This window comes from Paenibacillus sp. MER 180 (genome assembly GCF_023713665.1).
Lineage (GTDB): Bacteria > Bacillota > Bacilli > Paenibacillales > Paenibacillaceae > Paenibacillus_B > Paenibacillus_B suaedae.
Window position 1 is genome coordinate 1 of record NZ_JAMAVT010000012.1, and the last position, 115,343, is coordinate 115,343.

Here is a 115,343-nt window from a genome sequence, read left to right on the forward strand (position 1 = left end):
GACTTCCCTGCTCGGTACGAGCATCTTCGCAAATTGCACTCAAACGATTGAACCGCCGTATACCGAACGGTACGTACGGTGGTGTGAGAGGTCGGCTACTCAATTAATGGGTAGCCTCCTACTCGATTCCTACGAACATCGCTTATAGTTAGATGAGCTCCCGATTGTTGTCGTTCTCCGTATAGATGGATATTAGAACGATGGCAGTGTCATCACCGATGTTTTTCACCAAATGGGGTGTACATGCGTTCCAACTGAAGGAATCACCTTTTTCAAATTCAGCCGCGTCTTCTCCCTGCTCCGCGTAGATTCTTCCCTCAATGACAATATGAACCTCCTCACCTTCATGCGCATGTGGAGCAATCCCCGTCGAAGCCCCTGGAGGAAACTCAACGACCATCATCCTTACGTTCTTCGTAGAGCTTAAGTGCTGCACTGTTAACTTATCAGAACCGCTTGTCGTAATGCTTCGCTCATCTTTACGAACAATATTCATCCGATCTTCTTTCTTTAATAGCAAGTAAGCTAAAGGTACTTTTAGTGCTTTTGCGATGTTTTCTAGAGTTGATATGGAAGGGGAAGTCTTATTAGTTTCCACTTGACTCATGAATCCTTGTGATAGACCAGTTTCTTCGCAGATTTGAGCAATAGTTATATTTTTTCGTTTTCGGATAGCACGTATTGTGGAGCCAATATCCATAGGACTGCACCTCTTTAATATTAGTGATAACAAATATAATTATATATTAGCAATTTTTTTGTTGACACGCTACTTGCTTTTGATTAGTATTACTAATATGAATTTTATTTCTTTATGACTAATATTATTTTGAGGGTGATTTGTTTGACGAAGACAGCTGCAGTAACAATTATTATGCGTGTAGTGCTAGGAATCATATTTATGTTTCATGGTATCGCGAAATTTCAAATGGGCATGACTAATGTTGAGGCGTGGTTCAGTTCCATTGGTATCCCTGGATTTGCGGCTTATATCGTGGCGCTGCTTGAGCTTGTGGGCGGTATTATGCTGATAGCGGGATTGTTTACCCGTTATGTATCGGCGTTATTCGTAGTAATGCTTATTGGTGCAATACTGACTGCAAAACTCTCCGCCGGACTTCTTGGCAATGCTCAGATGGCTGGCTATGAGTTGGATCTTGGATTTATGATGGTTTCTTTATACCTTGCAGTGGCCGACCGGTCGCCATTCTCGCTTGACCGCATTATTATGGCAGGAAAAGCGTCTCAAAAAGGGTGGTTCAAATGACTCCGTTTTACCAATATGACGTTCACCTGCCTGCCAATGTAGTACCGAATAAGAAATACCCGGTTATTTTTACGCTGCACGGTAAAGGTTCTAATGAAAGAAATATGTTTGGCTTGGTAGCACCTATAAGTGATGATTTGATTGTCATTGGGATTCGCGGTAATCTACCGCTTGGTGCAGGATATCAATATTACGAACTGAAAAGTTTGGGCAATCCCATTCGAGAGATGTTTGATGAGGCGGTAAAACAACTTGAAGCTTTCATTCAATATGCGATGGATAAGTATCCGATCGATCCGGACAAATGTTACTTGCTCGGCTTCAGTCAAGGCGCCATTTTATCCATGACGCTTGCACTTACAATGGGAGATCAACTAAAGGGAATCGTTGCGTTGAATGGATACATTCCTGACTTTGTAAAGACGGAATATTCACTTCGAAGTCTGAATAATGTATCGGTATTTGTCTCGCACGGTGAGTATGATTCCGTATTCCCAGTCAGGATCGTGCATGAAACGGCGACATATTTAAAGGAACACACGCAACGAATCACATTAAAGATATACCCGACCGACCATGGCGTTTCGGAAGAAAATCAACGTGATGTTCTGGATTGGCTTAGGTGGGATGCTGGTTTAACCATTAACAGGGTATAAAAGTTGTTTCGTTCATAATAAGACATAAACATTGGTTAAAAGAGGAGTTGTGTTAATGCCTGCTGTTAAGGAGTTTGATCCCAAAGTCATTTCTCTTCTACAAGAGAGAATTAAAATGATCAATACGGAAAACGGTGCCATTTATCTGGTCGGGCCAATAAACCTTCCGATTAATTTGCGGGGGGAGACCGTTCAGTTTAAATGGTATTGCTGGTTGAATTGCAGCGAGGTAACGGAAGATTTTGAGCATATTGTTGCCAAATTATCGAATGTGAATTTAGCTGAATTTCAACAATCGAGTGTGCTGGTGCACGGAGACTTCGAGAATGTAGATCATGCTTTAATCCGGTTCCATTCCATTTGCCACACGGGGGATATTTTCGGCAGCAAACGCTGTGATTGCGGATATCAGCTAGAGCAGTCATTGGTGCATATTGCCGAACATGGAACTGGCGCGCTGTTTTATCTTGCCAACCACGAAGGCAGAGGGATCGGGCTTTTCAGTAAAGCGCTGGCTTATATCCTTCAGCAAAATGGTTACGATACCGTAGATGCCAATCTTAAACTTGGATTTGTTGACGATGCCCGTGACTATAGTGATGCGATACAAGTACTAAATGTCCTTCGGACCAAACCGGTTACACTAATAACCAATAACCCTAAAAAGATTGATGCGCTTCGAAACGCAGGCATGGCAGTGGAAGATCGGGTACAGCTTTGGGGGGATGTATCGGAATATAATGAAAAATACTTAAAAACCAAAATCGAGCGGTCGGGACATATAAACGAAGGGAATGGCTCCTGCAACAATGATGAATAACCATGAATTCTATATGCGGCTGGCCATACAGAATGCAAAGGTCATGAAGGGGCAGACTGATCCCAACCCGCTTGTAGGGTCTGTGATTGTCAACGAAAACCGCATCGTGGGCATCGGGGTTCATATGAAGGCAGGCGAACCCCATGCCGAAATCCATGCGATCCGCATGGCTGGAGAGCTTACGCGGGGAGCGACCATCTATGTGACGCTTGAGCCTTGTTCCCATTATGGCAGAACAGGGCCATGCGCAGTTGCTATTGTTGAAGCAGGCATTAAAAAAGTGGTGATCGCAGCACTTGACCCTAACCCGCTCGTTTCGGGGAGAGGGGTGGATATACTCCGGGAGGCAGGAATCGAAGTCATCACGGGAGTATGTGAAGAAGAATCTTACCAAATGAATGAGGTTTTCAATAAATTCATTGTCCAGCATATTCCGTTTGTAACTTTAAAAACAGCTATCACGATGGATGGGAAAATCAATAGCTACTCTTCCGATAGCAAATGGATTACTTCAGAAGCGGCTCGGGAAGATGTCCACGTTCTTCGCAATCAGAATGCCGCGATCTTAGTTGGCGTCAACACGGTGCTTATAGATGACCCCGAGCTTACAACAAGGTTACCTAACGGTAGGAATCCGATACGCGTGGTTTTGGATTCCTCTTTACGGTTACCTTTGGATGCTAAGGTGGTTATAGATGGAAAAGCCCCCACTTGGGTGTTCACAACAACTTCTCACGACGTCGAGAAGAAGGCGGCATTAGAAAAGGCAGGTGTTAAAGTCTTTGTTACGGAACAGACGGGCAGGGTCAATCCAATCGAAGTTATTCAGCTTTTGGGCAGGGAGATGATTTCTTCCGTTTTGATAGAAGGCGGGGGTGAAATCAATGCAGCCTTTTTTGAGAATAAACTCATCGACAAAGTCATTATTTACATGGCTCCGAAGCTGATAGGTGGTCGGAATGCATCGTCCTTTCTCGGCGGGAGAGGGATCGAAAAGATGAGTGGCGCTGTAGAGCTTCACAATGTCAGTGTGCAGCCATTAGGTAAAGATTTTAAATTTGTGGGTTACCCATATGCAAAAGCCCAGCACCGGTAAGGTACTGGGCCGTTATTTTCTTCTCTAAAAACATGTAAATGACACAATGCTTCTTAAATCGACTCCAGTAAACATCCATCCAAAACCGGTCCATCTAAAACCTGCAACGGATCTACGTCCTACAAAGGTCGGGAAGAACCAGAACGAGTTCCCATTTCTCAACCACACATACGTGTTGCGGAATAAACAACCGGAAATAGCTCCGGGGTCGATGGCGAACGCTGTAGCTGGGGGTTGTGGTGGTGCAAATTGTGGAGGAGGGGATGATGGTGCCTGCTGTATTCCTTGTGGTCCTTGAGGCGACATAAATGCCATAAGATTTCACTCCTTAGATTAGGCTTGATCAGGCCTATATTAATGAAATGGCGAGTAAATTGAACAGCACTAGGGGCAAGACGAAATCATTTTGGAAACCAGGAACAAAACCGCGACTAGTCCCATGGCTTGGAAGTCGTAAGTATAAAATTCCTCTTTCACAGTGGATAAGCAACCCTTCAAAAACATCGCCATCCATCGTCTCCACTAGAACAAGTTTATTCATATGGTTGCGGCATATATTTCCTATGTGATCTTGAATGGATCTTACGTTATGCATAGTCGTTGGATCCATTCGATACAGTGTTTGTTCTTGTTGCCCCTGTTGTTGCAAGCTCATGGTCGTGACCTCCAATTTAGATTTGTTCATTTTCTCCATCGTATGCAGATGCCTATAGGGGAGTGACGATCTATTCAGAAGATGAGGGGTAGCTTGTTGAAAGCAATAAAGGTACCTTGTACGATATTAATGAAGCATCTCTCACGTATATAAAATAAGGTATACCTGAAAAACCCGACCTCTCAAGCGGCCGGGTTTTTCTATGTGTAAAGGGAAAAATTCTATTTTGCATTCTTATCTGGCTGATGAATCCCAAAAGTATTTCCCTCGGTGTCAATATAATACCCCTGCCATGCCATTCCGGGTAGTGCATGCTTCGGCAATGCGACTTTTCCTCCTAGCTTTAGAATTTTTGTTTCAGTAGAATCGTAGTCTTCCACTCCCATTGTACATGCATAGCCATTCAAAGGCTGACCTGATTCAGGGGTAGTGCCTTTACGTTGCATCAAAGCCCCGTTAATGCCCAGTTCATTTGCATCCCCAGTCGTAGCTCCGAAATAGGGCATTCCAGCATAATCGCTCCAATCCTCAAATGTCCATCCAAATACCTCTCCATAAAATTTCTTAGCACGTTCCATGTCATCTACATGAATTTCAAAATGAACGATTCTGCCCATGATTACCTCCTACGTTTTGATTTTCTAAAATCCTATTATGCATGCTTTTTGTTTCCCCTAGATCATTATTGTAAATACGCAAAAAAATAATACATTTCATAATATGATCAGTTAAAGGAGAAGATTTACACATTACAGGTGTATAAAGAAATGTTAGAGGATCTAAGGTTGGTTTCTGTTCACTTTGTTATTAATAAAATATGTGTCATAAGATTCCTTGAACGTGTATCCCAGCTTTTTTGCTAGCTCAACAGACTCAGCATTCGCCGCATCCCAACTCGGGTATTTCCCTCTATCCAGACAATCTAAAATCAGTACAGAGGCAACAGTTGCTGCAAGTCCCTTCCTTCTATGGTTAGGGTGACTCGCAATTTCGATCTCGATTCCGTCATCATAGATGCTAAATGATGTTGCCGCAGAAACAACCTGCCCTTTATGTAAAATAGCATACCCGATTCCTCTTTCCATAAAATCATCAATCGAATCAAACTGACTGACAAAGTCTTCTGAGAGCTCATGTAAGGAAGGGGCGCTAGCTATCTCTTTATCGATTTTTTTAATTTCATATTCTTCAGGTAATGCAGACAGTAGACTCTGTATGTGTGCTCTATCCAAATCCCCAGAATCTTTTTTAAATCTGAATCGCTGAAATTTCTCATAGGATCCTTTGTAAACCGTTTCTATCCGCTTTTTCCATCCATCCGAATCAACAATTGCAAGCGTAAATTCAGGAAGATTGTGAAGTAATTCTTCAGATTCTTCTGCGCTGGGGTTCCCCGCATAAAACACAAAAATCCCCACAGTGATTTGAGCAACAGTTGGATTCTCAAGGTTGTCTACCCAAGCGTCACCCATATGTCCTTGGAGATAAGAGAGAACAATCGTGCTATCCATATGTTCGAACATAGGCACCAATTTTTGTCTTACATTGTGATCTGCTTTATAAATCATTCAATTCCTTCTTTCTAATAATAGTTTCCTGTATTACCATATCATGCACCCACCGATATTGCTATATTAGGATTCCGGCCATGGCCAGTTAAGCAGCTGCAAAAATGCGAAAAAGGGAATATACAGGTCATTTCAAATGACTTTGTATATCCCCTTTGTATGAGAACTGCTCAACTTGTTATGTACAAATTAGAACAGCTTCTTGATCGAATCAAAAACACCGCTGGCTTTATCTACGGTCAATTTCGCTTTTACACCCTCGATCAATGCATTGATCTGATCATTTGGCAGGTCAATCCCTATTACAGATTCGATCGCCGAGACAGGATCACTCATAAATTTAGATGAGAAGTCTGGGTCGTTTTTGACTTTAGCAACGACTTCTTCAATTTTTGCTTTGATATCCATGTGCAATCCCTCCTTTGGATTTGTACTAATTTCATTCTTCGCTATTATACTAGAACTTATTCGTTAAGTAAAAAGCGGGGGATTGTTTGGGAAAAGATATGGCGCCAACTTCGCTGCAATCACTTGATGGCCCCTGTTGTTCGGGTGTATCGGCAAAAATCCACCCAGTGCATCTTCAATCTTTCCATGTTGAAATCCATAGATAAGCTCGGCCTGCTTCCTTTCAAACCACTTATGGGCGGGAGCTACCGTAACATTAAAATGATTGGAAATTTCACTGATTAGAAGGTTTAATTTGCTTACCGCATCAACGGCAAGAGGGCTTTTGGGAAATGGATTGTATTGGGTGCAGCAAACGATTCGAGCACAGCTTCCTGCTTGAATTGTAGTGAAAATGGAGCTTAAATTGCGTTCATAGTTTGCAATCATATGTTTTACTTCCGGTGCTGTTTTAGATCTAAGCGCGGCTAGTGCCGTGTTCGCTAAGTCCACCCCGCCAATCCATACCGAAACGACAGAGGAATGGCTGATTACAGGGGCCCCGCGCCAAATCAAAGCATCCAATAGATTATAGCTGTTCCAACCAGGCTGAGCCAGAACAAAGCCTTGGGCTCTGCATGATTTTGAATGTAACGCAGAGACGATCAATCGGGGATAAGACTGTGCTAGTGAAGAAGCATTTTCCCCAAATGTGATGGAGTCCCCAAGAGCCGTATAGATCATAATGATATCACCCGTTCCACTCTTTATCATAAAGACAACGTCAACCACCAGATGAAAACAATAACAATGATAACGTTTGACTGAATGCTCGTGTATTTTCGTCACATACAGCCTAGAAACATTATATTGCGGCTGCGTATTAGTTGTGAATCAGGAATGTATGATTCGGAATGTAGAGGTAAAGGTGAAAGTGGTCTGTACCTTTCTAAAAATTAGTAGAGCGGAATGACCATTTTATGGTATCTTATTTTTGTGATTGATGTCATTAACTGGGGGATACCTAAGGATGATCGGGAACGCGACGGAGAAAGAACGTACTATTTTTGATCATGTCGGAAGCACTATCAAGACAGAAGATCGAGAGATTCGAATCCTTGCCAAATATGAGGAGCCCTTGGTTGTGGTACTAGGAAATGTCCTTAGTAATGAAGAGTGCGATGAACTGATTGAACACTCAAGAGATCGGCTGCAGCGCTCCAAAATCGGAGAAGACCGTTCAGTCAATCAAATTAGAACGAGCAGTGGAGTATTTTGTGAAGACAGTGAGTCGGTCGCAAGGATTGAGAAGCGAATCGCTCATATCATGAATATTCCGATCGAGCATGGTGATGGTTTGCAAGTGCTGCTCTATACCCCCGGTCAGGAGTATAAACCGCATTATGATTACTTCGCTGAGACGAGTCGGGCAAGTGGCAATAATCGAATTAGTACACTAGTTATGTATCTGAATGATGTGGAGGAAGGCGGAGAAACGACCTTCCCTAAGCTTAATTTATCCGTGTTCCCTAATAAAGGCATGGCGGTCTACTTCGAATATTTTTACAGTAATCCTGAATTAAACGAACTTACCCTGCATGCAGGTACACCTGTAAGCAAAGGCGAAAAGTGGGTCGCCACGATGTGGATGAGAAGACAAACCTTTCGAATTTCATAGGTTTGGAAGGAATGCCCTTGCCCTTTGCCGAAATATTCCTTGATTACATACAAATCATTGGATTCGGAGGGATAGGTTATGTCAGTAATCATCACAAAAGCTCGACCTGATTAGGTCTGAGCTTTTTTAATACCCAACAAAAGCGTTAAGGGATACTTATTAAACCCTTCCATGTATTCAAGTTTTTTAGGGCAAAAGTCCTTTTTTAATAGATTGGTTTATGTTAACATTTAACAGACAGGCAGTCGGTCTACTAAAGAAAGAGGTATATGGATGAGAATTGTAAAAGAAGCCGAAGAGCGTAGAAATGAAATTCTTGACGCAGCGGATGAGCTTTTTGGCCTGAAAGGCTTTGACGGTGCAAGTACAAACGATATCCTCGATAAGGTCGGGATTGCACGTGGGACCTTATATCACCACTTTAAATCGAAGGAGGATATATTAGACGCGCTGATCGAGCGTTACAATGTCCGTCTATTAGGTGCGGCGCAGGATATTGCTGCTGACAAGAGCATCCCTGTAGTCGAGCGTATTATCCGTGTAGTGATGGCGCTGAACATAAGCGGTGGGAGCAGCAAGGAGATAATGGAGCATATTCACAAGCCGCAGAACGCACTTATGCATCAGAAAATACAGAAGGTCATCATTAACGGCGTTACGCCGATACTGGCGGAAATTATCCGCGAAGGTATCCAGGAAGGCATGTTCAATACGCCATTCCCATATGAATGCATGGAGATGATCGTGATCTATGCAAATAACGTGTTGGATGATGATGTGGTTGAATTGACGGATGAAGAGCGGATGTTACGTATGCAGGCATTTGTTTATAACATAGAGAGACTGCTTGGGGCTGCAGAGGGAAGTCTAATTCACACGATGAAGATGTTCGGTAACATAAACGGAATACATGCCGAGTAGTCAAATAGAACTACATCATTCGGAAAAATTGTGAATTTTTTCTTGAGATCATGAAGGCTTCGTATCCGACCAAAACGTCCTAGTTTCAAACGGAGCCGGAACATATAAGTTCTCGTTCTATCTTCAGGGAAGATAGCCATATGACTAGTGACAGATAACAGGGAAGGGTTGCTTAGGTTACTTATGAACATCGCTGACTTATTGCTGCGATTTTGTTCTGCATGGCTTTTGTGATTCTGTACGACTTGAAATCGGTTAAGAAGTTCAAGGAACAGAGGTGACGTATGCATTTCAGGATAATCCGTAATGACATGTTGAAGAGCAAGGCAATAACCCTGACAACGATGATATTTGTTGCCGCTGCGGCAATGCTTGTCTCACTGGCGGCAATTCTCATCGTCAATCTAACAGGCGCGCTAGACACACTTATGATTCAGGCGAAAACGCCGCATTTTATGCAGATGCATTCAGGTGCACTTAACACAGCACGGCTGAATGCTTTTGCGGAGCAAGATGCTAATGTTGAAGACTTTCAAGTGCTTGAGTTTTTGAATATGGACGGCTCGCAATTCCGCTTTGGCAATCGTTCACTTGCTAATAGTGTGCAGGACAATGGTCTTACTGTCCAGAGCGAGAAGTTCGACTTCCTCTTGAATCTTGACGGCAGTCCTATCCAAGCATCCGATGGGGAACTGTACGTTCCGATCAGCTACATCAAGGACGGAATCACGAAGATTGGCGACAAGGCGAACATAAGCGGGAAGGAGTTCACGGTTGCGGGCATGCTTCGAGATTCGCAAATGAATTCCTCGTTAGCTTCTTCGAAGCGAATGCTGGTCAGCAAGCATGATTATGAGGAGTTAAAACATGCAGGGAACGTCGAGTACTTGATCGAGTTTAGACTCAAGGATTTGTCTAAGACCAGTGAATTCGAAACGGCTTATGCCTCTTCTGGACTCGAAGCGAACGGGCCAGCGATTACATATTCTCTCTTCAAAACACTTAACGCGATTTCCGACGGGATGATGATAGGAGTGATTCTTCTAGTCAGCGTACTTGTTGTAGCAATCGCATTGATGTGCATCCGCTTTACACTCCTGGCGAAGATCGAAGACGATTACCGCGAGATTGGCGTGATGAAGGCGATAGGGCTCCGCATTTCCGATATCAAGGGAATTTATCTGGTAAAGTATGCGGCGATTGCAGCGGCAGGCTGTGTGCTCGGTTATGCACTTTCTTTTGTATTCAAAGGGATGCTCCTTGAAAATATCCGCATGTATATGGGAGAAAGCGAGAACACTTCTCTTGCTATGCTGTTCGGGGTAATCGGCGTACTGCTTGTATTTGGGGCAATTATTGCTTTTGTAAATGGAGTGCTAAGACGCTTCCGGAAAATATCCGCTGCCGAAGCCATTCGATATGGAACCTCTCAGGAAAAGGCCTCGGGCGCAAAACGCTTCAATCTGAGTAACAACAAACTGTTCCATACCAATGCTTTTCTTGGTATCAAAGATGTGCTTGCGAGGAAGAAGCTATACGTTACAATGCTTGCCGTGTTGGTGATTTCGGCATTTATCATCATCGTTCCTCAGAACCTCTACAACACCATTTCCTCAAAAAGCTTCATCAAATATATGGGGATAGGCAACAGCGATATGCGCATCGATATACAGCAGACTGACCATATGTCTGAGAAGGCAGCTGAAATGCTCAAAACAATGAGCAGCGATAGCGCGATCTCCAAGTATGCGGTACTCACAACCAAAACATTTAAAGCTAAGATGGAGAATGGCTCGGAGGAAAGGGTAAAAATCGAGCTCGGAGACCATTCCGTATTCCCAGTGCAATATTCAGAGGGTACGGCTCCACGTGTAGAAGATGAAGTGGCGCTGTCGGTCATGAACGCCAAAGAGCTCGACAAAAAAGTCGGCGATACCATGACTCTGGTGATAGAAGGGAAAGAAAAAAATCTCAAGGTAAGCGGCATTTATTCTGACATTACCAATGGAGGCAAAACCGCAAAGGCGGTGTTTACCGATCAGTCGGCAGAGATGATGTGGGTTGTGATCAGTGCGGTGATTGCCGACAAATCGCTAATCGGTAGTAAAGTTTCGGAATACACGGATAAATTCCCTTTTGCAAAGGTGTCAGACATCGATGAGTTTATGGCACAGACATTTGGCTCGACAATCAGTGCTGTTGGCAAGGCATCCTATTCCGCAATTGCCGTTGCGTTGTTGATAGCGGTACTGGTTACCTTGTTGTTTATGAAACTGCTTGTTGCAAAGGATAGATACTCCATTGCCGTTATGAAGGCATTCGGTTTTACAAATTCGGATATTCAGGCGCAGTATGTGACGCGTTCCGTGTTCGTGCTGATTGTGGGCATTGTCCTTGGAACGCTTCTAGCCAATACGCTCGGAGAGATGCTTGCGGGGGCAATGGTCTCTTACTTTGGGGCGTCGGCGTTCCAATTTACGGTCAATCCACTGTCAGCATATCTGCTTAGCCCACTAATGATGATCGGTACTGTGCTTATCGCAACCATCATAGGTACATCGAGAGCAGGGCAAATCAAAATTTCCGAAAGTATAAAGGAGTAGGCATATGAAGAAGATCATTATCGGCGATCAACTCGTAAAATCTTTCGGCGAGGGTGATGAGAAGCGGAATGTTCTCGACGGTGTATCCGTTGAAATTAATGAAGGCGAATTCGTCGCGGTCATGGGACCTTCAGGATCGGGAAAATCAACACTGATGTTCGCACTGAGCGGAACAGATGGCGTAAATGGCGGTAAAGTCATCATGGACGATAAGAATTTAGCGGAGATTGGCGAGAACGAGTTGTCTGATATACGCAGAACAAAAATGGGGTTTGTCTTCCAACAGCCGACGATGTTGAAAAACCTGAATATCCTCGACAATATCATTCTTCCCTCTATGAGGGACAATCGAAAGAATGCTGCACAAATTACGGAAAAGGCAAGGGCACTCATGAAGAGGGTAGGCATTGCGGAGCTAGAAAAGCGCGACATTACACAGGTGTCGGGTGGTCAGCTTCAGCGTGCAGGGATATGCCGTGCGCTTATGAACAGTCCCAAAATTATTTTTGGCGATGAACCTACGGGTGCGCTTAATTCGAAGTCGGCACAGGAGATTATGGACATCTTTTCTAAAATCAACGAAGCAGGTACTGCTGTCATGCTTGTTACTCACGACGCCAAGGTTGCGGCACGGACGGAGCGCATTATGTTCATGCGTGATGGAGCGATTGTGAGCGAGTTGAGTCTCCCTAAGTTTACGGGGACAGATATGGACGGCAGGATCGAGCAAATTACAGTGAAGATGAGGGAAGTCGGCATCTAGTAATTGCAAAAGCGAGACATGGGGATGGAGATTTAAATCCTGTGCATAATAGAAGTTTGTAGGATTGGGAAATATACTATTATTGTAAATTAAAACAGCCGGCTGGGGAGGTCGGCTGTTTATTGTTGTTGGAATTCTCTATTATTTGTTATCTGAATTCATCCAAGTCATTACTATTAATCTTATGTAGTATTTTGTCGATAGTATATACAAGGTGACAAGTCTAGTAGCATGAAAATACGAGCATAACCCCATGGGATTTTTGTAGTGCCTTGTAGATGGTGAAGGGGTAAAATAATGACGGAATCTGTGGGCACGTATTTCAAATATTGACCTTAATTTGGTCACTAAGGTGTCTGTAGTATGCACGTTGATGGAGTGAAGAAAAGTATGCGCTTAAATCAGAAAAAACAAATTTTAGAGTTGATTACTACGATAGAAGAAGGCACTGATTATGTAATAAATAGAGGTGCGAGCAATACGACTGAAATGATGCAAGATTGCATTAATAGTTTGGTGTTCTTCGCTGATTTAATGAAAGAGGAGCAAAAAGTTCGCAGTTTAATTGAAAATGCAATTCATAATTTTGAATTATTTATAGATGGAAAAGGGACAGACTTATTATTAAAAAAAGTAAAAAAGACAATAAAAGATATAAGACTTTATATCATAAATGATGTAAAAACGGAAATAGAAATAGCGTTCATGCCTTATAAGTCCTCAATGTGGGATTCGTTAGAAAGTATATATAGAGAAGCAAAAAACGATCCGAATTGCACTTGTTACGTAGTTCCTATTCCATACTATGAAAAAAATGAGCAGGGTGAATTCATTAAGTTTTGCTATGAAGGGAACGAATTCCCAGAAGATATAGATATCACGTTATTTGAAATGTATGATTTTGAAAATAGACGTCCAGATATTATTTATATCCACAATCCGTTTGATAATTACAATAAACTTACTATGGTTAACCCTCGTTTTTTTTCAGAGAATCTAGCACAGTATACAGATATGCTAGCTTACGTACCATATTATGTGGCTGGAAGTTCTGAGAATAAAAAAATGAACTTACTACCTGCGTACAAAAATGCAACAAAGATCATTGTACAATCAAACAACACAAAAGAGGGGTATATCTCCAATGGAATAGAGCCCCATAAAATAATGAATTTAGGCTCCCCTAAACTTGACGCAATGATTATTGAAAAAAGCGAGCAGAAAGAAATTCCTTTCTATTGGGAACAAGTCATAAAAGGTAAACATGTAATTTTATTTAATACAGGAATTGCCGATCTTCTGTCCGTTGATACTTGGTTTGAACAAACAGAGCAAGTATTAAATTCCTTCATGGACTATGAACAATGTGCCTTCATTTGGCGTCCACATCCACTTACTGAAATTACAATAAAGACAATGCGTCCACATCTATGGGCTACTTTTGAAAAACTTGTAAGCAAGTTAAAACGGTCACCCAACATTATAATTGATAATAATAGTGATATTTATCCCGCTGTCACTGTTTCTGATGGTATCATAAGTGATTACAGTTCAGTTATGCTGCAGTATATTATTACGGGAAAACCCGTTCTAGGATTATTAAGTGAAGACATGAGTAAACAAGATAGATATTATTATTCTGATTATCTTGGTTGCTATTTTGTAAATCAAGATGTAACAGTATCCCAATTTGTAAATATGGTAGAACGTAACGAAGATTTTAAAAAAGAAGACCGTGTTTCTAGATTTAAAAAGAGCATATCTAATGCGGATGGAACGTGCGGAAAAAAGATTCACCATAGCATCAAGAGTGAGGTAATGCAACAGCTTTCAAACGTTTGATGCAGAGAGGTGCTATAACATGTACTACGTAAACCCCAATATAAAAAATTTATATAGAACATCATATAACGAAAGTCGTAAAGATTACATTCGTTTGGATATGAACGAAAACCCGGAAGGGCTACCGGTACAGTTTTTTGAACAAGTAATGGGAAGTATAACTCCTGAATATGTTGCGATGTATCCTGAGATGACATCATTAGTTGAACAATTAGCTGGATATTTGGATTGTGAACCATCAAGTATTTGTTTGACAAATGGATCTGACGATGCAATACGATTGCTATTCGAAGTCTTCGGAGAGTCAGGTAAGAAAGTAGTATCAGTTAGCCCCAGTTTTGAGATGTACTCCGTCTATATGAAAATGTATGGAATGATACATGCGCCTGTTATTTTTAATGATGATTTTGAAGTGTCCTTGGACAGTGTACTGGATTCTATTGATAGTGATACCGGTATTGTGGTCTTACTTAACCCCAATAGTCCTATTGGATCACCTTGGCAAGAACATGAAGTCAGAGAGATTATAAAAAAAGCTCATGAAAATTGTGCTTTGGTTGTAATTGATGAAGCGTATCATTATTTTTCTCCCAAGACTTTTATACATTGTACAAACGAATACGATAACGTGTTGATATTTCGAACATTTTCAAAGATGCTTTCTATCGCCGGATGTCGAATCGGCTACATCATTTCAAATGAAGAATTAGTTAGTGAAATAAAAAAAGCATGTTCAACATACCCAGTGAATTGTTTTGCGATTAAATTTGCAGAAAAAATATTAGGAAATCCCCAAATTATTGATGCATTGACAGAGATAGAGAGACAGGGGAGAGAGTATTTACTAGATAAACTTAAAAAACACGGTTATGAATATCACTTTAATTCTGGGAACTATGTACTTATCAAAAGTAAAAAGGATCCAAAGCAGATTTTTTCATTGTTAAAGGAAAAGAATATTTTAATCAAAACCTATAACCAACCTGTACTAACTGACTGGATTCGAGTAACAACCGGGAGTATTGATGTTATGCGTATATTTTGGGAACAATTCGAAAGCGTGGAGAATGGTTGAGAGGAGGACAGGTAGAATATGAAGGCTATTTTGTTAGCTGCGGGAAGAGGAACAAGAATTTCAAGAATGATTGAAGAAATTCCCAAATGCGTATTGCCGGTAGATGGGATACCGTTAATTAGAAGAAGTGTGATGATGTTTTTAGAAAGAAATATTCAACCCATTGTATGTGTAGGATACTGTGAAACCAAAATTTATGAAGCGTTAGAGGGGCTAGACGTTACCTATTATTACAATCCATTCTACGATGTAACAAATAGTATCGCTTCTTTCTGGTTTGCCAAAGAAGAATTGACGGATGACACTATTATTATGAATGGTGACGTTTATATCGATAATGATATTTTAAATTTAATTATAGAGACAGAAAAAGAATGTGCTCTAATGGTAGACACCGGTAGAACAGAAGTCGGCGATTATTTTTTAACCTTAGAAAATGGATATATAAAAAAATACGGGAAGAATCTCCCCTTAAGAGAACGAACTTGTGAATATGTAGGGATAGGTAAGATTAAAGGGAAATTCCTGGTGGAATTTAAAGAGAAACTAGATAGTTTGATTGGAAGCCAACAGCACCAATTATGGTGGGAGAATATATTATATTCATTTGTAGAAGAAAAAAATATCGAAACCATTGATGTTAAGGGAATGTTTTGGTCAGAAATAGATTACTTTGATGACTATGAGAGAATTTTGGCTTATACATCGAAGGACAATGAAAGAGAAAAAGTAATAAATGGTGATATGAAATGATAGAGGGAATAGACTATATAAAATTAAATGATGAGGATTTGAAAAAGTTACATGAGGAGATGCTACAACTTCTTATAGAAGTAGATAAAATATGCAAAAAGAATAACATACCGTATTTTCTCGCAGGTGGCACGTTACTAGGAGCAATTAGGCATAAAGGATTTATTCCGTGGGATGACGATATAGATATCCATATGTTTAGAAAAGATTATGAACAATTTTGCGAAATTTGCAAAAAAGAATTAAATAAGGACAGATATTTTTTACAAAATCAATGTACAGACGAACACTATAATTGGGTTTACGGGAAGTTAAGATTAAAAAATACATCATTTATCCGGGCAGGACAGGAACATATTAAACAAAAGGATGGAATATTTATTGATATTTGCCCAATTGATAATTTGACATCTGGTGAGTATAAACAAAAACTTACTACTCTCATATGTAAAATGTGCAGGAAACTATTATGGGCACAAGTAGGTAAAAAAAATGCAGGCACTGTCTGCAGTAGGGTATTATTTAAAGTATTATCATTAATCCCCCGTACACTAACCATCACTATTTTTAATTATTTTTCCAGTATTTATAACAAAAAAGAAACTCCGTTCCTAGTATGTCATAATGTGGCTGGTCATATTTACAGACGTGAATGGTATGACGAGACGATATTGGTGGAGTTTGAAGGTCTCAAATTTCAAGCACCTAAAGGGTATGATGATATTTTATCCTCTATGTATGGGGAGTACATGAAGTTGCCACCAATAGAAAAGCGAAAAGGGCATATCTATGCGTCATATATTAAATTTTTGGATGGGGGAGAATTAAAGTTGTGAAAAAAATCCACCCATTGGAGGAGGATGCTGGTTGACCAGAGTATATAATGATCATATTCAGATTGATCCCTCCATTGATATTGATGCACCTGTAGTCCTATGTGGTGATAGAGACAAAAGTAAGATTGGAGCTTGGACCACTTTTGAATTAGAGAACAGATTTCCACTCTTAAGCATAGATAGAGATAGTGTTGTACTGGAGGTTGGATGTGGAACAGGCCGCATATCTAAATATATTACTTCTGTAGTAGATACTTATGTAGGTGTAGACTACGTTAAAGAATTCATCGATATTGTACAACTGCGTGAAGATATTGAAAAAAAAGAATCCACCTATTTTATTCATTCGTCGATTCAAGAGTTAGCGAAGAGAGCGTAAAATATCTTGTGTAAATAGATAAATAGCAAAAAGGAAGACCTTTTCTTGTAGAATTGAGCTACCACACTACAATCCATAGAAAAGAGGTCTTCCCTATGAATCATTTTACATCAGATTTGGTTCAAGCTCTAGTCACAAAACAGGATGTGACTGAAGTTTTTCGCACTCATCTTGAGGCAGCTATGAATCGCTTGTTAGAAACAGAATTAACCGCCTTCTTGGACTATGAAAAGTATGACCGTATTGGAGTGAATTCTGGAAACTCTCGTAACGGCGGATACATACGTACACTTCATACCGAATATGGAGACCTGCGGCTTCAGATCCCGCGAGACCGTAATGGAGAGTTTAAGCAGCAGACCGTGGCCCCTTATAAATGTTCCAACGACACGCTCGAATCGTTTGTCATCCACATGTTCCAAAAGGGCGTAACGATGACGGAGATTGCTGAACTCATTGAAAAAATGTATGGTCATCACTATACTCCACAGACGGTATCGAATATGACAAAGGCAATGACCCAGCAAGTCCAATTCTTTGCAAAACGTGCACTAACCAAGCGATATGTTTGCGTCTACATCGACGCTACCTATATTGCAGTTAAACGTGAAACGGTCTCCAAAGAGGCCGTGTACATTGCCGTTGGTATTCGTGAAGATGGTTCTAAGGAGGTATTATCGTATACCATTGCTCCAACCGAATCGGCCTTTGTATGGAATGAGCTGTTATTGGACGTGAAGGAGCGTGGTGTAGAGGAAGTCTTGTTGTTCATCTCCGACGGATTAAAGGGCATTGTCACAGCAATTGAGCAAGTATATCCAAAGGCCAAATACCAATCATGCTGCGTACATGTAGCACGTAATATTGCTCATAAAGTACGCGTATCTGATCGGGCAAGCATCTGTGATGACTTCAAAGCTGTGTACCGAGCAGAAGATGAGCAGGCTGGGAAAGCTGCTCTAGAGGCTTTTTGTGAGAAATGGAAAGCAGTTTATCCCAAGGTAATTAAATCTCTGCGTGAGAACCCATACATCTTTACGTTCTATAGCTTTCCGAAGCCAATTTGGAAAAGCATCTATTCAACCAATCTCATTGAGTCGTTTAACAAACAAATTAAGAAGTATACAAAGCGAAAAGAGCAATTTCCACATGAAGAAGCACTAGAGAAGTTTCTGGTATCGCAGTTCGAGAGCTACAACCAACGGTTTGCTACTCGATGCCATACTGGCTTTGACCGAGCACGTGCTGAACTCCAAGCTATGTTCAGCATTAGAGACTAATACAGTCTTCTACAAGAGATGGATATTTTCATTTACACAAAATTCTTGACGCTACCTTAGCGAATGGTTCTGTTACATTTCCAGTTCAAAAAAATTTTAATCGTTTTATTATATCAGGCGGAGTATTTATGTACATCAATGATGATGAAGTAAAGGATGTACTTGGAAAACTCATCAAAAGATTTGATAAAGAGTGTATTATCTATTTATCTGAGCCGATTGCATTGAAAGAAAGATTGACATTAAACAATTTTTATTCTGAAGATTTAGAAAATGAATATAGCGCAATCTATAGAACCGAAGAGGAATACGTTAATATTTTCGACATTTTATTTAAAGAAGGTTTTGAATTAAAAGTAAGTGAAGAGTTTTTCTATGACGATATCAAAAATCAAAAAGAAACGAAACAGTGGATGTTTATTTTACATAGGAATGAAGCTTCTTAATTAAATGCAGCTAGCAACTACACCGAGGGACATATTCGCTTACATGTTTGTATATTCTTTATATAGGCTTCTCGTACATGTAAACTATAAGGCTGGGGGGCAGCTGCGTTGACGGTTATCGAAACGAATCAGTTAATTCTTCGCAAGTTGACTTTGGATGATGCGGAATTCATGTTAAGGCTCTTGAATGATGAAGCATGGCACCGCTATATCGGCGATAAAGGAATTCGAACGGTTGAGGGTGCGCGTGACTATATTGTGAATGGTCCGATGGAGAGCTATGAGCGACTAGGTTTTGGTTTGTTTTTGACGGAATTGAAGGAAGATTCGACTCCTATCGGATTGTGCGGACTTATCAAGAGGGACTCCCTGACAGATGTGGACATCGGCTTTGCCTTCCTCTCTGAGTTCCGTGGGCGGGGATACGCCCATGAAGCGGCTACCGCAACATTGGAATACGGTCGATCGACGCTTGGTTTAGAACGCATAGTAGCAATCACCACGATAGACAACGAACGATCCGGTCATCTGTTAGAGAAAATCGGAATGAAGTTAGAGGGTCACGTTGCTACAAATAAAGAGGAACTGAAATTGTATGCATCTTGCTTCTCGAGTAAGTCGGAGCAAGAACAGTAGACCTATTACGATTTAGGTAGATCAGAGTCTTTATACATTCAAAAGGAGCTCTTCCAAATGGACGAAGCTCTTTTTTGCATAGGAAGGTATTAATTTCATTTGTCCTTACTTGGATCTGATCGCTTCGGGACTCGATGAATTATCATCCACTCTACAATGATGATGTTGATGACTAATCCGACCCAAATGTTGACCTCAAGTATCTGTATCAGAATGGGCTCGATGCCTTGGAATGGCATATCACGATTCCTGTAAGATAAATAAGGATGCATAAGAGCACATCAAGGTGATCTCTCCGTGAGGAATTGCAGTCAATTGGGTGTGCTATATTTAGGGGTGGATCCTGGCAAAATCAAATAAAATGATGTCTTGATAGAGTAGGTAAACAAAAGTATACAAAAGTAATGATTAATCTATTTGAATAGGACAGAAAGTCTCTTATTTTAAAAGTAAGCGCTATCATATACGTGGGTTTTATCAGTTGAAAAGGGAGGGGGATATGAAACCGCAATAATATTCAATCAAATTACATGCTTACCGAATTTGATGACATTCATAATCTTACATATAGAAAGGGAGTTCAATTAATGAAAAAGAAATGGTTATCCATCGTAATGTCTACGGTGTTAGCCCTCTCAATGATGGTTCCATTAGTACAGGCGGAGGAGGCGAATACGTCGTTGCCAGCGAGTGAGCAATATACGGCGCAGCAAGCTGCTGAACCTCAGCAAGGGGAGCGCAATCTGGCTCTAGGTCTCCCTTATGAATGGTCGCAAGCACCAGAAGCAGGGTATGCTGATGATGGCTATAAGCTGACAGATGGCAAGTACGGCAAGGTCACGAAGTCAGACCCGGCATGGGTTGGACATTTGAAGAAGAGAACGCGTGAAGTGGTATTTGACCTCGGTGAGAACAAATCAATCTCATCCGTTAAGGCTCATTTCTTGCAGGATTGGCCGAACAACAATGTCCTTTTACCGTTAACCGTGTCCATTTATGTATCGGACGATAAGGAAAATTGGGGTTTGTTATCTCATAATGCACTCCAAACGTTATGGATAGACGGACAGCATGAAGAGGCGTTTGAATGGAAGGGCAACAAAGAGGGAATCAAGGATCCGAACAAAGAAGGATTGGCGTACGGTGGCATCGCTTATGCACGTTATGTGAAGGTAAGCTTCATGATGCATAACAGGGCGATGACGTTAGTCGATGAAATTGAAATTCTAGGCGAAGACGGCAAGGTGCAAGGAGCAGAAACTGTTCCTACGCAGACGCCAGCCTTCCAAGCACCGGGAGAAGCGACTGCCGGAATTAGCGATCTTGGGCTGCTGTACAACGGGCACTATGCGAATGGCAAGGGTGATTGGTCGAAGGAGCGCATCATTCCGAATATTAGCTACGTAGATGAGGCAGGCAATCCGAAGGATTGGCTGTTCGATGGAGTTCTCTATCTTGGTTTAGATACGCCAATGGGCCGTAATTTGGGACTGAACAGCAAGCTGGACGACTGGAAATGGTACTTGGAAAAGACATTTGCAGCGCAAGGAGATATGTATCAATTAAATGAAGCGACCAAAGAAGTCGGGGCGAAGCTGAACGATCCTAACCGTAAAACGAAAGTCGTGTATATGATCCCATATCCAGCAGAAGGCATCGCTGACTTCGGTGATATTGGCGATGGCAAATTGAGCTTCAGCGACTCGATCGGTGTGGAACAGGCACTTGCTAACCGGGTGAAGGCCGTTCACTGGTGGCTGGATCAAGTGAAGCAGAAGTGGGCTGCTGCCAACTACTCCAATTTGGAGCTTGTCGGCATGTACTGGTTAGATGAGCAGATCAGCACACATAGCAAGGGACCAGATCTGCTTCGTGCAACAAGTGCCAAGGTACATGACATGGGCATGAGGCTGTTCTGGGTTCCGTTCTTCTCAGGATACAAGTCATTCATGTGGAAGGATGTTGGCATCGATAATGTGGCTTACCAGCCAAATTACTTCTTCGAGAATGACATCGATCCTGAGCGCTTGCCGGACGCAGCGTACTTAGCGAAACAGCACGGCATGGGCATGGAGCTGGAGTTTGATGACCGGATGCTTACGGATAACCATTTCCGTGAGAAGTATATCGAGTACTTGAACAATGGTGCAGAAACTGGGTTTATGCAAAACGGATATAATGCTTACTATCAGGGCAATGACGCCGTATATAATACAGCTGTAAGTAAGGATCCATCCAATCGAATCTTGTATGATTGGCTGTACCAATTCGTGAAGGGCACATACAGCGTGAATAGCGGCGTCCCTTCCGATGCTGACGTACAAATGAACGGAAAACTGCTGGAGAGCCATACAACAGTGCCGGCCACAGAGACGGTGCAATTTACATGGCAGCTCAAGGATGACGACGGAAGCGGCATTACTAAAGTTACTGCGACATTCGACGGCAAGCCGTACACAGCAGGTACGCCAATTAACTTTGCGGGCAAGCTTGGCAAGCATGAACTTACGGTTACGGTGACTGCAGGCAAATCAAAGAAGACAACTTATATCATTGATGCAGGAACAAATGTGGATCTCATCAAAACATTAGTTGATCAATTCGAGCAAGAGAACCAGTTCAAAAATCCGGGGGCGGCTCGCTCCTTGCAGGCTCATTTGGATAATGCGAAGAGATTCGAAGGTAATGATGAAAAGTTCAATAAGTTTATCAAGATGTTCAATGCGATGCTGGAGTTCCAGAAGATCAAAGGCCACATTGCAGATGGTGCTTACAACACGCTGAAGGATAATGCTTACTACCTTCTTGGCAACTTGGCGGAAAATAAGGCGGTTGAAGCTTCCTCGGTAGAGAGCAATAGCCCGAATTACATGCCGCAAAAAGCAGTGGACGGATCCCCTGCTACGAGATGGGCAAGCAATTATGTAGATAATTCATGGTTCACGGTTGATCTTGGTGGGGTGAAGGAGTTCGATACGATCCGCATTGATTGGGAATACGCTCGCGCCAAAACATACAGAATCCTCGTGTCTAACGATAAGAAAGAATGGATAAATGTCACGACGAAGAACGATGGAATCATAACGGCTCAAGATGGGCGGGACACGATTCACTTCACGCCGACAGAAGCGAGATATGTGAAGTTCGAAGGAATTCAAAGAAACACGGACTATGGCTACTCCTTCTATGAATTTGGAGTATACAATATTTTTGGAGCCGATGGCATGAAGACGCTGGAAAGCTTCGAACCTACAATGTAAAGCCATAACAGACAGAGAGGGAGAGTATCTCCCCCCTGACTGTATACCATTTAGCAAAAAGCCACTTGGCTCATAATAAAATAAGCCGCTCGAATGGCAGATGTAGGTCTGCCATTCGAGCGGCTTCTTCACGTTAATTCCATTCGCTCGTCAAGTATTTCTCTGTCAGCACGGACAGCATATGAATGCCTACCTCGTTCTGACCGCCTTCTGGAATAATCAGGTCAGCGTACTTCTTAGAAGGTTCGATAAATGCATCGTGCATCGGCTTGACCGAAGTCAGATACTGGTTGTAGACCGAATGAATCGTCCGACCGCGCTCTTCAATGTCGCGAAGTACACGGCGTAGAATCCGTACATCTGGATCGGTGTCCACAAATACTTTAATGTCGAGCAATTGACGTAAATTTTCATCGAACAGCACATGAAGCCCTTCGATGATGATGATATTATTCGGCTTCAGCTCTACCGTCTCATCCGTGGAACGGGCATGAACGGTAAAGTCGTATACCGGTGCATAAGCAGTTTTGCCTTGCTTGAGCAGGTTCACATGCTCAAGCAGCAGCTCGTTGTCGAATACGAGCGGGTGGTCGAAGTTAATCACTTCGCGTTCAGCCATGCTGAGGTGAGAATGATCTTTGTAATAGTTGTCTTGGGAAATGAAGGTAACTTTATCTGATCCAAGACGGTCAATGACGGACTTGGCAACCGTTGTTTTGCCGGATCCGGTGCCTCCGGTGATACCGATAATGAGCATGGTGATTCACTAAACCTCCCTAACAAAATAGCGGGTGCAATTACAGTATTTTAACACAGCTTTCTGTTTTTTACACCTTTGTACGAATTAACAGTGTGAACGGATATCTTGTTTGCTAGAAATGTCTGAATTTTACCGGAAAAATCGCCAATATAACTAGCTAAGAATTGAAATTCAAAAGTTTTCATATTTGCCCAAGCTCTCTCGAAAAGATATAATTATATGGAGTATGCATACTTTATGCGGAAAGAGAGCGAGATACAGTATGGGGCGTAAATGGAACAATATCAAGGAGAAAAAAGCATCCAAGGACACGAATACGAGTCGTATATATGCGCGTTTCGGGAGAGAGATCTACGTTGCAGCGAAGCAAGGCGAGCCTGATCCCGAGCTGAACCAATCATTGCGATTCGTGGTTGAACGTGCCAAAACATACAATGTACCAAAGGCGATCATTGATCGCGCGATCGAGAAAGCAAAGGGCGGCTCCGATGAGAACTATGATGAGCTTCGTTATGAGGGCTTTGGTCCAAGCGGTTCCATGGTGATCGTAGACGCTTTGACCAATAACGTGAATCGCACTGCTTCGGAGGTTCGTTCCACATTTAACAAAAATGGCGGAAGTCTCGGCGTAAGCGGCTCTGTAACGTATATGTTCAGTCCGACGGCCGTTATCGGTCTGGAAGGCAAGAGTGCAGACGATGTTCTGGAAATCTTGATGAACGCCGATGTAGACGCACGCGACATCTTGGAAGAGGATGAAGCGGTAATCATCTACGCGGAGCCGGATCAATTCCATGTTGTTCAGCAAGCGCTGAAGAATGAGGGCATTACGGAATTCAGCGTAGCTGAAATTACGATGCTGCCCCAGACCGAATTAGTCTTGGACGGCGATCAGAAGGCACAGTTCGAGAAGCTGATTGATGCGCTCGAAGACCTTGATGATGTGCAGCAAGTCTACCACAACGTGGATCTGGAAGGATAGTCGAGCCGCAATACGATATGAATCATGAAAAAAGACACCCGAATGGTGTCTTTTTTCATTTCTGTTGAGAGAAAAACAGCCACCTACGTCGAGGTACCAATGGTCAATAAGTTATAACGCTTAAATTTTTGGCCGACACGAAATACAAGGTTACTGGTAAAAATGCTACTAGCTGCGTCACTTGATTGGGCAGAATGCCGGTATTTTACTCGCTTGTGCTGCTTGCGTCGCAGGATCAGGTACAGTAAATCCGCTGCTAGGCTGCCCCATCCATATGTACACGGTCATCATACTGAAGATCATAATGGTGAAGTGCAGCACCACGAAGAAGCTGCGTAGTTTGGGAGCGCGTCTGGAGAGCAGAAATGTCGTATAGCCGTCCCGGCCAACAATAAGGAAGATGAGCAGTATCGTATGCATAATCATATGGCCGATGATTTCGGTAAATCCGAATACAGTGGTTGTGACGAGGAATAATCCGGTTAATAGCAGAGCTGTGAATCGATTCATAATGCCGACGATAAATGCCCACGCAAGGCCGAGCTCAATAAAGGCGCTAATCAGTACGAAGTCTTCAACGGTAAAGCCTAGTGACGGAATTCCGTATTCGTGCATCAGGGAGCACGCCAGCTTGGCGAGGGTCAGCTTCTCCATCGCAAGCCAAGCAAGAGACAAGCCGGTCCATATATAGAGGACAGGGATACCAGAACGGCTCCATCTCGTGTTCGAGACAAGCAAATAATAAATGATGCCGAGGTAGAACATATAGTCGAGCATGTGGAACATTCCATAATTAGCGAGTGCCTTCACATATAAGACGCCTAACGCTATACCGCTTATAAACAAGGTCTTGCGATGAAGCAGACCAAGCAAGCTAATAATAAGAAGTGCATAGACCCACCATGTCTCGATTCGCAATGTGGGGGCTAGGTAGGAGCCTGTGCTTATCTGCATCAACAGTGCAATGCCAACACCTACTCGCATAATCAATAGGTGAAAGCGTTTTAACTTATTGAGAAATGAATGTACCTTCACAACGATAGGGATGCGCTCCAAAGCTGCGTTATACCTCGAAACAAGCAACAATACAACAATCGTGAAGCTAAACCAGAACAGAAAGGTAGGGGTGAGCACCTTGCTCATTGCTTGAGGTGTCCACTCGTGATCGGCTGCGAACCATTTAACATGCAAATATAGCCCACTCCCAGGCTGTATTCCAACATTCATTAATACTCCTCCTTCATTATCAGAACATTCCGTCTTCTAATCATGCGTAGAGCCAAGCTGGTTAGCTAAGATCCCTCCTTTTAGACACAGGTTGTAAGCCATCTATGTATTAACGGCGGTATCTCATACGTCCATATTCCGTGCATCAGGCAGTCGAGAGCACCTATCCGATTCTTTTATCCGATCTTCACAATAAGGAATTTGAATGTCGTGTGGATGAAACAAACAAGGGAAGAAGAAAGACTGAAGGTAGAGGTTAACTTGCAGGTACTGATGATAACCACTATTGTAGCGGATTTCTGCACTGATTTCCATATTGCAGTATAAGTCTTAAGCCCTGTAATTTTATGAAGATTTCACGCATATCCGATGCAGATCCCTTCTTCTTGACATGAACCTGAGTAGATGAGGGCGCATAGAGTACTGTAGGTTACACCTAATTAATCAGGAGTACGATCCGCTTCATGTGTTCCGATTCCCACAAAGCGTTCGGTAATCAGAGGATTTAGGAGGAGAGTAAGGATGATCGAGATTGCAGGTGTTAACACAGGGCAGCTCAATACATTGGGATTATCGGAGCTGGAGAGGAATGTAATTGCGGCTAAGCAGAAGAGTCCTGTCGTTTATCGATATAACTCCCTTGATGACTTGAAGTTCGAAATGAGAATGCGCTCTAATATGGTTAATGCGGCGAAGGCGCTGCACGATAGTGGGGTGGACTTTGCTGGATTCGACGATTCCAGATGCAACGAGAGGTATTGGATACGCACGGACAGAGGGGGATTTCAATTAAGAAGAGGTGTCTCGCCTTCTGCTGCCATCAACGATATTTTCCATAATGGTGGACAGTATGCATTTGAATGTGCGACAGCTATTATTATTGTTCTGTATAAGGCAATCATAGATACGCTGGGTGAAGCTGTTTTTGACCGTTACTTTCAGGATTTGCTTCTATGGGATTGGAATTATGACCGCAATCTTCGATTGGTGTCGAACTCGAACCTCGCTGAGGCATTTTTAGGGGATATTCTTTATTTTAGAAATCCAGACTTCAATCCACGCACGCCGGAATGGCAGGGAGAAAATGTTGTGAAGCTGGGCAACGATCTCTATTACGGGCATGGAATTGGCATTACCTCTTCACAGGGTATGATCACAGCCTTGAATGGAGCGAGGAAGCCTGGAAGCAAGACCTCGGCTTATTTATCCAATGAGGTCATTCATCCGGATTTCGATGCCCTACAGCAACTTCAATATGGTCACGACAATCGGATCGTGGCCGTTCCCGAGCATCGTGGATGTGGTGTTGCTGCTAGAATTGGTACGAAGACATACAGGGATCCTGGCAGGGAGGCGTAGTTTCGATGGAAGGCGGCGGTATTGAAGCCCCATTAGAATGAAGTGCTCTACTGCCGTCAATCGCCGCTAGGTTCGTTGTGCAATTTAGATTGTTGCTATAGAATGGTAGAGATTATGGACGAATATGGATGGCCATGGTGTGCGATGAATGATGCAAGACAAGAGCGAAGCTAGATAGAAAAATGGGGGACATCAATTTCATGAAAACAAAAGTATGTATTCTCCTCAGCATTGTGATGATGCTAGGAATGGCTGCTTCCGTTCAGGCTGAAGACAAATCCGTAATGGCACGACCGACTCAGGCCAATGTGAGCATTAATGGACAACCGATGAATCAGATGGATGCCTACAATATTGGGGGCAGCAACTACTTCAAGCTGAGAGATGTTGCAATGGCATTGAAGGGGACGAAAAGCAGCTTTGATGTAATCGTTGATACCGCGAGTAATGCGATTCGTGTGCATACAGGACAAGCCTATACCCCAATCGGAGGGGAGCTAGAGCCTGCCAAGAAGTCTGCACAGTCAGGCAAGGCAGCTGAACGACAGGTGATACCGACTTCCTCCAAAGTATATGTAGATGGCAAAGAAATTCAATTGACGTCTTATAATATCGGGGGCAGCAATTATTTTCAACTGCGGGAATTAGGGGAGCAGCTGCATGTTCCCGTTCTGTGGCGGGCGTTGAGCAGTTCAATTCATATCATTGCCCAACCAGAGATGGCGATCCGCTCTATTGAAGGGGTTGCCCAGCTTCGCACAACCAATGATTATCATTATGGAAATTGGTTCGAGCCAGCTGCCCGCTATTTGTTCCTGAAGGATGGACAGCTAAATTTGCTGCAATGGGACTCGGACAAGCAGAAGATACATATTCAGCAATTCTATAAGGACTATACCGCAGCGGGAAGTAAGACGCTGAACATAGAGCTGCCCAAATTCGGAGGCTTCCATCAAGGTGAGGACGGCAATTATTATCTCGTATTCGGACAAGACAACATGGAGGAATCCAGCACAAAGGCAGTATATCGCGTAGTGAAATATAATGCTTCGTGGGACAAGCTTGGTCAGGTAGATGTATCAGATGTGTGCGTATCAGAACCGTTCAGATCTGGGAATGTTACGATGGACAGTGCCAATGGCAAACTCATAGTTCAATCGACTCGTCTTCGCTATAAGACCGCTAAGGATGGTTTGCGGCATCAGTCGAATATGACCTTTGCCATTGATATGGCTGCGATGAAGGTGCTTAGTAAGAGTGGTCAGTTCCCGTCTAACCACGTGAGCCATTCCTTTGCCACATATGCTCGCATGGATGGAGATAGAATCGTATACGCTGACCATGGCGATGCGTATCCGCGCTCTATTGTACTGCAGGTGGAGCAGGGTGGTAAGATTACGAAAAAAATTGACCTCATTAATATACCGGGCAAGATCGGTGATAATTACACAGGCGCCAACTTGGGCGGACTAGAAGTATCTGCATCCAGCTATCTTGCCATTGGCGCCAATAGTGCCACCGGTTCACAAGATGGGAAAGGCAAAAATGTATTCCTTAGTGTCGTGCCGAAGAATGCGCAAGATCAATCAAGCATCAAGCCGATATGGCTGACACAGCATACGTCTGAGGACGGCGTGTTCATCAGGGATACATATATTAGCAAGATCAATGATAATAAGTTTGTCTTGTTATGGACGGAGTCGAGCCGACTCGGAGAAGGAATGAAGTATGCGGTCGTGGATGGCCAAGGAACGATGCTTAAGCAGCCGACCTATCTCGGAGGCGTTCCATCCCCTGGGAACATGATGCCGCTTGTACAGGATCAGTCGATTACGTGGTACTATGCCAACCCGATGGCGGGTCAGATCACGAGCAAGCCTTCGGCAATCGAATGGTATACGCTGCGTGTCGAATAGCAGATGAGTGATAGGCGATCGTGTATAGATAGAGAATGAATAGATAGAGTAACATTAGGTAGAAGAATAATAGATACTGGCAGAACGATGACAGGTAGGTTAACTTGTATGAGGCGAGGAGCTCCTCGCCTTTTTTTAGTGAATATAAAAGTGGGTAAAGATGCCAAAATGAAGGAAAAAGAAGATTGTTGTCGAAACCCCATAGTATGATGAACAAGAAAAAAATCATTGTAAGCACATTACTGTTTGTGCTTCTGCTTGCCGGTATCCACGTGACTTGGCTTATGACTCTGGAAGCATCTCAGCATGTCAAGGTGGCTAATGGGGTTGCTGATCTGCGCGGAATGGAGCTGGACAACAAGCATACCGTATATTTGGATGGTCAGTGGGAGTTCTATCCAGATGCATTCATATCTAATGAAAATGAGCTGCGTCAGTTCCGAGGCCAATCCAGCTATGTTCAGGTTCCCGGAGATTGGAGGGAGGGCTGGCGGCAGCATAAAAGCAATTCATATGGCTATGGGACGTACCGGCTTCGCGTATTGGTCGATCAGCCGATAAATCAGCCCTATCATTTTTGGATAAGAGAAATTCAAGCGGCCAACGTCTTTCTAATCAATGGACAAATCGATGCGAAATCGGGGGTAGTGTCCACCGATGCCGAGTCATATCGACCCGTTCAGGCATCCTTTACCACTTCCTATGAGGTCGAGGCAGAGGATCAAGGCGTTATTGAGGTTTTGCTTCAGGTCTCCAACTTCGACAATCCCTATAAAGGAGGCATCGCTCGCTCTGTAAGATTCGGAACGCAGGCGGCGGTGGAATTTCAACGCTGGTATTCCATCGGTTTTCAATTAGTTACTTTCATCATTTTGATGCTGCACGGCCTATATGCCGTCATTTTGTATTGCTTTAATCCGAGAGAGAAGACGTTTATTATTTTCGGGTTATTAATGACAATGACAGGCACATTAGTCATAGCTGACAATGATTCGATCCTGCTATTATGGCTTCCAATCAATTATACCTGGGCGCTTCGAATCAAGATTCTTGCTTATTTGTGGCATGCCTGCTTCATGATGATTATGGGAAGGAACTTTTCTGGATTTACACGGCGCGGTAAGCTATTCCACGGATATACAGGCTTCTTAGTCATGTTTACGGCATTTATACTTGTTGCCCCTGCGCCGTATATTTCCTTCACGACGGCCTATAAGATTTTCAGCGTGCTTTATCTCTTCCCGATTGTTTGGTTATCATACCTGATTATCCAGATGGTCTATCAAAACCGTAGGGAAGCCTATATTTTGCTGCTTGCGGCTGTCAGTGTTATGTCAGGGATTACCTGGAGCGTTTTTATTTATAACGGAACGAAAAATATGATTTACTATCCGATCAACATCATCGCTTCGATCGTTGGATTTTCGGCGTATTGGTTCAAGAGGTATTTCCGCAATGCTGAAGAGAATGCAAAATTGAACGAGCAGTTGCGGGAGGCTGACGAGAAGAAGGATCTATTCTTGGCAAACACGTCTCATGAATTGCGTACGCCGCTGCATGGTGTCATCAATATTGCACAGTCCGTTGTCACACGCGAGAAGGAACTGATGGATGATAAGAGCAGGGCAGATATGGAACTGCTTATTACGATCAGTCGCCGCATGTCGCATACAATTAATGATTTACTTGACTTGGCGCAGCTCCGGGAAGGCAAAGTCATTTTACAATGCGCTCCGCTTCGTGTGCAATCAGTGGCGTCTGGCGTGCTGGACATGCTGCGCTTCATGATGGAGGGCAAGCCAATCAAGCTGGTTATGGCGATTCCAGAGACATTTCCGCCTGTTATAGCGGACGAGAAGCGATTAGTACAAGTTTTGTCCAATCTTGTGCATAATGCAATCAAGTTCACGGACGAGGGCTCAATAACGATTTCCGCAGAGGTTCGAGAAGGACTGGCCTGTATCTCTGTTGCTGACACAGGCATTGGCTTGAATAAGGAACTGCAGGAGCGGGCATTCCATGCTTATGAACAAGGAACTGCGGATACGAATACAAGTGCTGGGGGAATCGGACTTGGACTTCGCATTTGTGAGCAAATGGTGCAGCTGCATGGCGGAAGATTGGAAGTGGAATCGGAACTTGGAAAGGGATCTGTATTTTCTTTCACCCTGCCATTAGCTGAACCGGACACAAGTCCGCTTGTGCAGGAGGAGAACCCCATAGAGACGCTTGTGTCTGTCCAGGCTGCAAGCGAGGTGAGCATGATCTCTGACGAGCTTCATGTGGTACAGCAGCAGGCAGCCTCCGCCCTGTATAAGCCAATGATATTGATTGTCGATGATGATCGCGTCAATTTAAAAATACTTGGGGACATCTTGTCCACCGATCAATATGAGGTTGTGAGAGCAACGAGCGGCAAAGAGGCCTTAAGCAAACTGGATGCAGCCAAGTGGGACTTGATCATTACGGATGTCATGATGCCACATATGTCCGGTTACGAGTTAACTCGCCTCATTCGCGAACGCTTTACGATTCTGGAATTGCCTATTCTGCTCCTAACTGCGCGAAGCAACGCGGAGGATGTGCACTCGGGATTTTTGGCGGGTGCAAATGATTATGTAACGAAGCCTGTTGATGCTATGGAACTGCGCTCCCGCGTACAGGCGCTGACAGAGCTGAAGCAGGCAGTGAACGATCGTTTGCGCATGGAGGCTGCCTACTTGCAGGCGCAGATTCAGCCTCACTTCTTATTCAATACATTGAACACGATTACCGCGCTCAGTGATTTCGACACGAACAAGATGAATGACCTTATTGAGGCATTCAGCTCTTACTTGAGAATCAGCTTCGACTTCTTGAACTCGTCGAAGCTGGTACCGATTGAACATGAGCTTGATCTCGTTCGTTCCTACTTATTTATCGAGCATGCTCGCTTCGAGGACAGACTGAATGTCATTTGGGAGCTGGATCAGCACATTCGAGTGATGATTCCGCCACTGACAATCCAGCCGCTTGTGGAGAATGCCATTCGACATGGGGTGCTAAGCCGTGCTCGCGGGGGGACAGTGTGTATCAGGATTACGCAGGATGATCGGTATGTTCATGTGGAGATTCGCGACGACGGTGTAGGTATGGATGCTCATCGAGTTGATACCCTGCTTGAATTCCATGGGATTGAGAAGCGGGGAATTGGGCTGCTGAATACAGACCGACGATTGAAGCAATTGTATGGAGCGGGTCTCATTATTCGCAGTAAGGTGAATGAGGGGACGAGTGTTTCTTTTGCTGTGGCGAAATAACGATATTGATAGATGTTTCTAAAATGAGTTCTAGGGCTGCCCTAGGTCAACTTACCCGACCTTTAGGCAGCCCTCCTTTATGAATATACAGGTGATTGCTGCAAAAATTGAAGAACAAGGAAATTAAATTGTTGTGGCTTCTCGATGAAGGGAAGATGGCCGTAGATTACTATTTTTCCATAAAAGGCGGTAGACGTTCACATGCTTATGAACGACAATAGGCGGGGGATTGTCCCTCGCCTTAAGGTGTATTGTTTACTATCTTAGCTTGCGACTTGTACAGATAATTACAAGTTCTTGCTTGCATAAATACGTATCGATATCATCATTGACACGATGCCAAGGGCAAGCGCAAAGATACATGGAATCCACTGCTGAATCTCGTGTGGAAGTGGAAGCGAGATCGAAATGGAAACTGGCCGAGACTGGTACCACTTCATGATCACTGGAGTGATGAAGGGGGTCACGAATATGATCATCATAGATATGAACTTCGTTTTTTCATAACCATATTTGTACTGCAACGGAATCAACACGCCGAAGTACAGGCTGACGAGCAGCAAGGCCGTCCCTACGCCCAAGATACTCAAGCGGCTCAATAGTTGTGGAACGACAAGGGATGTGATTGTATAAAGGCCGAGACTCACAATAAAAATGGTGAGAACGAGCAGATACTTAGCCTTTACTAGCGCATTGCGTGTATAGGGAGTGGCACACAGCAGCGAGGACCCCTTATACTTTTCCTCCGATACAGACACGGTATTGAATAAAATAAACTCCATAAAGAGTACGGTAATAAGAAAGCTGATGCTTCCATTTCCGCTTAGCGGCATCCGATAAGATATAAAGAGAGGTCCGCCGATGGCGAATAGCAGCATGACCAGCAAATACTTTTTCGTAAGGATGAGATCTTTTTTGACCAGATTAATGAGCATGTCGATGACCTCCTATGTAAGCCAGCATAATGGCCTCGATGGACGGCTTCTCCATATGCACGTTGCCCATTAGCTGCCGCACTTCGGGAATGCTGCGCGTAATGCCTTCGAATCCGTATGCGGTAACCTGTAGAGATAAGAAGAGCGATTCTGTGCGCTCATTAAGCAGCTTCTTGTCTCCCTTCACGAGGGCATGGGAATCCAGCAATGCATCCTTGTCTTCGTGAAATAAGATGTCCCCATGATCGATCATCAACAGGGTATCAGCGATCTTCTCTAAATCAGACGTAATATGTGTGGAGAAAAAGACACTCTTTCCTTCCTCGTTCATGAACTCCAATAGAAGCTCCATCAGTTCACTCCGGATGAGGGGATCAAGACCGCTCGTGGGCTCATCCATAATGAGTAGATCGGCATGATGGGACATGGCGAGAGCAATGGCATATTTCATGCGCATGCCCTTGGATAAGGTCGATATCTTCTGATTCAGCTGCAGATTGAAGCGCTGGATATAGCGTTGGAAGATGGCTTCATCCCAGTTCGTATAGGCAGGAGCGATGATGCTCTTCATTTCCGACAGCGTCATATCATCATAGAAATAGCCTTCATCAAATACGATGCCGATGTGGTTTTTCAACTCGCGCTCATGCTTGTCCATTTCCTTCCCCAGAAACGAAACGCTGCCCCCGTTCTTCTGAATGAGTCCTAGAATGGCTTTAATGGTCGTCGTCTTCCCAGAACCGTTCGTTCCAATAAAGCCAGTAATACAGCCTTCTTGTAGGGCGAAGCTAATATTGTTCAGTCGAAAGTGTTCAAATTGAACGTTAACATTCGTTACTTCCAATAGATTGCTCATTGCTCATCCTCCTCTACAAATAGCAGTTCCATCATTTCACGTAGTTCTTCCTTCGGAATATCTAGTGTCCGGGCTAGCTGCCATGCCTCCGCGAGCTTCGATTCCACGAGATGACGCTTGGACTCTGCCAGCAGCTCTTGGCTCTCTGGCGCCACATACGAGCCCTTCCCAGCCCTCGTCATGATAAATCCTTCTTCCTCCAACTCAGCGTATACGCGCTTGGTCGTTAGTACGCTGACATGCAGATCGTTCGCAAGCGAGCGAATGGAGGGGAGAAGTTCGCCTTCCTTCAGATCGCCGCGCAGAATCGCGTCCTTGATCTGATCCTTGATCTGTTGATATAAGGGAACGTCGGACACGTTCTTAATAATAATGTTCATGAAATACCCTCTTTGCTCGAAACTGTGCATACTGTGTATTAGATAGATATACAGTATGCACAGTTATTACTTTACTCGATCATGCCCGAAATATCAATCCTCTTTTGGGTGGAAGGGGATAGAAAAACCGACCCCATAAGTTGGGGTCGGTCTGGAATAGCTGCTATTAAGATTTCATCCATCTCTTGCGAATGGCGAACAATACGGATCCGAGCATGACAAGTGCCAGTCCAGCAAGCTGCATAGGCAGCGGGCTGTCTTCGCCTGTTTTCGGCAGCACTTTGTCGGATTTATCTTGCTTCCGGTTTTGTTCACGGTTGGTGATGTTATCGCTTGTGCTCTTATCTTTTACTTTATCCGATGTTCCGTTATTTTCGGACTTCTCGTTCGACCCATTGTCAGTGGCGGTGTCATCCTTGCTATCGCCGGAGTCTTTGCCATCCGTTTTATCGGACTCTTTACCAGAGTCACCAGTCTCGTTGCCTGAATCCGTTTCTTTATTTGGCTTGTCGCCTGTTTCATTGCCCGTTTCTTTCTCAGGCTCTTTATTAGATCCTTCTTCTGTGATGTGGCCAGGAATGCTGCCATCATCTTCAGGTTTTTCTGGCTTGTTTGGTTCTTCCGGATTGATAGGTTTGCTCGGTTCCTTATTGCCGTTTTCGGTCGGTTCCTTCGAATTGTCACCAGGATGTGATGGATCGATTGGTGGAACCGGATCGACTGGGTTGATTGGATCAACTGGATCAACTGGATCAACCGGGGCAATTGGCTCGATTGGTTTCAGCGTATTCTCGACAGTAACAAGTGTTTCTTGCTCGCTCGTAATCGTGAACATCCTCAGCTTTTTATCAATGAGATAGCCAACCGGAGCCTTGATCTCTTCGACAAAGTAAGTGCCTGCCTTCAGATCAGGAATGATAATGAGACCATCCTTATCCGTAGTCTGAATTGGATACGGCTTGCCGTCCTTATCCAGGAGAGGCTGCTGGTTCTCGTCAAGGAGACGGAACTGAGCACCTTCAAGCCCTTTACCTTTCTTGCCCGTTTCAATCTTCAAGAGCTTCAAGGAGCCCGGAAGAGGTTCACGAGTGTTTTCCACGGTAACGAGTGTTTCTTTCTCGCTCGTAATCGTGAACTCGGTCAGCTTTTTATCAATGAGATAGCCATCAGGAGCTTTAATCTCTTCGACAAAGTAAGTGCCCACCTTCAGATTCGGAATCAGAATAAGTCCATCCTTATCCGTAGTCTGAATTGGATACGGCTTGCCGTTCTTATCCAAGAGAGGCTGCTGGTTCTCATCAAGGAGACGGAACTGAGCGCCTTCAAGCCCTTTATCTTTCTTACCCGTTTCAATCTTCAAGAGCTTCAAGGAGCCCGGAAGAGGCTCAAGAGTATTCTCGACAGTAACGAGCGTTTCTTTCTCACTCGTGATCGTGAACTCGGTCAGCTTTTTATCAATGAGATAGCCATCTGGAGCTTTAGTCTCTTCGACAAAATAAGTGCCTGCCTTCAGATTCGGAATCAGAATAAGTCCATCCTTATCCGTAGTTTGAATTGGATACGGCTTACCGTTCTTATCCGAGAGAGGCTGCTGGTTCTCGTCAAGGAGACGGAACTGAGCGCCTTCAAGCCCTTTATCTTTCTTGCCCGTTTCAATCTTCAAGAGCTTCAATGTACCTGGAAGCTTTTCATTTACAAATGTGAGCTCGATCTTGCTCTCATCTTTAATATCAAATTTCAATGGAATCGTAATGAGCTTGTACCCCTTAGGTGCAGCCTTCTCGACAAATTGATAGCTTCCGATATCCAGGTTGCCCGTGCTCACCTTACCGTCTGTTCCGGTAATCAGCTTGCTGCGTACGACTTTACCTGTCTTAGCATCTTGAATCTCGAACTCAGCCCCGGCAAGAGGTGAAGCAGGCTTGCCGTCATCTACCTTTGTCAGTTCAACAGAGCCTTTGATTCGGTTATTTGTCACAGTCCCCGTTTTTTGTACGGTTTGGTTTTCATCGATCGTAAATGGAATTTCTTTAGCTTCCTGCTTATACCCAGCGGGAGCCTGAACCTCGACCAGTTTATATTGACCTGGAGGAAGATCCGTCAGTTTCACCTTACCGTTCTTTTTCGTAGGAAGGTTCGTATATCCATTGACATCTGCATATCCGACCCCATCAAACCGCTGGAGCTTGAACACAGCGTCTTCAAGAAGCTTAGATCTATTTTCAGCATCTACTTTCGTGAGCTCAAAATCTCTTACGATTTTGATGTTCTTAATTGTAACGACCTGTCCATCCTTGCTCAGTGTAATGACCTGCTCCGGCTTTTGCGGCAGCAAGTAGCCTGGAGGAGGGGCCAGCTCTTTAATCTTGTATTGTCTTAATCGCAAATCAGTAAATGTTGCGATTCCGTCTTGATCCGTTACAGCTTCTTGCAGCAGAATCGTTCCCGATTTATCGTACAGCCCGAATTTCGCGCCTTCCAGCAGCGCTGCTGTAGCAGCATCGACCTTTTTGATTTTCAAATCTCCGCGGCTGGAGGTGCTTGCTCCGCCTCCTGCTCCCGCGAATTCAACTTTGATGCTTGATGATTCATTGCCGTTTACGGTACCGGAGGACTGACCTTCAAAAGATACCTTGTTGCTTAAATTCTCACCATTATCGGCATCAATAAAGGATTGATACTCTAAAACATAAGCTTTATCCAGTTCTGTCTTGAAGGTAAGCGTAAGCTTGTTGCCATCGACCTTCAATTCCGCAACTTGCTCCAAATCCATTGGCGCGGAAGCTTTAGTCAAGGTTCCGTTCTGTGACACGGTCGTTTCGTACAGCTTAATCGATTCTGGCACAAGCTTTTGGCTGGCAGACAACGTATCTGTCAGAACCGAACCGGCCTTGATGTGCGATTGGCTGCGATTAATGTTGACGGTCCAGAACGCGATGTCCGATTGTTCCCCTTTACCTTGGACACCTGTCTTGGATACATACTCATCGCCGTATTGCGGTGATACAGAAGCCGAGCCGTCGAATACTTTGTTTGATGTCGATTTATCCTCCAATGTTGCTCCATTGCTGTAGGATTTGACGACAGACTGATTGTTAAGGCTTGTCTTGTACGTAATTCGATAGGCCTTGTCAATTGGGTTGTTGAACGTTAATTCGAAGCCGGATTTATTATTTTCCGTTTTCTTCTCGAATGAATAATCGTTTGTAATGCTGCCTTCTTGAACACCATTTGCACCACCTGACAAGATCAATTCGTGTACAGTCAAAGATCCGTCAACGAATGTCTGCTCGCCAGTATAGAAGTCACGAAGTACGGATTTATCGATGTGGTGAAGGTTGTAGTTAATATCGATCGTCCACGTAATTTCCTTCGTGCGGGCATCGTAAATGCCTCTTTTATTCCCGTTGTTCTTCGTATAGCCATCTGGTGTAACGGTATCTTCTTTCGTGATAGGCTTCTGAGATACGCCTTTTTCTTCCCAATTCAGGGTTGCGCCGTTTGTATAGCTAGTAGTATTCAGGGTTGGATCGAATTTTGTCTGATACCGTATGACCACACTCGAAGTAAGGGGCTTTGTAAATTTAATCGTGAATCCATTATGATAGTTGGGATTTACACGATCCACGATATAATCAACCGTATAATCCGTATCTTTGATGAATCCAGCGTCCGCTAAGCTCTTCTCGAGGCTTTTCTCATCAATGGTCAAACCTCTCGTCTTGAATATATCTTCAACGACGACGTTTTCCATCATCTTATTATCTTGATTCAGGGTGAGGTACCAACCAATCGTTTTGTTGGCATAGTTAACATCGTCATGGCCCTTGAAGAAGATGACAGGGTAAATGTCTCTCGATGCCTCTTTAGAGGTGTTGTCATGCATCGTGACTTTATTGTTGATTTTCCCATTTTCATAAACTCGGTCAATGGATTTGGTTGAATACTCGATGGTATAAGCTTTCGTTACTTTATTTTTGAATTGCAGCTTAAATCCGTCAGTTGTTTTTACGACCGTATATTCATCTTTGCCCAGTTGTCTGACAACGGTTGCTTTTCCATTATCGTCAATAGACATCTCGTTCACTACGAATGAATCCACATTGAGTTCTTGAACCTTCGTGTCAAAAACATCCGCAATCCACGCCTTCGCTTGGTCGATTTCACGCTCGTTGTAATTGTATTCTATCTTCCAATTGATCGTTTGCGTGTAAGGATCGTAGCCGGTCGATTGTTTCTCTAGCGGTTTGCTGAATCGTACATCCACACTCGAAGAGATCGTTAGAGGGTTGTGATTATCTCCTGTGACCTGAACAGCATTGGTATAGCGTTTGTCTTCTGTCTTGGTAATTTTCGTTTTGTATTTCACTCGATAGGCATTTTGTATATTGCCCAGCTCGATTTTGAAGCCATTGGCTTCACGTACGGGGAGGTAAGCTACTTGCTCAGCTTCCTTAACGGTTCCGTTCAATTGAACGTCAAGCTTATGTACTGTAATAGAACTCATATCGATTTCCAAGCCGTCTGGCAGCATGTCGGTGAAGATAGCGTTATTGATGTTGTCTTCACTTGTATTGAAGTCTACAACCCATTCGATTTCCGTAGGATTGATCGTTCGATTGGCCGTGCCACGCTTTGCAATCTCTTTGCTGTTTGGATTTTTGTTGAAATGAATTGGAATTTCGAAGCTGGAGTTCCCTTGAATATCAAAGGATATTTCTTGCTGGGTTCCACCTTCAAACTTTTTCTCGTCGAAATATCTCCATACGAAGAAATCGCCGATTAGCTCTTGGCCATCCTCAATTTCATCATTGAACGTGAAGGTTACTTGACCGTCCGATGTAATGTCAAAAATGCCGTATTCGATTCCACCTTTATTCAAAGGTTGATTCTTAATTGGAGCCGATAACTGGAACTTGTCTGGAAGTCGGAATGTAAAGGTCGAGCCAGCGCCGTAATGGTGACCGGCCGGAAGCTTCCAAGTATAGTCTATATTCACATATTCATTCAGATTTGGACGAATAGATGAAATATTATTCCCCTTCGCATCCGTTATAGAGACGGAAGTAAGAATATTGTCTGTAATTGCCCCGTAAGTAACCTTCGTCACGCTGCTCGGATCCTGGCCATTGTTCGGATCCTTGCCATAGGTGAGGTCGGTAACGCTTGTGGCATTACGATCTCCGGTATTGAACAATGCATTCGGCAACCCATCATACGCTTGAACAAGTGTGGGAGGCAGAACAAGATTCAACATAGTAGCGACTACTAAGAGACCGTATAATGTCTTTCTAAGGTTGTTCATTCTTAGAATCTCCTATTTTTTAAATTTTTTTGCAACTGAATCATTGTCTACTAAAAGATTCAGTTTTGTCAAACCAAATGAAAGTTTCAGAAAACATTTCCTGACATGTGAAATTACCCAACGAAATGGTATGTTAAACAGATTTGCTTGACATTTTTTTGTGCGGAAATGAGAAAGGTGGAGGTGCGTACGATGATTATATGGTGACTATATTAAGATGAAGAGACATAATTTACACAAAAAAATCCCGATAGGTTATCGGGATGGGTAAGGCGCTGGTCGGTGTATGTGCTGAGCAGCTGCTAGATTGCAGATCCATTAGCTTGTGCAGATTCCATCATCCACTGATGGTACCAGTCGGTAATTTCCTTGCTAGGGGCCGTATCATACTCCTCTTCGAGCTTGCTTGTCAGAAGATTGTACAGTTTGCGTACTTCGGCTGAGTGATTCAGAGAGGCATAAATGTTCATTAGCGCGAAGTAACCATGCTCCATATGAGGGAACTTGTCAATAATTTGGCGATAAATCAGAGTAGCTTCTGAGTACATTTCATCCGAAAGGTAGTATTGAGCAATTGCCTCGGCATGGTTCAACCAGATCGTTCGTATGCGCTCCCATTCGTATTCGGCCCAGCCATATCGATGCTCTTCTAGGAAGTCTCCTGTGTATGCATTCAAGATGGCAAGATGCTGCGCTAAGGTATCCGTCTGCAGTAAGGGAGCTTCGCGAACAGAGTTCTCCCATTCTTCCACGTCAAGTCGCAATGCGCCCCAAGCCAGACGATATCCTTCGTCTTTATATTTGACTTCTATATCGAGTTCTGCGGTTTTGATCATTTTTCGAATTTGATAAATGGCCGTGTGCAGCTGCGTCGTAGCGCGTTCCGTATCATAATTCGGCCACAGCAGATCCATCAGTACCTGCTTATTCACGGTTTTCTCTCGGTAATAGAGCAGATACGCGAATAGCTCTTGAGCTTTCAACGTCTTCCAAGGGAATCGTTGTGCAGCGCCGTTCGCATCGATATAGTGCAAGCTTTGCAGACAGCATAATGTCAGCTGGGGTGTTCGCTCATGACTGATTGCAGGAGCTGTCCCATTATGCGGATTCATTGAGGTAAGCCGCTGCAAGGTCAATGCCAGCCGATTGTGGTGGACCGGCTTTAGTAGGTAATCCAGCGCATTAAGCTCGAATGCTTTGACCGCATATTCTTGATAGGCCGTCACAAAAATAATATGTAGTTTTGGATGAATTTGCAGCAGACGTTCGGCTAATTCGAACCCGTTAATCTCCGGCATTTCAATATCTAGAAATGCTACGTGGAGCTGCTCCCGCTGTGCAATTTCAATTGCATCATAGGGATTATAGCAAGCCATTAATCGCTCAATTTTATTTCTTCCGGTCTGTTCCGTCAGCAATTTTTCCATTTTCTTTAGAGCGAGTCGCTCATCATCAACAATTATGGCATGCAGTCCCATTGTTAAGATAGCCCCCATTCTATTTCTATTCCTGAATACGCAGGGATAATATAAGCTGATTCTACAAATAGTGAATAGCCGTGTTACGATTTCAAGTGCCTATGTTCCAGAATAGCCCGCATATTAATAGACTTCAAGCTTGGGAGTGACTCAACAAGTGTACAGCTCCGCCAGTCTTCCATCAACAGGTAACCGCGCCGTACCAAGGCGAAGATCGTATTGGTGGTGCAATGCCATTCGGGGAATGCCTTGCTATGATCATCTTCTTCTAAAATAGCAGCTCCCTCATATGTCCAACATCCTCCACTCCAGCGAATGAGCCGTCCTCCATGTCGTCTTGCCTGCTCAAGTGCCTCTTGTTGAATGATGGATAATAGCATGTTCGCATTCCTCCAGCAGTCATAGTCGTACTCGTTAGTTCTATTCAACCATATTTGGCTGAACAAAATCTGAATTCGACTGCTGAAATAGAATGAGCCGTCCCAGCTTGTCAGACCAGTAGGAAAAAGACCGGCTCCTAGAGACCGGCCTTCCCTTCTTATTTAGCTGCTGGCAGCTGGATAACTGTCATGTCATGCCAAGGGTTATAAATGCAGCATTAATCAAGATTCACCCATACCGTCTTCACTTCGGTGTAATTGTCTAGCGCATAGGAGCCCATTTCACGTCCGATTCCTGACTGCTTGTAGCCACCGAATGGAGCGGCTGCGTCGAATACGTTGTAGCAGTTGATCCATACGGTTCCTGCTCTAAGCTTGCTTGCAAGATAGTGGGCGCTCTTCAAGTCCTGTGTCCATACGCCAGACGCAAGGCCGTAGTCGGACTGGTTAGCCTGTTCAATCAAGTCATCCAGCGTATCATACGGCAATGCTGCAATAACTGGGCCGAAGATCTCTTCGCGAGCAATGGTCATCTGCGGATCAACCTGTGCAAACACCGTTGGCTCGACGAAGTAGCCTTGATTGTAAGGTACGCTTCCGCCCGTCACTAATTCAGCGCCAGCTGCTCTGCCTGCTTCGATGTAGCGCTGGACGACATCATGCTGCTCGGAGGACACGAGAGGCCCCATCTCCGTGTCTAAGTCCAAGCCAGCGCCAACACGAATGCGCTTCGCCTTGGAAGCGAGGTCAGCAACAACGTTATCATAGAGCTTCTTCTGCACGTACAGCCGTGAGCCTGCTGAGCACACTTGCCCTTGGTTGAAGGTAATGCCGCTGAGCGCTCCAGGGACTGCACGGGACAAATCAGCATCAGGCAGAATAATGTTCGGCGACTTGCCTCCAAGTTCAAGGGTAACCTTCTTCAGGGAGTGGGCAGCTTCCTGCATGATAGATTTGCCTACTACTGTTGATCCTGTGAAGGCAATCTTATCAACATGTGGATGCTGGACAAGCGGAGCACCAGCTGTCTCGCCGAAGCCTGGAATGACGTTCACGACACCCGGCGGGAAGCCGGCTTCCTGAATAAGCTGTGCGAGATAGAGTGCTGACAGCGGCGTCTGCTCAGCTGGCTTCAGGACAACCGTACAGCCAGTGGCCAGCGCGGCGCCCAGCTTCCAAGCAGCCATCAGCAGTGGAAAGTTCCACGGAATGATTTGTCCTACTACACCTACAGGCTCATGTCTCGTATAGGTGAGGAAGTTGCCGGCCGTCGGGATCGTTTGTCCAACATTTTTGGTTGCCCAGCCAGCATAGTATCGGAAATGCTCGATGGTGAGAGGAAGATCGGCAGCAAGTGTTTCACGGAGCGGCTTGCCGTTGTCCAGCGTTTCCAGCTCCGCAAGCTCTCGCTTATTCGATTCAATTAAGTCTGCCAGCTTGTAAATAAGGCGGCTGCGATCAGCCCCGCTCATGCGGGACCATTCACCATGATCGAAGGCATCGCGAGCAGCTTGTACAGCTCTGTCGACGTCTTCTTCCTGCGCTTCGGCAACGACAGCCAGCACTTCACCAGTTGCGGGATTCATAGAGGAGAATACGTTATTCTTCGCGGATTCTGTCCATTCTCCATTGATGAACAGCTTTTTCGTCCCTTGCAAGAATGCTTCTACCTTAGGACTGATCTGAATCTGTGACAAGATGCAATCACTCCTTCTATTTGGAATTGGTACAGTGGTTAATAACTTGTACATCTCATATGTATTCTTGCGATCAGCGAATCATTCCCATTGAGATATCTTTGATGTAAATAGAGACTGATTTGCAGATGTGGTGCGACAGGCTTGTGAATAAACTGGAACATTAAGGAAGTACAGGAATTCTATTGAGAAATAAGTTAAAATAGATCCGAATGAGAGAGTAATAGAGCAATCGCTCTCATAATCTTGTAAGAAATGAGGGAGCTTTCTTGAAGAAGCGATTTCTTATCTGTTCGCTGTTGTCTATGCTGTTGACCTCTACGCTGCTTCTTCCGCAGCAAGTAGGCATCGCAGAGGCGGCTGGGAACAGTCAATCTATGAAGACGAAGATTATGCTGGATAACTATCCGCTAGATTTTCAGGCAGAGCCCATTATTGTACAGGGGAATACGATGGTTCCATTCCGTGGAATCGCAGAAGCGCTCGGCATCGAAGTGCTGTGGAATGCGAAAGATAAGACGGTAACGGCGAATCAAATGGCTACAGATGGGAAGAAGGTAGTAGTTCTGCAATTGAACCAGAAGACAGCCAAAGTGAATGGACAGGCCATGCAGTTGAGTGCAGCGCCGTTTGCCCGTACCGGAACGACCTATATTCCGCTCAGCTTTTTCAGTAAGCAGTTCGGTGCACAAGTATCCTGGAATCAGAAAACGAAAGTCGTCTCCTTGCAGTCACCGCCGAAGAAGATGTACAGTATGGCCTTTTATGCGGTAAAAGCTTTCGGCGAGCGCCAGTATATCCCTCAATTTGATACTGTGGGATTTGGCTGGGCAAGGCTTCAAGAAGATGGAACGATCACAACGAGCGGTAAAGACTTCTATTGGCCCCAAGCTGCAGGAGAAATAACACCTGAGGGGATAGTGGATCAGGCAAAGCAGGAAGCAACTAGTCCGTATCTTATGGTATTTGCTTCAGATCGGAAGAACGAGCTGACGAAAATGCTAGAGGATTCGGCGCTTCGCGATAAGGCGATTGCGGATATTGTGCAGCTTGCAACGGACAAAAATTTCTCCGGCATCGTGCTTGATTTTGAAGGGCTGGGCTTGTCTGGAGATATTGGGAAGGCAAAGCGGGATTACAATGAATTCGTGACTCGTCTTGCCAAAGAGTCCAAGGCAGCTAATCTTAAGCTGTCCCTGGCGCTTCATCCACTGAATGGAGCTTACCGAGGATATGACTATAAGACATTGGCAACAGTGGCGGATGATCTCATTATTATGGCCTATGAGTATACAGGAAAGAAAGCACCGGAGCCGTTGGATAAGGTAAACGAATCCATTAAGCTTGCCTTGAAGGAAGTGCCGAAGGAGAAGCTGGTCTTGGGCATTTCGACTTGGAGCGAGAACGAGAAGACGATTAGCAGTGTAATTGGGCTTGCGAAGCGCCATCAGTTGAAAGGGACAGCATTGTGGAGATTAGGGCTCATCGGGGAAGCATCCAAAGCACAAATCGACAAAAATGTGATTCCATTAAAATCGTAGCTTGGACAGCACTTTTTTATATCATTGAATAAGTTGTGTACGGTGTATGCAATTCCATAAGTAACCACTCTGTAAGGGAAGCAACCATATGAGTCAGTCCCTTAAGAAGGGCGAAGACGCTCCAAAACCACTGAATTGTGTGGGAATAGGGGCGTCTGCCTTTTTTATGTGCGTTCACACCAATGTGGGAGGCAAAAAAGTTCAACAACATTTACTCTAGGGACAGCACCTGACGATAAAGGATTGAATGGATGCGGCTAGACGATCAGGGCACTCCTCCATGAGAATATGCCCGTAGCTGTCGTATAGCTCAGTGCACAGGTTAGGCACTGTCTGTTCATATTGGCGGAACACTTGCTTTGGAATCATTTTATCGATCGTTCCATAGATCAGCAGGGTAGGGACATGAATCTCTGAGATCTGATGCGCAATGGTACCTGTATCGTCGTCTGCTAATGTCTTGGCGATGACGTAAGGAGTATTCGGATCTTGATATGGCTTCGTCCAGCTGTCCATGAATTCGGGTGTAATATGTACCAGCGGCAAGCTCAGCATCCGGGCCAGCGTAGTCGGCTTCATCTTCCGGTTCATCGCGCCACGAAAAATGCCGTCCATCCAGCCCTTACGGGCTGCCCATTTCACAGGTGAGGCTACTCCGCGACGGAAGCCGTCAGGAGCGACCAGAGTTAAGCTGCGCAACAGATGCGGAGCCTGCAAGGCAATGTGTGCCGCGATTTCACCGCCCATGGAGTGGCCGACAAGATGGACATCTTCGCATCCTAGTGCCTCTATCACAGCTTGAATACGCTTCGCTTGTTTCTGTTTGCTATATAGGGCAGTCCGTGGCTTATCACTGAATCCGGATCCAAGCAGATCGGGACAATAAACGCGATACTGTGACGCTAATTGTGCAGCAACGCTGCGCCAGCAATAGTGATAGGCAGCAGTGCCATGCAGCAGCATGACAGGCACATCGTGATTCATGCCATACGCTTGAATATGGATATCCCCTTCTTCAACAGGGACTTTCCATGCAGCAGTCAAGTTCATGTTGATGATACACCTCCAGCTATCCATTGTTCATCAGGTTCACGGACTAGATAGGCCAATGTTCTCGCAATCATGTGCTGAACTTGCGCCCCGGGGGCAAGAGATGGATTGAGTGTTGTGATAAGCTCCCACCATAACTGGATTCGCTCTGATGTCATGGCTTCCGCTTGCTCCAGGAAGGAGCATACCTGTTCTCGCGTGATTGGTGTTACAGAACCGGTGACGAGCTGGACGTAATCTAATGCGGCTTGTTGCATATTCGCACTGCGTTCATTTTCCCCTGCTTCGATCAGCGCCAAGATCGTACTTGTGAGCGCGGCATACGGCTTACCCCATAGAGAGTGATCTAACTGCTGGTTGGATACTGCCTCCCAATAGGGCTCAAGCTTTTGCTTCATTTCGAGGGCAAAGGCAGGATCGTCCAGCATAGTACTAATTCTTGACCATGCATGAAGCTGACTCTCGCTCAGCTCCTGCTCTTTCGGGACGAACCCAATGCAGGTGGTTAGGATATGTTCACGCCATTGACAGGGAAGTCCTTCTGTACCTAAATGTTGCTGCATTTTACTGGCGATGAATTGCTGCCTCTGACGGGAGCTCTTATGGACGACATCTGCAATGTCATGCAAGTATGCGAGTGGAGCATCCCGATGCTGCTGCTCTTGGGCTTGAACGAGAATTTTCTTCATTCTGTCCAAATGTACAATCTGCTGTTCGATGGCCTCCAGCTGCCATTGAATGGAGGTGGATACGGGAACTTCATGCTGCAGCATCTGCTTGATATCCTGAACAGCGAAGCCAAGGTAGCGCAATAATAAGATAAGTTCCAGCTGTGCAATATCTTCGTCGTTATAGTAGCGGTAACCGGTCGAGCTGATTGTAGAGGCTGGAAGCAGCTCAACTTCATCATAATAACGAATCGTCTTAATTGTTGCGCCTGTCATTTTCGATACTTCCCCGATTGAGTAGTAGCCTTCCATCCTGATGTCTCCCTTCATCTTGTTTTGAGTATAAAGTCTCCAGTCAGGGGAGAGTCAATATCTGAGTGGAAATGGAGTCGAACTAGTAGGGAAATAGCCTCCACCACATTGACGAAAGAGTTTGATTGTGACATTATCATTATAGATACCAACGGTCGGTATTTAAAATGAGGGAGGCCTACACCATGGCAAGAAACAAATATCCAGAACAGACACTTGAGCTGATTATGGCGGTATCCGCAAAGCTCTTCCTAGAGAAGGGCTATGACAAAACGAGCATTCAAGACATTATCAATGAAGTAGGGATGTCCAAAGGCGCGATCTATCATCACTTTACGTCCAAGGAAGAGATTTTGGAGGCGGTTATGAAGCAGCACTCAGATCGTACAGTCGACATGTTCCAGACCCTAATACAGAGTACTCAAGCAGCGAATGCCCGCGAGAAGCTCATTTCCCTATTGGAAGCTCTTGCAGCTGATCACGATGCGCACTCTCTTGATGCTCTACTATGCTCACAGATCCATAATCCACAGTTTGTCGTGAAAGGGATCAAAGATAGTGTGCTGCAGGATGCGACGCAGCTTGCTTCTCTTATGAAGCAGGGGGTGAAAGACGGATCGATTATGACCGAATATCCCGATGAATGTGCGGAAGTGTTCTTGCTGCTGCTGAACGTATGGATGAACCCAGTACTGTTCATGCGGGATATCGAGGGAACCGTTCAACGTCTGCAATTTTTGCAGCTGATGATGAAGCAATTAGGCGTGGATGTCGTCAGCGACAGCTTGATTCAGAAAGTGATGGAGCAATACAAGAACATGGGGGCTTTCCTGAATGTAGAGTGAAGGAGAAAGATGACATTGCAAACGCATGTAGGATTTATCGTTGGATCTGTCATCGCGAGTGTGGTTCTAATAGCGGGAATCATCGGACTCGTGCTGAGCAAGCGGCGTGGCGATACAAGTACTTGGGCAGGCTGGGCGGTTCTGTTTGGCGTATGTGCTTTAGCAAGCGCAGTCATTAACTTAGGAATTGCAAAGTGAGAATGAGGGGAGCCTGTGATGAAGATGAGGAGGAACTTGAAGAGAGGAAGAGCATGAATATGAGAAATAAGAGGCTGCTTGAATCTACGAAGAGGCTGTCTGACAGCACCTACAAGAGAGCGATGAATCAGGCTTACCGAGCTGCACATCCATCTCGGAAGGCGGCATGCCGAGGCGCTATGATAAGTGGTGGTATAGGCTTGTTGCTCCTGGCCGCAGGTGGAATCGTACTTGGACTTGGGAACACAGGATGGGGATTAAGCATGCTGGGCTCCGGAATTGTGGTTGCAGGCATCAATGTATGGAATGTCCGTCAGAATATGAGTAAGGGGTAGAAAAATTTTTTACACATATAGATACCAACCGTCGGTATATTACTTATGATTAAATCGATTCCTTACCCTGTAATCGATTTTGTATCTTCATTAGGCTAGGGCCGGGAAGGGAAGCTGCCTTTCCGGCCCAGGTCATAGCCCTAGTGTGTCAATGAAAAGTAACTTCGGGATATTCACTGCTGGTGCTGTTCAACAGCGCTCCACCAGTACCCTTCAGGTTCTTATTGAAGAAATCCAGAACATAGTGATTGACGACAGATGCCCCTCTGTAACCGTCGATTGTTCCTGTAATACCGGCGTATTGCAGAAGATTCGAATAGAGCTGCAGGTCGGTGAAATTATGATGCTTCGCACCTTCCAATTGAATGATGCTTCCGCCGTGCTGCTTTACTTTCTCCATTATGGCAAGCTCTTGTGCAATGATGCTGCTCATCTTCGCATCTGTAATAAGCCCCTTGCGCTGCTGCTTCTTCATCTCGGTGAACTTATCAGCCTTCAGGAACAGGGCGGGCTTGTCGGCTAGTCTATTGATGTCTAATTCATAGAGAGAGCCATCCATATTGACCGCCGCCTTGACTCGAGGGTTCGTGTTCAAGACGTTAAATGCGGTCGCGCCCCCGAAGGAATGGCCCATGACACCAATCTTGTCCATGTCGATGGCGCCCGTAAGTGGGCTTGGCATGTGACCAGCATTCAAGCCATCCAACTGGCGAATGACGAAATTCACATCCTCCGTCCATACCGTTCCGATGGATTTGCCTACCGTATAGAAATTATCCATGTTGAAAGTGGTTCGATAGTCTGTATTTGTGCCATCTGGAAACGCTGTAGCTACTGTGCTGTACGGATGGTCGATGGAAGCGACAATATAACCGTGGCTGGCCAGCTGCTCGGCTTGAGACACATGAAGCAATCGGGTTGTCCCCATTCCATGATTGATGATTATTAATGGATAGGGAACTAAAGAATGCTGTACTGCTGCTTCTTCATAGGCATTGCTGCGGATGTACTTCCAATAATCGAAGATCGGTTCAGGGAGCTTGATAAATGATGATAATCCCTTTTTATAAGCAGCGATCATCTTTGGATCCTCAGGAAAGACGGATACGGTCTTCTCCACATTATCTACTCGTGCGGGGTACCAGAATTGAACGAGGAGTTTACGTTTATCTCCACCGTTCTCCGTATAGATCTCCTCTCGTCCGTTATCCGTTAGCGACATCGTAAATGTGCCTACTTGATAGGGTCCCTCCAGTTTCGGCAGCTGAAAAACAGGCAAGCATGACGACAACAAGACGTTCAATGTGATTACGACGCAGGATAGGCCAAATAAAGTATAGCGCACAGATTTCCACAGATTGAACGTGCTGGATGACCGTATACTTTTCCAACATAGACTCCCCGTTATTACGATAGTTAGGCTGTACACGCCGAACATCTGCCATCGATAACCCTCTTGCCACAAGTGCAGCGTGAGAATGGACATGCTGATTGTACTGGCTACGATGCCGGTTAGCCGGGGCAGTTTGCGTGTAAGTAGAGTACTTATCAATAATGCAAAGCAAGAGAAAGCCAGCAATATTTCATAGAGCCGCATAACGTTCCTATTCCTCCCGTTCTTCAGAGCGTACTTGCCTCTGTCTATTGAGCGTAAAGGGTGAAGATTAAGGAGAGGTCGATCGTTCGTTTAAAATTCGTTTAAAGAGTGAACCGCGTATGTTTCAGTTTTTGTTCAGAATCATGGATTATTGTGTAAGTAGACTCTCGCCTAATCGTTGAAGCAGAAGCAGCCTATACATAGAGCCGGTAAGGAAGGGGGGAGCTGCACTTTATTAACCGATTACGGGAAATGAAGTTGAAGCTCGAACTAAAGCTGAAGAGGTGAATGTTACGAGACATGAAAGAACGTAGAAAGACCTTATATGTATTTTTAGTAATTGCGTTGCTATTAAATCTTGTGTTCCCACCTACTATGGTGAGTGCATTTGATGGATTGCTAGATGATAGCTCTAATAGTCTGACGCAGAGTGTGACAGATGCGACTTACGGCAATGCCCCTAGTGTGGCGAAGGCAACTTATGGGGAGATCAAGGAAAATATTATAACGAAAGTAACCATAAAGGATAAGGTTGGTAACAATATTACCAAAGTCCGCCCTGATATCGGCGATAAGGTACAAATCATTTTTGACTGGAAGCTCGATGATGGACATAAGTATGGAAATGGTTCGACATTCAAGTTCAAATTGCCTGATCAATTTGGAGTGGATCGGGAGTTAACTGGTGAACTTGAAGGAGGAAGCGGAACTGTAGGTACTTACGTTGTAACGAAAAATGGTGAAGTGACATTCACCTTTAATGATGAAATCGATAATGGTCAAGGTTTGAACGGTTTCTTCGAAGTTTGGCGAGAATTTGACGAAAGCAAATTCGATGGAGGAACGAAGCAAGAAATCAAGTTTGATGATATCGGATTTTCCTTCGTAATTAATTTCAAAAGTAAAAATGAAAGCAATATGACCAAATCTGGCTCACCAGATAAGACGAGAAATCCGAAAAATATCAATTGGAATATCGAACTGAATCGAAACAGTGAAAAAATGATAAATGCAGTATTGGGAGATGAGCTTCCAAATGGCTTAGTATTAGACAAATCCTCCATCAAAATATACGAAGTCAACGTTCGTCGTGATGGTGGTGAAGCGATAAAGGGAGCCGATGTTACTAGCAAGTTTACGATAAATCCTGATGATTCCAAATTCAGTATTGCGTTTGGCGATATTGATCAGGCTTATCGAGTTGAGTATGCAACGATAATTACTGATTTGTCGGGCTATAAAGATGGTACAAACTATCGAACAAAATCATTTAAAAATTCAGCGAAGCTGACAGGAGATACGCTTCCCAAGCCCTATGAAGTTACAAAAGAAGTGGAAATTACATTCAGCAAACCGTTGAACAAAAAATCAGTTCATTACGATTCTAGTACACAGACGATTACATGGACAATTGAGTACAACTATAATGAGCGAACCATTGATCAAAAGGATGCGTGGATTAAGGATATCTTCGATAAGAATAATCTCCAAAAGCTGGATGAGACGTCATTTGTCGTTAAAGAGATGACAATCAAGGATTCAGGCGCAGCTGTGGAGAAATCAGTCCCTGCACTTGATCAAGGGAAAGATTACATCGTCGCATCTACAGCGGACGGTTTCGAGTTGAAATTCAACAAATCGATTAGCAGTGCCTATAAAATTGAATACAAAACGAAATCTGTTAACCGCGTGTACGACAGCACAGAGGTTACGAATCGTGTGGAAATACATGATGGTACAACAGAAGTCGGAAAACAACCGATTGCTCAGGTCATTTTCAGCAAATCTGACGGTGTTGTTGACTTTAAGAATAAAGAGGTTACTTGGACATTAACAATTAACTCTGATAGTAAAGAAATGAATAAAGTTAAAATTGAGGACACATTCAGTACGAATGTATTTGATTTTGTACCAAGCAGCGTTGTAATTGAAGAGGTTGGTACACAGAAGAAGCTGGTAGCTGGGAATGATTACACCGTAACAAAGACGGCTGCAGGCTTTGAAATTCTCATCGAGCAAATCAAAACAAAGCACAAAATCACATATGTAACAAAGTTTGATCCTAATAAATTCACCAAGGAAGAAATCAACACGGCAAAACTTGTGGATTGGAATGAAAAAGATCCTCAGATTCCTTACATCAAAGTAACTGGAAAAGCGAAACCGGATAAATATACGGTTGCAAATGGAGACAAAGCAGGCAGCTACAATGCGATAACAAAAGCGATCACATGGCAAATTGACTTCAATTACAATTTGAATGAGATTAAGGAAGCGGTCGTTAAGGACTTCTACACAGAGGGGCAAGATTTTGTAACGGGTTCCTTGAAGGTGTATGAATTAAATCTTAAGGGCGGCGTAGATGACGTTGAGAAAGGAAATGAAATCAACGATTATACGTACCAAAATGTGAGTGAAAACGGTCAAGACGGTATCGTCATTACCTTCACGAAGAAGCCCATCAAAACGGCATACCGTATTACGTATGAAACCAGTTTGAAAGGTAAACAGGTATACAAAACTTATAAGAATAATGCAAAAGTGTATGATATGGGCGATGCCGGAAAGAAAGTATTCGAGAAGTCGGCAGAAGTTCCACCGGCATTTGGCGGAGAGTATGTATCCAAGAAAGGCGAGCAAGGGAAAGGTGAGAAATCTGATCTTGCATTATGGAAAGTTTTCATTAACCGAAGCCAGTCCTTTATTGACAAAGGTGCGGCTCTAACAGATACCTTGTCAAAGGGTCACACATTGGATCAAAAATCGATTAAGCTCTATAAGCTTGGAGCGGGAGAGGCAGGAGCACAGACTGGCGGAACACTGGTTGAGCCTCTGGACAGCGTAGCGAAGCTCGAATTTAACGGGCAAACCTTCACGCTTACGTTCCCAGACAGTCTGGAAACATCGTATCAATTGGAGTATCAATCCTATATTGATGCTAATGACGGTGATGTCATTACCAATGATGTGTCTTTTAAGGGGCAAACAGTTGGTCAAGGCAACAAAGAGGCACAAATTCAGGTGAGCCTCTCTGGAGCTGGAGGAGGAGCAATTCCTTCTGGACGCGGTAAATTAATTATTAAAAAAGTAGATGCAAACAATGAGAAAATCACGCTACCAGGAGTTGAATTTGAACTCTATGATCAATCGGGAACTGTCTTACTAGAAAATTTGGTTACTGATAAGAATGGTGAGGCAACTTTTACAGATAAGAGATTTAGAAAATATAAGCTCAAAGAAGTAGAAGCGCCAAAAGGATATTTTATTCAAGGTGATGGTTGGAGCTCTGTTTCGTTCAAAAAAGACGAACAAATAGAAGTCATCAAAAACACGAAAGGCGTATGGGAATTCGAGTTGACCAAGGTCGATGCGGATTATCCATCCAAGGGGCTGCAGGGTGCCACCTTCAAGCTTCAATTAAAGGATGAACATGACGTGTATCAGGATGTTCCTGGTAGAACGGATGAGCAGACGGATAAAAACGGGAAGCTTAGGCTGAAAGATCTCCAACCCGGAGGCAAATACCAACTTATTGAGGTAAAGGCACCTGAGGGATATAAGTTGGATTCAAATCCAAAGCCAATACAATTTGAGATTAAAAAGGATCAGGCAACATTAGCAACGCGTACGGTTGAGAACACACCACTTCCTGGCTCCATTACTGTAACTAAGAAAGATGAAGCTGGCGGTGCGTTGCTCTCTGGTGCGGAATTTGTCCTTAAAGATGCGAAAGGAAATATCATTGCTACGAGGCAAACTGTTGCAGATGGTATCCTGAACTTCGAAAATTTAAAGAGCGGCACCTACTATTTAGTAGAAAAGACAGCGCCAGAAGGGTATGTGCTCAATACTCAGCCGATTACAGTTGAAGTCAAGAACGGAACGGACACACCGGTTACCGTCTTGAACAAACTGGTTCCAGGATCGGTGAAAGTCATTAAAGTGGCGGCAGGTACGAATACTACACTCCCTGGTGCAGAATTCCGTATCCTTGACGCACATAAGCAGCCAGCCAAGGATCAAACAGGCAAAGAATTGACACAGTTGGTAACGGATGAACATGGCCAATTAATCATTACGAATCTGAATCCAGGCCAATACTTCGCGCAAGAAACGAAGGCACCGGTAGGGTATGTGTTGAACGGTGATTTATTCGAATTCACAGTAAGCAAGAAGGCAGTAGCTGAAGTGAAGGTACCGAATACACGTGAGCCTGAAGTGCCTAAGACCGGAACTGCTAAGATGGTTAAAGTTGATGCGGCCAATGAAGAAAGGAAATTGCCAGGTGCGGAGTTCCGTTTGCTGGATGCGAATAAGCAGCCAGTCAAGGATCAAGCAGGCGTGGAATTGCCGCCGCTTATCACGAATGAGCATGGCGAAGTCACGATTCCGAACCTGTATCCGGGCAAGTATTATGCAGAAGAAACAAAGGCTCCAGCCGGATTTGTGTTGAACACGGAATTAATCGAGTTTGATGTGAACGCTGGCAAGGAAGCAGTAGTCATTGTGCGTAATACACTCGATTTGCCGCCGACGGGTTCAGTGAAGCTGATTAAGATTGCTTATGAGAATAAAGAGAAAAAGCTGTCTGGTGCCAAGTTCCGCCTTCTGGATACGGAGAAGCATCCGGTTAAAGATAAGGCAGGAGCAGAGCTTCCGATCTTAACGACGGATACAAACGGAGAAGCATCCCTTCCAGCCTTGAAGCCGGGTAAATACTTCTTCGAGGAAACAGAGGCTCCAAGCGGTTATATTCGCAACACTACATTGAATGGGTTCGAAATTACGAGAGGGCAGTTGACTGTCGTTACGGTCGAGAATGTTCGTTATACCGATGGAGGGGGAGGGGGCAAGACGGATCCTTACGAACCGTGGGAGCCAAGCAAGCCAGGCGACAAGACACCTCCTAAGACAGATCCGAACATTCCAACGATCCCTGGGCAGATCGTCGATCCTACAGATCCAAAGACGCCAACAACGCCAACAAATCCTGGAACGACAACTGACCCTGATCAGCCTACGGTACCTGGGGAGACGACAGATCCCGACACAGGAAATACGACGGAGCCGGGTGGAAGCAAGGGCAATCCAGACGGTGACAAGGATGATGAAGGAAATCCTGATGATGCAGATCTAGGGGGCAAGACGGATTCGAAGAAGCCGAATCCTAAGCCGGGCGGCAAGCTGCCGCAGACCGGTGAAGAAGCCCCTGTATCGCCAATCGTCGGTATGATTCTAATCACTGCCGCAGCACTCATGTGGATTGCTCGGAAGCGATTATTTGTAAGACGTTGATGTGATGACCCGCTAAGGAGAGTTCCTTGGCGGGTATCCTACTATTCTGTCCACATACAGAAGATTACAATCGTTCAGGAGTGTACAAGCAGTTCTGTTGCATGTTACCATAGACATATAACGGTTACATTTGGATAATGGCAAACCCTCGCGAAAGCAGGGGACGCAAAGCCACGGGTCTAATGCATTTACACAATGCGATGACAGCCGGGTTGCCCTAATTGCGACAATACGAGCGTCTATTTAAGTGCGCCGCCATTAGGGTGGCGCTTTTTGTATATATAAGAAGCGCCCCTGGTGTTCATCTCATTCGAGCGGATAACGTCAAAGAATGGGAGATGGTAAGAATGCGGACACGTTGTACGGCAACAACTGACAACAACGCAAACTGGCAAGTAGAAGCAAAACAATCATTGGTAGGCACCAAGCGACGAATTGCAATAGGGCTTAGTGCTGCATTGCTGTTCGGCATGTTCATGCCACAGCCAACTCTCTATGCAGCGGATGAAACAAGCGGAAGCGGAGCTGCTGCATCAGAATTGAATGTGCCACAGGTGGCAGGAGTCAAGGTTCAGGGCATTTCGCTCGGTATGAGTGAGAAGCAGCTCTTCGAGCGACTGGGACAACCAGCACGCAAAGACGTAAGCGAGTACGGGTTCGAGTGGTACATCTATAACAAGGATTATAAGCAGTATGTGCAGGTCGGTGTGCTCAACAAGAAAGTTGTAGCTCTATACTCGAATGCTAAGGCTGATTATGGCAGCATTGGATTTGGTTCGACGAAGCAGGAAGTTACAGCAGCCTACGGGTCTTCCATCAGCCGAATTAAGAAAGGCAATACCATCTATAACTACAAGGATAACGGCGGAACATACAGTATGCACAAGGTAGGCGACGCTTATGCGACGGTGTTCTATGATGTGAGTCAGCGCGGCACGGTAACAGCTGTCCAATTCATTGCTGAAGCTGTGGAGTTGTCGTTCAAGGGTTACTTCGGTACGCCTAGCGAGCAATTGCGGACAAGCTTCGAGCAGCAAATATTCGATCTAGCGAACGCAGTTCGCGTACGCAATGGCAAGAAGCCGCTGCAATGGAACGATAAAATCGCAGGAACAGCACGCAAGCATAGCGGTGATATGGGAGAAAGAAGCTTCTTCGATCATAATAATCCGGATGGCAAGTCGCCGTTCGATCGAATAAAGGCAGACGGAATCGTATATAAGTCCGCAGGAGAGAATATTGCCGCTGGCCAGACGAGTGCCATCTTCGTTCATGAGAACTGGATGAACTCGGAAGGGCATCGTGCTAACATATTAGGAGATTATTCGCGAATGGGTGTGGGCGTATTTTTCGGAGGTAAATCGAAAGTCTACTATACGGAAAACTTCTATACACCACGAAGCTAGCAGGCCGTGGTAAAAAGACGCCTTCAATCCAACAGAAACAGTAGTTTGGAGGCGTCTTTAATTGATGCGGCGTTATGGAGTCTTCTCCATGACAGCCTTCACAATAAGCCGGTGTGTGGCTGTGTCGATTGGATCACAGGTGATGAGTGTCAGCTCCCGATCCGTTGGATTCTGATCGAGAACGGACAGATCTTCTGGGGTCACGACGGATTTCGATTGCACGGTATACGTGTAGGTCTGATCCGACGTTTCTAATTGAACTTTATCCCCCTTTTTCAACTCATCGAGCCTGTTGAAGTGTCTGCCGAATGTCAGACTGCGATGGCTCGCCAATACAAAGTTGCCGATCTCGCCCGGCATTCGGCCGGGGACAACGATTCCACTTCCAACCTTGAGAGAAGCAGGTGTGGCTCCTTCTACCATAGGTTCTCGCAGATCGATTTTGTCGATCGATATTGCCCCATATACAAGGAGACCGTCAATGGATTTAGGCTCCCGTTTTTTTGGTGTGATTGAATCGGTTTGTGTCTTGGAGGTTACTTGAATGCTGTCTTGCGGCAAGTTGTCCCACTCAGTAAGAAGCCGAAGCTCTCTTTGTTGTTCGTTGTATTGATTCCACTTCGGATATAGGATAAGAGCTAACCCAGCAAAGAGAAACAATAGAGCCGTGAAACCAAGCAATCTGGACATGTTTTGATTCTTCTTCGTAATAAGAGGCACCCCCTTAACGCACTATGTCTGTGCCTCTATTGTACCGTATGTAGCAATATGTTTTCCATAACCCACCATGATGGTAGGTGCGGTTCGTAGGGAATCGGATAGCAACAGTGAAACTCAATTGCAGCAATCTGATGCTGGAAGGTGGCGTTAGCAATCTAAGGTGATGAGGATCCTTCCTTAGGGGAAACCTGCTGAAGGATTGCTTTATGCATCCAAATGGCAGCTTGTGAACCTTCCGCCATTGCAATCGTAACCTGTTCCGAATGCACACATACATCTCCTGCTGCCCATACGTTGGGGACATTGGTCATTTTCGTACGTGGATCCACCATAATGTGTTTATTTTCATGCCGCTCTATCCCAAGCTGTTCTGCGAGGGAGGACTTCACCTCATTGCCTCCGAAGGCAACAAATCCACGCTCTCCATTAATGATCCTTCCATCGGAAAGTCTCACGCCACTGAAGACACCTTCTTCCTTACATACTACTTCTTCAATCTGTGCTTCAATTACTTCAATCTGCTGAGCGTCCAATTGGTGCATTTGATCAGCAGACAAGGGCTTCTGCTCGTGATTCACATAGACGACGTCACGGGTCCAATACAATAGCGTTAGTGCCATATCAGCTCCGGTAGAGCCAGAACCAAGCACAATGGTTCGCCGACCGCTCACTTCATAACCATCGCAATCAGGGCACACATACACCGTAAGGCCTAGGCAGGGCATGAGATTGGGCAAGGATGGAAGCCGATCCATGATTCCAGTGGCGAGCAGGAGTGTACTTGCTGTGAAGAGGCCGTTCTCTGTTGTCGTCACGGTGAAGCCATGTTCGCCATTAGGTGCGAGACTCGTCACGGTATCTTTAAGTAGATGTACGCCTAACGATGTGGCCTGCCGTTTACCCAAAAGACGAAGCTGAGTACCGGACACTCCCTCAGGCCATCCGAGCACATTATGGTAGGAGCGGCATATCGTAGATCTGCCATAACCACTATCGATCACCAGCACGCGGTGTCGGTATCTCCCCAGCTGAATGGCAGCTTGCAGCCCGGCTATGCCGCCGCCGATAATAATGCTCTCATAGCACATAAGCAGACACTCCTACCGTTTCTGAATGATTATTTCATGAAATAATGCCTGGCATGCCAAGAAAGAGATCTTATCTTACTTCCCCTGCTGCTTTGTTAAATTCTCCTGAGCAAGGCGAATCATCTCCCGCACCATCGAGCCGCCGATTCGTCCGCCAACGCGGCCTGCATCTTCCGTTGACAACTGTCCATTGTACCCTTCTTGCAACGGCACACCCAGTTCCTTAGCTACCTCATATTTGACATCATTCGGCCGGTTCGGATCTACTGCAAATCCTTCGCGGCGCATGACCTCAGCTTTAAAAGCATTGACACTGTTCTCGGCACCTGTAACAAGCAACTTTCGCCGACTTCTTCGGGACATAACCTTGTTCCTCCTGTGTCTTCAAAATTAATACTCTTCATACATTCCCCCTCCCAATCGAAATTATGTAAGAAGTGAAGAGGAGTAGGGATATACTATGGAGAATTAATCCAGTGAGTAAGTGTCTGTTTGGGTAAGCACACCATTCGAGAGGAGCTTGCAAATGGATTCGGATTATCAAGATGTACAAGTGAAGGAAGCAGAGTTAACGGTGGAGCAGCAGAGGACGAATACATCCGATGTGATCTGGTATTCGCCGCTTGAAGCACCGTTCGCAATTGCTGGATTACACTGGCTGTCTACGGAGGGGAAATATCGACGTCTCCCCGTTTCGCCAGAACACAAGATTCCAGAGGGAGTCGACTGGCTGGCGGATCATACAGCAGGTGGTCAGATCCGCTTCGTGACGGACTCTTCGAAGCTGTTCCTGCGGGTGAAGTTGTCTGGCCCACACGACATGTATCATATGTCGGCGACGGGGCAGTGCGGCTTCGATTGCTATGTGGAAGCGGATGGACATCTCCACTACCGAAGTACGACGGCAGGATGGAATCCTAGAGATTCTGAGTATGAGTCTGTCCTATTTTTCCGAGATGAAGCACAGAAAAGGCTTGTCGTTCTGAACTTCCCGCTGTATCAAGGGGTAGAGGAGATCATGGTCGGGTTGAAAAGGGATGCCATCGTGGAGTCCCCGCCTGCTTATGAGGATCCAGGCAAGGTTATTGTATACGGAACCTCCATCACCCAAGGGGCATGCGCCATGCGTCCTGGAATGTGTTACACGAACATTCTTAGTCGAAGAATCAATCGTGAATTCATTAACTTAGGCTTCTCTGGCCATGGAAAAGGAGAGGCCGAGCTAGCTCATATTATTGCATCTATATCCGATCCAGCTTGTCTTATTCTGGACTACGAAGCGAACAGCGTCTCTCCAGAACGATATGCGGAGACACTGCCGCGATTCGTACGGATTTATCGTAAAGCGCATCCAGAAGTTCCGATTCTTATATTATCGAGACTTGCATTCTCCTTCACACGCTTCGATGAGGAGGACTCCAGACTGCATCAAGTACGCAAGCACATGCAGATGACGTTAGTGGAATCCTTGCGGCAAGCAGGGGATCGTCATATCTACTTCTGTGATGGTGAACAGCTTCTTCCACAGCATGCTCTTGAATGCTTCGTGGACGGCACTCATCCTACCGATCTAGGGTTTGTGCAGATGGCAGATGGACTGGAGCCTGTGCTGCGAGAAATACTGGCAAGAAAATCTTAACAGTAACATAGCTTTACACAATAAGCAGGGAACTAGTTGCATACGGAATGATTCAGAGGTGGTCCAACCAAGGGCCGCCTCTTTTTTTATCGTATTAGCGTTGTTGGAAGAAGCAGAACCAGACAATTGCGATGAAAAAAGGTATGTATGTAGGAACGATTATGAGAGGCTTCTATTATTTGAGATTCATATAGTAATAGGAAAAGGAGGTTACATTTGATGCAGAACAGGTTGATATAGAGGTCATGGAAATCGAGGAAGAGTGCATGGGCTGGAAAATGGCGTTGAATACAACGGAATTTCTATGCTTCCCTGATAAGAATAAGTTCTTTTCTTCGCTGGATGAGATGGGCAGCAGTATGTATTCTATTCGTACGATTATGCTAGTTGATGACCCTAACTACGGCTATGATGAGCCGGATCCAGCCAAGCCTTTAGTAGAGCAGCGCCATCATGGTTTTATTTTGCCTGATACCGGCCGATTCATTCATAAGTACCCTCGGGGGAATTATGCTCCAGGAAGACACTTCTCTCCCCATCCGTTTATCGATTACCCCTTCAATGATAATCCGTATCCGGCCATTGTTATCAAGTTTTTCTATAGCCCATGGACAGAGGAGACACGGCTTCGAAAGTTGCAAATTGGACCAACCCTTTCGGAAGGCAGCATTTATCGAAGCATGGGGCTACAGCATCTCGTTACCCGCGAAGAATTAGGGCGGAGATATAACAGTTATGTGAACCAAGCGACCGATTTAAGTCGTCATCCTGTTTATCAGCGTCTATGGAGGGGAGCTGTATGAAGGCAGTCATACTTGCAGGCGGATACGGAACGAGAATCGGTGAGGAGACGCAGGTCAAGCCGAAGCCGATGATCGAGATTGGCCCCCAGCCGATACTGTGGCACATTATGAAGCTGTACAGCCATTATGGGATTCGTGAGTTTATCATTTGTCTGGGATACAAGGGCCACGCCATTAAAGAGTATTTCATCCATTACTATATGCGGCATACGGATTTTACGTTAGATATGGGTAGTAACACTGTTGACTATCATGGGGACAATGCTGTTCCGTGGAAGGTTACACTAATCGATACTGGTGAGGGCACAGAAACGGGAGGACGGATTAAGCGGGTTCAAGCGTATGTTGGCGACTCTACCTTTTGCCTCACCTATGGAGATGGAGTTGGTAATGTAAATATTGCTGAATTGGTTGCGTATCATCAATCCCATGGCAAATATGCGACAGTAACGGCAGTTCAGCCCCCAGGAAGATTCGGTTCGCTTGCCTTGGCGCAGCAGCAGGTCATCGATTTTACAGAGAAGCCTGCAGGGGATGGCGGCTGGATAAATGGAGGCTTTTTTGTATTGGAGCCTGACGTGTTCTCATATATTCTTGACGATGCTGCCGTATGGGAGACGGATGTCTTAACCGAACTAGCACGCCAGCGGCAGCTTATGGCTTATGAGCATCATGGCTTCTGGCACCCGATGGACACGATGCGGGATAAGAAGAAATTGGTGGACTTGTGGGGCCGGGGACAAGCGCCATGGAAGGTGTGGCAGGCGTGATCAATGAAGCTTTTTGGCAGGGAAAGAAGGTTCTTGTTACGGGACATACAGGCTTCAAGGGATCCTGGTTGACGATATGGCTGTCCATGTTGGGTGCGGAGGTTGTCGGATATGCCTTATCACCGAGTACGAAGCCGAATCTGTATGCTGCTGCCGATATTCAAGCAGTGTGTAGGCACTCCGTTATCAAAGATGTGAATGATTATTCAGCTCTGCTGAAGGTGATGTCGGAGCACGAGCCGGAGATTGTGTTCCATTTGGCTGCACAGCCGCTCGTACAAGCGTCCTATGAACATCCGGTAAGCACCTTTCACACGAATGCAATGGGAACGGTGTATCTGCTGGAGGCGGTTCGTCATACAGCTAGCGTTCGTGCTGTTATCAACGTAACGAGCGACAAGTGCTATCGCAATACAGGGGAATCGGTGCTTCCATTTCGCGAAGAAGATCCGCTAGGCGGTCATGATCCTTATAGTGCAAGCAAGGCTTGTGCCGAAATCATTGCAGCAAGCTATCGAGATTCCTATTTTCGCAGCGAGGATGGTCAAGGGCCTAGAATGGCGTCCGTTCGGGCAGGCAACGTCATTGGCGGCGGGGATTGGACAGAATCTCGTCTTCTGCCGGATGTAATAAGAACTTGTTCCGCCTCTGAACCACTACTTGTTCGGAACCCGAACGCGGTACGACCGTGGCAGCATGTGTTGGAGCCCGTGCACGGTTACCTGCTTCTGGCGGAGAAGCTGTGGGATCATCCGCAGTACGCAGATGGATGGAACTTCGGGCCGCTGGAACAGCCAAACACAACCGTTCAAGATATCATTCAAATGGCAGCAGAGATCTGGCAGGTAGACATACAAGTGGTGCTAGAACAAGCAGCCTCTCGCTATGAAGCGCCTAGACTATTTCTGGATAGCAACAAGGCTGCACAGCTATTAAACTGGCATCCGAAGTTGTCTATCAAGGAGGCTGTAGCATGGACGATCTCCTGGCATCAGCAGTATCGTGCAGGAATTAACGCTAGAGTGCTATCAGAGCGGCAGATCGTCGATTATGTTCGCAGAGAAGGAGGGAGAGAAGGCAAATGAACTCACATTGTCGGATATGCGGTACACAGCTTGTGCACACCTTTGTCGATTTAGGACAATCTCCACTTGCAAATGCCTTCCTAACACCAGAGGAATTGGGGAATGCCGAACCCCATTATCCGCTCCATTCGTATGTATGTGATACTTGTTGTCTTGTACAGCTTGATCAGTTCGCGAGCCCGGCTAGTATATTCAAGCATTACTTATATTTAAGCTCCTATTCTACAAGTTGGCTGAAGCATGCAGAACAATATACAGACATGGCGATTCGCAGATTTCAACTGAACATTGATTCACAGGTCATCGAGATTGCGAGCAATGACGGTTATTTACTGCAGTATTTCCATCAGCAGGGTATACGGACACTGGGCATAGAACCAGCAAGCAATGTGGCTCAACTTGCGAGGGATAAGGGAATTCCGACGAAGGCAGAGTTTTTCGGACAACGACTGGCGGAAGAGCTCGTTAAGGACGAGGGGATTAGCGGGAATCTAATCGTAGCGAACAATGTGCTGGCTCACGTCCCGGACGTGCAGGATTTTGTCGCTGGTCTGAAGCGGCTGCTCCATCCGGAAGGTACCATTACGATTGAATTTCCGCATGTACTCAATCTTATTCGATATAAGCAGTTCGATACGATTTATCATGAGCACTTTTCTTACTTCTCCTTGTTCTCGGCTCAACAGCTATTCTCCATGCACGGCCTCCAAGTAACAGATGTAGAAGTACTTTCTACACATGGGGGGTCATTGCGCTTGTATATCATGCATAAGGACAAGGGCAAATTGGCTGCAGCAGCTGTGCAGAAGGTTCTGGAACAGGAACGGCAGAACGGACTGCACGACTGGCGGGCATATACTGCGTTTGCCCAGCAGGTAGAACAGATGCGGGAGGATATTGTCCGATTCATGATGGAAGCTCGCAATCAAGGCAAGCTGGTGGCAGGTTATGGGGCACCGGCGAAGGGCAATACGCTGCTTAATTATTGCGGGTTCCACACGGCATGGCTTCCATTTACTGTGGATCAGAATCCATATAAGCAGGGGCTGTATTTGCCTGGTTCGCGAATTCCTATTCGCAGTCCCGAGGAGCTGAAGCGAGTGCGTCCAGATTATGTGCTTATACTGGCTTGGAATTTGAAAGAAGAGATTATGGAGCAGTGCGCTTATATCCGAGAATGGGGCGGTAAGTTCGTCATCCTTGTTCCAGAGATTGAAGTGGTGTGAAGGATGGATAAAATACTGGTTACGGGCGGCAGTGGGTGGATCGGCGGCTTCGTCGTTCAGATCCTGCTCCAGAAAGGGTACGATGTCCATGCTATATATCGGAGAGCGCATAGAGCAGATTTCTTCTGTACGTGGCACCAGATAGATTTATGGGATGAGGAAGAAGTGAAGGCCCTTATCGAACAGGTAAGACCGACACACCTTATTCACCTTGCCTGGGATGCTATTCCGCCGCAATGCTATACTTCTCTGAGCAACTATAACTGGATGCAATCCAGCAAGACGCTTATTGATCATTTTATTCAAAGTGGAGGACAAAGATTAATCGTTGCTGGCTCTTGTGCTGAATATGAATGGACGCCGGGATTATTGTCAGAGGTCAATTCTTCATTATCGGAGAAGACTTTATATGCGGTATGCAAAAACTCGCTGCGTGCTTGGCTGGAGTCTTATACGGAACAACGGGGGATAAGCAGCGGCTGGGCACGTATTTTTCATTTATATGGCCCTTATGAGCAAGGGAACCGTCTCGTATCCTCCATCATTCGTTCACTGCTGGAAGGACGAGAGGCGGCTTGCTCACTAGGCAAGCAGTATCGAGACTTTCTGTTTGTTAAGGATGTGGCGGATGCGCTGGTTTCTTTTCTCTTCAGCAAGGTGGAGGGCGCATTGAATATCGGTTCAGGGAAGCCGGTTCAGGTGAAGCAGATCGCCCTGATGATTGCCAAGAAGTTGGGGCGTGAACGTTTGCTTCGATTCGGGGCACTCCCTGATCCCGTAGATGGACCCTTGTATGTTGGCGCTCATGCTGGGCGTTTGAAGCAGGAATTGCGATGGCAGCCTCAGTATAGTTTGTCGGCAGGAATAGACGAAACGATCGAATGGTATAGGAACATCCAGAAGGATATTCGCTAAATTCACTTGATCGATTTATCGTAGTAGTGAATGGACTCCATGCATTCGCGCAGCCTCAATAAATTTTAAGCGAACGCTCAGCTGCATTTCAGCTAATAATAGGATAATAGAAGGAACAGGGAATATATCGCAGCAGTGAGGGAGAGGCGTGGATGTATCGGAGCAGAGGGATTCGAATTCTCATCGTAGATGATGAACCGAATATTTTACAATTTCTTGAGCTGGGATTGGTAAATGAGGGGTTTGATGTGCAGGCTGCACAGGACGGCGTTACTGCCGTAGCCCGATTTACCGAGTTCCAGCCTCATGTCGTTATATTGGATGTGATGATGCCGGGGATGGATGGGTATGAAGTGTGCCGTATGCTGAAGAAGTCAGAAGATGTGGCGGTTATTATGCTTACGGCGAAGGATGAGGTGGATGACCGTGTGAAGGGCTTGAATCTGGGGGCAGACGATTACATGGTCAAGCCATTCAGCTTCGCTGAGCTATTGGCACGAATCCAAGCGCGGATTCGCAATCAGTTCCCGACGATGTTCGGGGATGTGCAGGTAGGGCCATTTGTGATCGATGACAAGCGCAAGGAAATGAAGTATAGCGGAAATGTGCTGGCGCTCTCGCCAACGGAGTATGATCTGCTCAAGTTCCTCGTGCTGAATCGTGGCGTGGTGTTGAGCAAGTCTGTTATCTTGGATCGGGTATGGGGTTATGACTTTGGGGGAGAGGACAATATTGTCGAGGTGTATATTCGCTCTTTGCGGGAAAAGTTGAACGACAAGGAACATCAGTTAATTCGAACGCTGCGTGGAGCTGGTTATCGGGTAGATATCCCATGAGGAATCGATGGCGTTCCGGTCTTGAGAGAATCGTAAATTTGTATTCATTACGTACCCAATTGCTGTATCGCTCTTTGCTTGTCATTGCTATCCTGCTGGTGATCGTCGGCATGCTGCAGTATATATTTATGCGCGAGGTTGTGTATCAGAATAAAGCAGCGAGTCTTCAAAGTCATGTCATGAGCATTCCTGGATTCGTCTGGAAGCGGGTGGGACAGTATCATCGTCAGCTTGAACAGTCGGGACAGCGTGTCGCCGAACCCTCGATGCCGATGCTGCTTATGCCGGATACCCATGTGGCCTTCATTGATCAAGCAGGGAACTATCATTCACTGCCGAATGGGCAAGGTGAACTTGCCACCGTACAATTGAATGCTGAGGAATATGAGAAGGCAAGAAGGGCCCCTCTGGGCAGTCCATCCTACCACATTGCAAATGATTCGAACGGAAATGAACAGTTGGTTGTACTGCATCCCGTCTTATCAGCTCCTGGCAGGGAAATAGGGACGGTGCAGATTAGTACGCCAACGTCTCCACTCAACGACTTGCTCATGGGGCAGACGCTTACTTTCCTCATGATAGCGACTGTAGCGATGTTACTAGGGGTAATTGTGCTGCTTCCAGTCATCCGAAGGACGCTTCGACCGCTGTCTGCAATGGTGAGTACAGCTGAACAAATCGATGCAGGCAATCTGGATCGGCGCTTCTCCACCGCGCAGGGACAATCTGAGGTGGATCGTCTAGCCGATTCCTTCAATAGCATGCTGGAGAGGCTAGAGACTTCCTTCGACGCGGAACGGGAGATGAAGGAGCAGATGCGACGCTTCGTTGCCGATGCATCTCATGAGCTTCGTACACCGTTGACTTCGATCCATGGATTTCTAGAGGTTCTGCTTCGCGGGGCCGCCCAGCATCCCGAACAGCTGCATAAGGCGTTAACCAGCATGCATAGCGAGTCGGAGCGACTAAGTAAGCTGATTCATGATTTGCTTCTACTGGCGAAGCTGGATCGAGATGGGGCGCCTTCCATTGAACTGGTTGAAGGATCTCTCGATGGAATCATTCGCAGCATGGAACCGCAGTTATCAATGCTGGCAGGGAAGAGAACGGTGTCGATTATGCTAGAGCCTCATCTGTTATGCAAGCAAGATCCCGATAAGATGAAGCAGGTCGTGCTCAATCTGGTGCATAATGCGGTTCAACATACCGATGAAGAACTAGGGCACATTCACGTCGAGGGTATGAATAAGGAGAATGGAGTTCAGCTATCCGTCTCTGACAATGGGGTGGGTATTGCACCTGAGCATCTTCCTTATCTGTTCGATCGATTCTATCGCAGTGAGTCTTCGCGGAATCGCAAAAGCGGTGGTTCAGGACTAGGTCTAGCTATTACGAAATCAATTGTTGAAGCACATGGTGGAACGATAGACGTTGTTAGCCGAATAGGCGAGGGCAGTACATTTCGGATATGGCTGCCTCGGTAAATGAATTTTGGAACCAGGTTCAGCGGCTGTTTTCCGAGACTATCATGCTTAATGAGCTTCAGTAGAGGTAACATAACCTGATAAAAAAGAAGCAGAATCCTTCGCTAGAACGTAGGGATTCTGCTTCTTGAGTTTGGACCGCTAAGCTTACTTCTGATTCAGTACACGATACAAAATGATAGCTGCTTGTGCACGAGTGGAAGTTCCAGTCGGATTGAACGTATTGTCATCAGAACCTCTGATGAGCCCTTTGCTGACTGCATATGCAACGGCAGCCTTCGCATCTTGTGAAATACGGGCCTCATCCTTGAATCCAAGTGATGCATTCACTTGGGAGAGATCGGCCTGCAGTGCTTGCGCCAGCAAGACGACCAGCTTCTCACGCGTAATTGGATTCCGTGCCCCAGGCTCAGCAATTCGCTGCTCCCATGTCTTGCCGCTGTTCGTCAAGCGATCAAGCAAGGAGACGAATTCAGCCTGAGTAATGACATCGTTCGGTTTGAACGTGTCTAAGCTGTCTTTACCATGCAGCAGGTCATGGGCGGCGATCACTTCGATTTCATCCTTCGCCCAATGTACAGCAATATCGCTAAATGGCCTTACATGCTCTGCGATGGTATAGGTACCGTATTGAGTTGCTTCGAACGTGACCGATTTTTTGTCGGCCGCTTGTGTTCCTGCCAATGTGTATTTCCAAGAGTTAGCCGTATCTTGCGCGAGTGAATAGACACCTGCCCTGCGAATATCCTTCGCGGCATCTGTCAGCTTGAGTGTAATTCCAAGCGTCACACTCTTCGCATCTTTAGGGCCGCGGATGGTGAGCTTTGGAGAGGTGTAGGTAGCTTCGCCACGCTCTTTTGCGAACCCTTTATCCTTGTGGTCAGACAGGGAAAGCACAAGCTCAAGTCCGTTTGAGCCGATAAGATCAGCTACCGATTTATTCGGAATGACAATGTCAAAATCAGTTCCAGATAGAAGCAAGTCCTTGCCTGAATCCTGCAGCTGCTTCGCAGTCGACTTGTCCAGTGTTAATACGACCTCACCATAATCTTTCGTGTGTAAGTCGCTGATTTCGAGTGAGACCTGCTTGGCATCCTTGTCCTGTAGCTGCTTTTTCACAGCATCTGCATTTATCGCGAATACTGCGTTTACCGTACTATCCTTCTTCGTCTCTGTCAGTAATCCCGCCTTCAATTTCTTGCCTGATGGAACCTGAACAGGCGCAGTTGAAGATGCAGAACCCCCTGATAAAGAAGATGAAACTGGCGGCGTTGGCCCTGGAGTCGGAGCTGGCCCTGGACTTGGATCTGGTCCTGGATCCGGCCCTGGCCCTGGATTCGGCTCGGATGGATTGGCGATTTCTATCTTAGAAGATAAGACCTTGTCTATTGGAATTAATTCGTTGTTCTCATTATACAGCTGCACATTTTCAAGGTTAAACTCATAAGTTCCTTCTTGATTGCCAGAGAAGACGAGCGTTGCAATATCGCCCTCTTTCTCAGACGCACCGCCGCTTAGGCTGACGCTGTAATTCAATCTGATCTTGCCTCCAGGTTCTTCAACTCTATCCTCTTTAATGATCAGAGGCGTACCTGGATAGTGCTTATCTTGATAAGTAGCCATCGTAACACTTGGTTCCACACCCAGCAACGTTACCTGGCTGTCATAAGTAAGACTGAATGAAGCAGAGTATACAGCTTCTGCAACAGAATAATTAACCTTAACGTCAAATAGGTTTCTAGTCGGCACTTTAGATCTGCTGCTTCCCGCATAGACGATATCTTTATTGTCGAACACGATATGTTCGGCAGGAGCTATAGAACCGTTTAATGCAGCGTCATACACGAATAGATAGAAATCATTGTTGCCTGGTTTCAACGGAACCTCAATTGTAAATGTTCCGTCCTTGTTAATAACGCCGTCATGCTGCTTGCCTGATCCATCTAATGCAGCTGTGAAAATATATTCATTAAACTCGTTAGGGAATAAATCAATGAATAAGTCCTTCGTAATTTTCCCACGGATAATACCCGTGCCTGGATTTGTTTGGTTCCTAATAAGAGAGGGATCATCCAGAGTAAATTCTGGTGCTTCACGATCAATAACAAAAAATGATTTCTGGTCTTCGAACTTCTTACCGTTGATAATTGGAGCGAACTCGTACCGCCCATTCGGCAAGGAGACAGCTTTTCCGTCTTTCCATACCGTCCCATTCCAATTCTGATATCCATAGATACTCGGCTTGTGAAGCATGCCTTGGCTGTCATAAAAATCGCCCATGTATGTTCCATATACCGCGTCTGTTACTGAAATCTTGAAATCATCCAGCTCTGTGGTTACATCGAAATAAGCTTTTGCTGTCTGAGCAGGAGAAGATTTGCCGCCTGGTGATAAATACATAGGCTCCATTTTAAGGTTTGTAACTGGTGCAATTCCATAGTTATCCCCAACAAACAGGCTTACAGGAAGGTGCAGCTGGTGATGGGTTGTTTGCTCAGTTAAGGTGATGCTGCCTTCATAGCTGCCGGTAGTATTTTCTGGAACCGTTACCTTAACCCGTAGGCTTCCTGAACCATTTGCAGGTACAGTTACCGTATTCGAGGTGAACTGCAGGTTGATACCTTTGCTTGTTCCGCTCCAGGAGCTGCTGATTGTATAGGTTTGATCCGTATTTGCAATATCCTTAACGACAATTTCTTTGGAGTGGGTGCCTGCTGGAACCAATCCAAAAGATACACTTCCTGTCTCATACGGGATACTTTGGCCATCGCTTGTTGCATTGGTTGTTGCTTCAACGAGAGCAATGGCTGTAGCTTGAATAACTTGATTGAGATCCACTCGTCCAGCGCCCTGTTCGGTTACGGAGTATAATTTATGATCGCGGTCTTCTATGGTTTTAGCGTTATTCATCAAGAGAGCTTTCAGTTCGTCTGTTTCTATCTTGTGATGATACTTCTCCAGCAGCAGGGCAGCGGCGCCAGCGATGTGTGGGGCGGCCATACTTGTTCCATTATTAGCTTCATAGCCTTTCGACGCATAGTCTCCATCCCACGCTGGTACGGAAGAACGTATCGCAACACCTGGAGCAGTGATGTCTGGTTTAATCATATAGTCCGGAAGAAGAGGCCCGCGGGAGCTGAAGTCCGCTAATAGATCCTCCTCTGGAACGGTATCAAAGGTAACCGAGGTTATCCCTTTATCAATGTTCTTCTTTAGTGCTTGACCCGAAGCTTGGGAGAGGGTGTAGGTAGGAACGTATTGACCTCCTTCTCCAAGCGTTGCCCCCAGCTCACCCGGCTTGTTGTTGAAAATGATGAGCGCTGCAGCTCCAGCATTGGCTGCGTTTATTGCTTTGTCCCGGAAACTAATATCGCCGCCGCGCGAGACGAGCACCAGCTTGCCGGATGCGTTGATATATTTGTAGTCTTCAGGCTTGCCGAAGTTGGCATATACCGCCTCGAATGATGTGCCCTTATTCGTGATTTCTGGAGCGTATGCAGGCAGTTGGGCATACAGCAATTGTTGAATACCTGGAGCCTTGAAGAAAGGCGTAATCATCGGAGTTGTAGAAGCTCCTACGGATATTGGAAGGTGAGCTCCGCCAGGTGAGCCAAGCGTTCCAAGATTAGGACCTTCGTTGCCTGCTGCCATTACAACGGTTACACCCGCACGTACTGCATTGTTGACGGCAACTGAATCAGCCGTATAAGCGTTGTTGAATGTTCCGCCGAGCGACAGGTTGATGACGTCCATCTTATCTTTAATTGCTCGATCAATACCAGCAATAATATTCTCTGTATATCCACTGCCGTATGGTCCCAGTACCCGGTATGCATATAAGTCAGCTCCAGGAGCGATGCCTCTGACCCATCCAGTCTTTCCGTTCGGGTTGTTAGGGTCGCCACGACCCACAATCGTGCCTGCTACATGGGTTCCATGTGTTGTATGGTATTCCTTTCCGTCCGCTCTAGGTAGCTTCGTCGGATCAGGGCGGGTTTCCATCGGATCCTTGTCGTTATCTACGAGGTCCCAACCGCCCTTAAAGGCATCCTTTAAGCTAGGATGGTTATAATCGACACCTGTGTCTAACACTCCAACCTTAATGCCAGCACCCGTGACGCCGATGTCCCATAATACATTCGTACCAATATAGGGGGCGCTTACATCCATGAGTGGCTTGAATACACTCCCGTCGTCAACAGGTATATTATATTCCAAGTTTGGATAGATGGCTTTTACGTTAGGAAGCTTCGCTAAGCGATCCACTTCATTAGCTGGAATGCTCACGGAATATCCATTGAGTGCGGCCGTATATTCATGGCGGATTACCGCTTTCGAGTTTATCCGGGCTTGCAATTTAAAGGTGTTTTGCTCGAGTTTAATTTTCTTTTCTTGATCGTCAGCGGAAGGAGCAAAGCTTTGCCCTTGCTCCGCTTGGGATAAGGCTAGGGGTTCTGTGTTTAATTCGACGATGACGGTTATCGGCTTATTGCTGTCGGACTGAGGAACAAAGTTGTTGCCTGTTTTGGTTGGTGATTCGGGTTGGCCAGGAAGTTGGAGCTGTGGAGACAGGTTGGAATTGACCTTTGGTATAACCTGTTCTTTCGAAGTAATTTCTTGCGCATAAGTGTGTGATGAGGCTGGGAATAGCATGGCGGCTACCATGGCGATGCTAAGGATTCCCGCTAATTTTCTACGTATCGTATGTAATTTCAAGCTGCAACCTCCCTTTTGAAATGGTTAGTGCTGTGCCTGCGCTCTATCAATGATGCAAACGATCTGAATTCAGACCCCCTTATAAAAGTAATATGACCCATATGTTGCCATTAAGGTTAGTGACTATTTTAACTCACGATTCATAGTTTAAACATGGGTATTTTGGCCTATTAAAAGAGGTTCAAATATAGAAAAATAGTATTATAGAATTTGTTATTGAGCAGAGAAACGTGTAAATTTATTCCAATATCCTCTTACTTGATTGGTCTACGGGCCGTACTAGATTATGGTACACTACATAGTATAGTACCATCTAAACTATTGATAGCTAAGCAAGGAGATATAGAAGATGAAGCTTATATCCTGGAACGTGAACGGGTTGCGCGCTTGCGTGAATAAAGGGTTTATGGACTACTTTCAAGAGATGGACGCAGATATTTTCTGTGTCCAAGAGACGAAGCTGCAGGAAGGGCAGATTGAGCTTGATCTTGGGGAGGAATATTCGCAGTATTGGAATTATGCGCTCAAGAAGGGATATTCCGGCACGGCTGTATTTACGAAGAAGAAGCCTCTGACGGTTCGCTATGGCATCGAGGAGAATGAGGAGCCGGAAGGCCGCATCATTACACTTGAATTCGAATCTTTCTTCTTAGTCAATGTGTACACGCCGAACTCGAAGCGTGATCTCTCCCGTCTGGAAGAACGACTGGAGTGGGAAGAGCGATTCCGCGGCTATTTGCAGCAGCTGGATGCGTGCAAGCCGGTCATCGTATGTGGCGACTTGAACGTTGCTCATCAAGAGATCGATTTGAAGAATCCGAAGTCAAACCAGGGCAATTCCGGATTCACAGCAGAAGAGCGGGAGAAGATGACCATCTTACAAAACGCAGGCTTCACAGATACGTTCCGGCATTTCTATCCGGATCGGGCGGACGCGTACAGCTGGTGGTCGTACATGCCGAAGGTGCGTGAACGGAATATCGGGTGGCGCATTGATTACTTCCTCGTATCTTCGAGATTGAACGATTTCTTGGTAGATGCTCGTATTGACTCGGATATCTTGGGCAGTGATCATTGCCCGGTTCATTTGATAGTAGAGGATATGTAGCTGGATAACAAAAGCTAGAAGCAGGAATGAAATCATTGGAATCATAAATCAATAACAGAAGGCCGGAGACCCATACAGAGAGGGGATCCGGCCTTTTCCTATGTTGCGTGGAGAACACGCTTCGTATATTCCTCTGGGGTAGCGCCGATGATACCCTTGAAATCCTTGATGAAGTGGGATTGATCATAGTAGCCAAGATCTATGGATAGTCTCGTCAAATCTTGATAGGAACCGTAGTCGATTGTTTCTGCGGCATCGTGCAATCGATACAGTCGAATGACCCATTTAGGCGTCACACCCACATATTGCTGGAACAGTCTTTGCAGCTTGCGCTTATTCACCTCAAATTGTTCACATACATGATCGACCTTCGTAATATGGCGATCGCCCTGAATACGGTCAATGATGCGATTGAGATAAGCCACGTTGTTGTCTCTAGCGGGAAGATGCGCTAGGAAGAAGGCTTCTGCTGCCGCGGCCATATCCTCATCCTCGTCCTCGGATAGAACAGCCTGTTCAAGTTGACGTGCATCAGCTTGGAACACATCTTCAAGACGCAGTGAACGGCCTGTGATCTGAGAGATGGGCTGGCCTGCGAACGGATAAAATCCTCCTGGCCTGAATTTGATGCCCAATACCTTTCCCTTGCCCTCCAGACGATGGGAATATCGGTACTGTTCAACTCCATAGATAGCCGTTTGACCATGCTCAATGACCATATTAACGCAAGGGTTAGGAACAATCCCTTGTTCGTATGGAGGCTGATCGGTTAGATCCCAGCGAATGATCCAGAAGTGCTTAATAACATCACGCAATTGGTCAGAGGGTACATGGCGCGCAAGCGTGAATTTCTGTTCGCCTTGCTTCATGTTCAAAATGCCCATGCTAGGCTTATGGATTGTGGGCTGCATAAGTACGATGCGAATCACTCCCGAAATCAAGATTGAAGGACAATGGACTTGTTGATTGAGCAAGCCCCTGTTATGTGCCAACCGTTACAATGTGCTTAATTCCTGTGGACTGTCGTGTTTTTACAATACAAGTTTACGGGCAATATCTATAATCATAGTAGCAATAGATGGGAATCACCGCAATGCTGCTTAGTTTGGGAACGAGCAGTCAGTCATTTTGCAAAGGAGTGAAGGTAAATGGAAGCATTAAAGTATGAATTTTATATTGGAGCATCGCCTGAGAGTGTATGGAATTCGCTCACGTCTCCAGAAGGAACGCGTAAAATTTTCTTCGGTTGTGTACTGAAATCGACCTTCGAAATTGGAGCTCCTTATGAATATGTAGGTCCAGGCAATGAAGGCGACGAGACGCTGCATGTGTATGGACGCATTTTGGCCTATGAACCGAACAAAGTGTTGAGCTATACAGAGCATCCAGGGCCCTCTTATCGTGAGAATCATGCAGAGCTGGAGACTCGAATTACCTTCACGATTGACGAGGTTGGCGGCTGTACACGGTTAACATTGGTCAATGACAACTGGACGGAAGGACATCCATCCTATGAGAGTACGAAGGGACATTGGTGGATGATACTAAGCAACATTAAGACATTGGCTGAAACGGGAAAGACATTGGATTTTGGCTGGTAGAATGGCAAAGAGAGTCGACGTTATGTCGGCTCTCTTTTGCTTTCCATAGGTTAGACGGATTCACTTTCCTGGTAGAGTTTTTCGATGCAATCCCAGCATATTTTCTCTGGCTTCATATTCACTTCGATGATCCATGGCTTTAATTGTTGATCGATACCGATATCAATACCGAGCATCTTCACTCCGGGATATTTGGTCTCAATCACTTCACTTGTACGCGCACTGATCCGATTTAATTGCTCTTTCACATTGCGCAGACTGACCCAATTGGTATGCGAGGATAATAACTTCTCAATCGACATGGAGCTTCCGCCGCTGCGAATATTTGTCACAATTTTGTTAGGCTGGGCGACACGGCCGAGAATGCCTTCGTTCTTCCAGCTATCGTCCTCCTGCTTCCTGACCATAATGCGCAGATCGAAGGGGCGATCTTCCCATTGCATCAAATCAATCCCCTGCTGCACAATATATTTTTTGCTTGTCTTCTTCGCCAGAATGAAGGGATATAATTGTTCTTCCGAATGGAAAGTATGCTGCTTCGTTCCGTGATGGACATGGAACTGTTCTGATCCAGAGGAATCCATTGACCTGCTTACCTTCATGACCCCTTCACCGAAGGCGCCCTGATTCGGCTTCACATAGATTGTTGGATACAGAGATAGCATGAATGATAAAGAATCCTTATCCAGCCTCAATGTCTCTGGCAAATGCCCGCGCAGTTCATGATCCTTCATCAATGCGAGGTGATGTTCCCACTTTGGTCCCTTTGGCTCGACTACAGAACGTGTTTTAGCTGCTGTCTTTCTCGCCTTTCTCTTCATGGAGTCTGATCCTCCTCCTGTAGGTGTTTACCCTATCCTATTCGTCTGACTGGGACCTTGCCCGTATTGTTCGTTTTTTTTACACATTGTTGGGTAGCTGAATAAACTATGGGCAGGAAGGAGTGAGCGTCTTGACGGTAATCAAGATTGCCGCGGTAGGAGATATATTGATGAAGAGTGAAATCATTGGCTCAGCGAAGCAGCCTGACGGCTATCGATTTGAACCGATTTTCGAACAAGTAGCTCCTTATATACAGGAGCATGATTTTGCGATTGGCAATTTGGAGACGACATTCTCGGGTGCAACCTGGCATGATGACGGCATCTTGAAACAGAAGGGAAGCAATCGTTGGAAGGAGCAAAGACATCCTGTCACACGGTATCCGATCTTTAGCTGTCCAGATGAATTGGCACCTGCACTGAAGCGATCAGGATTTGATTTCTTCTCGACTGCAAACAATCATTGCATGGATGGGGGCGGGAAGGGGCTAGCCCGAACACTTGATGTTCTTGATCGCCATGAATTGAAGCACACGGGTACCTATCGTTCAAGGAGAGATGCGCAAACATCCATGATCATACCTGTAAAGGGAATCAAGCTAGGCATTGCTGCGTATACGCTGGGTACAAATTCAATCCCTGTCCCGAAGGCGTGGCAGGTCAATCGCCTGAATCCGAGCAAGATGCTTGCTGATGTCAAGGCGTTGAGAGAGCAAGCAGATCTGGTCATTGCCTGTTTGCATTTCGGACAGGAATATCGAACAACGCCGACGGCAAGGCAGCGCAGGCTCATGCAATTGCTGTTCCAACACGGTGTAAATGCTGTGCTGGGCGCTCACCCACATGTCCTTCATCCCGTCATCTCCAAGAAAATGAAGGATAGGTACGGTCGCACTCGGCTCCGGGTGGCGGCTTCTTCGCTAGGAAATTTCCTGACAACGAGATTGAAGAAGAACCCGAAGACGCTGCAAGGGATGATCTTATCGTTAACGATTGAGAAGAACAAACAAGGGATTACGGATATTACCAAGATCGATCAGAGACTGACAACCGTGCAACGAGTAGAAGAACAGGGACGAACCGCGTTCTCGATCATCCCCGATTAATGGACTGACCCCTAAAGGGTGTGCAGTTGAGGTCGAACAGTAAAATAAGAAGGGGCAATTATTGCTCCTTCATTCGCGTTGCTGGGGTCATTAGCAAAGATTCTCCTGTTTTCCTTTTAATACAGCCTCTTCCCGATTGCCTACATTCAGCTTGGAATAGAGGATAGAACAATAGTTTCGTACAGTGCCTTCACTTAAGAAGAGTTTTTTCGCGATTGACTTGTATCTAAGGCCCAATGATAGATGGTGCAATACTTGGTGTTCACGCTGTGTAAGTCCATATGGATTGTCTTGAAAATGACCCGCGCTATTTTCTATGTTGCTCGTCTTTGATTGCTTCATGCCTGCAAATACTTGCTCCGCAATGCCTTCCGCGATCCACGTCCCGCCGTTGTTAATCAATTTAATGGCCTCAATCAGTTCTTTAGGATGGACGGACTTCAGCATATAGCCGTTGGCACCATGCTTAAGGGCCGTCATCGCTTGCCCGACGTCTGGAAAAGTAGTCAGAAATGCAATTTTTAAGTCAGGCCACCGCTGCTTCATCGTTTGAAGGGCGGTAATCCCGTCCATTTTCGGCATTTTTACATCCATAAGCACTAGATCTGGATGGAACCGCTCGCACTGTTCAAGTGCTGCCCGCCCATTGGAGGCCGCCCCGACCACTTCGAATTCAGGGTGCTTGGTCAATAACACATGCAAGCTATGCAGAATCGATTCCCGATCGTCTACGATAAGAACTCGCACTGCAGCGTTCGGTGCTGGCATGATGAGAGGTGCCTTACATACGACTACCGTACCTTCTCTAGGCATGGAATGAATAGACACATTCCCGCTCAATGCAAGCAGGCGATCTTTCATACCCGAAAGTCCATAGCCGTATTGTACCTGCTCCATCCCTTGGCCATTGTCTTCGATATGCAGACGGAGCCATTCTTCATCGTAATATAGCGAAATATCTATGGAGGTGGCTTGTCCGTGACGTACAGCATTTGTCAGGGCTTCTTGCAAGCATCGGTACAGGCAGAGACTGACGTGCTTCGTTACAGGGCACTCTGTTCCCAACACGCGGAATTTTACCTTGATGCCTGTCGAGGTATAGAAGTCGTTCGACAGCTGATTTATCGATTCGCTTAGGGTTCCATCCATCTGATCGGGGGATAGATCATGCAGATGTGTACGTATATCATCGAGCCCTTTGCGAGCCCGTACTATTATTTCTCCATATCTATCGCCGTGTGATTCAGGAATGGCGGGACGTATCGATTCCAATCCCATAATGATGGATGTTAACGTGTGCCCGATTGTATCGTGGAGCTCGTGGGACAGCCTGCTCCGCTCCTCGATCAAGGTAAGCCTCTCTACTTGGGTCACATGATGCTCGAGCACGCGATTCTGCTCTTGAATGATGAGACTTTGCTTATGAGTGAGTGCCAGCAATTGAAAAGCAAAGCCTAGAAAGTAGGCTAACCCGTTGTTCGGCAGGTATCGGAGTAAAATCTCATCCATTGCTGAATTAACGGCCATGCCGAGACTAAAGGGAATACAGATCACAACCAGGGGAGCGGTCCACCATAGCGAATTGCGGCTGCTTAAGAAGCCGAATACAAAGGCAGCCATAAGAAATTGCCAAGAAGCTAAAGGCAAGTAGGCACTTATCCAAATACTGAAAACGCCGACAAGCAAGATTTCCACAAGCATGTGCCATTGTCTTCCGAAGCGCAGCAGCAATGGAAGAGGATAGACGAACAAGGCTAGCGTACAGAGCATCCACATCGCGTGAGGGAACTCTTCACGGAACGCTAGTACGATGACCGACGCGCTGAACAGCCAATAGATTCGAGTGACAAGAATCGCCCAATCGTACCACGCCCGCTGCTTCGTCCACGGCATTGCTATATTCAATGTTAGCACCTCATTTCATAGTCCCGATAGATTCCGCAATGTATTGATAACAACTATGACGACAGTCAAGAGGCGATTACGTCATCCATGTTACTAGAATTTAACGGCAGAACGGGATGATACAGCGCTTGTCATATCATGACATTTTGTCATATGAACCCCATGTCATGCCCCTTTGCGCGAGCATATTGCCTAGTAATTTGTCATAAGTGACATTTCGTTACTACGAAATATGACATTTTTCAGATAGCTTGAGATTAATTCGCGGGCATTAAGCTTCTGAATCTACCGAGTGCATGAGGTATGCCGCGATTCTACAAGAAAAGAAGAGGAGAGGATTCTATGTTATTTCGAAAATGCTTATTGGCGAGTTTTTCTATGCTGCTTGCAGGATCCATGCTGCTGAATACTTCGGCAGCTCGGGCACAGGATGTGAGAAACAATTGGGCTTCGACACAAGAAAGTCAAGTAAACCATCTACCCAATGAGAAGCATTCACTTATCCAACAGACGATGGATGACCTTGTGAAGCGTAAGGAAGTTCCCGGTATCCTAGCACAGGTTGTAAAGGATGGACAGGTGTGGTCGTATGGGGCGGGCCAGGCAAGTATTTATAGTGATCGTAAGATGGATCCGGAATTCCATTACCGTATTGGCAGCATTACGAAAACGTTCGTCGCAACTGTAATGCTTCAATTGGCGGAGGAGAACAAATTGAGTCTGGATGATTCCGTGGAAAAGTGGCTTCCGGGCGTCGTTCAAGGGAATGGATATGATGGAAGCAGCATTACGATTCGGCAGTTGCTGAATCATACGAGCGGCATTGCCAATTATACATCAGAAGACTTCATAAAGCGGATCATAGTAGAGAAGCCTTATCAAACGTATTCCGCGGATGAATTGATTCGGCTTGGCTTGGAACAGAAGCCGCTGTTCGAGCCCGGCAAGGGATGGAGCTACTCCAATACGAATTATGTATTGGCGGGAGTTATTATCCAGAAGGTTACGGGTAAAACGTACGGCGAAAATATCGAGGCACGCATTATTGCAAAATTGGGGTTGAAAAGTACCTCCGTTCCAGGCACGCTGTCCTCTTTGCCAGATCCACATGCACGGGGATATATCACATTGGGAGCCAAAGGATACGTCGACTTCACGGAGCTCAATCCTTCATGGGGGAACGCAGCGGGCGACATGATTTCAACCGCCAAGGATCTGAATGCGTTTTTCAGTGCACTGCTAGGCGGAAAGCTATTGTCAAAAGAATCGATGACACAAATGCTGGATGGTGTGGAGAGCCCTATCGGTCGGTATGGTTTGGGTATTTATGAAGTAACGAAGCGTGCGGACGGAGAGTCGGTATGGGGCCATAGCGGGGGCATTCATGGATTCGGTTCGCAAAGCGGGGGGACGCTTGACGGCAAGCATGTCATGAGTGCTAATGTCAATATACTTCAGTTTGCAGGAACCCCGACTAATCCCCATGATGAAATCTTTCGTGCCGAGTTCAATGGCATCGATAAGCCGTAAATAATCATTGTCATGTCTGATAAAAAGGACAAAGAATACGGCCGTCTTAAAGACGGCTGTATTTTTTATGTTACTATCAGCATTGGTGGAAGAAGGTTAGAATGTTTGACGTTAAATGATGGGTTGGAGTTTGGTGAGATTCTACTTAAGGGTTTTTCTTAATGACGATCGACAGCTTGTAATTTGCATATTGATTCAATTCCACGAGGAACGCATCTAGTTCCTCATTGGAGGGAAAGCGGCACTCCATCATATAGCAGCATTCACCGCTAATTTTATAATTATGAAGAATATAGGTCTGCTGTGTCTCGACAAAGGACAAGAATGGGCGATGATCCGGCTGCTTTGTATAGATTTGAATAAATGCTTGTACGGGATACCCAGCCTTGGCTTGATTCAATTGAATCGTATAGTGTTCAATAACGCCTTCGTCTTCCAGCTTCTGTATGCGATTCGCCGTTGCTTGACCTGTCATATGAATCTTCTGTCCCAGTTCCTTCATCGAAACTCGTCCATTGCGGGACAGTTCCTCAATAATGCGTTGATCCGTAGAATCCAGCATCGTAACAACCTCTTTCATTAATCAAGTATTTGACGTCTAACACTTGATTCTGTATATGTCTTCCTATCTTCAATCATATTATCCTATTCATAGGAAGAGCAAAAGAGGCTCGCTTGCCACAGGAGGAATGTTGGATGAACATTACACAGATTCGCAATGCTACGATGATTATAGAGTACGGAGGTCAGAGGCTGCTGGTTGATCCATTTTTGGCCCCTAAGGGGACTTACCCAGCATTCCCAAATACACCGCATGCGGAGCTTCGCAATCCGCTTGTTGAGCTGTCGACTCCTATTGATGAGATCATTCAAGTGGATGCCGTCATTGTGACGCATCTTCATCTTGATCATTTCGACGACACGGCAAAATTGGTATTGCCTAAAGAGATTCGCATTATTGCCCAAAACGAGCAGGATACTCAAGCTATTCGCGATGCGGGGTTCCATCATGCCGAGGCGATGAATGAACATACCTCCGTAGGAGGAGTTCGTTTGCAGCGCACAGCTGGCCGGCATGGCACAGGAGAAATTGGAGAGCGGATGGGCAGGGTATCCGGCTTCGTTCTGTCACATTCGGGAGAGAAGACCTTGTATGTCGCGGGAGATACGATCTGGTGCGATGAGGTGGACGCTGCGATCCAGCAGCATCGCCCGGAGGCCATTGTTGTTAACGGAGGTGCAGCTCAATTCCTTATCGGTGGCCCAATCCTCATGACTAAGGAAGATATTTATCGGACACATCAGGCATCGCCGGAATCTATCATCATTTCATCGCATATGGAGGCGGTGAATCACTGCTTGCTGTCGAGGCAGGAGTTGCGTAGTTATGCTCAAGAGAAAGGGATTGCGGATCAAATCCTCGTTCCGGAAGATGGCCAAGTCATAACGTTGTGATGTATATGATGATGTTATCGTACGAGATTAGACAATTGTAATTGTGCGTACAGCTTTAAAGTTATGTTCGAGGATTGTTCATTTACGGTACCTTGAAAATCGTTACAAAGAAAAGGGAATAATGGATTACGTATAAAGAGTGGGAAAAGCTGTCGGATACCGACAGCCAGAGTGTCGAGAAAGTCCCTTGGACTTTTCGACACTTTAATTTTTATGTGGTGGCTCTCATCTCATAAAATAAAAATCGATTTAAAACGCTCTGAGAACCGACTTTTTGATAAGAACTTCACGAATTTTGATAGTTCTGTAAAATAGTGAGGTTTCTCAACAGGCTGGCTGTCGGATACCGACAGCTTTTTTATTAGGGATAATTTGTGGAGCACATTAGGAATATGATGCGGGCTCATTTATAATGAGAACAGGCATGCAAGTATCGATACGAATTAGGAGTGGAATGTTGGTGGAATACACAGCTCAGCAAGTAGCGGAATGGATGATCGATGAAATTAGAACGAAGGGTGTCGCTTATCAGAGCGATGTCATTGAATATGTGAAGACGCACTTCGGGGAGCATTTCGTATATGTGAATGAGAATGGGAATGCTTCGCTCGACAAGGAAGTGAAGAAGGCGTTCCGTAAGCTGCATCGCGGCAAAGTCGCATGGGACAGAGACGGATTTTGCTGGGGATGGACATAAGATTGGCGTAAAGAGATGGAGCAACTAACGCTGGATCACGAGGAACATCATGTTCCTCTGTATTTCTGGTGGAGTGGCAGCTGTCGCTGTCAATAGAGAAGCAGAAGGTGAAGGAGCGGTACGAGTTATGGCGCAGCAGAAATACTATGTGGTATGGGAAGGCAGTAAGCCAGGAGTCTATACGAGCTGGCCGGAATGCCAAGCGCAAGTGAGCAATTACAAGGACGCGAAGTATAAGTCCTATACCTCCAAGAGCGAAGCGGAGAAGGCCTATCGGGAAGGCTGGAAGAAGCATTGGGGTCAAGGCGCTGCGAAGAAGGGGGCTTCTGGGAAGTCCGCTGGGGCTGCTGCTTCCGTATCCAAATCAGAGATTGACTATAACAGCATTTCCGTAGATGTAGGGACGAGAGGGAATCCAGGGCCGATCGAGTATCAGGGAGTAGATACGAAGACAGGAGAAGTAATCTTTGCAAATGGCCCTATTCCCAATGGAACGAACAACTTAGGCGAGTTCCTTGCCATCGTGCATTCTTTGGCTTACCTCAAGCAGCAAGGCAGCAATAAGACCATATACAGTGATTCGCGAACCGCGATGAAGTGGGTACGCGAGAAGAAAGTGGCGACAACGCTTGTTCGCAATGAATCGACGCAGGAAGTGTGGAATTTAGTAGATCGGGCGCTTCATTGGCTGCAAACGAATACTTACAGCAATAAAATCTTGAAGTGGGAAACCGAGCATTGGGGCGAGATCAAGGCCGATTACGGCAGGAAATAGCCACTTTTCAACAGAGCTTTTGTACAGGTTGATTCAGAATTGGAACGGAGATCCACTTTTTACACAGATTAATCTGGAAGTATGGTATAATGGAACCATACTGATTCGGCTGTAGTCGCAATATCGTGCCCCGAACGTGACGTTTGGGGCTTTTATATTTACAGTCGGCGTATCAACATATCATGTGAGGAGAGATGGGGTTTGTACAGCTCGCGGAAGAAATCACAAGAGGATGTGCCGATGGAAATAACATCGGTGTGGATATGTTCGAGTGAAGATTGCAATGGATGGATGCGAGATAATTTCACTTTTTCAAATGAACCGACATGCCCGCAATGCAAGTCTGCTATGGTCAAGGGTGAGAAGAAGATAGCCGTTCTTGCCAACACGAGTCCAGTTCAATCCTCCAAGTAAGGGTTGAAAGCAATGTTTTATAGCACGATGTAACGTTTTTTAGCTTTAGGGAGCACGGATGACGTGCTCTTTTTTTGTGCATTTCGTCAATATGATGAATAGGAATTGGTCGAAAAATGTAGAAAAATTAGATATAATTAGTAGAAAAACAGATCCTTACATGGGGGTAAGACATTGAATAATAATGGTTCTTGGTCGGGCGGATGCATTGGCCTTGCTGTTCTACTCGCTATGATGCTTGTTCTCTTCCGCTGGCTTGTGACAGATGGCCTGATAATTTTATTACTAATAGCGCTTTTTGTTGTAGGGTATGTTATTGTGCAGATGTCTAAAAGTCAAAAGGCAGCTCAAGACTTAGCAGAAGGGCATATGAAGCAAAAAGAGAAAATTGCGCTTCGTCTGGCTGCTGAGCTCGGAGGCTATATTACAGCTGCGGAAATTGCGGTTCATAGCGAGATGACCTTGGATGAAGCCGCGCAGATCCTGGATCGTTTAAAGTCACAAGGGGTATGTACGCTGCGAATTGCTGACAATGGAACCTATGTATATCAATTTGAGTCTTTATTAAATGATCGGCAGAAGAGACAATCCGAACGAATTTAAGTGAAATGCAACAAATACATAGAAGGAAAAAGAAGGAAAAGGCAGTTCTAACGAGGCGATGATGCTACGTTAGGAATGCCTTTTCCTTTTCATATTTGCTGTAGTTGATGCCAAAAGCCGAATGCAGAAAGCAATCCCTTTTTATTGCTGCCGAGTCATCATATCCTGAACTGCATCCGTAACCGATTCCTCCATGGAATAGAGGGTTTGAAATCCCTGCTGGCGAATTTGCGCATCGTCCCAAATGCGGTCGGTCGTTAATGTGTCCCATGCAAAAGGCGACATAGGATACGCTTTCCGTTGTTCCTCAGTCAGTTCAGCGGGGATATGGAGAAGGGAAGCGCGCTTGCCTGTAGCGGCATCGATGGCCTCTTTCAATTGCATCCAAGTCGTATCGAATCCTTTCAATACATAAACCCCATTATCCTGCCCGACCTCACCATATGTACCAAGCCACTCCATCGCACGGCCGATGTCGCGAGTATCGACGAGAGAAACCTTCGTTGAACCATCACCGATGATTGGATACTGATCGCGGGCATGTGCCGCGAACATTCTGGCGAAGAATGAGGATTGATCGCGTACTCCAATCGTGCTTGCCGGACGTAATATTGCCGTCTTCATTCCACTACCGAGGCCAGCTTCTTGTACGATCTTCTCCCTTGCTAGTCCTAACTGCTGTATCGGGTATATCGGCTGAGTATCGTATCGTTCATCAATTGGCTCTTTGCTGCGGAAATCATAGACAACAATGGTGCTTAACTGAACGAAGCGGGCTACTCCTTGCGCGGCTGCAGTGTCTGTCAACCATTTCGTCAATTGAATTTCTACGGGTGCGTCTGAGCGTATCGTCGAATTCAGCTTCGCATCTGCTGTGCAGTTGTAGACCACATCATGTCCTTGGATGACAGAAGCCAGTTCTGTACGGTTCTCCATATGGAGTTGGATGACTTGGGCGCCGCTCAGTTTGAGCCATGAGATATTGCTTGTATGCCGTGCGGCGGCGGTAACCTCATGCCCGGCATGCAGGAGTTGCTCTACGACATGGCTTCCAATGAAGCCGGTGCTTCCGAATACAATTGCTCTCATACGGTGGTTCTTCCTCCTAAGCCTTGCTCCATCACATTCCGTAATTATGAATTCAACATGCGCATGCTGTGCTGTTATCATAATCGAACTGCTTTTCTAATAAAAGTACGGTTATTTTATATAGTAACTATCCTGTTGAATAGTAATGGAAGCCATGCGAAAAAAAGGACAAGCCCAAATATGAATGATTGCAACTTAGAGCGAAACCTTTCTCTAGATTGCCACGTTAAGAAGGCAACAGGAAGACATATATTGAATTATCATGCTTGGTGAACGAGGAGGAGGAACGGGTGAAAAGGATACTGTCAGGGATTGTGGCAGTCGTCATGCTGCTGCTTGTCATTCCTACACAGCTACAAGCAGCTGCATCCATCAGCATTTACATGGATGGGGTGAAGTTGGTTACGGATCAGCCACCGACAACGCTTCAGGGTCGAACGATGCTTCCGATGCGCGCCATATTCGAAGCGCTTGATGCCAAGGTGTTGTGGGATCAGAGAAAGCAAATGGTGACGGCCATTAAGGACGATACTACCATTGTGCTGAAGATTGGCTCCAAGGCAGCGACCATAAACGGCTCCGCTGTTGTACTTGATGTACCGCCGCAGACATTGCTAGGGAGAACCATGGTGCCTGTACGCTTCGTCAGTGAGGCAATTGGGGCAGAGGTAGGCTGGGATCAGCGATCACAGAGCGTTTATATTCGGACACTCCCTTCGAATAACACGGTAGCCCCAGTTACAAGTGTCAGCGCGCAAACGGCTGGCAAGTATGGAGATGGCCGTGATGTGGAGGTCAGCTTCTTGAAATCGGCAACGGAATCAGCGGTGGATCACTATCGCGTATTTGTAGTGAAGGCCGCGAATGTCTATGGATTCACCTTGTCGCAAGCATTGGCTGTTCCCACAGGTCAATATACCGTGGCGTTCCCGATTGGCGGGCCACAACAAGTGCCGCTTACATCCAACACTCGCGATGTAGATGGAGACCTTCTGAAGAAGAGTCAATCCTACGTGGTGTTAGTGCTTGCGGTAGGCAAAGGCACGAACAAGTCGGCGTTATCTTCAGCTTCCCAAGCCCTAACATTAACGAACACAACAGTGTCCGCTGTAAGCAATGTGCAAGTACGCGATGTTGCCGACTACGGCGATGGCCGTGATCTACAGGTCAGCTTTGCACGTCCGCAATATGATGATTACATTGCGAATTATCAAATCCACGTTGTGAAGACAAGAGATGCCAATCGATTTGACACGGCTGCTGCCAATGCTGTGCCCAACTCATTCTACACGACAATCTCCAAATCTGGTTCCAATTCTACGTTAGCGACAACGCTCTCCTCTTCCTCAAGAGATGTATCCGGTGATTATATTCGCAGCGATATTTCATATACCGTATTTGTACTCTCTGTAAGCAGCAATAGCCAGGTGTCTCCGAATACGTTGTCTGCAGGTTCATCCTCTATTACGCTGGATCGTCCGATCGCGGCGCCGTCCATTACAAAAGTGGATGATGTGGGCAATTACGGGGATGGCCGTGACTTGCAGGTTAGCTTTATTCGCTCCAGCGATGAATCGAAGGTGAGCTATTACCGGATCTTTGTAGTCAGAAATCGAGATGCCGGAAGCTTCGATCTGTCCGATGCGAACCGAGTTCCGTCCGGCAGATATTATGATGTCGCGCGGAATGGATACAACATAACGACGACATTGCCGTCCAATGCCCGAGATGTACAGGGATCTTATATTGGCAATGGGGAGACGTACCGCGTATTCGTAATGGCAGTAGCCAAGGGTGGCAATGCTTCTACACTCTCCGCAGCATCTTCTGCGATCGTACTCAACAATAAAGGGAATGTTCAGGCGTCTAAGAATGTAACGGTCAGTGATGTTAGCGATTATAATGATGGCCGTGATTTGCGAGTTAGCTTCGAGCGGGCATCGGATGAGTCGGATATTAGCCAGTATCGAATTATGGTCGTAAAGTCCTCAGATGCCAATCGATTTACACTGTCCGGTGCAAATGAAATATCTAGATCAAATTATATCGCTGTCAGTACAACGGGACGAAATCAAAGTATTGTGCTGCCTTCCAATGCCCGTGATGTGGATGGCTCTTCTATTCGAAATGGAGTCAGTTATCAGGTATTTGTCTTATCTGTTGGGAAGGGCAGTTACTCCAATGCCTTATCCAATCCGTCTTGGCCGATTACACTGGAGAATCGTGCTGAGGTATACTCCGCTACGAATGTGGGTGTTAAGGATGTTAGCGATTATCGTGATGGCCGAGATCTACAGGTAGCATATACCCGAGCAGTAGATGAGTCGAATATACGCCAATATAGAGTGCTGGTCGTAAAATCGGCGAATGCAAGTCAGTTCGGCGTCTCTGCGGCTAGTGAAGTATCGCGATCCAATTACACAGTTGTCAATACGAACGGAGCGAATCATACTTTGACGTTATCCACGGATGCTCGTGATGTGGATGGTTCGTCCATTAAAAATGGTGTTAGTTATCGAGTCTTTATTTTGTCAGTAGGAGACGATGACAGCGGAGCCAATGCATTGTCTGCACCTTCTCCAAATATCGTCTTGGAGGATAACCTAGGGGCAGACACAGTTACAAATGTTGCTGTGAAAGGAACAAAGAACAGCGGCAATAGTCGGGATGTGGAAGTGAGCTTCTCGGCACCTGCTAATGATTCCACAATTGGCGAGTATCGAATTCTAATCGTTCCTTCGGAGAAGGCGGATGGCTATAAGCTATCTGCTGCAAATACCGTATCGGCAATCAATTATAAGAAGGTATCTAAGCAGGCGGGCGCTGTGAAGGAGATGCTGCCTGATGCTGCACGTGATGTGTACGGCAAGCAGCTCTCGAAAGGGATGGCATACCGAGTATTTATCTTATCTGTATCCGGAGGGAAAGGTGCATCCAATGCTCTCTCTGCTCCTTCTGAGGAGTTTAAGCTGCTTGATCCTGCGGTTCCGGCAGCGGCGAATGTAACTGCTGTCCTGGAAGGGGAAGGAGCAATCCTCAAAGTATCATTCGATAAGGCAGCAGATAGCAAGGGCATCGCCTATTACGCGGTAATGGCAGTTCCTTCTGGATACGCAGATAGCTTTACGTTGACGGAAGCCAATCGGGTACGCAACGGAGGATATCGTGTGGTGAAGGTATCGGAGGAGGGTGTCCTAACGCTTACTTCTTCAGATAAGGACATTACAGGATCCGCACTTCGAAGTGGTGTTGCCTATCGTATATTCATTCTGTCGATTGCAGATGGCCGACAAGCAACAGCCAATAATTTGTCCAAGGCATCTAATGAAATCATTCCTGGTGAAGCCTTCTAGAGCATACGAAGTAAATCTATAGGCAGTGATGGAGTAGGTAGATTCATAGAAGATGTAAGGGGCTCCGATTGTATCGGGGCTCTTTGTTATGGGACAATGCGACAAGTTCAGGCATAGGGAGGAAAAAGGACTCGATTTTCTTGTAAAATTTTGCCGTTACCTGCTTGACTTTCGATTCTAGCAGCATTAATCTAGTGATATAGAACTAATAGATTTATTTTCCATTTCAATAGAGTCTATATTGATAAAGGCAAACCCATCGAAAGATGGCGACGCAAAGCTATAGGGGCTACGGCGAATCTCGCTAAGCCAGCCAGTTACCGATTATAGAGGAATAGCGGCAACGTCCATGTACGTTACGATCCCTTCTTATTTCGGTAAGTGGGGATCTTTTTTTATTGCTTGCAAACTTCATATCATGCACTCCGTATTTGCACAAGGGCAAAGCCATTGAAAAATGGTGACGCAAAGCTATAGGGGCTACAGCGAATTCGCTAAGCCAGCCAGTTACCAATCATGAAGCAGGGCAGTGTTGAATCGGCTAATCAGCTGTTCGCTTCGGGAGGAGAATGTATCGTGAAATGGGACAAGCGTATTGTCGCACTTATTCTTGCCGTTATCATCGTATGCCCGATATTCGCGGCTCCGGTTCAAGCGCAGGAGCAAACTATACTGGACAAGCTGGTTGTATTGCCTAGCGGCGATTACAATCGAAGCGAGGCGGCTGCAATGAAGCAGCGGCTGGAGAAGATTCCGACATCGGTCTTGAATGCTCTATATAGTAAAGGAGTTAAGATTAAGCTTACTCAAGGAGCCATTACGAACGAGCCAGAACTTGCTTACCTGAAGGGAGTAGTACCAAGAGGGTGGGAAGGAACTGGATTGACATGGGATGATGTCCCTGGAGTGAGCGAGCGAGTTGTGGCGGTTCGCATCGGGTATAGCGAGAAAGGGAAGGGGCACAATTCGTTGAATCTGGAAATTCACGAGACGCTGCATGCGGTTGACCGACTCGTTTTCAATGAAATTAGTGGTACTGAGGAATTCAATACCATTTTCAATAAAGAAGCAAGTGTAAAATATAAAGGTGATGGCTATGTCTCGACGTATCCAACGGAGTATTTCGCTGAAGCTGCCAGCTTGTATTTGTTTAGCGATACGACAAGGGACGATTTGAAGAGCAGCATGCCGTTAACTTATGAATTTATGGCTAAGCTGTTTGCGAGCTAAGAGCCCTACATCGAAGAAGCGCCCCTCGACATGCGTCGAAGAGGCGCTTTGCTGCATATTCGTGCTTAGTCGCGATTATGGATACACGACATCAGCGTTTACTTTCTCCCACGATTCGAATTCATCCTTGTTACGGTGGTAGTCATGGTAGTTCGTTGCTTCCATCACATCGGAATAGTACCAATCCGCAGGGGCGATATCCGGCCATTTCTTCGCGTCTTTGTGGACATCATCATTGTGCACTTTGCGGTTCAACACGCTGTTGATGAACGCCATTGCTTCGGCACGAGTGATGTACTGATTTGGCTTGAACTTGCCATCTGGATAACCCTTAATCCAGCCTTTGTTTGCTGCGGATACGATGTATTTCTCTGCCCAATGACCGCTGATATCGGAGAACAGTGTATTCGTCTGCTCATTCAGCTTATCGAATCTGGAAGCAATTGCGGCGAACTCTGCTCTCGTAATCGGTTTTTCTGGCAGGAAAGTGCCATCCGGGTATCCAGTGACAATCCCTGCATTCTCCATCGTGGAGATGTGTCTGTTCGACCAGCGCTTTTCGGCTACATCTTTATAAGAGTTGGTTCCCTTCAAGAAGTTGGCCCGTGTGGTATTCTCCATTAGGCGATAGAAGATAGCAGCTACTTCTTCGCGGCTGATCAGGTTTTTCGGCTTGATTTCCCCATCCGGATATCCATTGATGTAATTGTAATGATATTGCGTTTCTAACTTCGGCACCGGTGGCAATGGTGGAACTGGTGGTAATGGCTTGGAGCTTGGATAATAGGAACTGCTGCCGCCACTGCTGCTGCCTCCGCCACTTGAGTTTTGCGTGTAATAGAAGATGTACTCTTGCCCTTCCTTATCAGTGAAGGTGTAAGTGTCAGTGGATTTAACAGGTGTATACCCCGATATGGACAGTGCCGTAAGTTCAACCTTCTCCCCAGCTTTGCCGCTCTTCGTCGTTGGATTTACGAGCTGCTTGCCTGTTCCTTGCTCCACATATTTAATCGTTACTTGCTGATCTGGCTTGCTGATTGGATTCTTGATGTAGAGGATCGTGAACGTCTGTGAAGCATCTGCAGTGAAGACATAGTTGTAAGTAGACTGTTCTGGATTATATACAGCGTCTGTCACTGTAAGCGGTGTTGGCTTCAGTGTGATGTGCTCTCCGGCTTTGCCTTTCAACGAAGTTGGTTCTGCTACCGGTGCAAGAGTCTCCTTATCCAGATGCAGTACCGTCAGCAGCAATGCCTCTACAGGATCACCCTTTTTGTAGTAAATCGTATACTGTTGCTCTGGAGTTCCGTTAATCGTAATGTCATGGTTGAATTTTAAAGGCTGATACACAGCGTCTGCTACGGAGATTGGCTCAGCTGTTACATGAACGACTTCGCCAGACTTGCCGCTGACCGTAGTAGGTTCCTGCAGCACTGCGTCAGTGCCTTCTTCAAGGTGATGAACAGTTACGAAATAGGTTGGCAGATCTTTTTTGCTGTAGAAGAACGTATAGGATTGTTCAGCTTGCTCAGTGACTGTGTATTCATGCTGGTAGGAATCTGGCACATAGATTACACCATCAACTGTAATATCTTCTGCTCTCAGTGTGATGGTTGCCCCAACCTTGCCGCTTGTTGAAGTGGATTCCTTCAGAACTGTGCCAGTAGCTGCATCCTTATAGTGGACGTGTACGGTGCGTTCTTGAGGAGTAACGTCCTTCTTGGTGTAGGTGAAGGTATAGGATTGTTCCTCTTGGTCTGTAATGGTGTATTCATGCTGATAGGAGTCAGGAACGTAAACTACGCCATCAATCGTAATATCTTCCGCCTTCAGCGTAACCGTTTCTCCGACCTTGCCGCTCGTCGAAGTGGATTCTTTCAGAACTGCACCAGTAGCTGCCTCTTTATAGTGGACGTGAACAGTACGTTCTATAGAAGCATTCTTGGTGTAGAAGAAGGTGTGCTCTTGGTTAGCCTCAGCTGTGAACGTGTATTTGACTTCCGGATTGACTGGAGTATAGCCTGTAACTTCTAATGCAGTCAGTGTTATTGATTCTCCAGTTTTTCCGTCTTTCGAAGCATCATTTGCGATAGGAAGCTTGGTGTCTTGGTCAATGTAGTGGATGGTTACTTTTTGTGGATTCGCGGTGTAGAAGAATTTGTACGTGTCGTTTTTATCTGTGAATGTGTAAAGCTCTCTTTCTACCTCAGGCGTATAGCCAGGAATCTTCTTGGCTTCCAACCCAAGCTTCGTGCCGGTAGGCCGGTTATAAGTTTCAGAATCTGCAAGTGTTTCTTTGGTTTCTTTACTCAAATACTCCACTGTCAGTGTCTGTTGGCTTGGCGTATACCAGAATGTGTATACATTGTCCTCGGCTTTGAATGTATAGCTATCTTCAGCTTTGTCAGCTGTAAAGCCTGGAATGCTCAGCGCCTTCAACGTAATCGTCTGTCCAGTGACACCTTGTGCAGATGTTCGGTCAGCGATTTCTCTGTTTGTAAGACTGCTGACATGTTTGATGATTACTTTTCGAGTGTTCGCTTTGTAGAAGAAGGTAACCACGTTGTCTGTAGCTTTGACAGTATAGGTTACTTCCGATTTCTCAGGCGTGTAGCCCGGGATGTCGATAGCTTTCAACGTAACAGACTCGCCAATCTTACCTGAGCCAGAAGTGTCATCGTCAGCGATGGACTTGCCCGTACCCTTGTCGACGAACTTGATAGTGATAGGGAGATCCGTCTTCTTGTAGAAGAAGGTAACGACGTTGTCCGCAGCTTTGACGGTATAGGTTACTTCTTCCTTCTCAGGCGTGTAGCCCGGGATGTCGATAGCTTTCAACGTAATGGACTCGCCAATCTTGCCAGAGCGAGAAGTGTCGTCGTCAGCGATGGACTTGCCCGTATCTTTGTCAACATACTTGGTAGTGATAGGGAGATCCGCCTTTTTGTAGAAGAAGGTAACGACGTTGTCCGCAGCTTTGACAGTATAGGTTACTTCCGCCTTCTCAGGCGTGTAGCCTGGGATATCCAGAGCTTTCAACGTAATGGACTCGCCAATTTTACCTGAATGAGAAGTGTCATCGTTAGCGATGGACTTGCCCGTATCCTTATCGACGAACTTGATCGTGATAGGGAGTGCTGTCTTCTTGTAGAAGAAGGTATACTCGTTGTCCTTGGCCTTAAATGTGTATTGAACTTCGGCGTTTTCAGGCGTGTATCCCGGGATGTCGAGTGCCTTCAACGTAATCGTCTGTCCGTCGGTGCCGGAGAGCGAAGTATCGTCGTCAGCGATGGATGTGCCAGAGTCCTTATCCACATACTTAATTGTTAGCTTTTGTGGAGCTAGCATATATCCGAACCATACTGTTTTGTTAGGTTCCTGCAGTGTTAACGTTTCTTCTGTAGGGTCGGTGCCCTTTTTCAACACATAGTTATCAAGCTTCGGAGCAGGAACCTTGTACTTCGGCCCTATATCCAGCGCATCCTTCCCATTGACAGTGAAAGACTCGCTGTACAACTGCTCTGCAAGATCCACACGTTCGACAACCTTGCCGTCTGCGTTAATAGGCTCGCCTTGTTCATTAACCTTGTAGCCTTTAACAATAATGGAGCCTTTGCCGAAGCTGACTTGAGGCACTTCAAAATCTTTTGTTGTACGTTGATGATTCACATCTGTATATTCCATGGTGGTTCGTCCGTTTGTCGGGTAATTGACATCAGCACTCGGATTTTTAGAAGAGTCCATTTTGATGGTATATGTCAGGGTTGCCGGACTTCCCTCTACAATGTTGCCAACGTCCCATACAAACGTTTCCGAAACTGAATCCCATTTCACCGTGCCTTGAGATGCTGTATAGTCTTGCTTTTCAACAGGTGCATTACCTTTGAAAATAAGGTTAAACATTTCACCCATCGGATCCTTGACTATAGCATTTTCAGCCGCGTAAGAAATTTTCCCTGCCAGTTCAGAGAAGACCTTCTCCAGCTCTGCGCTGTCAGACGGGTAATAGTTGTTTGCTGAAGCGCTGTTCTTTAATACATATACAGCGTTAGCATCACTGCCGACCTCGAGCCCGATCGAATAAATGGTGATTCCTGCATCCTTGGATGTTTTGGCTTGAGATATCGTAGGAATTCCATTGTCCTTAACCGTATAGTTATCTATCTTGTATCGATCTCCGAACAAGCCAGAGGATAAATCATAGCTGTTGCCGGAACCGATAGTCTTGGTGTAGTCAAAGTTGGAAAGTACAAAGTTATACTTGTTATTGGGCCATGAATAAGGAGCGGCTTTTTTTGCAGGAGAACTGAACGTTGGCGCACCGTCACTAAGCAGCACAATAAATTTATTTTTAGCTGAACTCTTTGTAGTTAGTAACTGATGTGCTGTGTTGAGAGCGCCTTGTATGTTTGTCCCTCCGGAAGCCGAGATACCCTTAATATTGTTCAGGAGCTTTTGTTTGTCATTCTGGCCAAGAAATCCGGATGATGTGTCCTCTGCGCTGGTGCTAAACGTGACAAGAGCAATTCTTGTTTTGACGTTGGACAAAAGCAGTGTGTTTACAAATTTCTCCGCTGCTTTTTTGGCATTGTCTAACCGTTTGTAGTTTTTCATACTGTCTGACTTGTCTAAGACAAGTACGACATCGGTGTCACCGGCTTCAACGTTCTTCCCTTCGGCGGTCAGAGTAATCTGCCACTCTCCTGGCGTTCCGGTTGGCTTCGCTGTCTTGCTTAATTTCACAGCACCTGGCTCTGGCCAAATTGGATCACGTGCGGCTGCATCTGCACTTTGCAGTGTGTGAGGAATAAACCCGAAGAACACGGCAAATACGCACAGCCATGTTACGGCCAACTTTACTCTACGTTTCATTCAATTCGCCACCTCATTTTTTCATTTTATTCCTCCCCTACCGAAGTGAGTCCATGCCTCCTCATTCTTATTTATATAGCTCAACGGACAGTTAATTCCGCCAGAACTTCACATAAATAAAAAAAGTCCAGCTGCAAGTAACAGAATTGTTAGTTGCAGCTGGACTATCATAGGTCGTAGGACCGTTAGACTCCGAAGCTTTGCGGCCTAATCTTTCGATTAGTGTGCCCTATGAGATTGATCAATCATAACACTTCTTATTCAAGCGAAGATGACTGAATCATAGGCATAGGGAACTATCAAGCTCAATATAGGTTACGAGGAACAATTTGTCAATGATAAGAAAATACTAGTTTGTATACATACTACAAGTATTAACCTACTAGAGTCGATTCATACCTGATAATAGATAATCAATCTATATGCCTCCAACTTTATAACTATTCATTGCTATCAGATGGAAATAACGGATTGAATTGCTCCAATGCCCGTACGATAATGAGTAGAACAGATAATCTAGCAATCGGCTTCAGGAATACCTCGGTGTGTCGAGTGAGACAGGATGAAGAACGACTAGAGCTTAAGATTTTTGTAAGGATTGAGTAAGGAATTAGAGAGGAATGCCTCATACAATAAAGTCATCGGGAAGCACGCATTGAGCGGGAGGAGATACTGGCATGACGTATTTATTACGTACACATCATTTGACGAAGACGTTCCAAGGTAAAGAGGTCGTCTCGAATGTGAATATGAACATCCGCCAAGGAGAGATATATGGATTTTTGGGTCCGAATGGGGCCGGTAAGACAACAATTATGAAAATGATTACGAACTTAATTAAGCCTACAATGGGTCAAATTGAAGTATTCGGGGAAGCGCTAGCCCCTAAGTCGTATCATCTGCTGGCTCGGATGGGGACAATTATCGAATACCCTGTATTTTATGACAAGCTGTCGGCACGAGAGAATATGGAGCTGCACTGCGAGTACATGGGATATCACAACATGAAGGCCATAGATGAGGCATTGGAGCTGGTGAAGCTCAACCATGTGGGTGATAAAGCAGTTAAAGATTTCTCGCTTGGAATGAAGCAGCGGCTAGGGATCGCCAGAGCGATCACAACGAAGCCGGAGCTGCTTCTATTGGATGAACCTATTAATGGGCTGGATCCGATAGGGATTAAGGAAATACGCGATTTGCTTCTTATGCTGAGCAGACAATATGGTACAACGATATTGATATCAAGTCATCTGCTGGGTGAAATTGAGCTAGTTGCAGATACGATTGGTGTCATTAATAATGGTCGATTAATTGCAGAAGTGTCTATGGACGAGGTTCGTATGAAAAATAGCGAATATATTGAGATTGTGACGAATGATTGCACGCGAGCTGCGTTCCTGCTCGAAGATAAACTAGGCATACACAATCTACGAGTCATGGACGAGCGCATAATTCGAGTATATGATCCGAATATCCAGCAGGGTATGCTGACGAAGGAACTGGTCGTGAACGATATTTTAATAGAATCGATCCATAAGAAAAACAGCTCTCTAGAGGAATACTTTTTATCTTTGTTGGATGGAGGTGATCATGTTGCGTAATTTGATAGGTTTGGAGCTCCGCAAGCATCACATAGGAGGGTATATTCGAATTGCGATTATTGCAAATATTGTCACGATTTCCATTTTATTCTTAATGTTATACAGTCCTAACATGATGGAAGAAGTTGTTTTCGCGGATTACACTGCCCTTTTTGTGGGTGTGGATTCATTTGTACGAATGATCTTTATCGTCTTTGCAGCAGTATTGATATCTCGGTTCATTATTGATGAATATAAATCAAAGACAATAAACATCCTATTTATGTATCCAATAAGTCGGAAAAAGATCCTCCTCAGCAAGTTGGCCATTATCGCCATTTTCACATTTAGCAATATTGTTGTGTCTGAAATTGTGCTTAACGCGATCTTGTTGACAGCAAATGCAATTGTACCCATTATACAAGAGCCCCTGACTTTGTCGATAATTGGGGGAGGGGCATTGAAGTTGATCATGAATGCAATGGCTGCAAGCATTATGAGCCTCATTCCGCTATATTTCGGCATGAAAAAATATTCGACACCGACGACGATCATGTCTTCCTTGCTCATTGTTTCCATCGTGTGCTCGAATAATGGGGGAGTCTCGCTGAATTCAATCATTATCGTTCCGATCATCTTGGCACTGATCGGTGCATTCGTAATGTACATGACAATAAAGAAGGTTGAGCACGTAGATGTGGTTAATTAGTTGAATACGCTGACGTTGTCTGAGCCTGAGAAGACTTGGACAACGGGAAATTAAAACAAATTAAAAAACAGGAATTGCTATTTGGGTAACCATGTGGTAAGATGACTATATTCAAATTTGACCTGATTCACATATTGCAGAGGGTTATTTTGAAGCTAGAATAACCTTGTCCAATATGTGAATTTTATTTATTTATGTAAATAAGAGGTCATGTAAATTTTAGGAGGTATTTGTTCATGCAAACAGGTACAGTTAAATGGTTCAACGCAGAAAAAGGTTTCGGTTTTATCGAAGTTGAAGGCGGCAACGATGTATTCGTACACTTCTCCGCAATCACTGGCGACGGCTTCAAAACGTTGGACGAAGGCCAACGCGTTGAGTTCAACGTAGTTGAAGGCAACCGTGGACCACAAGCTGAGAACGTTGTAAAGCTGTAAGACACGAAATTACAATGCCCCAGACCTAAGGTTTGGGGCATTTATTAATTTTATGCGGCAGGGATGCCGTATGAATAGCAAAGAGCCGTCCTCAGGGGCGGCTCTTTGTGTTTCTGCTTCGCTTTTGTTATATTCGCAGCCACGCCATTTATTTGTCGATCTTTTTTGTTGTAGAGGCAGTATAGCGGGGATGAAGTATGTTATGCTATTGTTCGAAGCGAGCTTATGGCGGCTTCCTCTCGTATGACAATGGCAATCATATTGAGCCATTTCGGACAGATAAATATAGAGGCTGGTGGATACGTACAACATGGAACTATCCGAGATAACTTCTTATTTTACCGAAGAGCATTTGAAGGCGTTGTTGGAGCAATTCCGTTCCTTCGGGCCGCTGCCGGGCATATTACTGACGTTCATGAAGTCCTTTATCCCGCCGCTGCCTACCCTCGTTATTGTAGGTGTGAATGCTGCAGTATATGGGTTGTGGCTCGGATTTCTCTATTCATGGATTGGAATCGTGAGCGGCTGCATGCTGACGTTCCTCATTGTGCGCAAGGCAGCAGGCCACCCGTTGCTCGCTCGCTGGGCTGAGAAGCCGAAGGTGAAGAAGAGCATGCTGTGGGTGCGTCATAATGCATTCAGTTATGTCTTCTTGCTTAGTATTTTCCCAGTAGGTCCCTTCGTTCTTATTAATATGGTCGCGGCTGTTGCGCGCATGCGAATCCGCTCCTTCTTCATTGCGATTCTCTTTGGCAAGGCGCTCATGGTATTCTCCGTATCCTATATTGGTCACGATATACAACGATTTATTGATCATCCGCTGCAACTTATTTTTGTCGTCCTATTTATAGGCCTGTCTCTGTTGATTAGCAAAAAAATTGAAGCACGCTTCACGCGGCATACTTCTGATGAAGAAGGGCACATAGACGCTGCCTTAGAACAGCATAAGCAGTCAGTGTAGAAGGGCGATTAGGGTCTCGGCTGGAGGTAGAATGATTGCGCCCTTCCGTCTAGTCAACGTCGCAGCTGGATGTGAATGATGATCCCCGGATAACTCCGGGGATTTTTATTTGCGACCATCTGCAGTTGGCGTGAACCGTAGAGCCTGTATTATGTCATGAAGTGAAGGTGCCTTTTGCTTTGTTTACAATTTCCGTAATACGTGACTCGTGCTGCTCTAGCTTCTTTTTGGACTGATCGATTTGACGAATTAGGGAGACGAGGGATGTTAGCGACTGAAGTGAACTTTTGGCGTCTCCCTTCTTAATTGCTTGATTGAGCGATGACCATAGTGGCGTAGTGCGTTTCTGTAACTCACTAACCGTGCTTCGTTCTGATTTCATTTGGGCATTCACGGTATTGATGCCTGCCAGAATATCACGTACGCGTTTTACGAATTTCGATTTGCTCTCACGTGCCTTCTTTACTGCTTCTACCTTTGTTTTAATGTCCATTCTTGCTAATTGCACTGCGGCCTTCACAATATCGCGCTGCTTGCGCAGTATTTCTTTTTTGTCGTCTTTTTTGGAGCCCATGCGGGATAGCTGATCGTTCAGGAGCTGGTATGAAGCGAATAGCGGTTCGTAGCGTTGTCTTGTTTGCTTTAGAGAGGCTTCCAGTTTATTAATCTTGTCGGTATCCCAGTGTTGAAGCTTACTGCGTACATTAGTCAGGTTTTCTTTATTTTTTGCTTGCACCTGCTTCAGGGTGTTGTCTCGTTGCAGGCTCTGATTTTGCAAGGAAATGAGCTCGCTGTACATGGAGTCTATGGAGCTGGCTTGGGTTGGGGTAGCGGAATCACCTATCTTCGTCAATGCGTTCTTCGCTGTGGGGGATAATTCCTTGTTTGCTGCATGCGATACAGCGGATAGCAATGGCTGTAGAAGCAACGCGGCGAGCAGTACTGCTGAGACTTGCCAACCTCTCTGTTTCATTTGTAAACCTCCTCTTGGTCGTTAACTTCAGGACAACAAAAAAACCCGCAAGAAGGGCATGATTGCCCATTCCTACGGGTGCTTCCGTCGCAAGAAATTACGATATATTATTTACATGTAAAATATAACCAAATGAATAGAGTCTTGTCAAGGTAGTCTGGATATCTGATTGGACAGAGAAGAGGCATCAACAGATGCATGTTGCAAAAATGTAAGTAAATGAGGGTGGATTGTCATATTAATCAATAGGTACTGTGAATGGCTCGTTGTATACTGGATACTATAGAAAACAGTGAATGTATGAAGAACTTCAAGTTACCCTACCCTTAGGAGGAATGAAATGATGATCGTAACGACAACACCATCGATTCAAGGCAGAGAAATTGTAGAATATATAGATATTGTAACGGGAGAGACAATCATGGGCGCCAACGTCGTACGGGACTTCCTTGCCTCTGTGCGTGATGTAGTAGGCGGTCGCTCTGGTGCATATGAGAGCAAATTGAAGGAAGCGCGTGTCATTGCGATGGAAGAAATGAAGGATGCGGCAAGACGACTTGGCGCCAACGCAATTGTCGGCATTGACGTGGATTATGAAGTGGTGCGAGAAGGCATGTTGATGGTTGCAGTAAGCGGTACGGCAGTCGTTGTTCGTTAGTACAAGCGCTAGAACATAATAAGAATAAATAAGAGGTCTGTGTCTCATTGTGAGCGCACAGACCTTTCGCTGTAAAAAAATGCGGCCAGCCTCAGTCCATAGACGGATGAAGCCAGCCGCGGACGTCGAAGCTGAGCGATTCTACTTCGTGTGGGCATAATTGGTGTTGTTCGTTAGTGTAGGGAGCATACGCGACGATTCAACCATTGTAGACTGGCAGATCGGGCAAATGGGGGTGTCGTCGAATGTGAAGTTCTCCCGCATCCAACAGGAGCAGCCGTCCTGACTGCATTGCCAGATGGATGTTTGCTCCTCGGGAACTGGCTCGGGTTGTTTTTTTGCATAGTACATGGTAGAACCCTCCTTTTATTTGTGCGCGCTGATGAGATGGGATAAATAAAAGCGCGGGCTGAATGAAAAGAACTGCCCCTATGGACAGCCCTTCTATTCACGGTTGACTCGGCAAGTTCCAAGTATGTCTGCAAGCGCAGTCGGTACAGTGAAAACGAATGTTATGCAGCTCACGAGCGTTTTCGCATGTTGCCGCTCTTCTATTATGTGAGTCGACTTCGAAAAATATGCGAAATTTTCTAATTTCTCATGATGTTGTAAATGAGTGAAGGAGGTCATGTCGATGGATTTCATTCCCGATCATCTTGCCCCGCATCTGCGTATTGTGTTCGTTGGTTTCAATCCAAGCTTGAGATCAGGGGCAACGGGGCATCATTATGCGAATCCACGCAATCGATTCTGGCAGATCATTTATCGAGCAGGTCTGACTCCGAGGTTGTTCCAGGCGGAGGAAGATGGCGATCTGATTGAATTAGGCTATGGATTTACGAATATTGTTGCCCGTCCGACTCGAGCGGCTGCGGAGATAACGGCAGAGGAGTATGCGGAAGGGCGCCAGCAGCTTCGTCAGAAAATTGAGATGTATAAGCCGAGGATCGTATGTTTTGTCGGAAAGGGTGTGTATGAGAAGTACAGTGGGCGTGCGGGCATCAATTGGGGTGTACAGGCAGATCCGGTTGTAGAGGGCGTATATGAGTTCGTCGCCCCTTCATCCAGTGGACTTGTCCGTATGAAGCTGGATGAGATTGTAAGCATCTATGCAAGACTAACAGAGGCACTTGATCCCGGTGGCGAATGATGAAGAATGGGCTTATATTTGATGCAGGGGACTAACAGGGAGTAAAAGCGAGCATTATTACAAGCGAACCGTTCTGTTTCATGAAGATGATGCTTCTTGCGGTCAGATGCGGCAAGAAGAGGGAACACCACATTTTTCTAACAAGAGTCTACTCCTTATACTTAAATAGGCTTAAATTGTGCACGTACAACAAGCGAGGAGTGACTTCTGTTTGAGTTACGAACAAATGTTAGATAGACGAAATGAACTGTTAAAGCGGAATATCCAGCAATACATTGCACTGGACAATCAGCACGGACTGAATTCACAAGAGCAATATTTGATGAATCATATGATTAAGGAGCTTCATCAGAACATGCATGATCTGCATGCTAGCCATAAATAAGGCAGTATGTAGGACTGTTGATGATATACGGGAATCGGGAAGAGAGCGTCTGCGTGAGCAGATGCTTTTTTTTGTGCAGGTTACGTACGGTTGAGGGGGTTGTCTGCTGCTTGAATCCGATTCAGCTCTGTGGTAGACTACTGTCACAAAATAAGTAGTCGGCTAAATAAATGAATGGGAGTTTATAGACAATGGAAGATACGTATTTGGATTCGTTAGAGGTGTTGCTGTCACAGGTTGTGCGGGCATACAACAATGAAATGATGAAGAAGGTGCAGGATGTGGGCATCCATCCTGGGCAGCTGCCGATGCTGTTTCTGCTTAGTGATCAAGATGGGCGGAGCCAGAAGGAATTAGTGGAGAAGGCGAAGATTAAGCCAGCAACGGTTACGGTGATGCTGAATCGTTTGGAGAAAGCGGGGCTCATCGAACGCCGTGCGGATGAGGAGGACTTGCGGGTTTCCCGCGTATATTTGCTGCCAAGAGGCAAGGATGCCGTAGGGCATGTGCAGGAGGCTGTGAAGGAAGTGGAACAGCAATGCTTCCAAGGATTCCGCGAGGAGGAGAAAATCCTGCTGCGTCGTTTCCTGCTGCATATGCATCACAATCTGTCTGCTCATGATGAAGAGAGGGTAGGCGAATAGAATAGCAGCCGCTGTTTGCTGTTAAAGGGTTTCTGCAATAAGGCTACGAGCCGTCCCCTCCTGCAGTTTGTATCATTAGTTGCCAAACTAACGTGAAAGGTGCGCTGTATTCATGAAACAGTTATTTGCTTATATCTTGCCTTATCGAAAAGCGGCTTTATGCGCGATGCTCCTCATGCTCGTTGAGGTCATATGTGATCTGATGCAGCCGACGCTGATGTCCCATATTGTAGATTATGGTGTAGTGAATCGGGATATGGGATATATCGCAAGAACAGGGCTCATGATGGTCGGCATCGCCTTTGTCGGTATTGCGGGTGGAATGGGCTGCGTTTATTTTGCAAGTATTGCTTCACAGCATGTTGGCGCAGATATCCGCTTGGCCATGTTCAAGAACATTCAGACCTTTTCCTTCGACAAGTTGGATCAATTCCATACTTCCTCTCTGATTACGCGCTTAACGAATGATGTCGTACAGGTGCAGAACGTCGTGTTGATGATGCTGCGCATGATGACTCGCTTTCCGCTATTGTTCATGGGAGGGATCGCGATGGCGTTCGCGCTGAACGCGCAGATGGCTCTTATATTCGTTGTAACGGTTCCTTTGTTGTTCGGGGCACTTATTCTTATTTTCCGCAAAGGTATTCCTCTATTCAAAAACGTCCAAACCAAACTCGATCGATTAAATGGTGTAGTGCGCGAAAATTTAGCAGGCATCCGTGTTATTAAAGCGTTTGTTCGCTCTTCGTATGAGCAGGAACGATTTGAGAAGAGGAACGCTGACTTGTCAGAAGTAACGGTGAAGGCTGCTCGAATTATGGCGCTTATGATGCCTGTTATGATGCTGGTTATGAATTTCAGTATTGTAGCTGTTCTATGGTTCGGTGGAATCAAGGTAGACGGCGGCAGTATGCAGGTGGGAGAAGTCATCGCCTTTACGAACTATATGATGCAAATTCTGTTCGCGCTTATGATGGTGGGGATGATGCTTATGATGCTGTCTCGGGCTAAGGTGTCTGCAGACAGAATATCTGAAGTGCTGAATACACAGACGGATATTTCAGATATCGCTGCTGTTCGTAACGTTGGACTGGAAGTGGAGCATGGGTCAGAGCATGCAATGGAACATCTAACAGAACATGAATCAGAACTAGCAACGGATTCAGCGGAGCACACCACAGCTTATTCTAAGGCATATGGCCAGCTTGTCTTCGATCAAGTTTCTTTCAGCTATACAGGTGGAGGAGGGCAGCCTGTCCTGAAGCGGATTTCTTTCACGGCGATGCCAGGGGAACGGATTGCGATTCTTGGCTCCACCGGTGCAGGCAAATCCACACTGGTGAACTTAATTCCACGATTTTATGATGTAACAGAAGGGCATATTCTGTTGGGTGGGACAGATGTTCGACATATCCCACTGCACAAGCTGCGGCAGCGGGTTGGTATGGTGCTTCAGGAATCGATCCTGTTCTCCGGGACAATTCGGGATAATATTCGCTGGGGGAATGCAGCAGCTTCCGATCAGGAAGTGCAGGCAGCTGCCGAAGCTGCACAAGCGGCTGAGTTCATTCAGAAGCTGCCGGAAGGTTACGACACGATGATCGGACAACGAGGCGTCAATCTGTCCGGTGGGCAGAAGCAACGCCTGTCCATTGCGCGAGCGTTGTTGAAGCGGCCGTCCATACTTATTCTGGATGATAGCACAAGTGCAGTGGATACGGGTACGGAGGCTCGCATGCAGAAGGCGTTCCGAGAGCAGCTGGAGGGCACGACCTGCCTCATAGTAGCCCAGCGAATCAGTTCCGTGCTGGACGCGGATCGCATCATGGTGCTTGATGACGGATGTGTGGTTGGCATAGGTACCCATGCAGAGCTGCTGGATAGCTGTGAAGTGTATCAGGATATTTATCGTTCCCAAGTCGGAGAGGAGGCGGTATAGCGTGTCAGAGCAGCATTCTCGTATAGGACGGGAGCAAGAACGCAGTTCCGCTGACCATTCTGTCAAAATGATGGGTCACAAAGGGCCTGGATCAGGGGGCATGCACCTTATGGGGCCTCCTAAGAAGGCTAAGCAATCCAAGGCGACTATCATTCGACTGTGGCAGTATTTGCGTGCGGAACGCATGCCGCTGCTGGGAGTCTTCCTGCTTGTCGTCGCCAGCTCCGTGTGTGCACTGATTGGTCCTTATTTGATCGGCAAGTCTATTGACAGTCTAGGCATCGACTCAGGGACAACCGACTTCGCCTTGCTCGGATCACTTGTGTCTTGGCTGCTTATTGTGTATGCCCTAGGTGCATTAACCTCATGGATGCACACATATATGATGGCAAGCATCTCGCAGCGAACCGTTCAGGCGATTCGCAAGGATGTGTTCGTCAAGGTGCAGACACTTCCGCTCAAGTTCTTTGATGAGCGGCCGCGCGGAGATGTGATGAGTCGTCTGACCAATGATGTCGAGAATATCAACAACTCTCTGTCACAGAGTACGATTCAGATTTTCACCAGTGTCATAACGGTAACTGGCGCTATCGGCATGATGATTGCACTAAGTCCTGTACTGACATTGATTAGCTTAATTGTCGTACCGCTGGGGCTGTTTGTGACCCGCAGCATAGCGAAGCGAACGCGTCGATTTTTTACGGATCAACAGCGTGAGCTGGGAGAACTGAATGGATATATTGAAGAGATGATCTCGGGCCAGCGGGTCATCAAGGCATTTGGCCGCGAGGAAGAAGCAATTGCTGCGTTTGAGAAGAAGAATATTCAGCTGAGACATGTGGGTATCCACGCACAAGCCTTCTCTGGCTTCGTTCCTCCTCTCATGAATGCAATTAACAATATTAGCTTCGCATTAGTTGCGGCGGTTGGCGGCTATATGGCAGTTCAAGGCGCCATTACGATTGGAATTATTACAGCATTTCTCAATTATTCGAAGCAGTTCGCTCGTCCGATTAACGAATTGGCGAATCAGTATAACATGCTGCAGGCAGCGATTGCTGGTGCTGAGCGTATTTTTGAGATCATGGATGAACAGCCGGAGTATGCTGATCAGCAGACGACATTGCCATTAGAAGGCATGAAGGGGGAAGTTATTTTCCAAGATGTATCCTTCGGATATAAGCCGGATGTGCCGGTGTTGAAGGGGGTTATGCTAACTGCACGACCCGGTCAGACAATTGCACTTGTTGGTCCAACTGGGTCTGGTAAGACAACGGTCGTGAACTTGCTCATGCGCTTCTATGATGTTGATCAAGGCTCAATCCTTATTGATGGGCAAGATATTAGAGACATGGACAAGGAGGAGCTGCGTACCTCGATTGGCATGGTGCTGCAGGATACCTATTTGTTTGCCGGAACGGTTAGGGACAATATTCGTTATGGAAGATTAGAGGCAACGGATGAAGAGGTGGAGCAGGCTGCCAGACTTGCCAATGCACATTCGTTTATCGTGCGCCTACCTGATGGATATGACGCTGTGCTTACGGAAGACGGAAGCAACCTGAGTCAAGGGCAGCGTCAGCTGCTGACGATTGCGCGGGCTATCTTGGCGGATCCAGCCATTCTTATATTGGATGAAGCGACGAGCAGTATTGATACGAGAACAGAGATGCATATTCAGAAGGCGCTTCAGACCTTGATGAAGGGACGTACGAGCTTCGTTATCGCACATCGGTTAAGCACGATTCGAGACGCAGACCAAATTCTTGTTATCGAGCAAGGCCGTATTATTGAGCGCGGAACCCATGGAGAATTGCTGCAGCAGGAAGGGTTCTACTATCGATTGTATATGAACCCCCTTATTCAGGAAGTATCCTGATGCCCGTGATATCGAATGAATGACAGCAAATGAAAACTAAAGTGAGTTATGATAAAAGAGTTAGCAAATGCAGTACAGATAGTCAAGATAACTCAATCATTTGGGAGGGCTTCCTGATCCATCCAGGAGGCTCTTGTTTGTATACATATATATGGAAAATCGATTCACCTATCTTCGGTAGCAGGTTGATCGAGGGCTCTAAGGATGATACGATCATACTTCCGAATCCATGCGAGGTGTGCGTAAAGAGCAAGGTTCAAGATAAAGAAGAGGTGAGAAAGGTATGTTTACACATAGATTTGCACCCTATCAATATACAGGGTGGGGATCAGCAGCCCAACTGCTGTCCGAAGTGGAGCGTCACGCGCCGAAGCGGATATTGTGCGTGACGAGCAAGTCGGTATTTCGCAACGGTACGGTGGAGCGTGTACTTCAGCCGCTTCGTGAGGCAGGCTATGATATTGATATCTATACGGATACGATGCCGGAGCCGCCGCTTGCGGCAGGAGAGGCACTCGTTCGCTATACACGTGAAGGTAAGTTCGATCTTGTCATTGGCTTAGGCGGGGGAAGTGCGCTGGATTTGGCTAAGCTTGCGGCAGTTCTATCGCAGCATGAGGGAGCAGTTGCGGATTATTTGAATTTGAGCGGGACTCGTCCATTATCTGTACGCGGCCTGCCGAAGATTCTAATCCCGACGACATCAGGCACAGGCTCGGAAGTAACGGATATATCCGTGCTGTCATTGGAGACAACCAAGGACGTTGTTGCTCATGATTACTTGCTGGCTGATGCTGCGATTATTGATCCAGAACTGACCGTGAGTGTACCACCGAGAGTCACTGCAGCGTCGGGCATGGATGCATTAACCCATGCAATAGAGGCTTATGTATCTGTACACGCCAGTCCGACAACGGATGGGGTGGCGCTGCACGCAATTCGCTTAATTAGCCGTTCACTCGTTCGGGCGGTGAAAGATGGAACGAACAAGGAAGCACGGACTGAAATGAGCTATGGCAGCTATTTGGCTGGCCTCGCCTTCTTCAACGCGGGCGTGGGTGGTGTTCATGCGCTTGCTTATCCGCTCGGCGGACAATTCCATTTATCGCATGGCGAGTCCAATGCAGTTCTGCTGCCGTATGTGATGAATTATATTCGTGGTGCCTGTATGACGCGTCTTCGCCATATCGCAGAGGCAATGGGCGCGGATGTTCGTGAATTGTCCGATGCAGAGGCGTCCTGCCTTGCCATTGAACGGATGAAGCAGCTGATTGAAGAAACGGGAATACCGCAGACGTTGGATGCCTTCGAGATTCCTCGTGATGCACTGGAGTCACTTGTGCAGGATGGCATACAGCAGAGGCGGCTTCTTGCACGCAGTCCGCTGCTGCTAACAGAAGATGATATTCGTCGTGTGTACCTGTCTGCCTTCGAAGGTGTGCTGGCCGAGGCGGCACCGCTTCAGCAGAGTCATGATTCGTAGGTAATTCATAATGCAAACTATAGGGTCTGCTATTGTGAAGCCCACGCAAATTGCGAGGGCTGCGCAAGCAGGCCTTTTTGCGATGTGCTTTTGCGATGCACTTTTGTCATGTACTTTTGCTGCCTTTATTTCCGTTGTGAGGAACGTACATGTACGCAACAGGCTGGACGTGTATAATGAAGATGATATGTTTACCAGGAATGGACACTAACTATTCTCAAGTTGGAACACGACCGGATACAGGGGGAGAGGGCATGACGATGAAGCGAATCGTAGATGTTGCAGCGCAATTGGGCATTCCGCAAGAAGATGTGGAGCAGTACGGGAAGTATAAGGCCAAGCTTGGACAGGATGTATGGAATCGCGTAGCCGATCGGCCGAACGGGAAGCTCATTCTCGTAACAGCAATGAATCCGACACCGGCTGGTGAAGGGAAGACATTGACGACGATTGGATTGACCCAAGGTCTGAATCGAGTTGGACATAAGGCAGTTGCGGCATTGCGGGAGCCTTCGCTTGGCCCTTGCATGGGAATGAAGGGTGGCGCCACGGGCAGCGGCAAGGCGCAGCTCGTGCCGGCTGAGGATATTAACTTGCATTTTACCGGTGACATTCACGCGGTGTCATCTGCACATAGTGTGCTCGCGGCATTGTTAGACAACCATATCCATCAAGGGAACGCTCTGCGAATACACCCTTCCCGAATCATATGGAAGCGGGCAGTCGATATGAATGATCGTGCCCTTAGAAGTATTGTCGTTGGTCTTGGAGATGGCAATGGCGTTGTTCGTGAGGATGGATTCATGATTACGACTGCTTCAGAAGTTATGGCGGTTCTATGCCTGGCGGAAGATATGGATGATCTTCGCAGCCGCCTAGGACGCATTGTAGTGGCATTCAACGAAGAGGATGAGCCAGTTACTGCTGCGGACTTGAATGCAGTTGAAGCGATGTGTGCATTGCTGAAGGATGCCATTCATCCGAATCTGGTGCAAACAGGCGAAGGGGATCCAGTGTTGGTGCATGGCGGCCCATTTGCGAATATTGCGCACGGCTGCAGCAGTGTTCGTGCTACTCGCCTTGCGTTGAAGCTGGCGGATTATGTAGTGACGGAAGCGGGCTTCGGCGCTGATCTTGGTGCGGAGAAATTCATGGATATTAAGTGCCGCCAGACAGGCTTGTTCCCGTCGGCAGCCGTGCTTGTTGTTACGGTGAAGGCAATGAAATATAACGGTGGCGTATCCAAACAGGAGCTGGCCAGCGAAAATGTGGCGGCGGTTCGTGCTGGCTTCGTGAACGTACAGCGTCATATTGAAAATATAAAGCAGTTCGGCGTGCCACTGGTTGTCGCTGTGAATCGATTCGCGACAGATTCCCCTGCCGAGTTGGATGCGGTTATCGAGTTGTGCACACAATCGGGAGTGCGTGCGATCCTGTCTGAAGCATGGGAGAATGGCGGCGAAGGATGCCGCGCATTGGCGCAGTATGTTGCCGAATTGGCCGATTCCTCTGATGCTGAATCGCAATTCCAGCTGCTGTACCCGGATGAGTATTCCATTGAGGAGAAGATAGAAGCCGTCGTTACGCGTATATATCGCGGTGCGGGTGTGCATTATCAGCCTGCGGCGAAGCGTGCTCTGCGCAAGCTGGAGCAGCTTGGAGCAAGCCGCCTGCCTGTATGCTTGGCGAAGACGCCTTATTCCTTCTCCGATCGAGCAGGCCTGCTTGGTGCACCAGAGGCGTTCACTGTTGAAGTGAAGGATGTTCGCTTATCTGCTGGAGCTGGATTTGTCGTGGTGCACACGGGGCAAGTGCTTACGATGCCGGGAATGCCGGCACGGCCTGCTGCTGAGCGCATCCATGTGGACGCAAATGGGTCTATTTCGGGATTGAGCTAGGTTGGATGGGAACGAACCTTCGAATGTTCTCCTCTATCCATAGGAGAAGGTAGTTGGAGATAATTATTGTAGGAATCGTATTGAGCTCCCTTTCGTGAATGGATATGATGGGGATAGGTTCAAGAAAGGGATGAACGTATATGGCGATAGCTGAGATTACTGTAATTCCAGTCGGCACAGGCTCTACAAGCTTGAGCAGTTACGTGGCGGGAATGCAGAAGGCGCTGGAGAGTGTTGAGGGCATAACCTATGAGCTAACTGCGATGGGAACCATCATTGAGGGGCCATTGGATCGATTGCTCGCAGCGGTGCAGGCACTTCATGAAAGTCCATTTGAGGCAGGAGCACAGCGTGTGTCAACTGTGTTAAAAATCGATGACCGCAGAGACAAGCCGTCCTCGGTTGCTCAGAAACTGCAGTCCGTACGAGAGAAGCTGCAGGACTGATAGGCAAATCGTTCAAATAGAGATAAGAAAAACACCCGGTAGGTAAGCGGATTTCGCTTCTTTACCGGGTGTTTGTGTGTAAATGGGAATGGAGCCTTCTTGTTCTTGTTATTGCTCCTCGCTCTCTACCTTGTGCAGTACATTAATGGTCTCTTTTGCATCAGTAGCAATGTCTGTAATGATACCGTCAGCTCCAAGGGTATAGAATCGCTCTACACTCTCTGTATCATTGACCGTCCAGACGTAAATGGGCTTGCCGCTCATTTTCGCTGAGCGAATGAGTCTTGGTCGGGCAAATGATTCTTCGACAACGAAGAAATCTGCTTCGAAGCGATTAAGCGGAGCGAAGGTGGCGAATATGACATACCCGACCGTCAGATCCGGTGCTGCCTTCTTCACCTTCTGAACCAGTTCGTAATCTAGGCTTTGCACAATAATTTGTTGTTCTGCCTTATGTTTGCGTATCGTGTTGACAAAGGTAGAGACCAAGTTCTTCTCATGACCATGTGTCTTGAGTTCCACGTTGAGCTTGATTTTCCCTTTCGTTCGCTCGAGTACCTCGTCGAGGGAAGGCGCGAAGTCACGGAATTCCCCTGCGCGCAGCGGAATTTGCTGCAACTGAGCGAGTGTAAGGTCGAACACATTCACATTTTTCCCGGATAACCGCTTCAAGTTCTCATCATGGATAACTGCCAGCTTGCCATCCTTCGTCTGAAGAATGTCAAGCTCGATATAGTCAGCCCCTGTTCGAATGGCGCCTTCGAAAGCGCCCATTGTATTTTCCACACCGGCAGTCACATCGCCGCGATGAGCCATGATGATGAATTTATCATTAGCCTCTCCCCAATCGGTCAATAAGGTCGTTGCCCCCCAGCCGATGGCGATAAGAATAAGAAGTCCGAATGTCGCCAGTGCAGAGCGATAGCGCCGCACAAGTGAACGCTGCATGTCGCGACCTTCCCAGACAGTGGCATCGACTCCGTCTGTATCAAGGTTCACCTGGTCTTGACCTTGATAACGCACATAGAGCAGTGTAATGACGGTAATGAACAATGGTGTCATAACTAGCGTTGCAATATACAAGCCTAGGCTGAGTGTAATGCCAAGCGTAATAGCTATGGCAGCCCCTTCGCTATCTACATCAGGAAGCAGAAGCCCCACTAGGATGAGAAGACAGATCAGGAGAATGAATAGGAGTAAGAAGATAATGACCCATTCAATCACGGCTCTAACTAATGACCACTTGCTGCGCCAGAACAATCGGCCGCTCTTGCGGACAGCATTCCAGAATTGATTCTTGCCTTCCAATACCATAATCGGCAGGGCATAAATGCAAATCAGATTCAGAATGAGAACGACCAGCGCGACAATGACTAGGACGATGGTTCCGATACTTGTCTTCATTAACTCACCGGTAATAAAGTTCGGTATCGCTACACTAGGCAGTAGTGATCCTCCAATGCCGGCATCAAGCAGTGGGAACAACAGCAGCAAATAAAGAGCCAGACCGAATATCCCAATGCGCCATAAGCCTGGCAATCGAGAGAGGGCTTTGAACAACACAGGCCTAATTCGTGCGCGTTTCTTTTGAATACCGTAATAGGCAATATAGACGAGAGCAGCGAACTCCGTGTAAATGAGCATCATGGCAATGGGGGCCATGAGCAGCAGACTGAGTAGGCCGTATCTGCTGAACACGAAGCGGAGCAGATCGTGATTCGCGGCCGCATTGAAGCCCCCGACATCTAGTATTTTGTTGAAAAGTATCGATAGAAGCGGGATGAATACGCCAATCGTCAGTAGTTTGTACACCAATTCAAATAGAAGAAAAGGACGGTAAGCATATTTCCACACCCCTATAATATCCCTTGTCATTCGAAAAGGAATGAAACGGGAACGGCGCTTATTGGTACGCTTAGCATTCATGATTTATGTTTTCCTTTTGTGTCAGTATCGTGCTACACGTTACATTATAGACCATGATCCCATTCTTACCAACAAGACGGCTGGGTGAGGGAATGCAGGCGGTTAGAAAAATATAGTTGATAGTGTATGTGGAAAGAATATACTCAATTCATGAAAATGGAGTTTTTATGTGTCCAATATACAGAATCAGCCCTCTCGTGCTTCCGACTGGAAGTGGAGAGGGCTGAACTTATGTTGAAGAGTAAGGATACATTTGACCTTTAGCGCTTAGAATGGCTTATACCCAGCCTCTTGCACGCATAGCTTCAGTAACGCGTTGAAGTGAAATCATGAACGCTGCCGTACGAAGATCTGTAGCGTATTCTTTCGCCAGATCACGAACGGCATTATACGATTTCACCATGTTCACTTGGAGCTTCTCCAGAACTTCTTCTTCACTCCAGTAGTAGTTCATCAGGTTTTGTACCCATTCGAAGTAGGATACTGTAACACCGCCGGCATTTGCCAAAATGTCAGGAATAACAATCGTTCCGTTCTTGTTCAGGATTGCGTCCGCTTCAGGAGTTGTCGGTCCGTTTGCTGCTTCCGCAATGATGCGTGCTTTGACGCGTGGAGCGTTCTCCTGTGTAATGACATTTTCCAATGCTGCCGGGATCAAGATATCGACATCCAGCTCAAGCAGCTGCTCGTTACTGATATGGTAGCTTGCGCCGTAATCGAGGATCGTTGCTTCGTCCTTCAACTGCTCTACACGATCCAGATCAAGGCCGTTTGCATCGTAGATACCGCCACGGGAATCGCTGACTGCCACTACTGTTGCACCGAGGTCTGTGAGCAGGCGAGCTGCAATACGTCCAGCATTACCGAAGCCTTGAACGGCTACCTTTGCGTTCTCCATCGGAAGTTTAATGTCTTCCAATGCAGATTGGATTGCATACACACAACCTTGAGCAGTCGCCGCGTTCCGTCCAAGGGAACCACCGATGATGATTGGCTTGCCTGTAATAACGCCTGGCGAGTTGTGTCCACGCAAGCGGCTGTATGTGTCCATCATCCAACCCATAATTTGAGGTGTTGTATATACGTCTGGAGCTGGAATATCGCGCTCTGGTCCTACGATGTCAGCAATTGCCTCCATGAATGCGCGGCTGAGACGCTCAAGCTCGCCTTTGCTGAGTGTGCGTGGGTCCACGATAACGCCGCCCTTGCCGCCGCCGTATGGCAAGCCAACAACACCACACTTGAATGTCATCCACATGGAGAGTGCTTTAACTTCGTCAAGTGTTACATCCGGATGGAAGCGAATGCCGCCCTTTGTTGGTCCTACTGCATCGTTATGCTGCGAGCGATAGCCTTCGAAGATACGAATTGAGCCGTCGTCCATTCTAACTGGGAAGTTTACGGAAAGAACACGCTTTGGTCTCTTCAGTAATTCGGTGACATGCTCGGGCAATTGCAATTTAGCTGCAGCTGCATCAATTTGCTTCTTAACGATTTCGTATGGGTTAAGTACTTCTGTTTGTTCGCGTTGTATGGTTTCCATGGGATTACACCTAACCTCTCTGCAATATAGGAACACTTTTCACACATTATACTGACAATGTGCGCTTTTTGAAATACGATTTGTCGCAAAAACGCCCACATCCGTAAAAGAAGATTTTACACAGGGTGATAAAATTTATTACATTAATATAATCTTTTATGGCCATAAAACCTTTTTATAGAAAAATTTTAACAATTTGAAGTGGCTGGTATGTATTTCAAGAGAGGACATTTTTCGGGCTCTATACGGGCGTATTTCAAATAATTATGATAATAACTAGGGAATTGTGCTTGGGGTGTCATCGGAAAATGTCTATATGAAGAGGACAAGCTATAAGGTGCTTAAAAGTTACGTTGGTTAATTAAACCATATTCTGATGGGTTTGATCTGCCAAAATGGGATTGGATAATGGAAATGGTACAAATTTATGATTGTTCGTCTTTTGGATAAATTACGTGGTTTCGGATAAAAAAGGAGGTGCCTGCTCGTCTGATTATTTCCGATCCGACGAAGAGGCACCTAATAAATGTATAAAAACGAGGATAAGAGACCTAAGGTTTACTCATTACGATACATGCTCAGTAGTGGGAAACGAGCCAATGTACTTGGCATCGGGACGGTAGATGACATTGTCTTTCGCCTGTTCGATCATATGGGAGGTCCAGCCGACGGTACGGCTTGCCGAGAAGGTTGGTGTGAACAACTCACTAGGCAATCCGATTGCACGCATAATGGCAGCTGCATAAAACTCGACGTTCGCATACAGCTTGCGCCCAGGCTTATATTCAGCGAGCAGTCGTACAGCAGTATCCTCGACGAGCTGAGCCAAATCGAGCCAATGGTCACTTTCCTCCATCTTCGCAATGCGCATTTTCAATGCTTCTGCTCTTGGATCGCGTGTCCGATATATACGGTGTCCGAAGCCCATTAACAGACTACGATTCTCCAACTGTTCACGCAGCCAGTCTTCCGCTCGATCAGCCGTACCGATCGCCTCCAGCATTTCCGTTACACCTGAAGGAGCACCGCCATGAAGCTGCCCCTTCATCGCCCCAAGCGCCCCCGTCAAAGCGGATACCATATCCGACTCTGTGGATGTGATAACGCGAGCGGTGAAGGTGGAAGCGTTCAGTCCATGCTCCATGGTAAGGATCATGTACGTTTCCAACGCGCTGGCATGGATATCGGTCGGAACCTCGCCTGTCAGCAAATATAGATAATGGGCTGCATGGCCTAGAGATTCGTTACTCGGTATCGAGTCCCATATAGGCAGCCCTTGTTGCTTGCGATACAAGTTCGCGATGATAGCAGGCATCATCGCCGTTAACGCCATCGCTTGTTCAATATGTGGAGCCCCTTCGTATACAGTTGTTCCTAGTACAGAAACTGCGGTTCGCAGCTGGCTCATCAAGTTCATGTCTGAAGGAAGCTGGTTCAAGCAATGGATGACAGGCTCAGGCAGCTGTCTGCAGCGCACCCAAGCCGCTGTGAAGGATTGCAATTCTGCTGAGCTTGGCAGTGTGCCATACCAGAGTAGGTAAGCAACTTCCTCGAAGGAATGCCGAATGGCAAGTTCTTTAGCATCATATCCGCGATATAGCAATATACCGGCATTGCCGTCAATGAAGCTCAATTCGGTTTCTGCTGCAACAACACCTTTTAACCCCTTGTCAACCATCATTTCCCTCCTCCTTTAATATGTATTATTATATACATGGTGTCTGATTAAAAATATTGAAACGTTTTTATTGATTTAATAGGGAATCTTAATCAATAGGGAGCCGATGACGATGGATTTGAAATGGATACAAACATTTGTGCACGCTGCTGCGCATGAGAATTTCCGTCGCACTTCGGAGGAATTGTTCATCTCGCAGCCGACGGTAACGATCCAGATCAAGCAGTTGGAGCAATATTTGGGCTCGCCTTTATTTAAACGAGTAGGACGCAGAGTAGAATTGACCGAGGAAGGACGGCGATTCCTTCCGCATGCGAAACATCTGTTGTCCGTTCATGAGGAAGGTATGCAGGAGCTGCATCGCTTCAAGCAGGGCTATACTCGCAGATTGAATCTGGCGGTATCGCCGCTTGTAGCGGCATATCTCATCCCACATGTCTTGAATCGCTATGTGCATGCTAATCCTGATGT

At 45.9% G+C, this 115,343-nt stretch carries 94 protein-coding genes and 4 riboswitches (1 of these 98 running past the window's edge); of the genes, 61 read left to right on the forward strand and 33 right to left on the reverse strand.

Annotated elements, in window-relative coordinates; all coding sequences use genetic code 11:
• Positions 1-148: 148 nt before the first annotated feature.
• On the reverse strand, positions 149-700 hold the full coding sequence (locus M3661_RS19125; RefSeq protein ID WP_065293112.1) for a helix-turn-helix domain-containing protein: 552 nt from the start codon (positions 698-700) through the stop codon (positions 149-151).
• A 114-nt stretch (positions 701-814) separates the two neighbouring features.
• Here M3661_RS19125 and M3661_RS19130 point away from each other — a divergent pair, with 114 nt between their 5' ends.
• From M3661_RS19130 to ribD, 4 genes are read left to right on the forward strand one after another with little or no spacing between them, the layout of a single operon-like run.
• Positions 815-1,267, forward strand: a complete 453-nt coding sequence (locus M3661_RS19130; RefSeq protein ID WP_251487621.1) for a DoxX family protein — start codon at positions 815-817, stop codon at positions 1,265-1,267.
• Positions 1,264-1,923: an alpha/beta hydrolase gene (locus M3661_RS19135; RefSeq protein WP_251487624.1), complete on the forward strand. Its 660-nt coding sequence runs from the start codon at positions 1,264-1,266 to the stop codon at positions 1,921-1,923. The genes M3661_RS19130 and M3661_RS19135 overlap by 4 nt, the downstream gene beginning before the upstream one ends.
• A 55-nt stretch (positions 1,924-1,978) precedes the next feature.
• The gene (locus tag M3661_RS19140) at positions 1,979-2,743 is read left to right on the forward strand and encodes a GTP cyclohydrolase II (protein WP_251487627.1); all 765 of its coding nucleotides are present in this window, start codon (positions 1,979-1,981) and stop codon (positions 2,741-2,743) included.
• Positions 2,736-3,839, forward strand: coding sequence for a bifunctional diaminohydroxyphosphoribosylaminopyrimidine deaminase/5-amino-6-(5-phosphoribosylamino)uracil reductase RibD (gene ribD / locus M3661_RS19145; RefSeq protein ID WP_251487948.1), 1,104 nt, complete (start codon positions 2,736-2,738; stop codon positions 3,837-3,839). The genes M3661_RS19140 and ribD overlap by 8 nt, the downstream gene beginning before the upstream one ends.
• A gap of 349 nt (positions 3,840-4,188) precedes the next feature.
• On the opposite strand, the gene M3661_RS19150 is transcribed toward ribD, so the two are convergent.
• The 5 genes from M3661_RS19150 to M3661_RS19170 all read right to left on the reverse strand — a co-directional run bounded on the left by M3661_RS19150 (position 4,189) and on the right by M3661_RS19170 (position 7,193).
• Positions 4,189-4,494 (reverse strand): hypothetical protein, encoded by a 306-nt coding sequence (locus M3661_RS19150; protein ID WP_251487630.1) that lies wholly within the window; start codon positions 4,492-4,494, stop codon positions 4,189-4,191.
• A gap of 221 nt (positions 4,495-4,715) precedes the next feature.
• Positions 4,716-5,111: a VOC family protein gene (locus M3661_RS19155; RefSeq protein ID WP_072730277.1), complete on the reverse strand. Its 396-nt coding sequence runs from the start codon at positions 5,109-5,111 to the stop codon at positions 4,716-4,718.
• 162 nt (positions 5,112-5,273) lie between these two features.
• Positions 5,274-6,062: a GNAT family N-acetyltransferase gene (locus M3661_RS19160; RefSeq protein ID WP_251487634.1), complete on the reverse strand. Its 789-nt coding sequence runs from the start codon at positions 6,060-6,062 to the stop codon at positions 5,274-5,276.
• A gap of 189 nt (positions 6,063-6,251) precedes the next feature.
• The gene (locus tag M3661_RS19165) at positions 6,252-6,470 is read right to left on the reverse strand and encodes a hypothetical protein (protein ID WP_028533469.1); all 219 of its coding nucleotides are present in this window, start codon (positions 6,468-6,470) and stop codon (positions 6,252-6,254) included.
• 63 nt (positions 6,471-6,533) lie between these two features.
• Positions 6,534-7,193 carry an SGNH/GDSL hydrolase family protein gene (locus M3661_RS19170; RefSeq protein WP_251487636.1) on the reverse strand — a complete coding sequence of 220 codons (660 nt, stop codon included), beginning with the start codon at positions 7,191-7,193 and terminating at the stop codon, positions 6,534-6,536.
• Positions 7,194-7,479: 286 nt separating this feature from the next.
• Here M3661_RS19170 and M3661_RS19175 point away from each other — a divergent pair, with 286 nt between their 5' ends.
• The 13 genes from M3661_RS19175 to M3661_RS19235 all read left to right on the forward strand — a co-directional run bounded on the left by M3661_RS19175 (position 7,480) and on the right by M3661_RS19235 (position 22,921).
• Positions 7,480-8,127: a 2OG-Fe(II) oxygenase gene (locus tag M3661_RS19175; RefSeq protein ID WP_251487639.1), complete on the forward strand. Its 648-nt coding sequence runs from the start codon at positions 7,480-7,482 to the stop codon at positions 8,125-8,127.
• 273 nt (positions 8,128-8,400) lie between these two features.
• Positions 8,401-9,048 carry a TetR/AcrR family transcriptional regulator gene (locus tag M3661_RS19180; protein ID WP_251487641.1) on the forward strand — a complete coding sequence of 216 codons (648 nt, stop codon included), beginning with the start codon at positions 8,401-8,403 and terminating at the stop codon, positions 9,046-9,048.
• A 284-nt stretch (positions 9,049-9,332) separates the two neighbouring features.
• The gene (locus M3661_RS19185) at positions 9,333-11,651 is read left to right on the forward strand and encodes an ABC transporter permease (protein WP_251487644.1); all 2,319 of its coding nucleotides are present in this window, start codon (positions 9,333-9,335) and stop codon (positions 11,649-11,651) included.
• Positions 11,652-11,655: 4 nt separating this feature from the next.
• Complete coding sequence (locus M3661_RS19190; protein ID WP_251487648.1) at positions 11,656-12,414, forward strand: ABC transporter ATP-binding protein; 759 nt, start codon at positions 11,656-11,658, stop codon at positions 12,412-12,414.
• A gap of 363 nt (positions 12,415-12,777) precedes the next feature.
• Positions 12,778-14,256: a CDP-glycerol glycerophosphotransferase family protein gene (locus M3661_RS19195; RefSeq protein ID WP_251487651.1), complete on the forward strand. Its 1,479-nt coding sequence runs from the start codon at positions 12,778-12,780 to the stop codon at positions 14,254-14,256.
• 19 nt (positions 14,257-14,275) lie between these two features.
• Entirely contained in the window at positions 14,276-15,331 is a 1,056-nt protein-coding gene (locus tag M3661_RS19200) for a pyridoxal phosphate-dependent aminotransferase (RefSeq protein WP_251487654.1), read from the forward strand.
• A gap of 18 nt (positions 15,332-15,349) precedes the next feature.
• Positions 15,350-16,084, forward strand: a complete 735-nt coding sequence (locus M3661_RS19205; protein WP_251487658.1) for a phosphocholine cytidylyltransferase family protein — start codon at positions 15,350-15,352, stop codon at positions 16,082-16,084.
• Entirely contained in the window at positions 16,081-16,920 is an 840-nt protein-coding gene (locus M3661_RS19210) for a LicD family protein (RefSeq protein ID WP_251487660.1), read from the forward strand. Before M3661_RS19205 ends, M3661_RS19210 begins: the two co-directional genes overlap by 4 nt.
• A 31-nt stretch (positions 16,921-16,951) precedes the next feature.
• A complete protein-coding gene (locus M3661_RS19215; protein ID WP_251487663.1) occupies positions 16,952-17,299 on the forward strand; it encodes a methyltransferase domain-containing protein in 348 nt (115 codons plus the stop codon).
• Positions 17,300-17,394: 95 nt separating this feature from the next.
• Complete coding sequence (locus M3661_RS19220; protein ID WP_251487666.1) at positions 17,395-18,579, forward strand: IS256 family transposase; 1,185 nt, start codon at positions 17,395-17,397, stop codon at positions 18,577-18,579.
• A gap of 128 nt (positions 18,580-18,707) precedes the next feature.
• Positions 18,708-19,025 carry a hypothetical protein gene (locus M3661_RS19225; protein ID WP_251487670.1) on the forward strand — a complete coding sequence of 106 codons (318 nt, stop codon included), beginning with the start codon at positions 18,708-18,710 and terminating at the stop codon, positions 19,023-19,025.
• Positions 19,026-19,133: 108 nt separating this feature from the next.
• The gene (locus M3661_RS19230; RefSeq protein WP_251487672.1) at positions 19,134-19,661 is read left to right on the forward strand and encodes a GNAT family N-acetyltransferase; all 528 of its coding nucleotides are present in this window, start codon (positions 19,134-19,136) and stop codon (positions 19,659-19,661) included.
• 587 nt (positions 19,662-20,248) lie between these two features.
• On the forward strand, positions 20,249-22,921 hold the full coding sequence (locus M3661_RS19235) for a DUF4855 domain-containing protein (RefSeq protein WP_251487674.1): 2,673 nt from the start codon (positions 20,249-20,251) through the stop codon (positions 22,919-22,921).
• Between the two features lie 133 nt (positions 22,922-23,054).
• On the opposite strand, the gene udk is transcribed toward M3661_RS19235, so the two are convergent.
• On the reverse strand, positions 23,055-23,678 hold the full coding sequence (gene udk, locus M3661_RS19240; protein WP_021252782.1) for a uridine kinase: 624 nt from the start codon (positions 23,676-23,678) through the stop codon (positions 23,055-23,057).
• A gap of 265 nt (positions 23,679-23,943) precedes the next feature.
• On the opposite strand from udk, the gene M3661_RS19245 reads away from it, so the two are divergent.
• Positions 23,944-24,663: a YebC/PmpR family DNA-binding transcriptional regulator gene (locus M3661_RS19245; RefSeq protein WP_251487676.1), complete on the forward strand. Its 720-nt coding sequence runs from the start codon at positions 23,944-23,946 to the stop codon at positions 24,661-24,663.
• Positions 24,664-24,840: 177 nt separating this feature from the next.
• On the opposite strand, the gene M3661_RS19250 is transcribed toward M3661_RS19245, so the two are convergent.
• Positions 24,841-25,890 (reverse strand): hypothetical protein, encoded by a 1,050-nt coding sequence (locus M3661_RS19250; RefSeq protein ID WP_251487678.1) that lies wholly within the window; start codon positions 25,888-25,890, stop codon positions 24,841-24,843.
• A gap of 415 nt (positions 25,891-26,305) precedes the next feature.
• Between M3661_RS19250 and M3661_RS30820 the strand changes: the two genes are divergently transcribed.
• The 4 genes from M3661_RS30820 (at position 26,306) to M3661_RS19265 (ending at position 32,464) form a co-directional block, all read left to right on the forward strand.
• On the forward strand, positions 26,306-26,386 hold the full coding sequence (locus tag M3661_RS30820) for a BBE domain-containing protein (RefSeq protein ID WP_083189476.1): 81 nt from the start codon (positions 26,306-26,308) through the stop codon (positions 26,384-26,386).
• Between the two features lie 26 nt (positions 26,387-26,412).
• Positions 26,413-27,249 carry a protein-glutamine gamma-glutamyltransferase gene (locus M3661_RS19255; RefSeq protein ID WP_065293101.1) on the forward strand — a complete coding sequence of 279 codons (837 nt, stop codon included), beginning with the start codon at positions 26,413-26,415 and terminating at the stop codon, positions 27,247-27,249.
• Between the two features lie 200 nt (positions 27,250-27,449).
• Positions 27,450-29,165: a hypothetical protein gene (locus tag M3661_RS19260; RefSeq protein WP_251487680.1), complete on the forward strand. Its 1,716-nt coding sequence runs from the start codon at positions 27,450-27,452 to the stop codon at positions 29,163-29,165.
• Between the two features lie 188 nt (positions 29,166-29,353).
• Complete coding sequence (locus M3661_RS19265; protein ID WP_251487682.1) at positions 29,354-32,464, forward strand: hybrid sensor histidine kinase/response regulator; 3,111 nt, start codon at positions 29,354-29,356, stop codon at positions 32,462-32,464.
• A gap of 287 nt (positions 32,465-32,751) precedes the next feature.
• Here the strand turns inward: M3661_RS19265 and M3661_RS19270 are convergent, their stop codons facing one another.
• The 7 genes from M3661_RS19270 to M3661_RS19300 form a co-directional block, all read right to left on the reverse strand.
• The gene (locus M3661_RS19270) at positions 32,752-33,399 is read right to left on the reverse strand and encodes an ABC-2 transporter permease (RefSeq protein ID WP_251487684.1); all 648 of its coding nucleotides are present in this window, start codon (positions 33,397-33,399) and stop codon (positions 32,752-32,754) included.
• On the reverse strand, positions 33,389-34,255 hold the full coding sequence (locus M3661_RS19275) for an ABC transporter ATP-binding protein (RefSeq protein ID WP_251487686.1): 867 nt from the start codon (positions 34,253-34,255) through the stop codon (positions 33,389-33,391). Before M3661_RS19275 ends, M3661_RS19270 begins: the two co-directional genes overlap by 11 nt.
• Positions 34,252-34,635 (reverse strand): GntR family transcriptional regulator, encoded by a 384-nt coding sequence (locus M3661_RS19280; protein WP_021262161.1) that lies wholly within the window; start codon positions 34,633-34,635, stop codon positions 34,252-34,254. The genes M3661_RS19275 and M3661_RS19280 overlap by 4 nt, the downstream gene beginning before the upstream one ends.
• 166 nt (positions 34,636-34,801) lie before the next feature.
• A complete protein-coding gene (locus M3661_RS19285) occupies positions 34,802-39,940 on the reverse strand; it encodes a SpaA isopeptide-forming pilin-related protein (protein ID WP_251487689.1) in 5,139 nt (1,712 codons plus the stop codon).
• A 302-nt stretch (positions 39,941-40,242) separates the two neighbouring features.
• Complete coding sequence (locus M3661_RS19290; RefSeq protein ID WP_251487692.1) at positions 40,243-41,436, reverse strand: response regulator; 1,194 nt, start codon at positions 41,434-41,436, stop codon at positions 40,243-40,245.
• Between the two features lie 65 nt (positions 41,437-41,501).
• The gene (locus tag M3661_RS19295; RefSeq protein ID WP_021252770.1) at positions 41,502-41,798 is read right to left on the reverse strand and encodes a hypothetical protein; all 297 of its coding nucleotides are present in this window, start codon (positions 41,796-41,798) and stop codon (positions 41,502-41,504) included.
• Between the two features lie 218 nt (positions 41,799-42,016).
• Complete coding sequence (locus M3661_RS19300; protein WP_094183176.1) at positions 42,017-43,495, reverse strand: aldehyde dehydrogenase family protein; 1,479 nt, start codon at positions 43,493-43,495, stop codon at positions 42,017-42,019.
• A 305-nt stretch (positions 43,496-43,800) separates the two neighbouring features.
• Between M3661_RS19300 and M3661_RS19305 the strand changes: the two genes are divergently transcribed.
• Entirely contained in the window at positions 43,801-45,036 is a 1,236-nt protein-coding gene (locus M3661_RS19305; RefSeq protein WP_397376536.1) for a stalk domain-containing protein, read from the forward strand.
• 216 nt (positions 45,037-45,252) lie between these two features.
• Here M3661_RS19305 and M3661_RS19310 read toward each other — a convergent pair whose 3' ends face one another.
• On the reverse strand, positions 45,253-46,086 hold the full coding sequence (locus M3661_RS19310; RefSeq protein WP_251487697.1) for an alpha/beta fold hydrolase: 834 nt from the start codon (positions 46,084-46,086) through the stop codon (positions 45,253-45,255).
• Positions 46,083-47,066, reverse strand: coding sequence for a MerR family transcriptional regulator (locus M3661_RS19315; RefSeq protein WP_251487701.1), 984 nt, complete (start codon positions 47,064-47,066; stop codon positions 46,083-46,085). The genes M3661_RS19310 and M3661_RS19315 overlap by 4 nt, the downstream gene beginning before the upstream one ends.
• Before the next feature lie 185 nt (positions 47,067-47,251).
• Between M3661_RS19315 and M3661_RS19320 the strand changes: the two genes are divergently transcribed.
• The 3 genes from M3661_RS19320 to M3661_RS19330 are packed head-to-tail and all read left to right on the forward strand — an operon-like array spanning position 47,252 to position 48,444.
• On the forward strand, positions 47,252-47,911 hold the full coding sequence (locus M3661_RS19320; RefSeq protein ID WP_065292660.1) for a TetR/AcrR family transcriptional regulator: 660 nt from the start codon (positions 47,252-47,254) through the stop codon (positions 47,909-47,911).
• 15 nt (positions 47,912-47,926) lie between these two features.
• Positions 47,927-48,109 (forward strand): hypothetical protein, encoded by a 183-nt coding sequence (locus tag M3661_RS19325; RefSeq protein ID WP_251487703.1) that lies wholly within the window; start codon positions 47,927-47,929, stop codon positions 48,107-48,109.
• Positions 48,110-48,162: 53 nt separating this feature from the next.
• The gene (locus tag M3661_RS19330) at positions 48,163-48,444 is read left to right on the forward strand and encodes a hypothetical protein (protein ID WP_251487705.1); all 282 of its coding nucleotides are present in this window, start codon (positions 48,163-48,165) and stop codon (positions 48,442-48,444) included.
• Positions 48,445-48,592: 148 nt separating this feature from the next.
• On the opposite strand, the gene M3661_RS19335 is transcribed toward M3661_RS19330, so the two are convergent.
• Entirely contained in the window at positions 48,593-50,041 is a 1,449-nt protein-coding gene (locus M3661_RS19335) for an alpha/beta hydrolase family protein (RefSeq protein WP_251487706.1), read from the reverse strand.
• Positions 50,042-50,341: 300 nt separating this feature from the next.
• On the opposite strand from M3661_RS19335, the gene M3661_RS19340 reads away from it, so the two are divergent.
• Entirely contained in the window at positions 50,342-55,336 is a 4,995-nt protein-coding gene (locus M3661_RS19340) for a SpaA isopeptide-forming pilin-related protein (protein WP_251487708.1), read from the forward strand.
• Positions 55,337-55,465: 129 nt separating this feature from the next.
• Positions 55,466-55,556, forward strand: a riboswitch (cyclic di-GMP riboswitch).
• A 127-nt stretch (positions 55,557-55,683) separates the two neighbouring features.
• Positions 55,684-56,742: a CAP domain-containing protein gene (locus M3661_RS19345; RefSeq protein WP_065292655.1), complete on the forward strand. Its 1,059-nt coding sequence runs from the start codon at positions 55,684-55,686 to the stop codon at positions 56,740-56,742.
• A 72-nt stretch (positions 56,743-56,814) separates the two neighbouring features.
• On the opposite strand, the gene M3661_RS19350 is transcribed toward M3661_RS19345, so the two are convergent.
• The 3 genes from M3661_RS19350 to M3661_RS19360 form a co-directional block, all read right to left on the reverse strand.
• Positions 56,815-57,432: a class D sortase gene (locus tag M3661_RS19350; RefSeq protein ID WP_251487710.1), complete on the reverse strand. Its 618-nt coding sequence runs from the start codon at positions 57,430-57,432 to the stop codon at positions 56,815-56,817.
• A 185-nt stretch (positions 57,433-57,617) separates the two neighbouring features.
• Positions 57,618-58,550 (reverse strand): NAD(P)/FAD-dependent oxidoreductase, encoded by a 933-nt coding sequence (locus M3661_RS19355; protein ID WP_065292653.1) that lies wholly within the window; start codon positions 58,548-58,550, stop codon positions 57,618-57,620.
• 75 nt (positions 58,551-58,625) lie between these two features.
• Complete coding sequence (locus M3661_RS19360; protein WP_028533490.1) at positions 58,626-58,913, reverse strand: alpha/beta-type small acid-soluble spore protein; 288 nt, start codon at positions 58,911-58,913, stop codon at positions 58,626-58,628.
• 163 nt (positions 58,914-59,076) lie between these two features.
• Here M3661_RS19360 and M3661_RS19365 point away from each other — a divergent pair, with 163 nt between their 5' ends.
• The 8 genes from M3661_RS19365 (at position 59,077) to M3661_RS19400 (ending at position 67,308) form a co-directional block, all read left to right on the forward strand.
• Positions 59,077-60,189 (forward strand): SGNH/GDSL hydrolase family protein, encoded by a 1,113-nt coding sequence (locus M3661_RS19365; RefSeq protein WP_065292652.1) that lies wholly within the window; start codon positions 59,077-59,079, stop codon positions 60,187-60,189.
• Between the two features lie 245 nt (positions 60,190-60,434).
• Complete coding sequence (locus M3661_RS19370) at positions 60,435-60,992, forward strand: glycosyltransferase family 2 protein (protein WP_251487712.1); 558 nt, start codon at positions 60,435-60,437, stop codon at positions 60,990-60,992.
• Positions 60,989-61,762, forward strand: coding sequence for a glucose-1-phosphate cytidylyltransferase (rfbF, locus tag M3661_RS19375; protein ID WP_065292650.1), 774 nt, complete (start codon positions 60,989-60,991; stop codon positions 61,760-61,762). Before M3661_RS19370 ends, rfbF begins: the two co-directional genes overlap by 4 nt.
• Positions 61,759-62,847: a CDP-glucose 4,6-dehydratase gene (rfbG, locus tag M3661_RS19380; protein ID WP_065292667.1), complete on the forward strand. Its 1,089-nt coding sequence runs from the start codon at positions 61,759-61,761 to the stop codon at positions 62,845-62,847. Before rfbF ends, rfbG begins: the two co-directional genes overlap by 4 nt.
• Positions 62,844-64,073 (forward strand): class I SAM-dependent methyltransferase, encoded by a 1,230-nt coding sequence (locus M3661_RS19385; RefSeq protein ID WP_251487716.1) that lies wholly within the window; start codon positions 62,844-62,846, stop codon positions 64,071-64,073. Before rfbG ends, M3661_RS19385 begins: the two co-directional genes overlap by 4 nt.
• A 3-nt stretch (positions 64,074-64,076) precedes the next feature.
• Positions 64,077-64,988, forward strand: a complete 912-nt coding sequence (locus M3661_RS19390) for an NAD-dependent epimerase/dehydratase family protein (RefSeq protein ID WP_065292648.1) — start codon at positions 64,077-64,079, stop codon at positions 64,986-64,988.
• 152 nt (positions 64,989-65,140) lie between these two features.
• Complete coding sequence (locus tag M3661_RS19395; RefSeq protein ID WP_065292647.1) at positions 65,141-65,824, forward strand: response regulator transcription factor; 684 nt, start codon at positions 65,141-65,143, stop codon at positions 65,822-65,824.
• Positions 65,821-67,308 carry a sensor histidine kinase gene (locus tag M3661_RS19400; protein ID WP_065292646.1) on the forward strand — a complete coding sequence of 496 codons (1,488 nt, stop codon included), beginning with the start codon at positions 65,821-65,823 and terminating at the stop codon, positions 67,306-67,308. The genes M3661_RS19395 and M3661_RS19400 overlap by 4 nt, the downstream gene beginning before the upstream one ends.
• Positions 67,309-67,455: 147 nt before the next feature.
• On the opposite strand, the gene M3661_RS30315 is transcribed toward M3661_RS19400, so the two are convergent.
• Complete coding sequence (locus M3661_RS30315; protein WP_285853118.1) at positions 67,456-72,024, reverse strand: S8 family serine peptidase; 4,569 nt, start codon at positions 72,022-72,024, stop codon at positions 67,456-67,458.
• A 349-nt stretch (positions 72,025-72,373) separates the two neighbouring features.
• Here M3661_RS30315 and M3661_RS19420 point away from each other — a divergent pair, with 349 nt between their 5' ends.
• Entirely contained in the window at positions 72,374-73,132 is a 759-nt protein-coding gene (locus M3661_RS19420) for an exodeoxyribonuclease III (protein WP_065292643.1), read from the forward strand.
• Positions 73,133-73,230: 98 nt separating this feature from the next.
• Here M3661_RS19420 and M3661_RS19425 read toward each other — a convergent pair whose 3' ends face one another.
• Positions 73,231-74,001: an AraC family transcriptional regulator gene (locus M3661_RS19425; protein WP_251487718.1), complete on the reverse strand. Its 771-nt coding sequence runs from the start codon at positions 73,999-74,001 to the stop codon at positions 73,231-73,233.
• A 279-nt stretch (positions 74,002-74,280) separates the two neighbouring features.
• Between M3661_RS19425 and M3661_RS19430 the strand changes: the two genes are divergently transcribed.
• Positions 74,281-74,733 (forward strand): SRPBCC family protein, encoded by a 453-nt coding sequence (locus M3661_RS19430; protein WP_065292642.1) that lies wholly within the window; start codon positions 74,281-74,283, stop codon positions 74,731-74,733.
• Positions 74,734-74,783: 50 nt separating this feature from the next.
• On the opposite strand, the gene M3661_RS19435 is transcribed toward M3661_RS19430, so the two are convergent.
• Positions 74,784-75,554 (reverse strand): YheC/YheD family protein, encoded by a 771-nt coding sequence (locus M3661_RS19435; RefSeq protein ID WP_065292641.1) that lies wholly within the window; start codon positions 75,552-75,554, stop codon positions 74,784-74,786.
• Positions 75,555-75,685: 131 nt separating this feature from the next.
• On the opposite strand from M3661_RS19435, the gene M3661_RS19440 reads away from it, so the two are divergent.
• Positions 75,686-76,660 (forward strand): CapA family protein, encoded by a 975-nt coding sequence (locus M3661_RS19440; protein WP_065292640.1) that lies wholly within the window; start codon positions 75,686-75,688, stop codon positions 76,658-76,660.
• Between the two features lie 90 nt (positions 76,661-76,750).
• Here the strand turns inward: M3661_RS19440 and M3661_RS19445 are convergent, their stop codons facing one another.
• A complete protein-coding gene (locus M3661_RS19445) occupies positions 76,751-78,565 on the reverse strand; it encodes a helix-turn-helix transcriptional regulator (RefSeq protein WP_083189375.1) in 1,815 nt (604 codons plus the stop codon).
• A 342-nt stretch (positions 78,566-78,907) separates the two neighbouring features.
• Here M3661_RS19445 and M3661_RS19450 point away from each other — a divergent pair, with 342 nt between their 5' ends.
• The gene (locus M3661_RS19450; protein ID WP_065292639.1) at positions 78,908-80,095 is read left to right on the forward strand and encodes a serine hydrolase domain-containing protein; all 1,188 of its coding nucleotides are present in this window, start codon (positions 78,908-78,910) and stop codon (positions 80,093-80,095) included.
• A gap of 145 nt (positions 80,096-80,240) precedes the next feature.
• Here M3661_RS19450 and M3661_RS19455 read toward each other — a convergent pair whose 3' ends face one another.
• Positions 80,241-80,657 (reverse strand): Lrp/AsnC family transcriptional regulator, encoded by a 417-nt coding sequence (locus M3661_RS19455; RefSeq protein ID WP_065292638.1) that lies wholly within the window; start codon positions 80,655-80,657, stop codon positions 80,241-80,243.
• A 134-nt stretch (positions 80,658-80,791) separates the two neighbouring features.
• Between M3661_RS19455 and M3661_RS19460 the strand changes: the two genes are divergently transcribed.
• From M3661_RS19460 to M3661_RS19480, 5 genes are all read left to right on the forward strand, one after another.
• The gene (locus tag M3661_RS19460) at positions 80,792-81,550 is read left to right on the forward strand and encodes an MBL fold metallo-hydrolase (protein ID WP_065292637.1); all 759 of its coding nucleotides are present in this window, start codon (positions 80,792-80,794) and stop codon (positions 81,548-81,550) included.
• A 460-nt stretch (positions 81,551-82,010) separates the two neighbouring features.
• On the forward strand, positions 82,011-82,247 hold the full coding sequence (locus M3661_RS19465; protein WP_021262652.1) for a DUF6953 family protein: 237 nt from the start codon (positions 82,011-82,013) through the stop codon (positions 82,245-82,247).
• A 127-nt stretch (positions 82,248-82,374) separates the two neighbouring features.
• Entirely contained in the window at positions 82,375-83,022 is a 648-nt protein-coding gene (gene rnhA, locus M3661_RS19470) for a ribonuclease H (RefSeq protein WP_251487952.1), read from the forward strand.
• Between the two features lie 201 nt (positions 83,023-83,223).
• The gene (locus tag M3661_RS19475; RefSeq protein ID WP_021252735.1) at positions 83,224-83,436 is read left to right on the forward strand and encodes a cold-shock protein; all 213 of its coding nucleotides are present in this window, start codon (positions 83,224-83,226) and stop codon (positions 83,434-83,436) included.
• Positions 83,437-83,610: 174 nt separating this feature from the next.
• Positions 83,611-84,039 carry a hypothetical protein gene (locus tag M3661_RS19480; RefSeq protein WP_065294135.1) on the forward strand — a complete coding sequence of 143 codons (429 nt, stop codon included), beginning with the start codon at positions 83,611-83,613 and terminating at the stop codon, positions 84,037-84,039.
• A gap of 141 nt (positions 84,040-84,180) precedes the next feature.
• On the opposite strand, the gene M3661_RS19485 is transcribed toward M3661_RS19480, so the two are convergent.
• Entirely contained in the window at positions 84,181-85,128 is a 948-nt protein-coding gene (locus M3661_RS19485) for an NAD-dependent epimerase/dehydratase family protein (protein WP_065294134.1), read from the reverse strand.
• Positions 85,129-85,418: 290 nt separating this feature from the next.
• Here M3661_RS19485 and M3661_RS19490 point away from each other — a divergent pair, with 290 nt between their 5' ends.
• A complete protein-coding gene (locus tag M3661_RS19490; protein WP_251487720.1) occupies positions 85,419-88,481 on the forward strand; it encodes a copper amine oxidase N-terminal domain-containing protein in 3,063 nt (1,020 codons plus the stop codon).
• 239 nt (positions 88,482-88,720) lie between these two features.
• A riboswitch (cyclic di-GMP riboswitch) is annotated at positions 88,721-88,806 on the forward strand.
• Positions 88,807-88,911: 105 nt separating this feature from the next.
• Positions 88,912-88,996, forward strand: a riboswitch (cyclic di-GMP riboswitch).
• Positions 88,997-89,057: 61 nt separating this feature from the next.
• Entirely contained in the window at positions 89,058-89,711 is a 654-nt protein-coding gene (locus tag M3661_RS19495) for an anthrax toxin lethal factor-related metalloendopeptidase (protein ID WP_251487721.1), read from the forward strand.
• A 75-nt stretch (positions 89,712-89,786) separates the two neighbouring features.
• On the opposite strand, the gene M3661_RS19500 is transcribed toward M3661_RS19495, so the two are convergent.
• Entirely contained in the window at positions 89,787-94,583 is a 4,797-nt protein-coding gene (locus M3661_RS19500) for a MucBP domain-containing protein (protein WP_251487723.1), read from the reverse strand.
• 151 nt (positions 94,584-94,734) lie between these two features.
• A riboswitch (cyclic di-GMP riboswitch) is annotated at positions 94,735-94,822 on the reverse strand.
• Positions 94,823-95,260: 438 nt separating this feature from the next.
• Here M3661_RS19500 and M3661_RS19505 point away from each other — a divergent pair.
• The 4 genes from M3661_RS19505 (at position 95,261) to M3661_RS19520 (ending at position 98,270) form a co-directional block, all read left to right on the forward strand.
• Entirely contained in the window at positions 95,261-96,184 is a 924-nt protein-coding gene (locus tag M3661_RS19505; protein WP_251487725.1) for an ABC transporter ATP-binding protein, read from the forward strand.
• Entirely contained in the window at positions 96,174-96,872 is a 699-nt protein-coding gene (locus M3661_RS19510; RefSeq protein WP_251487727.1) for an ABC transporter permease, read from the forward strand. Before M3661_RS19505 ends, M3661_RS19510 begins: the two co-directional genes overlap by 11 nt.
• Before the next feature lie 236 nt (positions 96,873-97,108).
• A complete protein-coding gene (locus M3661_RS19515; RefSeq protein ID WP_005543633.1) occupies positions 97,109-97,309 on the forward strand; it encodes a cold-shock protein in 201 nt (66 codons plus the stop codon).
• 310 nt (positions 97,310-97,619) lie between these two features.
• Positions 97,620-98,270, forward strand: a complete 651-nt coding sequence (locus tag M3661_RS19520; protein WP_021255720.1) for a TVP38/TMEM64 family protein — start codon at positions 97,620-97,622, stop codon at positions 98,268-98,270.
• Between the two features lie 154 nt (positions 98,271-98,424).
• Here the strand turns inward: M3661_RS19520 and M3661_RS19525 are convergent, their stop codons facing one another.
• Entirely contained in the window at positions 98,425-99,243 is an 819-nt protein-coding gene (locus M3661_RS19525; RefSeq protein ID WP_251487729.1) for a hypothetical protein, read from the reverse strand.
• A 343-nt stretch (positions 99,244-99,586) separates the two neighbouring features.
• Between M3661_RS19525 and M3661_RS19530 the strand changes: the two genes are divergently transcribed.
• The gene (locus M3661_RS19530) at positions 99,587-99,901 is read left to right on the forward strand and encodes a YbjQ family protein (protein WP_021255722.1); all 315 of its coding nucleotides are present in this window, start codon (positions 99,587-99,589) and stop codon (positions 99,899-99,901) included.
• A 141-nt stretch (positions 99,902-100,042) separates the two neighbouring features.
• Here the strand turns inward: M3661_RS19530 and M3661_RS19535 are convergent, their stop codons facing one another.
• On the reverse strand, positions 100,043-100,252 hold the full coding sequence (locus M3661_RS19535) for a cold-shock protein (protein WP_021255723.1): 210 nt from the start codon (positions 100,250-100,252) through the stop codon (positions 100,043-100,045).
• A 283-nt stretch (positions 100,253-100,535) separates the two neighbouring features.
• On the opposite strand from M3661_RS19535, the gene mug reads away from it, so the two are divergent.
• The 8 genes from mug (at position 100,536) to M3661_RS19575 (ending at position 109,725) form a co-directional block, all read left to right on the forward strand.
• The gene (gene mug, locus M3661_RS19540) at positions 100,536-101,051 is read left to right on the forward strand and encodes a G/U mismatch-specific DNA glycosylase (protein ID WP_065292435.1); all 516 of its coding nucleotides are present in this window, start codon (positions 100,536-100,538) and stop codon (positions 101,049-101,051) included.
• A gap of 211 nt (positions 101,052-101,262) precedes the next feature.
• On the forward strand, positions 101,263-101,436 hold the full coding sequence (locus M3661_RS19545) for a hypothetical protein (protein ID WP_251487731.1): 174 nt from the start codon (positions 101,263-101,265) through the stop codon (positions 101,434-101,436).
• A 191-nt stretch (positions 101,437-101,627) separates the two neighbouring features.
• Positions 101,628-102,080, forward strand: a complete 453-nt coding sequence (locus M3661_RS19550) for a MarR family winged helix-turn-helix transcriptional regulator (RefSeq protein WP_021255725.1) — start codon at positions 101,628-101,630, stop codon at positions 102,078-102,080.
• Between the two features lie 112 nt (positions 102,081-102,192).
• Positions 102,193-104,019 carry an ABC transporter ATP-binding protein gene (locus M3661_RS19555; RefSeq protein WP_251487734.1) on the forward strand — a complete coding sequence of 609 codons (1,827 nt, stop codon included), beginning with the start codon at positions 102,193-102,195 and terminating at the stop codon, positions 104,017-104,019.
• A gap of 67 nt (positions 104,020-104,086) precedes the next feature.
• Complete coding sequence (locus M3661_RS19560) at positions 104,087-105,898, forward strand: ABC transporter ATP-binding protein (RefSeq protein ID WP_397376537.1); 1,812 nt, start codon at positions 104,087-104,089, stop codon at positions 105,896-105,898.
• Positions 105,899-106,181: 283 nt separating this feature from the next.
• Positions 106,182-107,381 carry an iron-containing alcohol dehydrogenase gene (locus tag M3661_RS19565; protein WP_021255728.1) on the forward strand — a complete coding sequence of 400 codons (1,200 nt, stop codon included), beginning with the start codon at positions 106,182-106,184 and terminating at the stop codon, positions 107,379-107,381.
• Between the two features lie 260 nt (positions 107,382-107,641).
• A complete protein-coding gene (locus M3661_RS19570) occupies positions 107,642-109,279 on the forward strand; it encodes a formate--tetrahydrofolate ligase (RefSeq protein ID WP_065292455.1) in 1,638 nt (545 codons plus the stop codon).
• Positions 109,280-109,419: 140 nt separating this feature from the next.
• Complete coding sequence (locus M3661_RS19575) at positions 109,420-109,725, forward strand: MTH1187 family thiamine-binding protein (protein ID WP_021255730.1); 306 nt, start codon at positions 109,420-109,422, stop codon at positions 109,723-109,725.
• A gap of 108 nt (positions 109,726-109,833) precedes the next feature.
• On the opposite strand, the gene M3661_RS19580 is transcribed toward M3661_RS19575, so the two are convergent.
• From M3661_RS19580 to M3661_RS19590, 3 genes are all read right to left on the reverse strand, one after another.
• Entirely contained in the window at positions 109,834-111,651 is a 1,818-nt protein-coding gene (locus M3661_RS19580; RefSeq protein WP_065292437.1) for a glycerophosphodiester phosphodiesterase, read from the reverse strand.
• A 277-nt stretch (positions 111,652-111,928) separates the two neighbouring features.
• Complete coding sequence (locus M3661_RS19585; protein ID WP_021255732.1) at positions 111,929-113,194, reverse strand: Glu/Leu/Phe/Val family dehydrogenase; 1,266 nt, start codon at positions 113,192-113,194, stop codon at positions 111,929-111,931.
• Between the two features lie 565 nt (positions 113,195-113,759).
• Entirely contained in the window at positions 113,760-114,872 is a 1,113-nt protein-coding gene (locus M3661_RS19590) for a citrate synthase/methylcitrate synthase (protein WP_083189339.1), read from the reverse strand.
• 112 nt (positions 114,873-114,984) lie between these two features.
• Between M3661_RS19590 and M3661_RS19595 the strand changes: the two genes are divergently transcribed.
• Positions 114,985-115,343: the beginning of a LysR family transcriptional regulator gene (locus M3661_RS19595; RefSeq protein WP_065292439.1), read on the forward strand. 517 nt of this gene lie beyond the right edge of the window; 359 of the gene's 876 nt are visible here — the first part of the coding sequence; it begins with the start codon at positions 114,985-114,987; its stop codon lies off the right edge, out of view.

Bases quoted from the DNA above. Each gene is read 5' to 3' on its own strand.
- M3661_RS19485 (WP_065294134.1), bottom strand. From the start codon at position 85,128: ATGAGAGCAATTGTATTCGGAAGCACCGGCTTCATTGGAAGCCATGTC.
- M3661_RS19435 (WP_065292641.1), bottom strand. From the start codon at position 75,554: ATGAAGAGAAAGGCGAGAAAGACAGCAGCTAAAACACGTTCTGTAGTC.
- udk (WP_021252782.1), bottom strand. From the start codon at position 23,678: ATGCTCATTATCGGTATCACCGGAGGCACCGGATCCGGCAAAACAACG.
- M3661_RS19395 (WP_065292647.1), top strand. From the start codon at position 65,141: ATGTATCGGAGCAGAGGGATTCGAATTCTCATCGTAGATGATGAACCG.
- M3661_RS19385 (WP_251487716.1), top strand. From the start codon at position 62,844: ATGAACTCACATTGTCGGATATGCGGTACACAGCTTGTGCACACCTTT.
- M3661_RS19425 (WP_251487718.1), bottom strand. From the start codon at position 74,001: ATGAAGCAAGGCGAACAGAAATTCACGCTTGCGCGCCATGTACCCTCT.
- M3661_RS19315 (WP_251487701.1), bottom strand. From the start codon at position 47,066: ATGGAAGGCTACTACTCAATCGGGGAAGTATCGAAAATGACAGGCGCA.
- M3661_RS19575 (WP_021255730.1), top strand. From the start codon at position 109,420: ATGGCGATAGCTGAGATTACTGTAATTCCAGTCGGCACAGGCTCTACA.
- M3661_RS19330 (WP_251487705.1), top strand. From the start codon at position 48,163: ATGAATATGAGAAATAAGAGGCTGCTTGAATCTACGAAGAGGCTGTCT.
- M3661_RS19190 (WP_251487648.1), top strand. From the start codon at position 11,656: ATGAAGAAGATCATTATCGGCGATCAACTCGTAAAATCTTTCGGCGAG.
- M3661_RS19570 (WP_065292455.1), top strand. From the start codon at position 107,642: ATGAAGCGAATCGTAGATGTTGCAGCGCAATTGGGCATTCCGCAAGAA.
- M3661_RS19135 (WP_251487624.1), top strand. From the start codon at position 1,264: ATGACTCCGTTTTACCAATATGACGTTCACCTGCCTGCCAATGTAGTA.
- M3661_RS19455 (WP_065292638.1), bottom strand. From the start codon at position 80,657: ATGCTGGATTCTACGGATCAACGCATTATTGAGGAACTGTCCCGCAAT.
- M3661_RS19345 (WP_065292655.1), top strand. From the start codon at position 55,684: ATGCGGACACGTTGTACGGCAACAACTGACAACAACGCAAACTGGCAA.
- M3661_RS19210 (WP_251487660.1), top strand. From the start codon at position 16,081: ATGATAGAGGGAATAGACTATATAAAATTAAATGATGAGGATTTGAAA.
- M3661_RS19160 (WP_251487634.1), bottom strand. From the start codon at position 6,062: ATGATTTATAAAGCAGATCACAATGTAAGACAAAAATTGGTGCCTATG.
- M3661_RS19280 (WP_021262161.1), bottom strand. From the start codon at position 34,635: ATGAACATTATTATTAAGAACGTGTCCGACGTTCCCTTATATCAACAG.
- M3661_RS19155 (WP_072730277.1), bottom strand. From the start codon at position 5,111: ATGGGCAGAATCGTTCATTTTGAAATTCATGTAGATGACATGGAACGT.
- M3661_RS19305 (WP_397376536.1), top strand. From the start codon at position 43,801: ATGCTGTTGACCTCTACGCTGCTTCTTCCGCAGCAAGTAGGCATCGCA.
- M3661_RS19365 (WP_065292652.1), top strand. From the start codon at position 59,077: ATGGATTCGGATTATCAAGATGTACAAGTGAAGGAAGCAGAGTTAACG.
- rnhA (WP_251487952.1), top strand. From the start codon at position 82,375: ATGGCGCAGCAGAAATACTATGTGGTATGGGAAGGCAGTAAGCCAGGA.
- M3661_RS19250 (WP_251487678.1), bottom strand. From the start codon at position 25,890: ATGAATGTTGGAATACAGCCTGGGAGTGGGCTATATTTGCATGTTAAA.
- M3661_RS19335 (WP_251487706.1), bottom strand. From the start codon at position 50,041: ATGCGGCTCTATGAAATATTGCTGGCTTTCTCTTGCTTTGCATTATTG.
- M3661_RS19175 (WP_251487639.1), top strand. From the start codon at position 7,480: ATGATCGGGAACGCGACGGAGAAAGAACGTACTATTTTTGATCATGTC.
- M3661_RS19520 (WP_021255720.1), top strand. From the start codon at position 97,620: ATGGAACTATCCGAGATAACTTCTTATTTTACCGAAGAGCATTTGAAG.
- M3661_RS19245 (WP_251487676.1), top strand. From the start codon at position 23,944: ATGGGGCGTAAATGGAACAATATCAAGGAGAAAAAAGCATCCAAGGAC.
- M3661_RS19185 (WP_251487644.1), top strand. From the start codon at position 9,333: ATGCATTTCAGGATAATCCGTAATGACATGTTGAAGAGCAAGGCAATA.
- M3661_RS19560 (WP_397376537.1), top strand. From the start codon at position 104,087: ATGATGGGTCACAAAGGGCCTGGATCAGGGGGCATGCACCTTATGGGG.
- M3661_RS19130 (WP_251487621.1), top strand. From the start codon at position 815: ATGACTAATATTATTTTGAGGGTGATTTGTTTGACGAAGACAGCTGCA.
- M3661_RS19585 (WP_021255732.1), bottom strand. From the start codon at position 113,194: ATGGAAACCATACAACGCGAACAAACAGAAGTACTTAACCCATACGAA.
- M3661_RS19340 (WP_251487708.1), top strand. From the start codon at position 50,342: ATGAAAGAACGTAGAAAGACCTTATATGTATTTTTAGTAATTGCGTTG.
- M3661_RS19225 (WP_251487670.1), top strand. From the start codon at position 18,708: ATGTACATCAATGATGATGAAGTAAAGGATGTACTTGGAAAACTCATC.
- M3661_RS19515 (WP_005543633.1), top strand. From the start codon at position 97,109: ATGCAAACAGGTACAGTTAAATGGTTCAACGCAGAAAAAGGTTTCGGT.
- M3661_RS19430 (WP_065292642.1), top strand. From the start codon at position 74,281: ATGGAAGCATTAAAGTATGAATTTTATATTGGAGCATCGCCTGAGAGT.
- M3661_RS19275 (WP_251487686.1), bottom strand. From the start codon at position 34,255: ATGAGCAATCTATTGGAAGTAACGAATGTTAACGTTCAATTTGAACAC.
- M3661_RS19170 (WP_251487636.1), bottom strand. From the start codon at position 7,193: ATGATCTATACGGCTCTTGGGGACTCCATCACATTTGGGGAAAATGCT.
- M3661_RS19510 (WP_251487727.1), top strand. From the start codon at position 96,174: ATGTTGCGTAATTTGATAGGTTTGGAGCTCCGCAAGCATCACATAGGA.
- M3661_RS19235 (WP_251487674.1), top strand. From the start codon at position 20,249: ATGAAAAAGAAATGGTTATCCATCGTAATGTCTACGGTGTTAGCCCTC.
- M3661_RS19260 (WP_251487680.1), top strand. From the start codon at position 27,450: ATGAAAACAAAAGTATGTATTCTCCTCAGCATTGTGATGATGCTAGGA.
- mug (WP_065292435.1), top strand. From the start codon at position 100,536: ATGGATTTCATTCCCGATCATCTTGCCCCGCATCTGCGTATTGTGTTC.
- M3661_RS19200 (WP_251487654.1), top strand. From the start codon at position 14,276: ATGTACTACGTAAACCCCAATATAAAAAATTTATATAGAACATCATAT.
- M3661_RS19285 (WP_251487689.1), bottom strand. From the start codon at position 39,940: ATGAACAACCTTAGAAAGACATTATACGGTCTCTTAGTAGTCGCTACT.
- M3661_RS19525 (WP_251487729.1), bottom strand. From the start codon at position 99,243: ATGAAACAGAGAGGTTGGCAAGTCTCAGCAGTACTGCTCGCCGCGTTG.
- M3661_RS19355 (WP_065292653.1), bottom strand. From the start codon at position 58,550: ATGTGCTATGAGAGCATTATTATCGGCGGCGGCATAGCCGGGCTGCAA.
- M3661_RS19450 (WP_065292639.1), top strand. From the start codon at position 78,908: ATGTTATTTCGAAAATGCTTATTGGCGAGTTTTTCTATGCTGCTTGCA.
- M3661_RS19195 (WP_251487651.1), top strand. From the start codon at position 12,778: ATGCACGTTGATGGAGTGAAGAAAAGTATGCGCTTAAATCAGAAAAAA.
- M3661_RS19530 (WP_021255722.1), top strand. From the start codon at position 99,587: ATGATCGTAACGACAACACCATCGATTCAAGGCAGAGAAATTGTAGAA.
- M3661_RS19255 (WP_065293101.1), top strand. From the start codon at position 26,413: ATGATCGAGATTGCAGGTGTTAACACAGGGCAGCTCAATACATTGGGA.
- M3661_RS19290 (WP_251487692.1), bottom strand. From the start codon at position 41,436: ATGGGGGCTATCTTAACAATGGGACTGCATGCCATAATTGTTGATGAT.
- M3661_RS19535 (WP_021255723.1), bottom strand. From the start codon at position 100,252: ATGTACTATGCAAAAAAACAACCCGAGCCAGTTCCCGAGGAGCAAACA.
- M3661_RS19565 (WP_021255728.1), top strand. From the start codon at position 106,182: ATGTTTACACATAGATTTGCACCCTATCAATATACAGGGTGGGGATCA.
- M3661_RS19390 (WP_065292648.1), top strand. From the start codon at position 64,077: ATGGATAAAATACTGGTTACGGGCGGCAGTGGGTGGATCGGCGGCTTC.
- M3661_RS19205 (WP_251487658.1), top strand. From the start codon at position 15,350: ATGAAGGCTATTTTGTTAGCTGCGGGAAGAGGAACAAGAATTTCAAGA.
- M3661_RS19165 (WP_028533469.1), bottom strand. From the start codon at position 6,470: ATGGATATCAAAGCAAAAATTGAAGAAGTCGTTGCTAAAGTCAAAAAC.
- M3661_RS19400 (WP_065292646.1), top strand. From the start codon at position 65,821: ATGAGGAATCGATGGCGTTCCGGTCTTGAGAGAATCGTAAATTTGTAT.
- M3661_RS19460 (WP_065292637.1), top strand. From the start codon at position 80,792: ATGAACATTACACAGATTCGCAATGCTACGATGATTATAGAGTACGGA.
- rfbF (WP_065292650.1), top strand. From the start codon at position 60,989: ATGAAGGCAGTCATACTTGCAGGCGGATACGGAACGAGAATCGGTGAG.
- ribD (WP_251487948.1), top strand. From the start codon at position 2,736: ATGAATAACCATGAATTCTATATGCGGCTGGCCATACAGAATGCAAAG.
- M3661_RS19505 (WP_251487725.1), top strand. From the start codon at position 95,261: ATGACGTATTTATTACGTACACATCATTTGACGAAGACGTTCCAAGGT.
- M3661_RS19220 (WP_251487666.1), top strand. From the start codon at position 17,395: ATGAATCATTTTACATCAGATTTGGTTCAAGCTCTAGTCACAAAACAG.
- M3661_RS19350 (WP_251487710.1), bottom strand. From the start codon at position 57,432: ATGTCCAGATTGCTTGGTTTCACGGCTCTATTGTTTCTCTTTGCTGGG.
- M3661_RS19580 (WP_065292437.1), bottom strand. From the start codon at position 111,651: ATGAATGCTAAGCGTACCAATAAGCGCCGTTCCCGTTTCATTCCTTTT.
- M3661_RS19370 (WP_251487712.1), top strand. From the start codon at position 60,435: ATGGAAATCGAGGAAGAGTGCATGGGCTGGAAAATGGCGTTGAATACA.
- M3661_RS19420 (WP_065292643.1), top strand. From the start codon at position 72,374: ATGAAGCTTATATCCTGGAACGTGAACGGGTTGCGCGCTTGCGTGAAT.
- M3661_RS19550 (WP_021255725.1), top strand. From the start codon at position 101,628: ATGGAAGATACGTATTTGGATTCGTTAGAGGTGTTGCTGTCACAGGTT.
- M3661_RS19500 (WP_251487723.1), bottom strand. From the start codon at position 94,583: ATGAAACGTAGAGTAAAGTTGGCCGTAACATGGCTGTGCGTATTTGCC.
- M3661_RS19125 (WP_065293112.1), bottom strand. From the start codon at position 700: ATGGATATTGGCTCCACAATACGTGCTATCCGAAAACGAAAAAATATA.
- M3661_RS19150 (WP_251487630.1), bottom strand. From the start codon at position 4,494: ATGAGCTTGCAACAACAGGGGCAACAAGAACAAACACTGTATCGAATG.
- M3661_RS19555 (WP_251487734.1), top strand. From the start codon at position 102,193: ATGAAACAGTTATTTGCTTATATCTTGCCTTATCGAAAAGCGGCTTTA.
- M3661_RS19310 (WP_251487697.1), bottom strand. From the start codon at position 46,086: ATGAACTTGACTGCTGCATGGAAAGTCCCTGTTGAAGAAGGGGATATC.
- M3661_RS19295 (WP_021252770.1), bottom strand. From the start codon at position 41,798: ATGCTATTATCCATCATTCAACAAGAGGCACTTGAGCAGGCAAGACGA.
- M3661_RS19270 (WP_251487684.1), bottom strand. From the start codon at position 33,399: ATGCTCATTAATCTGGTCAAAAAAGATCTCATCCTTACGAAAAAGTAT.
- M3661_RS19180 (WP_251487641.1), top strand. From the start codon at position 8,401: ATGAGAATTGTAAAAGAAGCCGAAGAGCGTAGAAATGAAATTCTTGAC.
- M3661_RS19360 (WP_028533490.1), bottom strand. From the start codon at position 58,913: ATGTCCCGAAGAAGTCGGCGAAAGTTGCTTGTTACAGGTGCCGAGAAC.
- M3661_RS19140 (WP_251487627.1), top strand. From the start codon at position 1,979: ATGCCTGCTGTTAAGGAGTTTGATCCCAAAGTCATTTCTCTTCTACAA.
- M3661_RS19320 (WP_065292660.1), top strand. From the start codon at position 47,252: ATGGCAAGAAACAAATATCCAGAACAGACACTTGAGCTGATTATGGCG.
- M3661_RS19590 (WP_083189339.1), bottom strand. From the start codon at position 114,872: ATGGTTGACAAGGGGTTAAAAGGTGTTGTTGCAGCAGAAACCGAATTG.